Consider the following 115343-nt stretch of genomic DNA (forward strand, 5'->3'; position numbering starts at 1 on the left):
AGCCCGCGTATCCTGAAGCTGATGAAGCGTCCGGGTGCCGTTGAGCGCACACTGGAGCGTATCAAACGCTGGCGCGAAATCTGTCCGGAACTGACACTGCGCTCCACCTTTATTGTCGGCTTCCCGGGCGAAACCGAAGAAGACTTTCAGATGCTGCTGGATTTCCTGAGCGAAGCCCGTCTGGATCGCGTGGGCTGCTTTAAATACAGTCCGGTTGAAGGCGCGCATGCCAATGAATTGCCGGATCAGGTGCCGGAAGAGATCAAAGAAGAGCGCTATCACCGCTTTATGCAGTTACAGCAGCAGATCTCCGCTGAGCGTCTGGCAGAAAAAGTTGGCCGTATACTGCCGGTGATTATTGATGAAGTTGATGAAGAAGAGGGCGCAGTCGGCCGCAGTATGGCAGACGCACCGGAAATTGACGGTATGGTGTATCTCAACGGCGAATTTGATGTGCAGCCGGGGGATATTGTGATGGTGAACATTGAACATGCCGATGAGTATGATCTCTGGGGCAGTGTGGTGCGCGACGCATGACAAACAGTGACAACCGCCCGGCCGGACGCCTGCTGTTCGGTAATGACCCGGTTTTGCAGGCCGCATGGCTCTATTATCAGTCCGGTCTCAGTCAGACGGAAGTGGCTGATGCCATGGGAATTTCCCGTGTAACGGTCGTGAAATACCTGCAAACAGCCCGGGAAAACGGTGTGGTGCATATCAGCCTTGATATGGCGCGTTACAGCCTCATCGATATGGCGTTGTCACTGAAACAGAAATTTAATCTGACCAATGTGCTGGTGGTGCCGGACAGCCCGGTCGCGGAAGCGGCTGCGGATTCTGCCCGCCGCCGGGAAAATATGGCGCAGGCCGCCGGGGTGTATCTCAGTCAGGTGATTGAAGACGGGGATATGCTCGGCGTGGCCTGGGGACGGACAATTCATCATATGGCGAAGTGTCTGACACCCAAAGTGATCCGCAATATGACCGTATTGCAGATGCTCGGCTCAGTGCCGTCGCAGCCGGATTTCACCACGGTGGAATCCTCCTCGCTGATTGCCGGTAAGTTCGGCGGCGAGTGTGTGTATCTGCATGTGCCCGCGATTGTCAGCTCTGCGGAACTGGCGGATGCGTTGCGCCGTGAGCCTATTATTCAGGCAAATTTTGCCCAGCTTGAACGCTGCACCAAAGCGCTGTTTGTCGCCGGAAATGTCACAGAAGAAAACCCGCTGATCCGCGCCGGGGTGATCACGGCGGAAGAAATGACTGATTTCCGCCGTAAAGGCGCTGTCGGGGTTATCTGCGGGCGTTTTTACGATCAGGCCGGTGAACCGCTGGATACCCATACGGATGCCCGTATCCTCGGTATCCGGCTGCCGCAGCTGCGTAACATTGCGCGGCGGATTTTTATTGCCACCGGTGAACAAAATATCGCCGCTACCCGCGGAGCGCTGTGCGGTGGTTATGTTTCTGATTTGATTGTTGATCCGCTGATAGCGTCACATTTGTTGTCAGAGAAATAAGTGCAAAAACCGCCGTCCGGCGGTTTTTTTACATGAAAGTATTAATATCCGTGGTTACTGTTTTTCTGCCGCGGCTTTTTCTTCCGGCGTCCGGGTGTCGCCTTTACCGTTATTCAGCAGCTGAATAGCACAATCCATGTATTTATCCGCACCGGTTTTGATCATGTCATGATTAAAGGCAACGGAAGGTGCGCTGTCCTGTAATGCAGTTACATTGATATCACCGTTAAACTGCTTGTTTAAGTCTACTTCGCCCTCAATCCTGACATAGTAAGCGATGCCGTCCGGCAGATAGCGGCCGCACTCTTCAATACTTTTTTCGCTGAATGGCGGGGGATTTTTTGTGGCAGCACATCCGGACAGGAACAGGGCGGCAGAGACAAACGCAGCATAACAAATGACTTTTTTCATAAAAACCTTAAATAACAAATACATTAAGATTTTTATTATATTGCAAATGATTATCATTTAAAATAATTAATTACCCAGGGTGACAAAAAACGATGCATTGCACCGTTTTCTGCCGCCGGACATCACTATTTTCCGGTTTTCAGTCCGTAGGTTTTGAATTTCCCCAGCACCCGCTGCATCTCTTCTGAACTCAGCACCGGCACATCCGGTGTGATGGCGCGGACTTTCAGATACAGCGCGGACAATACTTCGGTTTCATGCGCCAGCCACAGCGCCTTTTCCAGGTTAATTTCCATCACCAGCATACCGTGATGCTGCATAATCAGGGCTTTACTGGTTTTAATTCCTTCCGCAACAATATCCGCCAGTTCATGCGTGCCGAAGGTGGCATACGGCACGCAGGGAACGTGATCAGTGCCGGTCACGGCAACCATATAATGGATCGCAGGAATGGATTCATTAAGAATGGATACCGCCGCCGTATTCAGCGCGTGATTATGTACCACTGCGTTCAGTTCAGGGCGTGCCTGATAGCAGCTCAGGTGAAAATGCCACTCACTCGACGGGATTTTATCCGCCTCCGCCTGTCCGCTGCTGTCCATGTACACAATGCTGTCCGGTGTCAGCTTTTCATAGGGAACACCGCTCGGGGTGATCAGCATACCCTCCTGCCAGCGGGCGCTGACATTCCCGGAAGTGCCCTGATTCAGCCCGCTTGCATTCATTTTCAGGCAGGTATCGATAATCTGTTGTGCCAGCTCAGTGCGGGTCATGATTACACCTCATACTCTGACGGCCACATCTCCGGGAACATCGCTTTCAGTCCGGCCGGAGAGGCGTCACAAATACCGCGTTCGGTAATAAGCCCGGTCACATACTCAGCCGGGGTGACATCAAACGCATAGTTGCCGCAGCGGGTGCCCGCCGGTGCCGTATTCACCCAACTGCGGGTGCCTTCCGGCGTGATACCGAAAACGTGTGATTGTTCTTCACCGTTGCGCTGTTCAATCGGGATCTCTTTTACTCCGTCCCATACCGTAAAATCGAGGGTCGGTGACGGCAGTGCCACATAAAACGGCACATTATTGGCTTTGGCTGCCAGCGCTTTCAGGTAAGTACCGATTTTATTGCAGACATCCCCGCGTGCAGTGGTACGGTCAGTGCCGACAATACACATATCCACTTCGCCGTGCTGCATAAGGTGTCCCCCGGCGTTATCGGCAATCAGGGTATGCGGCACACCGTGTGAACCCAGTTCAAAGGCGGTCAGTCCGCCCTGGTTACGCGGACGGGTTTCATCCACCCAGACGTGAATATTAATACCTTCATCATAAGCCTGATAAATCGGTGACAGCGCCGTGCCCCAGTCAACGGTGGCCAGCCAGCCTGCATTACAATGGGTCAGAATATTAACCGGTTCGCCCGGCTTCTTGCGGGCGGCTATGTCACGGATGATGGTCAGTCCGTGTTCGCCGATACGGTGGCAGATTTCCGCATCTTCATCCGCGATTTCGGCGGCAATACGGTAAGCGGCATCACGGCGCTCAGCCGCAGGAAGTAGTGTCAGTGCACCGCAGATTCTGTCCAGCGCCCATTTCAGGTTGATCGCGGTCGGACGGGTGGCAACCAGCACGTCATACGCTTTTTGCAGGGCGGCATCACTGCTGTCGCGGTGCATCGCCAGTGCCACACCGTAAGCGGCCACTGCGCCAATCAGCGGCGCACCGCGTACCCACATATCTTTAATGGCGGTTGCGGCTTCGTCCATCGTTGTCAGTGTGATGATACTGACTTCAAACGGCAGTTTTGTCTGATCAAAAATACAGACGTGAATGTCATTGTCTGCCAGCCAGACGGAACGGTAATGTTTCCCGTGAATTTTCATTATAACCTCGTGTGCAGGTGATGCTTAACAGTAAGCAAGAAAGGCTTCAACATCCTCAAAACTGTGGTAATGGCGGGCGTTAACAATCAGTTCCCGTGCCAGTTTCAGTGCTCTGCGCTCAAGTGCCGCGCGTTTATCCGCATCAGCAATGGTTTTGAAATCAGCGACACCGGCAAACCCGAGCAGGCGGCGGTTGATCTCCAGCCCGGCGTTGACCAGAGTGTCCTGAAACAGTTCTGCGAAGAAATTGTCCTGTGCGGCTTTCAGGAATTTGTCATCAAACATGCCGTCCTGATACAGCTCGCGCGGCCAGGCATCGCCCTGTGATTTTTCTGTCCACAGACGACGGAATTCCGCCTCAAAGATAGTCCGGGTCTGTCTTATTTGTGATAACAGCCATTGCTGATAGCGTGTGGTTTCCTCTTCGGTTTCCCGGTGTCCGGGCTGAGAGAACCAGGACATATATAAGTTGCCGGTATAGTTGCCGGTATCAAAGGCCATCGGCCCCATAAAGCTGAATTCAGGATCAATGACCTGAACAGAATCAGTACCGACCATGACAGAACCCGAATGTAAGTCCCCGTGCAGCAGTGCCTGCGCCTGAGTCATAAATTTATATTTATAGCGCATCGCGACCTGCACCATTTCCCTGTCCAGCATGACAGCTTTTGCATCGCGATCGAGCTGGGGGGAGGTGTGATGATTACGCGGTGCCGGAAAATAAGGCTCGGTAAAAATCAGATCTTCGGTAATTTTGCATAATTCATGGTTGGCGGAGAACTGTGCGGTCAGTGCTTTCTTTTCCTGTGCCGCCATACCGATATCTGAGGTATGAAACAGTGTCCGTGCCATAAACAGACCGATTTTTTCTGCCAGCTGAGGAACATATTCACCGGCAATCAGCGCCTTGCGCAGAATGATATGGTCAGCGAGATATTCCATCGCAAACAGTGCCATGCTTTCATCATAGAAATAGACATCCGGTACACAGTCCGGCGCGAAACGCTTTTCCTGTGACAGTGCATGATATTCGAAGTAATTGCGCTGCAAAGAGAGTTTCCAGGATTCACCGGCTGCACGGACGTACGGCAGGGATTGTTTTACCACCAGGGCTCTCTCACTGCCTCTGACAATAAACACCAGATTGAGATTGCCGTCACCGATTTCCTCAATCTGCCAGGATTCCGGCACACCACCGGGCAGCAGGTCAGCGGGTAAATGTGAGGACAGGTAAGCAGGAAGTGTGTCACAGGTTTGCGGGGTATATCCGGCAGGGGATTGTTGCATCATAAGATAACCTCAGAAACGGAGATAAGTGGCTACATATGTAAATTATAGCTATACATATGTATTTTTTCTGTGATGTAACTAACACATAACCCGGAGCGGCATTTCTTAAGCGAGTGATAAGGTATAAATGTAAATATATCTTAAGTGTTTTTACGAAACTATTTTTATTAAATATCGGGATATATGATTAATAAATATTAAGCGGTCTGTTTTTTCTGTGAAATTTTATAATCGTATTAAGACTGTTTGTTATATTAAGTGTGATCGGGTAGGTATTATTACATTAAATAGGATTATTGATATTGCAAACAATACGCCTATAAGGTTAAATCCTGATCTCGAAACAAAAGACGCCTTTTGTTTATAATCATTTTTAGTTTATATTTTGTTTTTCATGTGGTTGCATTTTTATTTGACCGCAGATTAGCATGTGGATAGCAAACTTTTAAAAATGGATTTTATTTTTATTACGTGGTCAATATAAGTGAAGGAGAATCTTATGGATACGGAATCTATATATTCCTGCGTAGGAAGTCGTATTAAAGAAAAGCGAAAATACTTAGGGTTAAGTGTTGTTCGTTTAGCGGAAGATATGGGAATAACGCAGCAGCAATTTAACCGTTATGAACGGGGAACCAGTCGTATTAGTATACATTATCTGATGTATCTGGCTGATATGTTCCATGTTCCGGTGGATTACTTTTTCGGTAAGGAATAGTTTCTGTCTGCTGAGTAGTGACAGTGTACCCCCTGTATGTGAGAATAGCCGGCAATTAACATCGCACTGGTTGCTAATTGCCGGTCGGTCATTTGTGCTAGCAGGGTTACAGGTATTATGTCACGCGAATTCTTCCGAAAAGTTGCGGATAAGCAACATATAAAACTCACTTACATCACTCATTTCTATTGTAATCAGCAAGATATCTCTGAAGTCGTCAATTTACTTCGTGAATATGAGACTATGCCGGCATCTGTGCTGGATTATGTTCAGTTCGTGATTGTTGATGATTGCTCCCCGCTTGAATATGAAATTCCTGAGTTTAATTTAAATCTGACGTGGTTGCGGATCACGACCGATATTCCGTGGAATCAGGGCGGTTCCCGTAATCTGGGAGTGACATATGCGGCGTCAGATAAAATTCTGATGACCGATCTGGATCATGTCCTGCCGGTATCCACTTTTACTTACCTGATTAATGCGGCGAATCCCGGGCGGACATTCTATAAACTCTACCGCCTGGACGAGCAGGACAATATCCGCAAAGGGCATTCCAATCTGTTCTTTATGTCCCGTGCCCGTTTTTTCCGTTTTTACGGCTACGATGAAGAGTTTTGCGGTCATTACGGCGCAGAAGATTACCGCTTTGTGAAACTGCAGAAATACCACGGATCCCGACAGCGTTATCTGCCGAAATCGGTATATGCCAGAGAGCGGAATGTGGATCGTCATAAGTCCTACCATACTCTGGACAGAAGCCTGGAATACAACACGCCGGTTGATAAGCGCAAACATGAGGAAGTCTGTACGTATGGTGCGGAATCCGGTCATTCCCGGTTATTTCTTGATTTTGAATGGAAAATTATGCGTTCTGTCTGCCGTCAATCGCCGGTGGTTCGTGAGAAAAACCCCGGCTGGAAAGCCCGCTGGTGGTTGCGCTGGTTATTTGCGCCGCTGGCAAAATAAAGCAGCATAAAAAAAGCGCCCATCGGGCGCTTCTTTGTATCTGTCTGATTTATCAGAATGCTTTGCTGTTTTTAGCAATAATAGCAGCAGCGCGGGTCAGATAAGAAAAGAAAGTTTTGATGCTTTTCATAATAAACTCCTGCTTTTGAGTCAGTGAATAAGCCTGTTTGGCTTTGATGGCGCTACTATATCATTTATGTGACGTATGTCAAATTTTATATAAAATTAATTTTAATTATTTAAAATAAAGTTTGGATGACGCGACGAAAGTCAGATTATCTGCAGGCATAAAAAAAGCGCCCGATGGGCGCTTTTTCTGTATCTGTCTGATTTATCAGAATGCTTTGCTGTATTTTGCAATGATAGCAGCAGCACGGGTCAGATTTGAGAAGAAAGTTTTGATACTTTTCATAATGAACTCCTGCTTTTGAATTAAGTTGGTAAGCTGTTTTGCTTCGATGGGTGTATCATAGCATTTGTGTGAAGTTCGTCAACTTTTTTATCAAAAATATTTTTAAATATTAAAATTATTTTTTGTCGCTATCCGTCGTATCCCTGTTTTTCCTGTGTTTTGGTTATAAGTCAGACTAAACCTGTCTTACAAAATCCCGCCATATAAGATTTTTCCGGTTTAATATTTCTTTTATTTATGAAAATAACAGTAAAATTAGTAACTTAATGATTAATTTTGACTGACTTAAACAAAATATTTGTTCGATATTGACAGGAAAATTCACGTAAAGTATTCCACTGTTACTGAAATGTTATCCGTATGGAACAGGAAAGGGTATTTATCAATGCAATGGAAAAATAGTGCACAACGGTACGGACATCTTTCCGTTCTGCTTCACTGGGGTGTGGCGCTCACCGTTTACGGAATGTTCGCTCTGGGGCTGTGGATGGTTTCGCTGGGTTATTATGATGTCTGGTATCACCGCGCACCGGAGATCCACAAAAGCATCGGGGTCCTGCTGTTTATTGTACTGGCTGTCCGCATGATCTGGCGCTGGATCTCGCCGCCGCCGCCGGCATTATCCACTTACAGCCGGTTTACCCGCATCAGCGCAACATTGGCGCACTGGCTGCTGTACGGTATTTTGTTTGCCATTCTGCTCACCGGCTATTTTATCTCAACGGCAAATGGTCAGGCGGTATCGGTTTTCGGCTGGTTTGATGTTCCGGCCTCGCTGACAGACGGGGCAGGGCAGGCGGACACCGCCGGAACGGTACATTTGTATCTTGCCTGGGCGGTTGTTGTGTTATCGGCGCTGCACGCGCTGGCTGCACTTAAACACCATTTTTTTGATAAAGACGCCACATTAAAACGCATGCTGGGCATGAAACCCTGAACAGGGCGCCCGTAATTTTATTATGACGGAGTAAATACAATGCTGAAGAAAGCACTGGTTGGTTTAAGCGCAGGTATGATGCTGCTGGGTTCAGGTGCGGCAATGGCCGACACCTATAAAATAGATAAAGAAGGACAACATGCATTTGTGCAGTTCCGTATTCAGCACCTGGGTTACAGCTGGCTGTACGGGACATTTAAAGATTTTGACGGTACGTTCACCTTTGATAAAGCTGACCCGGCAAAAGATAAAGTGGATGTCACTATCAAAACCGGCAGCCTGGATACCAACCACGCTGAGCGTGATAAACATCTGCGCGGCGGTGAATTCCTGAATACAGACAAAAATCCGGAAGCGAAATTCGTTTCCACGAAAGTGGAAAAGAAAGGTGATGACTTTATTATCACCGGTGATCTGACCCTGAACGGTGTGACTAATCCGGTAACACTGGATGCAAAACTGACCGGTGAAGGCAAAGATCCGTGGGGCGGTTACCGCGCCGGTTTTGAAGCCACCGGGAAAGTATCTCTGAAAAGCTTTAATATCAAAGCGGATCTGGGACCTAAATCACAGGATGCTGAACTGATTATTTCTGTTGAAGGCGTAAAAATCTGATTATTTTTACGGACTGAGCAATTATCTGAGGCCTGCAATAGCAGGCCTTATTAATTTATGTCACTATCTTTCTCAGTGATAACTCAGCGTATCAGAGGAAAGTGCGTGAATAAAAAACTCAGCTTATTGTTAGTTCTTATTGTTGCCGTGGTATTTGCCGGTGCCGGTTATTATATGGGCACACGGGATGATGTTGTTTCGGTTACTGCTGTCAGTGAAGACGGCATGAATACACAAGCATCACTTGAAGCCGAAATGATGTCGGAGTCCATGCGGTTTATTGAAGTGGTCGGTAAAATTTCCCCGGAAAAATATAAGGATATAAAACAGAAAATGGGGAATTACGGCACTATGACCAGCGGAGAGAAAGTGGAGTGGATGAATGATATTGCCGGGCTGACGGCCGTATTATTAGTTGACCGGATACCGTATGCTTCTGATGATGCGCTGAATGCCTTTGCCGCCGCGGTAAAAGAGCAGGCAGAAGGGTATCTGGTAAAAGATCCGTCCGGACAGCAGTGCTTTAATAACTTTTTCCCCGGACTGAAAAAGTTCCCGCAGAATAAATCTCAGTTTATCTATAATGAAGCCGATATCCGGATGCTGAAAACGGTGAATCTGATCCTGGCATCATCACTGGAAGACCGGAACACCAGTGACGTTCCTGCTGAGGAAGCGTATCAGGTATTAGGGAATATTTATCAGAAACTGACAGAAAAATACGGCGATAAAACAGAACTGTTAACCAATCTGAATGAAGGGGCAAAAGATCCGGTAACGACCTGTCACCTTGTCGGGGATTTTTATGATTACTTTATGCAGGAACCGAATAAAGCAGCGAGTGCAGAAGCATTGCGTCTGATTTTATCTCAGTAAACCTCAAAGCAAGCCGTTCAATAACCGCAGAATAATCTGTTTTGCGGTTTTTTTGTTTCTGCCGTCAGAGCAGCATAACCGTAAATGTGCAAATCGTGCTGTTTTCAGTATCCCGGTAAAAAATAAACAAATGTCAGTAAAACACGATACTTTGTTTAAGAATCCGGAAATATAAACAGAAAATACTCTGATACCCGAAAATGAACACGAAGGTCGAATAATCAGAGGTTTTTTCCTGTTATCTGCTTTTGCGTATTCCGGGAGTGTTGCAGAATGAGAAAAAATAAATATCAAAACCGGCAGGGGATATTACTTTAATACCCGTCAATTTCATTATATTAACTTGTTATTAGTCATAAACTGATGGCCTGGTTGCATTTTTTGTTGTGTTCAGCAGATGTTTTGCTTCTGTTTATATTGTTTTCGGTTTTACCCTGTAATATCCCACTTACCGTTACTTTTATAGTGATTCAGGCTATTCTGTGCGCAATATTTTTCGGATTAACTTTATTACCGGGGTATTTTGATGGACAACACATCAGAGCAGTCTTCTGCTGCCCAGCCTTCTGACAAAAAAACATCGTCATCCAATCCTGTCAAACGGAAAATCTGGCTTGCGGGAACCTCCTTACTCTTTATTGTGCTGCTGGCCGGTTATTTGATTTACTGGCTGATGGTACTGCGTTATCAGGAATATACCGATGATGCCTACGTCGTGGGGCTTCAGGTGCCGGTCGTGGCACAAACCACCGGTAATGTGACGCAGGTGAATTTTGAGAATACCGATCTGGTGCGTGCCGGTGATGTGCTGGTGGTGCTGGATAAAACCAATGCTGAACTGGCTTACGCACAGGCGCGCCATGACCTGGCGGCAACCGTGCGTCAGACTCAGGAGCTCTATTTTAACCGTGATCAGCTCAGTGCGGTCATCGCACAGAAAAAAGTGATGCTGAATCAGGCGCAGAGTGACTATGCCCGCCGCAGTGTGTTAGGACAGCGGGGGACTATCTCCAAAGAAGACTTACAGCACTCACGTGAAGCTGTTGAAGAGGCTCAGGCATCCCTGAATGCGTCTGTTCAGCAACTGAATGCCACCAAAGCATTACTGAAAACCACGGCACTGGCTGATCAGCCTGCCGTATTACAGGCTGCGGATAAAGTCCGCGATGCCTGGATTAACTTACAGCGTACAGAAATCCGCAGTCCGTTTACCGGTTATGTCTCCCGCCGTAATGTGCAGGTCGGGGCTCAGGTCAGCCCTAATGCTTCTCTGATGGCGATTGTGCCGGTCGAGCCGGTCTGGATAGATGCCAACTTTAAAGAAACACAGCTCAGCGGTGTGCGGATCGGACAACCGGTCACGATCACCAGTGATTTTTACGGCGACAAAGTTATCTTTAACGGTACGGTGGCCGGGCTGGATATGGGCACCGGCAGTGCTTTCTCCCTGCTGCCTGCGCAAAATGCCACCGGTAACTGGATCAAAGTGGTGCAGCGTCTGCCGGTCAGAGTTGAGCTGGACCCGCAGCAGGTTGCCAGATATCCGCTGCGTATCGGCTTGTCGATGAACGTGACCATCGAAACCAAAAACAGCGATGGTCCGGTACTGGCTAATATTCAGCGTGATACACCGGCCTTTAAGAGTGATGTGCTGATCCCGGATCTGGCTCCGGTCAATGCGGTGATTGCGCAAATCATTACCGATAACGCCAGTTAATCAGCGCGGGGCTTTATTGTGGCTAATCAACCGTTAACCGGCATGAAACTGGTCTGGGCGACTATCGCGCTGTCGATGGCCACCTTTATGCAGGTGCTGGACTCCACCATTGCCAACGTGGCGATCCCGACCATTTCCGGCAATCTCGGTGCCTCTGTCTCACAGGGCACCTGGGTTATTACCTCGTTCGGGGTATCCAACGCGATTTCCATTGCCATCACGGGCTTTCTGGCAAAACGTTTCGGGGAAGTGCGGGTCTTTATCTGGTCCACCGGGCTGTTTACCCTGACTTCACTGATGTGCGGATTGTCAGACAGCCTGGAAATGCTGATTTTCTTCCGCGTGTTACAGGGCGGGGTGGCAGGGCCGATAATTCCGCTTTCACAGAGCCTGCTGCTGAAAAGCTACCCGCCTGCCAAACAGAATACCGCTCTGGCACTCTGGTCGATGACTATCATTCTGGCACCGGTATTCGGGCCGATTATGGGCGGTTATATCAGTGATAACTTTCACTGGGGCTGGATTTTCTTTATCAACGTCCCTATCGGGATTGTGGTGGTCATTGCCAGTATGATGCTGCTGCGCGGTATGGAATCCAAAGTGACAAAGGTTCCGCTCAATGTGATTGGCTTGTCGCTGCTGGTGGTCGGGATCGGTTGTCTGCAAATCCTGCTGGATAAAGGGAAAGATCTCGGCTGGCTGGAGTCGGATGAAATTGTCGCACTGGCCGTTATTGCCACTATTGCGCTGGTCTTCCTGGTGATTTGGGAACTGACGGATAAAAACCCGATTGTGGAGCTGTCGCTGTTTAAGTCGCGTAACTTTACTATCGGCACATTGTCAGTCAGCCTGGCGTATATGGTCTATTTCGGCGCGATTGTGCTGTTGCCGCAGTTGCTTCAGGAGGTCTACGGCTATACCGCGGAATGGGCGGGGCTGGCGCTGGCGCCTATCGGACTGGTGCCGATACTGATCTCCGCGTTTGTCGGTAAGCTTTCCAATGTGGTGGACTTGCGCTGGATTGTAACCTTTAGTTTCATGGTGTATGCCGTCTGCTTTTACTGGCGCGCCTATACTTTTGAGCCGCAGATGGGATTCTACGCCTCTGTCTGGCCGCAGCTGGTTCAGGGGTTCGCAGTGGCCTGCTTCTTTATGCCGCTGACCACCATCACGCTTTCCGGCCTGCCGCCGGAGAAACTGGCCTCCGCTTCTGCGCTGGCAAACTTCTTCCGGACACTGGCGGGATCGGTCGGTACATCGATCACCACAACACTGTGGAGCCGTCGTGAATCGTTACATCATTCTCAGCTGACGGAGTCCGTCACCGCGTATAATCCGGAATCAGTACAGATGTATCAGGAGATGGCGCAGCACGGGTTATCACAGGCGCAGACCTCCGCTTATCTGGCGAAGGAGATCACCGCCCAGGGGCTGATTATCAGTGCCAATGAAATTTTCTGGCTCTCCGGCGGTATTTTTATCGGATTGATTGTTCTTGTCTGGTTTGCCCGGCCGCCGTTTGCCACAAAATCTTGATAAGCGCTACAGTTATAAGGAAGTGTAACCGGCAGGCTGCCGGTTACCGGACGCAATGAAAAGGGGTTTTTCATGACATTTAAACGAATTGTGCTTGCCGGGGCGGTCGCGTCGGCCACCTTACTGGCCGCACAGATTGCTTCAGCCTGCACCCGCCTGGTGTATCTCGGCGATGATTCACAGGTGATTACCGCCCGGTCAATGGACTGGAAAAGTGATGTCGGTACCAATTTATGGATCTTCCCGCAGGGGATGGAACGTGATGGCGCCGCCGGGCCAAATTCCGTGAAATGGGTGTCAAAATACGGCAGTGTGGTGGCATCCGGTTATGATGTTTCCACGACAGACGGGATAAATGAAAAGGGATTGTCCGCAAACCTGTTGTGGCTGGTGGAATCTGTTTATCCGACACCGGAAAGTAATAAACCAACGCTGAGTATTTCAGCCTGGGCACAGTATGTGCTGGATAATTACGCGACAGTTGAAGAGGCCGTTACTGCTCTGGAAAAAGAGCCGTTCGCGGTGATTACAGATAAAGTTCCGGGTGAAGAGCGTCTGGCAACGCTGCACCTTTCATTATCAGATGCTTCCGGTGACAGTGCTATCATTGAATATATTGATGGTAAGCAGGTTATTCATCACAGCCGTAAATATCAGGTAATGACCAACTCCCCGGTCTTCAGTGAACAACTGGCACTGGACAGCTACTGGCAGCAGATTAACGGTACTGTGATGCTGCCGGGCACTAACCGTTCAGCAGACCGTTTTGCACGTGGTTCTTTCTATATCAATGCCATTCCGAAAGCGACCTCGCCGAATAAAGCGGTGGCTTCTGTTTTCAGTGTGATCCGCAATGTGTCTGTGCCGTTCGGGCTGAATACCGAAGAAGAGCCGAATATCTCTTCCACCCGCTGGCGCACAGTGGCGGATCACAAACGGCAGATTTATTTCTTTGAATCAGCTCTGACACCGAATATCTTCTGGGTTGATCTGAAGAAAGTGGATTTCAGCAAAGAAAACGGCAAAGTGAAGAAACTCGATTTGGGGCCGGAACAGCAAAATATTTATTCCGGTGATGTGGCCAATGATTTCACTGATGCCAAACCTTTCGTGTTCCAGGGAATAAACGAAGCTATCGCCCGTCAGAAATAAAAATCGTTTACGCCTCACCGGAAAGGTTATAAGATGTATTTAAAATGCATCTTTAAGGTGAGGCGTAAAATGGAAAACACAGTCTGTTATAAAACCCTGCCGGTCTGGCAAAAAAATACTATCCCGATGGCCTTTATGGATCGCCATAATACGGCAGAAGGTACGTGGGCGCAGCTGACGGTACTGGCAGGGGAGATGGATTTTGTCGTTTTCGGTGAAAACGGCGAAGAGACCCGCTACCACTTTGATACCACACATCAGCCGCCGCGCCTTGACCCGCAGGTGTGGCACAAAATTGAATCTGTCAGTGATGATATTTCCTGTCAGCTCGCTTTTTGGTGCCGTCCCGAAGATGAATTCTATAAAATCCACGGACTGACCCGCCCGCATTCTGAAGTCCGTGAACTGGTGACAATGACCAAACCGGGTAAAACACTCGATTTAGGCTCCGGTCGCGGGCGCAACAGCTTTTTCCTGGCACAGCTCGGCTATGATGTAACAGCCATGGATATCAATCCGCAGCATATTCAGGCGATTGAGGATGTTAAATCCGCAGCGGAGATCAGCAATATCCGCACGCAGGTCTATGATATCAACCAGCATGCGTTGCAGGATGATTATGACATCATTATTTCCACCGTGGTGCTGATGTTCCTGAAAAGAGAGAATATTGCCGCGATCGTCGCCGATATGCAGGCCCATACCCGTCCGGACGGGTATAACCTGATTGTCTGTCCGGTGGAAACAGAAAATATGCCGTATGATGAGCTGCCGTTTGACTGCTTCCTGAAACCGGGGGAATTATCCGGTTATTATGCGGACTGGGAGATCCTGAAATACAACGAAAATCCGGGACATCTTCACCGCACTGATGCGGCAGGCAACCGGATACGGCTGAATTTTGCCACCCTGATTGCCCGCAAAAAAGCCTGATTATTATTACCCTCGCGGCGCGTCACCGGTTTTTTCCGGCGGCGTGCCGTTTTGCATCAGTATCCGCTCCAGCAGTACAGAATAGAGCGGACGCCCGCCCAGATACTGCGCCACCAGAGTTGCCCCCAGACACGTGATAATCATCGGCAGGATCAGCTGATAGTTATCCGTCATCTCCAGTACCAGTACAATGCCGGTCAGCGGTGCGCGGACTGTGGCAGCAAAGAGAGCACCCATCCCCGCAATGGCGAAAGTTGCCGGTTCAATCTGATACTGCGGAAACAGCAGCATGGCAGCATAACCGAAGAAACTGCCGAACAGGGTACCGAGCGCAAGTGTCGGCGCAAAAATCCCGCCGGGCGCACCGGAACTGAAGCAGATAACTGTGGTCAGTACACGGAACAGAAAGATCATCAGAATACCGGTCAGCGAATAGTGCAGCGCGGCAACATCCGGAATCACCGCGAACCCGCCACCGGTTACCTGCGGCCAGTACAGCCCGGCAATACCGCATAACCCGCCGATCAGCCCGCCGGTGGCGACAAAGCGGGATGTTTTATCCTGATAAAAACGGCGGAACAGTGTCTGCATGGTGAGCAGAAAACGGTTGAACATCACACCAATCACACCGAAAACCATTCCCAGCACCAGATAGAGCCAGAGTGTATTCAGCGGGGCTGCATGATATTTTCCGATATCGAGAATCGCTGAACCGCTGTTAAATGTCTGAAAAACAATGCTCGACATGATCACGCCGATAAAAACAGCTTTGATAGAAATCAGACTGTAACGGAACTGCGGGCGCATCTCCTCGATAATAAACAGTATCCCCGCGAGCGGAGCGTTGAATGCGGCGGTCAGACCGGCGGCGGCACCGGTCGCCAGTAAGGTATGCCGGGATTCTTTATTTTTCACGCCGGTCAGCGCACTGACCAGTCCGCTGATATTTGCACCTAACTGCACGGTCGGGCCTTCACGTCCCAGCACCATACCGGAACCGAGAGTTCCCAGGCCGCCGATAAATTTCACCGGCAGTACCCGCCACCAGCGTACCGGGCGCACATCCTGCAATGCCCCTTCAATTTCCGGGATACCCGATCCGCCGGATTCCGGCGAAAAACGCCGCACCAGCCAGTAGCCTGACATGGCGAGCAGAGCTGAGATAATAAACATCAGCGGGATCAGTACGATTTTATTCTCCGTCAGTGAAGACAGGGAGCTGACCCGGTACTCACTCACCCAATTGACCCCGCGTTCAAACAATACACCGGTAAAACCGGCGAGTCCGCCGACAACAGCTGCCAGCAGCAGAACAGTGACAGGGGCGAGATTGCGTTCTTTAAGGCGTTTGAGCACACGATAACGGCGTTTGAGCGTGGCTGCCGTATGCGGCAAAGCATCTGACATGGCTGAATATGACCTGTTACAAATAAAAATTACTTACTATTTTAATTCAATTTGTGACAAGTGACACCCTTCACAGATTCAAAAATCCGACACCAATCCGGACGTTTTTTGTTCGCATTCCGGGCGTTTTTCCGCTTTATTAATAAATGATAAATAAATGTTATTTATATGTGACGCGTAAAATAAAAAAGTAACAGGGCCGGTCAGGAGGCGTGAATGGATTTAATAACGGAGTGGCTGGGCGCGCTGAACGGCGTGGTGTGGGGAGTGCCGATGCTGGTGGGTATACTGGGTGTCGGGTTATATATGCAGATTCGGCTGGGTTTTTTACCGATACGTAAACTGGGGACCGGGTTTAAATTATTATTTCAGCGCAATGAATCCCGCGGGGAAGGACAGATCTCCCCGTTTAATGCTCTGATGACGGCCTTGTCCGCGACGATCGGCACCGGGAATATCGCCGGGGTGGCGACGGCGGTGGTGATGGGCGGGCCGGGAGCACTGTTCTGGATGTGGATGACCGCGCTGGTCGGTATGGCGACAAAATATTCTGAAGCCGTGCTGGCGGTACGTTATCGTGAAGTGGATAAATACGGGCAGTATGTCGGCGGCCCGATGTACTACATCAAAAATGGTCTCGGTCCGAAATGGGTCTGGCTGGGAACGTTGTTTGCGGTGTTTGGTGCCTGTGCCGGGTTTGGTATCGGAAATACGGTTCAGGCCAACTCGGTGGCGGATGTGCTGGAGAGTAATTTCGGCGTCAACAAATGGGTGACCAGTGTGGCGCTGGTGCTGCTGGTCGGTGCGGTACTGATCGGCGGGATACGCCGTATCTCGGATGTGGCCGGTAAACTGGTGCCGTTTATGACAGTCGGTTACTTTGGCGCCGGTCTTGTGGTGCTGGCACTGAATATCAGTGAAATTCCGGCAGCATTCTCCCTCATTGTGACCTCAGCTTTCACACCGGTGGCGGCACAGGGCGGATTTGCCGGGGCGACAGTCTGGGCGGCGATACGTTTCGGGGTGGCGCGCGGCGTGTTCTCCAACGAAGCGGGGCTGGGAAGTGCGCCGATAGCGCATGCTGCCGCGAAAACCCAGAACCCGATCCGTCAGGGGCTTATCGCGATGCTCGGCACCTTTATTGATACCATTATTGTCTGTTCTGTTACCGGACTGACCATTGTGATTATGGGCGGCTGGCTGACAGCGGAAACCGGTGCCACACTGACCGCATCCTCTTTCAAAGCCGCGATTCCGGGCGGGAACTATATTGTGGCGATAGCACTGACCATTTTTGCGTTTACCACGATCCTCGGCTGGAGTTTCTACGGTGAGAAGTGTGTTCAGTATCTGTTCGGCGTGAAGGCAATTAAGATTTTCCGTGTATTGTGGCTGATTGCGTTACCGGTTGGTGCCACACAGTCACTGGAATTTGTGTGGCTGCTGGCCGATACCCTGAATGCGATGATGGCTATTCCGAACCTGATCGCACTGATCTTATTAAGTCCGGTGGTATACCGTCTGACGCGTGATCATATCCGGGATGTTAATGCGGACAGTATTGATATGGCAAATGAGTTATATCAGAAGAAATAATCACAGAGATTTAAACAGAAATAATAACGGGCAGGAAACTGCCCGTTATTATTCACACTGTGCTCAGGGTTGCAGCCAGAACAGGCCGCTGCCGTCCAGAGCGGTAAAGGTTTTATGCAGCTTCAGGCTGTCGGCCTGCGGGTCGAGTTCAGGAAACAGATCCGGATGCAGCATTTTGGCGATAACTTCCACGGCAATAATATTGAATGGGGTGTCATAGTATTGCTGATACAGCGCCAGCACCTGCTTTTGCTGATAAGCGGTGAGATATTGCAGTTTTGACCGGGACATCAGTTTTTCCAGCGCCGGTACTGCCCGTTCCGCAGAGCCGGTATAACCGAGCGGTACTGAGACACTGCCTTTGCGGGTATTTTCCCAGTCAGCAACGGTCATCAGATAAAATTGCGGATCAGCCGCAATAATCTGTTCTTCATTCACTTCACCGCCCATACCATTTTTAAACCAGTCGGCACCGAGGTTATGTCCCCCGGCTGCGGCGACAAACTCCCCGAAATTACCGTTACCAAAGGTTTTACAGCAACTGTTTTCCCCGGCAAGACCTGCTGCCCGCTCGATAAAGACTGTCGGCTTTTTGTCTTCCGGGATGTTTGCAACACGGGAGCGGATAAGATCCAGTCGCTGACGGTAGAAATCATTAAACGCTGCGGCCTGTTTTTCCTGCCCGAATACTTGACCCAAAAGCGTCATGCTTGACATGGTGTTTTGCAGCGGGTACTGACGAAAATCGATAAAAATAACCGGAATGCCACTTTTTTCCAGCAAATCCAGTGTGCCGCTTTCTGTCAGTTTGCTTTGCAGTCCGGTATCGAAAATCACCAGGTCCGGCTGATACGTCAGCGCTTTTTCAACACTGAAATCCGATGTGTACGGGTTCGGAAACACTGGAATGTCTTTCAGTTGCGGAAACTGCTTTTCATAAGCGATACGCAGATCCGGCGCTTTTTTGCTCAGTGCATCATCCCATGCGGCGATGCCTTTCAGTGGCTCAGACGGATGCAGGATATTCAGGGCAACCAGTACCCGGCTGTCAGCCAGCATAATACGGGACACCGGGGCATTGACGGTGACTGTCCGCCCGGCGATATCCGTCACAGTAACCGGAGCCGCTGCGGCGCTGAACGGCACCAGTGCCGCGAGTGCGGCACAGACGGTGAAGATAAGTGCCGGAAGACGTCCGGCGCTGCGGAATACAGTTTTCATGATAGTCAGTGACCTTTAAAACTTCACGGAAGCTTGTGCGAAGAAGGTTCGCGGCTGTCCGGCATAAATGCCGTAGTTATTATCTGTCGAACGGGTAAAGCTGGCCTGATCGAACAGGTTTTTTACCCCGGCAGACAGTGTCAGATCTGACCATTGCGGGCCGAAATGATACTCTGCACGGGCATCCCACATCATATAACCCGGAATAATGCCGTAACGCCCGTCAGCACTGCCTTCGGTAATGTAATTTTTCCCGGTTCCCGGTGATTGCTGTTTTGACTGCGCATAGGTGTTGAGATTCCACACCCAGTTTCCGGTTTCATAACGGGCACCGGCAGTAAAGAGCTGGCGGGAGTAGAACGGCAGATCTTTATCCGCAAAATTACCGCGTTTGCTGACTGCTTTTGTGTAGGTATAAGTGCTGTAGATACTGGCGCCGTCGAGCCATTTCGCTGTTTCACTCAGGTCGTAATTCAGCGCCAGTTCCACCCCCTGATGGGTGGTCGCGCCGAGGTTTGTCCAGCCGGTTGAATTTTCAATGTATTGCAGCTGATCATTGAAATCGATATAGAACAGGGTCATTTCCGCCGAGAGCAGCCCGTCATCAAACCGTGTTCCGGCTTCATAGTTATGGGCTTTTTCCGCACTCAGGCCGTTTGCCGGATCATTACCTGCGCCGCCGGTATTGAGCTGGAAATATTGCAGGCTGCCGAATGAACTGCCCGCATTCGCAAACAGCTTCCACTGATCATCAATATGATAAATCACGGACAGCGCCGGTAACGGCTCGCTGTAACTCTTGCTGCGGAACTGATTACGGAAACCGTCATCCAGATGAATGTTTATATTTTCATAACGCAGGCCGGGAATTACCGTCCAGTTACCGAAATTAATGGTGTCATCAATATAGACAGCATGGGCTTCAGTCCCGCCGGAGGTGTGCTGATAGTAGCTGTCGGTCTGCGGGCGTGAGCCTTGTGAACCGGTCGGATACCAGCCGGAACGGTAGGCTTTTTCATCTGCCGTTTCATTCAGATAACGGTAACCGAAGGTAATTTCATGGGACTGGTTATCAAAACGAAACAGCTGTGAATAGCTTGGTTCAATGGCGTAAGCGGTGTAGTGACGCGGATAGGAAACAAGACGGCTCTTACCGGCACTCGCATTTGTTCCCTCGCTTTCAATATAACTGCCACGGTAGCTTTTGCTGAACCAGGTCAGTAATTCAAACTGTTTGTCATCTTCCTGATGGCGGTATTTAAAGGACATATCCTGACGGTTGCCTTCAAAACGGTCAAACGGACGAACTGACTGATAAGGATCGGCTTTGTACTGCGCTTCCGACAGGCCGCCCGGCATCCCGGATTGCGCATGATAATAGTGGAAGTTTGCCAGCAGTTCATCGGTATCACTGAAGGCGTAACAGGTTTTCAGGATAATGTCATCGATATCGGTATTGTCGTTATTTTTGCGGTAACCCTGGCCGTGCAGGCCGGAGTAAAGCAGCATCGCGCCCGCAGAGCCATCTGCGGATGAACCGCCGACAGAAGCATCGGTCAGGGTTTTCAGCCCGCCGGTGCGTGCGCCCTGAGTTTTGACAGAGGCGGAACCGCTGAAGGTTTCCGGAATCGGTTTGGTGACAAAGTTAATCACGCCGCCGACGTTTTGCGGCCCGTAACGGACAGAGGTGGCGCCGCGCATCACATCAATGCTGCTGATGGAGCCTAAAGAGAGTGGTGACATCGATAACTGAGGCTGTCCGTAAGGGGCGGCAGCCAGCGGAATACCGTCGAGCAGAATGGTGGAGCGCGGGGAAAGCCGTGCCGGAAGCCCGCGGATACCGACATTGAGTGAGACATCGCTGCCGCCGGTGCCGTTACTGTCCCGTACCTGGACGCCCGGGATACCGCGCAGGGCATCCGCGATGGTTTCCGCACCGGACTCATCGATTTGTTTTTTGGTTTTGATGGTGCGGGCGCCGCCGTGGTTCAGCAAAATATCACTGTTATCCGTGTTATCCAGCCAGTTACCGACAACGACGATCGGGGTTTCGGTATCTGCGGTGGCGGCGAGACTGCCGCTGCTGATAAAAGCGAGTGCCAGCGCCAGCGGAGTGAGGCGGGCAGGGCGGTAGTATGCGTTACAGGAATCAGTCATCACTCAGTTTTCCGTGAGAATTTAAGAAAGCAAATGATAATTATAACCATTACCGGTGCGCAATGGTTTTTTAACGGAAAGTTACTAAGATGCTGATTTTATGATTCAGAATTTAGTTACAAAATGATTGATGCTGTAGTTATTTTCGGTGTGAATGTGAGCTTGCTGTTTTAGCGGGGAACAGGCGGTTTTATGGATTAGTCCGCCCGTTATCCCGGGAGAGGGCAGATATGTCAGCAATCGGGTTCATCACCGCATAAATAAGAATCAACCCATTCATTCTTTTCGCGGAACAGGTAGATATATTTACCATCAGGAAAGCGGATATCACCGGCACCGCTTGATGATATTCGCCATTCACCTGTCTGACCATTTTCAAGTTCAAGATTGCCGTATGAAATACAGGATGAATAATAATCATGATCCCATGACATGTCTGATGATGTCTCTGCTGACCGGAAGTAATTGATCAGTTGTTCTTTATTTGGTGTGAATTTTTTACAGGCATTAACTTCGCCCGCAGGGGGATTTTTTGTGACAGTGATTCCTGAGTTTTCTATTTCTATATTTTTTACAGACATAGCATTCATTGTTTCAGGAATGAGAGCTATAGTAAGTAACAGGATAGAAAATTTATTTACCATGATGCAGTACTCGCTTCAGTTGTGTTTTTTCTTGCTACATCAGGATGTTTATATACTTCAGATATTGAAATATCCAATGTTTCTAAAAGTTCTGATATCAGCCATTTAAGAGATGCATTTTGTTTGCTGTTCACTGCGTCATATATGTCTTTATTATCACTGTCACGTTCATAGTAACCGACAATTTCAATGCCGATACTATCAGTATTACTTGGGTAGCGATCCGGAAATGACTTTGCCTTCTCTATATCTGATATAGCTTTAGTTCTGAATTTATTTTCCAGGTCTGCCATTTTTTTGAGTTCAGATGGTTCACATTTTTTTGTAATAACACATCTCGATTTCATTTTTCCTAAATGCCACGTTGTTTTAAACAACGAAGCCGTCTGATAAATCACGCCTTCTTTATCAATTAAGAAGTGAGCACCATTACTGCCGGCATGGCTGTAACTGTTAAAGACATGTGTTTCAGCAGGCGTACCAGTCTGGTGAACAATAATGCCGTTCACTTTATCCATCGGGTCGCGCTCGATTTTACTGAATCGCTTAATGGTAATGCGGTTTGATTTTACTAATCCGTTATCATCAATATATAACATTTTATCCATCCTCTGCTCAGTTTCCTTACCGGTTTATATCACGCCGCTGTATCTCAAACTATCGGACAATCCCTTAGTCAATATAACGTTTAACATACTGTAAATGTTAATCATTCGCGATAGTGATGTGTCGTGCCGGTTAATTTTTGCTTTAGATCAAGCAAAGCAATGATAGTCAGGAAAACCCCTTTTCACCGGTCTGAAATGGCGTATTCTTATGTTGCATATGAAATACAACTTATAAGGAAGCAAGAGCATGTACTGTGTGCAATGTGAACAAACGATGCGTACGCCTGTGGGTAATGGCTGTGCCTATGCTCAGGGCATGTGCGGTAAAACCGCAGAAACATCTGACTTACAGGATCTGCTGGTGGCAGTGCTGGAAAGTCTTTCAGCGTGGGCGGTTGCTGCGCGTGAATCAGGTATCATCGATCACGACACAGACAGCTTTGCGCCGCGTGCGTTTTTCTCTACATTAACCAACGTTAACTTCGATTCTGATCGCATCATCGGTTATGCGCAGGAAGCGATTGTGATGCGTGACAGCCTGATGAAACGCTGCCTGGCGAAAAATCCGGCACTGGTTGTGAATCACCCGTTAGCAAACCTGCAACTGAAGGGCACGGATATTGCGTCACTGGTGAAACAGGCGGATGAGTTTGCCCTGAATAAAGATAAGCAGGCTATCGGTGATGATATTCACGGTCTGCGTATGCTCTGCCTGTACGGCCTGAAAGGGGCGGCGGCCTATATGGAGCACGCTCATGTGCTGGGCAAATTCAGCGATGAGATTTACGGCCAGTACCATGAAATCATGGCGTGGCTGGGTACTGATCCGTCTGACATGGGTGAGCTGCTCAACCAGTCCATGGCGATCGGTATGATGAACTTTAAAATCATGGAAATGCTGGATGCCGGTGAGACTGAAGCTTATGGTCACCCGACCCCGTCTTCCGTGAACGTCCGTCCGGTGGCAGGTAAAGCGATACTGATCTCCGGTCATGACCTCAAAGATCTGCATATGCTGCTGCAACAGACAGAAGGCACCGGTGTGAATATTTACACCCATGGTGAAATGCTGCCTGCTCACGGCTATCCGGAACTGAAAAAATACAAACATCTGGTCGGTAACTACGGCAGCGGCTGGCAGAATCAGCAGACTGAGTTTGCCAAATTCCCTGGCCCGATTCTGATGACTTCCAACTGTATTCTGGATCCGAATCCGGGCAGTTACACTGACCGTATCTGGACCCGCAGTATCGTCGGCTGGCCGGGCGCGAAACACCTGAACGGTGATGATTTCAGCGATATTATCGCGCAGGCTCAGGCGATGGACGGCTTCCCGTACAGCGAAATCGAGCACCTGATCACCGTCGGTTTCGGCCGTGAAACGCTGCTCAATGCCGCAGATACCGTGATTGATCTCGTTGCCACCGGCAAACTGCGTCACGTGTTCCTCGTCGGCGGGTGCGACGGCAGCCGCGGTGAGCGCAGCTACTACACTGATTTTGCCCGTCAGGTTCCTCAGGACTGTCTGATTATGACCCTGGCCTGCGGTAAATACCGTTTCAACAAGCTGGATTTCGGTACTCTGGAAGGTTTACCGCGTCTGCTTGATGTCGGTCAGTGCAACGATGCTTACTCTGCCATTATGCTGGCCGTGAAACTGGCTGAGAAACTGGGCTGCGGCGTGAATGATCTCCCGCTGACACTGGTACTCTCCTGGTTTGAACAGAAAGCGATTGTGATTCTGCTGACCCTGCTGGCGCTGGGCGTGAAGGATATCTTCACCGGTCCTACCGCACCGGCATTCCTGACAGACAATCTGCTGAATGTACTGAATGAAAAATTCGGTATGCGTCCGATTACCACTGTAGAAAATGATTTACACGCTGTGTTAGGCGCGTAATTGCTGTAACTGTTAGCACCGGAGAGGGCGGTAACGCGCTCTCCGGCACGGAGTCAGGAGAGCCCGATGACAATGCCGACGTCTTTATGTCCGAACCGCATGCAGGTCCATTCTGTCAGGCAGGAAACCCCGGATGTGTGGACTATCAATCTGATTAACCACGATTTTTATCAGTATCACGCAGGGCAGTATGCGCTGGTGAGTATCCGCAACAGTGATGAGACACTGCGTGCTTATACCTTATCGTCCACACCGGGACTGAGCCCGTTCCTGAGCCTGACGGTACGCCGTCTTGATGACGGACAAGGGTCCGGCTGGCTGACCGGAGAAGTGAAACCGGGTGATTACCTGTGGCTGTCTGACGCACAGGGTGAATTTACCTGTGATGCACGCCCTGCAGAGCGCTATCTGATGCTGGCAGCCGGTTGCGGCGTGACACCGGTGATGTCGATGACCCGCTGGATCCTGCATCGTCAGCCTGAAAGTCAGGTGACCGTGATCTTTAACGTGCGTGATAAGCAGCAGGTGATTTTTGCTCAGGAATGGCAGCAGTTATTGTCGGCATTCCCGGCCCGCCTGCGCCTGATTCTGATGGTGGAAAACAGTGATGAGACGGATGAATTGTTATCAGGCCGGTTATCAGAAGAAAAACTGAAATCCCTGATCCCGGATATCGCACAGCATACCGTTATGACCTGTGGCCCGGCGCCGTATATGAAGAATGTGCAGACATTTTGTCAGGCGCTGAATGTGGACCCGGGCTGTTTCTTTATGGAGCGTTTCGGGCCGGAGCCGGAAGCAGAAGCCGGAGAGCAGATGGTCACTATGACTATTCAGTCTCCTTTGCGTCAGGTAAAAGTGCCTGTCGGTATGACGCTGCTGGCGGCGATGGAAGCCAACAGTGTGCCGGTGATGGCGGCCTGCCGCGCCGGTGTCTGCGGCAGCTGTAAAACCCGCGTACGCAGCGGTGAATACACCACCACCAGCACCATGACGCTGACCCCGGAAGAGATTGAGCAGGGTTATGTTCTTGCGTGCAGCTGTCAGATTCAGGGCAATGTTGAATTAGCCTGATTGAGAATCATTCTGTATAATTGCAAAAAAGCGCCGTTTTCCGCGGCGCTTTTTCTGTTTCCGGCGGATAAACGCCGGGTTTCCGCTATGCTGTAAATGTGATCATAATAAAAAAGGATTTTCAGCAATGAATAAGACAGAATTTGTAACCCGTGCCCTGACTGACGTTCTCGGTGAACATATCGGTGATGAATCCCTGGTGGAACAGTATTTTTCCCGTGATTATGTTCAGGTGGTGAATGGCCAGACAATTGAGTTCCCCGCGTTTCTTGCCCATCTTAATGCCCTGAAAATGGCAACCCGCAGTATTACCATTGAGATTAAATCCATCGCAGAAGGCGAGTCCTGTGTACACACGCAGCATATCGCGAAGGCGGAAAAAATCAGTGGCGAACACGCCGCCTTTGAGGTTTTCGCCTGCTTCCGTCTGGCAGACGGTAAAATTGTCCGCTGTGAGGAAGTGACACGGCAGCTGACCGGTGATGAGAGCGATAACGATCTGGGTTCCCGGACCTGATTTCTAACCTCAATGGTTTCTAAACGAAATAGTAATAGTCCTCGCCATATAATTTCTGAGCGTTATAATTCGCGCCGCATTTAAGGTGCAGTATCTCGTTAGGCGAGGCTCCTATACAAACAAAGGTTGCTGATCTGACGACGTCGAGAGACGCCCAAGATTAGGACAGGTTATATCGAACAGAAGGTATAACCCGAGGTAACTTCCCGCAGTCTGCGGGATACGTTGTATAGTGCTAAAACCGAGACGTGAGATAGCCTACGCATTCTCTCATCTGGTTTCGCCCCTATTGGAGTGCTGTTTGAAGTCCATAACAGACATAGGGTCACACATCATGAAATTAACCAACTACGAAAAAGCGGATGCGCTGGTCATTTCCGCGCCATCCGTTAATCCGCCACACCATACCGATCGTCCGCAGCGTAATGATGAAGACGCCGTCAGTGCTTACATGAGTCAGGCGTATATCCGCGTGACCGTGTCAGACACGATTGCAGCCGTCAAACATACACTGCGTGAGGAACTGGACGGTGAGCAGATCCCCACTTATTTATATGTACTGGATGAGGATAATTACCTGAATGGTATCCTGCCGGTCAAAGCCCTGCTGACCGCAGCGGAAGATACGTTTGTCGCGGATGTGATGCGCCAGACCTGTTTCTCTGTGTCACCGGAGCAGTCCCGGCACGACGTGTACGAGCTTATCAACAACAGCGGGATTGATACTGTACCGGTGGTACAGTTCGGCAAGCTGGCCGGTATTCTGCGTCCGCAGGATATCGCGGAACTGATTGAAGATGAGAATACCCAGGATGCGGCATTACAGGGCGGCTCTCAGCCGCTGGATGAGCCTTATCTGAGCACCAGCCCGTTCACACTGTGGCGCAAGCGCGCAGTATGGCTGCTGATGCTGTTTGTGGCGGAAGCCTATACCGGTACGGTGCTCAAGGCATTTGAGGAGCAGCTGGAAGCGGCTATCTCACTGGCTTTCTTTATCCCGCTGCTGATCGGCACCGGGGGTAACAGCGGAACACAGATCACCTCGACGCTTGTCCGTGCGATGGCACTCGGAGAAGTCAGCCTGCGCAATATCGGTGCGGTGCTGCGCAAAGAGTTATCCACCTCACTGCTGGTCGCCTTTACCATGGGATGTGCGGGGATGATCCGCGCCTGGTTCCTGGGGGTCGGGCCGGAAGTGATGATGGTGGTCAGCCTGACACTGGTTTGTATCACGGTCTGGAGTGCGGTGGTATCTTCCATTATCCCGATGGTGCTCAAGCGTCTGAAAGTGGACCCGGCTGTTGTTTCCGCGCCGTTTATTGCCACTCTGATTGACGGCACCGGGCTGATTATCTACTTCGAGATGGCCAAGCTGATTATGACTGATCTGGTATAAGGTCGCCGGGGGATGATATTGCAGCCGCATTGTTATCCCACACCAGCGTACTTTTACACTGACGGCACAGGTACTGACTCTCCCCGCGCAACACTTTGTTGTGACGGCGGACAGTCAGTTCATGTGCCGTTTTGCATTGGCAGCGGTAGGTAAATGTCCGGCTGCGGACCGAGGTTACATCAAAGCGGTGTGTGCGGACGGCCGGGACACCGAGCACATCTGTCATCATCCACTGCCATTCCCGCCCGTGGGGGGCAACGCGGCCGAAACGACGGTAAACCAGCAGATGCGCCAGCTCATGAGGAACCACATCCTGTATGAATTCATGGCCGTTTTCAGTCAGTAATACCGGGTTGAGGCGGATTTCCCATGTTTGCAGGCGGGCACTGCCGGCCGTGGTACCGCGCTGACGGTAATTCAGTTCAGGTTCCGGATAATCTGTTTTCAGCACCAGACGGGCGCGGGTCAGATAATCACGCAGGGTCTGCATGCATGCCTGTTGTAATGCGGTGGGGATTCGGATCGGTTTCATAACCGGAAGCTTAGCGATACCGCCGTCAAGCTGCAACCGTTATCAGCATGTTGTATATGTTGCAAAATAATATTATATTAAATCATATAATGTCGTAAGGAATCAATTCATGACACCAACACAGCTTACCGATATGCAGGAAGCCGCCGCAGGCGTTGCTGCTCTGCTGAAAACACTGGGAAATCCGGATCGTCTGCTGCTGCTCTGCCAGCTGAGTCAGGGAGAAAGCAATGTCAGTGAACTGGAAGAGCGCACCGGCATCAATCAGCCGACATTGTCACAGCAACTGACGGTATTGCGTAATGACGGGCTGGTGAGTACCCGGCGTGAGGGAAAACGTATCTATTATTCCGTGACAGATGAAAAAGTTCTGATATTGCTGACGACGTTGTATCAGCTTTATTGTCCTGAAAAAAAAGGAAAATAATATGGTGATTGATAGCGCGGCGTTTACACCGGTCAGTGCGGCATTGGGCGGACTGATGATTGGTATCGCGGTTGCTGTGCTGTTGCTGTTTAACGGCCGGATTGCCGGTATCAGCGGGATCTTCGCCAATATGCTCACAAAACAGAGCGGCTGGCGGGTAGCATTTATTGCCGGACTGGCAGGTGCACCGTGGATTTACATGCTGTTTGCCGGACAACCGGATGTGGTGATTACAGCGGACTATCCGCTGCTGATCGCCGCCGGTCTGCTGGTCGGTTTCGGCACCCGGCTGGGTAACGGCTGTACCAGCGGGCACGGTATCTGCGGTATGGCGCGGCTGTCAAAACGATCATTTGCTGCGGTGGCGGTATTTATGGTCAGTGCCTTTCTGACTGTCTGGCTGATGAAATAAGGACGCACTATGCCTGTTATCACTGCATTAATCAGCGGAATTCTGTTCGGCCTCGGGCTGCTGGTGGCCGGGATGGGAAATCCGCAGAAGATTCTGGCGTTTCTGGACATTACCGGCAACTGGGACCCTTCTCTGCTGATCACCATGGCGGTAGCGATGGCGATCAGTATGGTTGCTTTTGCCGTGGCAAAAAAACGTAAAAAGACGGTATGCGGTACACCGCTGGAGTTACCGGTAAACAGCAAAATTGATAAACGGCTGCTGACCGGCGCCGTGCTGTTTGGTATCGGCTGGGGACTGGCGGGGATCTGCCCGGGACCGGGTATTGTGCTGGCCGGGATGCTCAGTATTAAGGGCTTGATATTTACAGCATCAATGACTGCCGGGATGGTGATTTTTGCGCTGTATTCATCATGTCAGCGCGGAAAAATATAGTTTTTCACCGATTCTGCGCATAAAAAAACCGGCTTTTCAGCCGGTTTTGTATGTCTGTTAAAGCAGTAAATTATTTCAGACCGGCGGCTTCGCGCAGCTGTTCTGCTTTGTCAGTTTTTTCCCACGGGAACTGAGGACGGCCGAAGTGACCGTATGCTGCAGTTTCCTGATAAATCGGGTGCAGCAGATCCAGCATCTGAATCAGACCATACGGACGCAGGTCGAAGAACTCGCGCACCAGCAGTGTCAGTTGCTGGTTGGAGACTTTACCGGTACCGAAAGTTTCCACCATAATAGAGGTCGGCTCTGCCACGCCAATCGCGTAAGACACCTGGATTTCACAACGGTCAGCAAGACCGGCTGCGACAATATTTTTTGCCACATAACGGGCTGCATAGGCTGCGGAACGGTCAACTTTTGACGGGTCCTTACCGGAGAATGCACCGCCGCCGTGACGTGCCATACCGCCGTAAGTATCGACGATGATTTTACGGCCGGTCAGACCGCAGTCACCCATTGGCCCGCCGATAACGAAACGGCCGGTCGGGTTGATGAAATATTTGGTGGTCGGGTCCAGCCACTCCACCGGCAGAACCGGCTTGATGATCTCTTCCATCACGGCTTCATGCAGATCTTTCTGAGAGATATCCTCTGAATGCTGGGTTGACAGAACAACCGCATCAATCCCGGCGATTTTGTTGTCGTCGTAACGGAATGTGATCTGGCTCTTCGCATCCGGGCGCAGCCATGGCAGAGTTCCGCTTTTACGGACCTGAGCCTGGCGCTCAACCAGACGGTGAGCATAGGTGATCGGTGCCGGCATCAGCACGTCAGTTTCATTTGAGGCATAACCAAACATCAGACCCTGGTCACCGGCACCCTGCTCAAGCGGGTCTGCACGGTCAACACCCTGGTTGATATCGGCAGATTGTTTACCGATGGCGCTGATCACCGCACAGGAGTCAGCATCGAAGCCCATGGATGAGCTGGTATAGCCAATCTCACGGACAGTGCGGCGCGTAATGTCTTCAATATCAACCCAGGCCTTGGTGGTGATTTCACCGCCGACCAGAACCATACCGGTTTTGACATAGGTTTCGCAGGCAACACGCGCTTTGGGATCTTGTTCTAAAATCGCATCAAGGACTGCATCCGAAATTTGGTCGGCAATTTTATCCGGGTGTCCTTCAGATACGGACTCAGAAGTGAAAAGATGTGTAGTCATTATTTTTCTCTACCTTAAGTGAAGTGAACTTTCGGTACATTGATGGATGTATTAACTTCTAGACGGCTATTCTAGTTTAAAATCGGCAGTGGTTCCAGAAATTTTATAGTGCCTCCGCTTTTTTCACTGGTTTTTTTCGCTTTCCGGAATGTGTTACCGGACTGTTTTCATTTTTTACACTTATCTGTCATTTTGATTTTGCATTTTTGTGTCATAACCGGTATAAACTGCTCCCGGTAGCTGTGAATTTTTCTTCAGTTATAAACGGCAGAAACTCAGGTTTTCTGTATGATTCAGGCGGGGGTTACGGCGTGTAATCCTGTGTGGGGGTAAATGGGTTAATGAACCATTATCTGCTGCTTGTTGACGTTCAACAGCCACGTGCCTTACAGCATGTGTCCGCGTCCTTTTCTGTTCTCTCTTCCTCTCTGACTGACACGTGCTCTGCACGGTGTTTTCCGTATCCGTTACACTCAAACAGACCGGATAACGCAAGCAGGCGGGTCACTCTGCGGTAAACCCGTAAATCTGTGTCCGGTTTTTGCCGGATGATGTAATCCATTTTGAATTTTTACTTGTCAACAGGACAGATTTATCCCACGGTGAAGGGGGATAGGCGTATGTCAGCCATACAGGTAAGTTTCACTCCAGAATCAGGAGATGACTAATGAATGATAATATCGCGCTGAAGATGCAGCAGACCTATAACATCGCATACTGGGGCGGCAGCTATTACGGTGTGAATGACCTCGGTCATGTCACCGTCTGCCCGAATCCGGATATGCCGCAGGCCTCCGTTGACCTGGCTGAACTGGTTAACCGTGTTCAGAAAGAACGGGAACACATCCGTCTGCCTGCATTATTCTGCTTTCCGCAGATTTTGCAGCATCGTCTGCGCTCAATTAATGCCGCGTTCCGCCGTGCCCGCGAATCTTATGGTTACAAAGGTGATTATTTTCTGGTTTATCCGATTAAGGTTAACCAGCAGCGGCGCGTGATTGAAACCCTGGTCAATGCCGGGGAGCCGCTGGGGCTGGAAGCCGGTTCCAAAGCCGAGCTGATGGCAGTACTGGCGCACGCAGGTATGACCCGCAGTGTCATCGTCTGCAACGGCTATAAAGACCGTGAGTATATCCGTCTTGCTCTGATGGGCGAGAAACTCGGTCACAAAGTCTATCTTGTGATTGAAAAAATGTCTGAAATTGCCATGGTGCTTGAAGAAGCCAAAAATCTTGATGTGGTGCCGCGCCTGGGTGTGCGGGCGCGTCTGGCTTCTCAGGGCTCCGGCAAATGGCAGGCCAGCGGCGGTGAGAAATCCAAATTCGGCCTGGCCGCCACTCAGGTGCTTCAGCTGATTGATATGCTGCGTCAGGCAGACAGCCTGGAGAGCCTGCAACTGCTCCACTTCCACCTTGGCTCACAGATGGCAAATATCCGCGATATCGCCACCGGTGTCCGTGAATCCGCCCGTTTCTATGTCGAACTGCATCAGCTGGGTGTCAATATTCAGTGCTTTGATGTCGGCGGCGGCCTCGGTGTGGACTATGAAGGTACCCGTTCTCAGTCTGACTGCTCGGTAAACTACGGTTTGAATGAGTATGCCAATAATGTGATCTGGGCTATCGGTGATGCCTGTGAAGAGCACGGTCTGCCGCATCCGACGGTGATCACCGAATCCGGCCGCGCCCTGACGGCGCACCATACGGTGCTGGTTTCCAATGTGATCGGCGTGGAGCGTAACGAGTTCTCCCCGGTGGAAGCCCCGGCTGAAGATGCACCGCGTCCGGTTGCCAGTCTGTGGGAAACCTGGGAAGAGATGCAGACCAAGGGCAACGCCCGCTCTCTGCGCGAATGGCTGCACGACAGCCAGCTCGACCTGCACGATGTCCACACGCAGTATGCGCAGGGCATGCTTTCTCTGACTGAACGCGCCTGGGCGGAAGGGCTGTATCTGAATATCTGCCGCCGTATCCAGCAGGATCTCGATCCGGGTAACCGCGCACACCGCCCGATTATCGATGAGCTTCAGGAACGTATGGCGGATAAATTCTATGTGAATTTCTCGCTGTTCCAGTCACTGCCGGATGCGTGGGGGATCGACCAGCTGTTCCCGGTACTGCCGATTGAGGGGCTGGATAAGCCGCTGGATCGCCGCGCGGTACTGCTGGATATCACCTGTGATTCCGACGGAATTATCGACCATTATGTTGACGGCGACGGGGTGGCAACCACGATGCCGATGCCGTCTTATGACCCGGAAAATCCGCCGATGATGGGCTTTTTCATGATTGGTGCCTATCAGGAAATCCTCGGCAATATGCATAACCTGTTCGGCGACACTGCTGCACTGGATGTGTATGTCGGCGAGAACAGCCAGGTTCGCTATCTGGAAAGTGAAGAGGGCGATTCCGTGGCGGATATGCTTCAGTATGTGAAGCTCGATCCGAAAATTCTGCTCGAACGCTTCCGTGATCAGGTGAAAGTCTCTGATCTGGATGAAGAGGAGCAAAAAGCCTTTACCGAAGAGTTCGAGAGCGGTCTGTACGGTTATACGTATTTGGAAGACGAATAGATTAGAAAGTGAATAATGCCCGGCGGAATAATACGTCCGGTTTTGTGTCAGTAAGACATTGATAAAGGAATCATTATGATTAACAGCACATTAGGCAATCAGACCGATAATTCACTGGTCTCTAATGCGTTTGGTTTTCTCCGCCTGCCGCTGAATTTCCAGCCGTACACCAGTGACGCTGACTGGGTGATCACCGGTGTTCCGTTTGATATGGCGACTTCCGGCCGCGCAGGTTCCCGTCAGGGACCGGCAGCGATCCGCCAGATTTCAACCAATCTGGCCTGGGAAGGTAACCGCTGGCCGTGGACATTCGATATGCGTGAGCGTCTCAATGTGGTGGACTGCGGTGATCTGGTGTTCGCATTCGGTGATGCGCAGGACATGAGTGATAAGTTACAGGCACACACAGAGAAAGTGCTGGCGTCCGGTAAAAAATGTCTCTCTTTCGGGGGTGATCACTTTGTGACACTGCCGCTGCTGCGCGCACACGCCAAACATTTCGGTAAGATGGCGCTGGTGCATTTCGATGCTCATACCGACACTTACGGCAACGGCAGCAAGTTTGACCACGGCACCATGTTTTATCATGCCCCGAATGAGGGACTGATTGACCCGGCGCATTCCGTGCAGATTGGTATCCGTACCGAGCATGAAACCGATAACGGTTTCACCGTGATTGACGCCGCGCAGGTTAATGACCGCACGGTGGATGATGTGATTGCTCAGGTGAAAGCGATTGTCGGCGATATGCCGGTTTACCTGACCTTTGATATCGATTGTCTGGATCCGGCATTTGCCCCGGGGACCGGTACACCGGTTATTGGCGGGCTGACAACTGACCGCGCCCTGAAACTGCTGCGCGGCCTTCAGCCGCTCAATATCGTCGGGATGGATCTGGTGGAAGTGGCACCGGCATATGACCAGTCTGATATCACAGCACTGGCCGGTGCAACTATCGCACTGGAAATGCTCTATCTCCAGGCCGCGAAAAAAGGCTGAAACCGGTTTTACCACCGTTAAAACAAAAGACCCGCAACTGCGGGTCTTTTTACATCTGCCGGTGATAAACCGGACAGTTGCTCATTATGTGCTTACCGGCTTGCAACCCGGGTAAAAACGCGTATGTTTTTAAATGAGTATTAATATCATAACGAAATACCTCACTCATTAAGGAGCACATCATGGCACTAACGGGTAAAGTGATTCTGGTTACCGGCGCTGCGCAGGGGATTGGTCGTGGTATCGCATTACGGTTAGCCAAAGAAGGGGCGGATATCGCGCTGGTGGATCTGAAAGAAGAAGGGCTGGCGAAAGTCAAAAAAGAAGTGGAAGCCCTGGGTCGTAAAGCGGCAACATTCACCGCAGATATCAGTCAGCGCGATCAGGTTTTTTCGGTTGTTGATAAAGCAGAAAAAGCGCTGGGCGGTTTTGATGTTATGGTCAATAACGCGGGTATTGCACAGGTTAAAGCGATTGAAGATGTTCTGCCGGAGGATATGGATCGTATTTTCCGCATTAACGTCGACGGCACCATGTGGGGAATTCAGGCCGCAGCAGCCAAATTCAAAGCTCGCGGACAGAAAGGGAAAATCATTAACGCCTCATCCATTGCCGGGCATGATGGTTTTGCCTTACTCGGCGTCTATTCCGCCACTAAATTTGCGGTCCGCGCACTGACTCAGGCGGCGGCCAAAGAGTTCGCCAGCAGCGGGATCACCGTTAACGCTTACTGTCCGGGTATCGTCGGTACAGATATGTGGGTGGAAATTGATGAGCGTTTCTCTGAAATCACCGGCGCGCCGAAAGGGGAAACCTACAAAAAATATGTCGACGGTATTGCGCTGGGCCGCGCTCAGACACCGGATGATGTGGCAGCACTGGTTTCTTTCCTGGCCAGCGATGACTCGGATTACATCACCGGTCAGGCGATTCTGACCGACGGTGGTATCGTTTACCGCTAAATTATTGTGTTTATATTCACAGACATCCGCCGCATGCTGAATGCGGCGGATTTTTTTATGTATACTGAACCGTAGGATAACGCTGCGGGTAACAGGCATGAAATACGATCTGAATGACCTCTATTATTTTGTGAAAGTGGTGGAATACGGCGGATTTTCGCCGGCAGGAGAAGCACTGGGAATCCCGAAATCCCGGCTCAGCAGGCGTATTGCTGACCTGGAACAGAAACTGAATATCTCACTAATCTACCGCTCCACCCGTCAGTTTCATGTCACTGAGGTCGGGCAGGCCTTCTACCAGCAGTGCAAAAATGTGATTGATGAGGCGGAAATTGCCGAAGAAATTATCTGCTCAGTACAGGGACATCCGCGCGGCAGTGTGAAGTTTTCCTGTCCGGTCGCACTGTTACAGGCCTATCTTCAGGATCTGCTGACCGATTTTATGGTGAAATATCCGGATATTGATGTGCAGATCCTGGCGGTTAACCGTCCGGTGGATGTGATCAGCGAAGGGTTTGATCTTGCACTGCGGGTGCGCTCTCTTCCGCTGGATGATTCCGGACTGACCATGAAAGTCCTCGGATATTCACGCCGTGTGCTGGTCGCCTCGCCGCTGTTATTTGCCGGAAAAGCGGCACCGCAGCATCCGGATGATCTGACCGAATTCCCGATCCTCGCCAACAGCGAACAAAAACAAAACTACACGCTGACACTGACCAGCGAAGACGGCAGCAGCATCACCAAACACCTCACGGCACGCCTCGCCACAACGGATGTCATGACACTGCATCGTGCGGCATGCAAAGGGCTGGGCATTGCCCGGCTGCCGGAAGGTGTGGCGCTTAACGATTTGAATGCCGGGCGGCTTGTCCGTGTTCTGCCGGGCTGGCAGTTCCCGGAAGATGTGATACACGCGGTTTTCCCGTCCCGAAAAGGGTTATTACCTGCTGTGCAGGCGCTGCTGAATTATCTGGCGGAGCATGTTCCGCAGACGGCGGCGTTTTCGGGGGCGGGGGGATAGTGAGGCAAATAATCATTCTATTCGCCTCAATTAGTGAGTAGAATAGCGGTATTATTCTACTCATCGGAGGCAGTATGTGGATATGGGAACATCATAGCTGGCCCGGATTTACGTATGATTTGCAGCAGTTACTACCACTGTTGCGGGAAGCTGCATTTCTTCAGGGTGATTTATACGGCAGCAATAAAGCGCTTGATCTTGCTGAAGATAAGACACTGGATACGCTTCTGGCAAATATTATCTACTCAAGTGATATTGAGGGAGAAAAACCGGATGCCCGTTCTGTCAGATCATCACTGGCGAATCACCTTGGTATTTCTGAGGAGGTCTCTTATCCGGCGGATAAACGTACGGAAGGCCTGGTGGAGTCAGCTCTGGATGCAATCAATAATCCCGGTGAACCGCTTTCTGCGGCTCGTCTTCTGAAATGGCATACCTGGTTATTCCCTGAAAATGACAACCTTTTTAACCGGACAACCGGAGGGTGTTTCCGTTCCGGAGCCGTTCAGGTGGTATCCGGCAGGCTGGATAAACCGGTCATTCATTTTGAGGCCCCTCCGGCGGATCGGGTGGATGCAGAAATAAACGCATTTATCACCTGGTTTAATGAAAGCAGAGATAATCCCGGTATTGATCCCGTTTTACGGGCAGGTATTGCCCATTTGTGGTTTCTGACCATTCATCCTTTTGAAGACGGGAATGGCCGGATTGGACGTCTTATTATGGATCTGGCACTGGCTCAGGCAGAAAACAGTACTGTGCGGTTATATGCAATGTCGCAGACCATCAATGAGCACCGTAAAGAATATTATAATGTGCTGGAGCAGACACAACGGCAGGGAACGGACATTACGCCGTGGCTGAGTTGGTTTGTGAAAATGCTGGTGGTGTCTGTCGGCGCAACGCTGGCGCAAATCAGGCGGACACTGGAAAAAACCAGATACTGGCACCGGTTTGATCAGAACCGGCTGAAACCGGAGCAGGCCAAAGTACTGAACCGGATGCTGGACGGTGATTTTTCTGACGGTGTTAATAACCGGCAGTATATGTCAGCAGCAAAAGTCAGTCGCGCCAGTGCAACACGGCATCTGGCTGATTTGGTTGAGTCTGGTTATCTGACAGAAAGTGAAAGCGGGGGGCGCAGCAGCCGCTATTGTCTGAATAAAGGATAATAAGAGGATGAGGCAAATAACCACGCTATTCGCCTCATTTTGTGAGGCAAATAACGGACGTATTTGCCTCATCTGTCTTACTCAGCCGGGATCTGTCCGAAACGGCCGTTGTTGAAATCCTCGATAGCTTCGCGGATTTCCTGCTCGCTGTTCATTACAAACGGGCCGTAACCGACAACCGGCTCATCAATCGGCTCGCCGCTGAGGAACAGGACAACCGCATCTTCGGTTGCTTCCAGCAGAATGGTGCTGTCAGTGCCGTCCAGAATCATCAGTTCGCCGGTGTGCAGCGGTGCACGGCTGTCGACATAAATGCTGCCGTGCAGGACAATCAGCCCGGCGTTGCGGCTGGCTTTTGCCGTCAGGCCGGTGACTTTTCCGGCTTTCAGGCGCAGATCCCACACATCCATTTCGGTAAACGTCCGGGCCGGGCCGCGTGCCCCGGCATATTCCCCGGCAATCACCCGCAGTGTTCCCGCGTCATTCGGCAATGTGACCGCCGGAATGGCGCTGTTTTTCAGTAACTGATAACCCGGCGCGGCGGATTTTGCGGAAGCAGGCAGATTCACCCACAACTGCACCATATCCAGTGTGCCGCCCTCCCGCATAAAGCGGTCAGAATGGTATTCCTGATGCAGAATACCGGATGCCGCAGTCATCCACTGCACATCCCCTTTACCGATAACACCGCCCTGACCGGTGGAGTCGTGATGCGCCACCTCGCCGTCATAGACGATAGTTACTGTTTCAAAGCCGCGGTGCGGGTGTTCACCAACCCCACGGTTAGCGCCTGCTGATGCCGGGAAATCCGCAGGTCCGGCGCGGTCGAGCAGGATAAACGGGTTGAGATGTTTGCCGTGATTACTGTAGGAAAACATCTGGCTGACCGGGAATCCGTCGCCGACCCAATGGCCTTTTGGTGCACGGTAGGTGCCGATAATGTTTCTCATGATGTCTCTCCTGATAATTATGTATGAATTGATAATAAGGGCGGAAATCGTCAGGGAGTAGTCATGAAAACAGGTTTCACTGTTGCAGAAACAGAACAGTTTTATGATACCCGGATTATCCTGTTTTCAGAACAGTGTTTATCAATATCCGCTCTACCGGCAGGAAAAGGAACATCGTATTGTTAGCGGCATCGGGGCCGGCAGAAAGAGTGGCGGCGACTGTCAGAATATTAATCAGGAAAGAAAGAATGAAAAAGATCGGCTTAACGCTGTTTGCTTCACTGTTTTTATGGAATACCGCACAGGCGGCTGACTATAAATTAGATCCGGGCCATACCAAAGCGGTGTTCTATATTGATCATTTTAATACCTCTACCAACAGCGGCGGTTTTTATAATATTACCGGTGATATGGCCTATTCACCGGAGAAACAAACCGGGCATGTTCAGGTCACTATTCCGGTGAAAACCCTGAATACCGGGATTGACGGATTTAATCAGCATATGCTGAGTGCAGATATTCTTGATGCGGAAAAATATCCGGAGATTAAATTTGATTCATCAAAATGGCATTTTTCCGGAAATAAACTGATGTCGGTGGATGGTAATTTAACGATCAAAGGAAAAACACATCCGGTACAGTTACAGGTAACGAAATTCGGCTGTTATTTCAGTCCGGTATTTAAAGCAGATGTCTGCGGCGGTGATTTTGAAACCACGATTGATCGTACTCAGTGGGGCGTTGATTTTCTCGCTGATGCCGGTATTCCGGCGAATATGTCACTGAAAATTCAGGCTGAAGCAATTAAACAATAAATTTATACCGGGAACAGGAATCATATTATGCAAAGATCAAAAGCAGGTGTATTCGCCGTTGCGGCGCTGGGGCTGGCAATGACACTGAGTACCGCGTACGCGGCAGAGTATAAAGCCAGTACCAAAGAAGGGCCGGTGAAAATTGTTAACCTGAATGACCTGGAATCACAGGTAAAAGCCAATATGGATAAAGGGGCATTCGGTTATATCCGCGGTGGTGCGGAAGATGAAAAAAATATGCGTGATAATACCGCCGGTTTTGATCGCAAATATATTATGCCGCGCGTGATGCAGGGAATTGAATTAAAGGATATCGATCTCTCAACGTCATTCCTGGGCATACCTCTGGCAACGCCTGTCATTCAGGCACCGATGGCGGCACAGGGGCTGGCACACCGTGACGGGGAAATTGCCACGGCAAAAGGCATGGCAAAAGCGGGTTCTGTTTTCTCTCTCAGCACCTACGGAAATAAAACCATTGAGGAAGTGGCGGCGGTATCTGACGGACATCCGTTCTTCTTCCAGCTCTATATGAGCAAAAATAATGCGTTTAATGAATTCACCCTGAAACGGGCGAAAGAAAGTGGTGCCAAAGCGATTATTCTGACCGTGGATTCTCCGGTCGGCGGCTGGCGTGAGGATGATTTACGCAACAATTTCCAGTTCCCGTTAGGATTTGCCAACCTTGAATTGTTTGCCGCACAGAATAATGACGGCTCCAAAACCGGGAAAGGCGCGGGGATCAGCGAGATCTACGCTCAGGCCAAACAGGCATTTACTCCGGATGATATTCAGTATGTGAAAAAATTGTCCGGTCTGCCGGTCATTGTGAAAGGTATTCAGTCACCGGAAGATGCTGACCGCGTCATTGAGGCGGGTGCGGATGCCATCTGGGTATCAAACCACGGCGGTCGTCAGCTGGACAGCGGACCGGCCTCTTTTGATGTGCTGCCTTCCATTGCAAAAGTGGTGAACAAACGTGTGCCAATCGTGTTTGACAGTGGTGTGCGCCGTGGTTCACACGTCTTTAAAGCGCTGGCAAGCGGTGCGGATGTGGTTGCTGTCGGCCGTCCGGTTCTGTATGGCCTGAATCTGGGCGGGGCGGAAGGGGTAAATTCTGTTATTCAGCAACTGAATAAAGAATTACGCATCAATATGATGCTGGGCGGTACCAAAGATATTAATGCCGTCAAACAGACCAGACTGTACAGCGATCGTGATTTTCAGTAATTCCTGCTTTGTCAGTAATCTCACACTGCCGCTCAGCGGCAGTGTTTTTGCAGTGATTCCCGGCACCATTGTGCCAGCCGGGCGATTGCATCCTCCACTTCCTTATCACAACCGAACCCGGCATTGAGCCGGAAACAGCGGTCATAGCGGTTGTCGGTGGCAAAAATATGCCCCGGCGCAATCCCGATCCCTTCCGTGCGTGCATTGAGAAACAGCTCCCGCACATTCAGACTGCCTTCCGGCATGGTAACCCATAATACATAACCGCCCTCCGGTTCGGTCACGGTGGTGCCCGGCGGAAATTCCCGCAGTACGGCACGGCGGATATTGTGTACCTGCTCCGCCAGTTCACGGCGTAATCTGCGCAGGTGGGCGTCATAACCGCCGTTGCTCAGCAGTTCACTGATGGCGGCCTGCGGCAGTACCTGTGACCCCATGGATGAGGTGTATTTCAGTGAGGTGATTTTACGCATGTAATGCTGACTGTGAACCCAGCCGATACGCACGCCGGGCGCGATGGTTTTGGAAAATCCGCTGCACAGAATGACATTATGGCTGAATGCCCGCATCGGGAACGGGCGCTGCCCGCCGAATGCGGCATCGCCGAAGGTATCATCCTCAATAATGATGACGCCGTTTTCATCCGCCTGACGGGTGATTTCCGCCTTGACATCATCCGGGATCGTTTTACCCAGCGGATTATTGACGTTGGCGAGTGTCACAAAAGCTTTTACTGCTTTGCGGCGGAACAGGGCGGTGAGTTTATCGCAATCCACATAACCATCTTCACAGGCATCCACTTCGGTCAGCCGCAGATTGAGATTACGCAGCATTTGTAACAGCACAAAGTAACAGGGGGATTCCACGGCCACCGCATCCCCGGGGCTGAGCGTGGCGCGCAGTGCCAGTGATAATGCTTCAATACAGCCGTTGGTGATAAGCAGCGTTTCCGGAGAGATATTACAACCGTAACTGACCGCCCGGCGGGCGATTTCTTCTTTCAGCGGGGCATAGCCGGTACCTTTGACCGAATCCCCCAGCAGGAACGGTTTGCTGTAACTGAGCTGACGCATGATAAGACTCAGCTTTCTGACCGGATAAAGTTCCCGGCGGCCGTTCGCCAGATCCAGCCGGACACGGCACTCTTCGCCGACCATCGACATATGCAGTTCTGTCTGTTCATCCAGCGGGGCAAAATCAGCGGTGAGCGTCTCTGTGCTGCGGTTTTCCGCCGCAGCCGGCTGTACAGGTGCGACAAAAAAGCCGGATTTCGGCCGCGCCACCGCAACATGTTCATCTTCCAGCGTGCGCAGCACTTTCAGCGCGGTGGTCAGGCTGACATTGTACTGTGCCGCCAGAATGCGCACGGACGGCAGACGGCTGTCCGGCGGTAAAACCCCCTCGCGGACGGCCTGTTTTATCTGATCGGCCATCTGCCGGTAGCGCGGAAGCGGTGCCATCTGTTCTGCCTCATTCTTACGGGTTCTGTGTGTTTCTGTAAGAGTACGTTGAGAGTAAATTATGACGCAAGGATTTCTCCGGCTGACTGTGAGGTTTATATGACAACATTTGACAAAATCACCCGTTTACTCGATTCCCGCGGGGTGTCCTTTGAGGTGATCGAACATCCGGCGGAAGGCCGTTCTGACGCGATAAGTAAAATCCGGGGGAATAAACTGAGCCAGGCGGCGAAAGCCATGGTGTTGCAGGTCACCGGCAGCATACCGGAAATCCGCTATGTGCTGGCGATTGTGCCGGGCGACTGCAAAGTTAATTTTAAACATATTGCGAAGCTGGCGGGCGGGAAAAAAGCTTCTTTTGCCGCACCGGAAACTGCACAGGCACTGACCGGCTGCCCGATGGGGGCTGTTCCTCCCTTTAGCTTTAATAAGGAACTGACATTATATGTTGATAAGGGCCTGACCGGTGCCGGGCGGGTATATTTTAATGCCGGTGAACTGGTGAGATCCCTGTCTTTGGCAGCGGATGACTATTTCAGTGTGATCGGTCATGATCGCATTGCGGATATTGCGGTACCTCCCGCCGCAGAATAACAATGATAACGGAGAATAACGATGGAATATTGTGTTGCTGAACTGACGGATATGGATCAGGTAAAAGCCTTATTAAAACGTTATCATCTGACCACCATAAGTGATGAAGACAAGCCGGACGGTTTTGTCACCACACAGATGAGTGATGATCAGATGAGCGAACTGATTGAAAATGAGCAGGGATTATTTGTCGCGAAACAGGACGGAAAGGTCGTGGCATTTGCTATGGCGGCATCCTGGCAGTACTGGTCACCGTGGCCGCTGTTTACTCATATGATTGATAAACTGGGTGATTATGAGTTTGCCGGTCAGACACTGACGATGGAGAATTCCTATCAGTACGGCCCGGTTTGTATTGATGCATCACTGCGCGGGCAGGGTGTGCTGGAAGGACTGTTTGCGTTTGCGCTGGAAAAAATGTCGCGGCGGTTTGATATCCTGGTCACCTTTATCAATAAGGTTAATCCGCGCTCTTATGCTGCGCACACCCGTAAGCTCGGACTGACCGTGCTGGATGAGTTTGGATTCAATAATAACCATTATTATTGGCTGGTCTGCGAAACCCGCTGAACCGTCTGATAAAAGAAAACCCGCCGCAGCCGCTGAATAATCAGGGCTGCGGCGGGTTTTTCAGTGATGATTACACTAATTTTTTCACGTCGAAGTTAACTTCACCGCTTAAATCCGCATTATAATCCACACCGTCCAGACCAAAGCCGAATAAACGGAGGAACTCCGCTTTATAGCCCTGATAGTCGGTTAAATCATTGATGTTATCATCTGTCAGTTGCTGCCAGATTTCACGGCAGGTGTTCTGAACATCATCGCGTAATTCCCAGTCATCCAGGCGCAGACGCTGTTTTTCATCGGTTTCCGGTGATGTGCCATTAAACAGTTTGGTGGCAAATAAACGCTGAGTCTGTTCAATACAGCCTTCGTGAATGCCTTTCTCTTTCATGATCTTAAACACGATAGAGATATATAACGGCATTACCGGAATGGCGGAAGACGCCTGGGTGACGACTGATTTCAGTACGGCAACATAGGCTGCACCGCCTTTGGCCTGCAATTTCTGATTAATGGCCGCTGCTGCGCGATCCAAATCTTCTTTTGCTTTACCTAATGTACCGTGCCAGTAAATCGGCCAGGTTAAATCGGTACCGATATAGGAGTAGGCAACAGACTGAGCATTATCCGCCAGAACACCGGCTTCCTCTAATGCGGTCATCCACAGTTCCCAGTCCTGGCCGCCCATTACTTTGACGGTATCGGCAATTTCCTGCTCATTGGCCGGTTCAACAACGGCTTCGATCAGCACGTCTTTGTTGGTATCGAGCGCGACAGATTTGTACGGTTCGCCGATAGGTTTCAGGGCAGAACGGACAATTTCGCCGGTTTCCGGCATTTTACGGACCGGTGATGCCAGAGAGTAAACAACCAGGTCGATCTGGCCCAGATCCTGTTTAATCAGATCAATAACGGTCTGACGGCATTCATCAGAGAAGGCATCCCCGTTGATGCTTTTTGCATACAGGCCTTCTTCTTTGGCGGCTTTATCAAAAGCCGCTGCGTTGTACCAGCCGGCAGAACCGGTTTTGTTTTCGCTGCCCGGCTTTTCGAAAAATACACCGATAGTCGCCGCACCGCTGCCGAAAGCGGCATTAATACGGGAAGCCAGACCGTAACCGGTGGATGCACCAATCACCAGAACCTTTTTAGGGCCGTTTTTCAGTTCGCCGCAGGATTTCACACGGGCGATTTGCTCACGAACATGGGCTTCACAGCCCGCCGGGTGAGCGGTAGTGCAGATAAAACCACGAATTTTAGGTTTGATAATCATAGTTATTTTTTCTTGGTAGCCAACAATCAGGGGCTAATATACCCGATCTTCTTCATTTACTTAAGACAATGCAGCGATAAACCCGCAAAGCAGACCAGTTAATGACGGCGCAGTTACCCTGAATATGGTGTGTTTCAGTCTTTTTACGGATGACACTCTTTTTTGCCGGATAGCCTCCGCTATTTCCGTTATGATAGCCGTCATTAAAACGGATAACCCGTCAGCGGAGTCACTGTGGCATTTGAAATTTTCCGGAATATCCTGCATTACGGCTGCCATTTTCTGGTGCCGGTTCTGTTTGCCCGGCTGTTCTGGCGTCAGCACTGGAAAGCAGCGTCAATTATTATGATTGCCACCATGGTGATAGATGCGGATCACCTGCTGGCGGACCCGGTATTTGATCCGGACCGGTGCAGTGTCGGTTTTCATCCGCTGCATACCGCGTGGGCTGCGGCGGTTTATCTTGTTTTGCTGCTGCTCCCGTCATGGAAAGTGCGGGCAGTAGCGGTCGGTTGTCTGTTCCATCTGTTTACCGACGGTATGGATTGTTATATGGGCAGCCTGAAACAGAGTACGGAATATGCGGCGGAGCAGGTATTAAAAAACCCGCCGGGAGCGGGTTTTTGTACGTCAGAGACAATCAGAACGGCGTTTTCAGTGCCGGAACAGAAATTTCTGCTGCCGGCAGGCTGATTGACGGGGCTTTGACATCAACAGAAGGTGCTGATGTTCCCGGAACGGAGAACCCCACTTCCGGTGCGGATATTGACGGCGCCTCAATCTCTGCGGATGGCATGGCCGATTCTGCCGCGGAGATGATCTTGTCTTTCACAGATGGCGTACGGCTGCTTTCAGTTTTTGGCTGTGCGGACGGTACTTTTCCGTTGCGCTCTGAAGAAACCAGCGGACCCGGCTGTCTCTGAGGCGCTGTTTGTCCGCTCTGACCACCGGTGACCGGTTGTGCGTCAGGTCTGCGCATCTGGCCGTTATCCGGCCGGAATAATTCCGGACCTGTCTCCTGATTCACCATCGTGCCGTCAGACGGCGCACCGGAAACCATTCCCGGATCACTATTGTGCTGCTGCCGTTGTGCGACACTTTCACGGCTCAGCAGTTTACCCCGGTTTTCAGTGCTGTCGTTTTCTGTTACCAGCGTATCACCATCTTTGACGGCAAAAGATTTCCCCCGGTAAGGCAGCAGAAGATACGGTTTGCAGGCACTGGTATTGCAGCCGCGGTAGCGCACCATGCCATCAATACTCAGTGTGATAATCCCGCCGCCGTTAAGCAGGTAATCCCAGGTTTTACCGTTAATGACCACTGTACCGCTCATATTACACGGCGTCTGGCTGTATTCGCCGTACGGCAGTGCCGTGTAGGGTTTACTCATGGAAATTAATTTCCGGACTTGTTCATCCTTCAGTGTCCATTTATCACAGGCGCCCAGTAATACACCGTCAGAGGAGGGATAAATTATTTTTTCACCGGTATCGACATCATAGTTTTTCTGACTGCAACCTGAACTTATTAAGACAGTCGCAATAATAAATAATGGAATAGGTAATGATTTTAAATATTTCATCGTATTAATGATATCCGTGTATTCAGCCCGGTATATGACCGTTAATTCCCGGACGGGTGCCGATACTGATAAATGAGTAATAAAATATCGTGATGATTTTCAGATTGTTAAATAGTAGCGGCTTACGGTGTCTGAATCTATCAGTGTTATCCGAAGCGTGACGGGGATATAAATAAAAAGCCCGGCAACGGTAAGCCGGGCATGAATATGAAAATATAATGTTTATTCTGACAAACTGTCGTTCATCACTTTTTGGAACGTTTCCCATCCGCAATAACCGTTTTTATCAACCGGACAGTTTTTCAGTTCCAGTGTGACTTTTTGCGGTGGTGTTTTTAAGGACAGATAACTGTTATTCCGCAGCTGATCGGAGGACTGATAAATATAGTCAATCTTCACATAGGATTTATTATCCGCTTTATTGGTCCAGCGCTGGAACACTAATTTTCCGCCGATTGGCGTATGTTCATACTGTTCCGGTAACTGATACGGTTTAAATTCCAGTGCGGAAAGCAGCGAAGCAATATTGGAATCATGCCCGGCCAGGAAGGTAAACTTCGCTTCACTGCCCGGCGCAGCGGCGGCAAAGTGCTGATTAATGTAGTTCAGCAGCGGATGTGCGACATTTTTTGCAATGATACGCGGGGTAAACAGGGATTCCTGGTAGCCGTTTTTCAGCGTATTAAGGACAGTCCACTGCGCTGGCGTGGTGACTTCGCCCCAGGCAACCTGGTCTGCCGGGAAACCTTCATAATATTGCAGGTCGATGGCATCCACGGCGGAGTTAGCCATTTTCAGCGGCCCTTTCACGCCCGGCTCTTTACCGGCTTCAATAATAAAGCTGTTTTTACCGTCTGCCAGCGAACAGAGTTTATTGGTTTTGCACTGTTCCGAGTCTTTGATATTCAGCACGTTATTCAGTGCCTGATAGCCCGGCGTCAGATCCAGTCCTTTATAATGGCTCTCCATTGCCGCGAGAGCGGCTTGTTTGAACTCTGCGCTGTCATTGGTAATGATCGGGTTAAACACCGGGTCCATGGTGCCGATTTCCGGCTGGTGATTGACGGTGATTGTACAGCCCGGGAACGCACCGGCGGTAAAGAACTGCGCGGTGGCGATAGTGCGCTGAAGACTGTTGGCATACACATTCAGCTCTTTTTCACCGGTCGGGCACAGAGTATCCGGCAGCAGTTTGTTCTCATCCAGCCAATCGCGGAAATAGTGTCCCATATAGACTTCCAGCGCGCCGCCTTTGGTGGTCAGATAACCACTCTGCGCATCCCACGCCGGCCAGGTTTTATCGGTGATTTCGGTCAGAATACCGGTGTTGACAATCGGGGTACGCAGGTTGTGGCGGCTCATCACCAGAACCTGTTCCAGTGTCATATCAGCGGCGGATGTATCAGCAAAAGCGGGAAGGGCGGGAGTCAGTAATGCAGCTGCAAGTGAAAGCGTCAGTAAGTTTTTTTTCATCCGGAACACTCCTGTTGTCATTATTTTCGGACAGGTATTAATGACTGAAGCGATTCATATTTACCGGGAGCAAACTCCCAAAACAGTGATCAGCACCGGAAATAGCGTTTAAGTAAAGGCGCGGTGAAATTTTTCTTCAGATAAAAGCCGCGCGGTAGTGTTTGTATCGGCTGTCCGTGCGGACCGATAGCTTCTGTGAGTGCCCGGCTGTTGGCCGCTTTCGGGCGGATCTGCATGACCTGGCCATGGCGGGCGGTGATCTGCTCTACTTTTCCCAGCACAATCATATCCATCAGTTCTTCCCAGTCGGCACGCAGCAGGCGCTCTTCCTCATCAGACGGTGACCACAGCAGCGGTGAGCCGACACGGCGTTCTGCCAGCGGGATATGACGCGCACCTTCCACCGGCACCCATAACACGCGGGAGAGTTTATGACGCACATGACACTCGGCCCAGGTCACGCCGCTGTTGCCGGTCAGCGGTGCCACGCAGACAAAGGTGGTTTCCAGCGGCACACCGGATTCATCCACAGGGATGGTTTTCAGCTCGACGCCCAGGTGAGCGAAATCCTGTTCCGCCTTGCTGCCTGCTTCCGCGCCCAGCCAGTATTCCAGCAGCATTCCGACCCAGCCTTTATCGCGGCGCAGATCCGGCGGTACCGGTATACCGGCGCAGCCGGCCAGCTCACCGAAAGTAGCACCGGCAAGGGATTGCGCGCGGCTGAGCAGTTCTGACTCGCTGGCCGGGGGCTGCGGGGACGGAAAAAGAGGTGTCATGTTATATGCTTAAAAGTTGAACAGTAATATCCGGTAAAATAATACATAGGCATGAATGAAAAATAAATATTATCTAATTTATTGATATATAGCTATTAATTTTCGTCGCAGGAATAACCCGGCCGGGTTGTGCACCTGCATCCTCAGACAATGAACAGGATCTTACACTGAGTTATCCACAGCTTTATGGGATAAGTGGAAAATGACCTCACTACTGGTTTGATTTACAGGCTTGACTTCCGCTTGTTTTCGCGTGTCAGCAGGGGTTTTGCTCACGGATGAGCCACAATCTGTGGATAACCCCGGGTGTGGTCATTTTTTGTCCTGTGTAAGTCTGCGGAAAAAAATACCGTTTAATTTTTCAGACGATTCTCTTTTTTTATTTCTGCATCGAAATGATTTATCAGGGTTTATTTAACGGTTGTAATTTTATCAACCGTGGTCTGTTAAAAACTATACCCCCATTACCCTTGCGTTTTTCACAACTATATCCACAGAAAACGTGAATAAAAGCCGGTTTTTTATCGGAGGGTGTTTATAACTTTGCCTTTTTCTGTGAATTAACTTTCAGGAGGGGTAAACCAGGCGGATTTAAAGTCGAACCAGCCGAAGGTATTCATTTTGACTCCCCGCATACTGCGTTGACCCTGTAATTCAAGCCAGTGATGGAACAGCGGGAACAACATCTGCTGATCGATGATGTGTTCACACCATGCCGCCAGTGACAGTGAGCGCTGCCGCCATTGCTTCAGCGGAGTGTGCAGATCATCCCCCAGACAGCGGCGCAGCAGCGGCAGCTCATACAAGGTGGCAAAGACTGAAAACTCCAGCGGCTTATAAAAGTTGGCGGTGGCCAGCCAGAAATCACTGTCACAATCACCGTTAAACCAGGTATCGTAATCAGTGATGTTAATCGTCAGTTTCACACCCTGTTCCGCCAGCAACTGCTGTAATAATTTGCCGATGGCATGGTATTCGTGGTGATCCTGATAATACGTCAGAGTCAGTTCTGTCAGATCTGCCGGTTTTTCGCAGGGCGGGATAAGCTTACTGTGATGCCAGCGCAGCAGAAGCCCGTAAGCGGGCCACCAGTGGCGCTGATAGAGGGGCTCGCAGTGATACAGCAGATTGACCGGTGTCATCAGGCTGTTGAGCCAGCGGCGGATATCTTCGCGTTCCCCTTTTGCCGAACGTGCGTCGTGCAGCAGAAAATAGCAGCCTTCCTCCATCCGGCTGTCGAGTGAATCCCGCTCAGGGCCGTCAGCACCGATATGCAGCGTGGTGCAGACCATTTTTTCTTCCAGTTCCGGCACCACCAGCACAGAAACTTCATCCAGCAGGGCGCGGAAGCCGTAATAGTGATCAAAGGCGCGGATAGTCAGTTTGCGGTCATTATTACAGACGACCTGATACGGCCCAGTACCGACAGGATGGCGGGCGAAATCCGGCAGTTCCTGCCACTCATGGGGCAGAATCGCGGCGTGCGGGCTGCCGGTCAGTACCGGAAACCAGCTGTCAGCCTCACTCAGTGTGATATCAATAATATAAGGCATATCCGAGCGGACAGTGCGGATATGACTGAACAGCGGATGTGTGTCGCGCAGCCGTTCAAAAGAGGAAATGATATCCACCATCTGCAATTCACGGCCGTGATGGAAAAAAATGGCCGGACGCAGCCAGAAACGCCACTGTTTTTCACCGGTCTGCTGCCAGTGGTGTGCCAGCGCCGGAACCGCTTCCCCGTTTTCCTCATTTATCGCGGTCAGTCCGTTAAAAATCTGACTCAGCAGATGAACCTCTGAGCGGCGCAGCGGTGAGCCGGGCAGCAGATTATAAAAAGGACGGTAATAGACAATGCGCAGCAGGCTTTTTCCCTGCCGGAAGCTGCGCTCAAGCTGAGACAGCACCATCTGGCGCATCGCATCCTTATCATTGACCATCGCCACCAGTTTTTCGATGTTATCCTGCTCAATCAGCAGTTCGGCGCGGGCGTGCTGTAAATCCCGGCCGCTTTGCAGAAAACTGAGCCGTGAGCGCTTACCCCGTCCGGTTTCCGCCTGCCAGCTGAGCCAGCCTGCGGTCTGCATGCTGTTGAGCAGAGAACGGACATGGCGGCGGGAGCAGTGCAGGATATCGGCGATCTCCTGAAGCGTGGTATCGGTTTCCTGACCCTGATGATGCTGCCACAGGCGGATAAACTGGTGCTGGAGGCGTGGTGTGCTCATAAAAGAGGAACTCCGGTCAATTTTCTGTCCATTTTTATTTCCGTATATTACGTCCATACTCAGTGACATTAAAGCAGCTCATGATGTCAGTGTGATACCTGACTCACTCCCGATTCTTGAGTAATGGTGACTGTTACCGCCAGCCGCAAGGCTGGTTTTTTTCTGTCTGACGTTCAGGAAAAATGAGACGGGGAGGGAAACGGGGAAAAAGCTGCCATCACAAAAGGGGTGATGGCAGGGGTTCAATGGTGGAAATGAATCCGGTTATCAGTTCATAAATGCAGGTTGTTGTGCTTCAAAGCGGGAAATCATATCGTCGTGCTGTAACGTGAGGCCGATACTGTCGAGGCCGTTCATCATGCAGTGACGGCGGAAAGTATCAACGCTGAACGGATATTCCAGCTCACCGGCGATCACTTTCTGGTTCTCCAGATCAACAATAATCTGCGCACCTTCTGTTTTCTGCACCCAGCTAAAGAGCGCATCAATCGCGTCTTCGGGTAATTTCACCGGCAATAACTGATTGTTGAATGAATTACCGTAAAAGATATCGGCAAAGCTCGGCGCTATCACCACTCTGAATCCGTAATCCGTTAAGGCCCACGGTGCATGCTCACGGGAGGAGCCGCAGCCGAAATTTTCCCGTGCCAGCAGAATCGATGCGCCCTGATAGCGCGGGGCATTCAGGACAAAATCCGGGTTTGGTACTTGTCCGTCATCATCGAGAAAACGCCAGTCGTTGAATAAATGCTGCCCGAAGCCGGTACGGGTGACTTTCTGCAAAAACTGTTTCGGGATAATGGCATCAGTATCCACATTAGCGGCATCCAGTGGTGCGGCAATTCCCTGATGTACAATAAATTTTTCCATGATCATTTCCCTCAGCGTATCTCAATGGTTCGGATATCGGCGAAACTGCCGGTGACAGCAGCCGCAGCGGCCATGGCCGGGCTGACCAGGTGAGTACGCCCGCCGCGTCCCTGACGCCCTTCAAAGTTCCGGTTGCTGGTGGAGGCGCAGCGCTCCCCCGGTGCCAGACGGTCATTGTTCATCGCCAGACACATGGAGCAGCCCGGTAAACGCCATTCAAACCCTGCCTCGGTGAAAATCTTATCCAGACCTTCCGCTTCTGCCTGTGATTTTACCGGCCCGGAGCCGGGCACCACTATCGCCTGCACACCCGGCGCTACTTTGCGGCCTTTGGCAACTGCGGCTGCCGCACGTAAATCTTCGATCCGTGAGTTCGTACAGGAGCCGATAAATACCTTGTCGATTTTCACATCGGTTAATTTGGCGCCCGGTGTTAAATCCATATACGCCAGTGCTTTTTCTGCTGAGGCTCTCTCCACCGGGTCGGTAAAGCTGTCCGGTGCGGGGATGGCCCGGCTGATATCAATCACCTGGCCGGGGTTGGTGCCCCAGGTGACCTGCGGGGCGATATCCGCGGCATTGATAATAATTTCTGCGTCATATTTCGCATCCGGATCACTTTTCAGTGTCCGCCAGTAAGCGACAGCGGCATCCCAGTCCGCACCCTGCGGGGAGAACTGACGGCCTTTCAGATAATCAAACGTGGTCTGATCCGGGGCAATCATCCCGCCCTTGGCGCCCATCTCGATAGCCATATTACAAACGGTCATCCGGCCCTCCATGGAGAGCGCCTCAATGGCATCGCCGCAGAATTCCGCGATATACCCGGTGCCGCCCGCGCTGCCGGTGTGGCCGATAATCGCCAGCACAATATCTTTGGCGGTGATACCGGGAGCGACTTGACCGCGCACTTCAATTCTCAGGGTTTTGGCACGGGCCTGCTTCAGTGTCTGGGTCGCTAACACATGCTCTACCTCAGAGGTGCCGATACCAAAGGCCAGTGAGCCGAATGCGCCGTGGGTGGCGGTGTGGGAGTCGCCGCAGACAATCGTCATGCCCGGCAGAGTAATGCCCTGTTCCGGCCCCATCACATGCACGATGCCCTGATACGGATGGTTCAGATCATAGAGACGGACACCAAAGGCCTCACAGTTTTTGATCAGTTCCTGCATCTGATTACGGGCCATTTCGCCGCAGGCATTAATATCTTTGGTCTGTGTGGAGACGTTGTGATCCATGGTGGCAAAGGTTTTCTCCGGGCGGCGGACCGGGCGGTTTTTCGCCCGTAATCCGTCAAATGCCTGCGGTGAGGTCACTTCATGCACCAGGTGGCGGTCGATATACAGGATCGGCGTTTCGTTTGCTTCTTCACGAACCACATGGGCATCATATAATTTCTGATATAAAGTTTTTCCTGTGCTCATCTTAAGCCCCTTCTGTAATCAAACGCGCGATAATGTCGCCCATTTCGTCCGTGGTCACACTCTTGCCGCTGCCGGCCACATCGCGGGTGCGGTATCCGGCATTCAGCGCCTGGTTTACCGCGTTTTCAATGCTGTCTGCCGCTGCATCCTGCCCGCAGCTGAAGCGCAGCATCATGGCGGCGGATAAAATCTGTGCCACCGGGTTGGCAATATTTTGTCCGGCGATATCCGGCGCAGAACCGCCGGCCGGCTCATACAGGCCGAATTTTTTCTCATTCAGGCTGGCGGACGGCAACATACCCATGGAGCCGGTGATCATCGCGCATTCGTCGGAGATAATGTCGCCGAACAGGTTGGAGCAGAGGATGACATCAAACTGCGACGGATCTTTCACCATCTGCATGGCGGCGTTATCGATATACATGTGTGACAGCGTGACATCCGGATACTCTTTGGCGATTTCAGTGACCACTTCACGCCATAATACGGAGCTTTGCAGCACATTGGCCTTATCAATCGATGTTACCTGACCGCGGCGTTTTTGTGCGGAGGCAAAGGCGATACGGGCGATGCGCTCAATTTCATAGCGGTGATACACCTCGGTATCATAAGCACGCTCATATTTTCCTTCGCCTTCACGACCTTTTGGCTGTCCGAAGTAGATGCCGCCGGTCAGTTCGCGGACACACAGGATGTCGAATCCGCGGGCGGCGATATCACTGCGCAGCGGGCAGAATGCTTCCAGCGCCGGGTAGAGTCTGGCCGGGCGCAGGTTGCTGAATAATTTGAAATGTGCACGCAGCGGGAGCAGCGCACCGCGCTCCGGCTGTGAGTCCGGCGGCAGTTTTTCCCATTTCGGACCACCGACAGAGCCGAACAGCACCGCATCCGCCTGCTCACAGCCTTTCAGTGTGGCGGGCGGCAGCGGGTGACCGTGGTTGTCGATGGCAATACCGCCGACATCATATTCACTGGTGGTGATGGTCAGGTTAAAGCGGCTGCGCACGGCATCCAGCACTTTATAAGCCTGTGCCATAATTTCAGGGCCGATTCCGTCGCCCGGTAAAACTGCAATATGAAATTGTTCCGACATAATTACACCGCTTCCTTTGTCTCTGTATTGTTGTTATGAGTATTGTTATGAGTATCGTTGTGCATGTTGTTATCTGACTGTATCCGCCGTTTTTCTTCTTTTACCTGTCCGGCACGCCAGATACTGTTAACAGCGTGGATCATGGCCTGAGCGGAGGATTCGACAATATCAGTTGCCAGCCCCATGCCGTGGAATTTGCGGCCTTCGTACTCCACCACGATATTGACCTGGCCCAGTGCATCCGTTCCCTGACCTTTGGCGGTCAGCTGATAGGCGGCGAGGGTCAGCGGATACCCTGCGATACGGCGGATAGCCTCATAAGCCGCATCCACCGGGCCGTTCCCCTGCGCGGATTCTGAAATGATCTCATCACCGGCCTGCATTCTGACGGTTGCGGAGGCTTTGACGCCGGTGCCGGACTGGGTGTTGAGGAATGCCAGTGAGAAGTGCTCCGGCTCCTGATGCTGCTGTTTCATAAACACCAGCGCTTCCAGATCGTAATCAAAGACCTGACCTTTTTTATCGGCCAGTTGCAGGAAGTCGGCGTATAACTCATCCAGGTTATAATCGTCTTCCTGGTAGCCCATTTCCGCCATCCGGTGTTTCACTGCCGCACGGCCGGAGCGGGAGGTCAGGTTGATTAAGTTATCTTTCAGGCCGATGCTGTCCGGCGTCATGATTTCGTAGGTTTCGCGGTTTTTAATCACGCCGTCCTGGTGAATACCGGAGGAGTGGGAGAACGCATTGCTGCCGACCACGGCTTTGTTCGGCGGTACCGGCGTATTGCATAACTGGCTGACCAACTGGCTGGTGCGGTAAATCTCTTTGTGATTGATCCCGGTACGTACGCCCAGCATTTTTTCCCGCACTTTAATCGCCATAATGACTTCTTCCAGCGCACAGTTTCCGGCGCGCTCACCTAATCCGTTGATGGTACCTTCAATCTGACGGGCACCCGCCTGTACGGCAGTGATAGAGTTGGCAACGGACATGCCCAGATCATCATGGCAGTGGACGGAAATGATGGTTTTGTCGATATTCGGTACGCGGTTGAACAATTCACTGATAATGCCGCCGAACTGGTACGGCGTGGTGTAACCGACGGTATCAGGAATATTGACAGTCGTGGCACCGGCGTTAATCGCGGCTTCGACAATGCGGCATAAATCATCAATATCGGTACGTCCGGCATCTTCGCAGGAGAACTCGACGTCATCGGTAAAGCGGCGGGCATGTTTAATCGAGCCGACCGCCATATCGATGATGTCAGCAAAGGTCTTGCGCAGCTTGGTTTTGACGTGAATACCGGAGGTCGCGAGCACCATATGCAACCGGAACGCTTCCGCGACTTTCAGGGATTCGGCAGCCGCGTCAATATCACCGATCACACAACGGGACAAGGCTGCGATACGGCTGTTTTTGATTTCGCGGGCGATGGTCTGCACCGACTGAAAATCACCGGGAGAGGAGACAGGGAAACCGGCCTCGATAATATCAACCCCCATGCGTTCGAGCTGGAAAGCAATCTGTAATTTCTCTTTGACGCTGAGACTGGCCTGTAATGCCTGCTCGCCGTCACGCAGTGTGGTATCAAAAATGATGACGTTATCGCTCATGTTGTGATCCTCTCGGTTATTTCTTGTTCTGTTTTCCGGTTTGCAGGTATAAAAAAACCCGCGACATTGCGCGGGTTTTTCAGGTCTCAGGGAGAAAGTTATGAGGAACTTCCGGCCATAAGCCCGCCACGCGCAGTTAAGGCGATAATTAGCAGGTTGTTTAGGCGGAAAGTGAAAGACATAGTAATAACCTTCTCAGTAAATTCAGTGGCACGGAACACAAGGTTTATCCGTGGCGATGTATTATTGATACTGAATATAAAAAGCGCTGTCAACTCTCCTGTTTCGCCGGAGATACTGAGCAACGGAGAAAAAAAGCACTAAAAGCAGATAAAGTGACTAATTTATAAAAATTAATCAGCGTTTTCATCTATAAGTCAGCTAAATGATTGGGCTAATATTTTTACAGAATTTTTTTGCGGATAATCTGAATCGGTTGAGTCGGCAGGGAATACGGTGTCCGGCGGTCAGGTTACCGCCGGTGACAGGTGAGATATTCATTGAACAGTTTATTTTTTCGGTTACGTCAGTAAAAGAAATCAGATTTTTTCTGCTGATAAAAGATAATTTTGTTATGAATAAACACAATCTTTGTTTTATTATCTCATTGCATGGAAACTAAATGAATAAAGCAGTGTTGATGTATTAGTTACATGAATAAATAACTGACTTTAAATATTTAAATAGTATGCATTGTGATGATGATGCGCACCCGCGTATTCAGAACCATACAAGGAAGAGACTCAATTATTAATTGGATAATCAATTGAGATAATAGATTTCAATTTTGTATTTATCTGCTGTTTCAGTATGGCGGCGGATAGCTTATTGAAGTCATTATAATCATTTATTGGAGTTTAAGATGACTGAATACACCTCAGTGGCAGAAGTAAAAAAAGAATCCGGTGAAACACAGCTGCGCAATGTGGATCTTAATCTGCTGACGGTTTTTGATGCGGTTATGCAGATGCAGAACGTCACCCGGGCTGCTGAACTTTTAGGTATGTCGCAACCGGCTGTCAGTAATGCGGTGTCACGGCTTAAGGTTATGTTTAATGATGAATTATTTGTCCGTTTTGGCCGCGGGATTCAGCCGACTGCGCGCGCCAAACAGCTGTTCGGTCCGGTCAGACAGGCATTGCAGCTGGTACATAACGAACTGCCGGGTGCCGGTTTTGAACCGGGCAGCAGTGAGCGGGTATTTAATCTGGCCATTTCCAGTCCGCTGGATATCCGGCTGACAGATAAAATAATCGAACAGGTTAAACTTCACAGTGAAAATATCGATGTTAATATTCAGTCTTATATGAATTCACACATCGAGCATAACCTGAAATATCAGGAAACGGATTTTGCTATCAGTTATAATCGTTTCGATAAGCCGGATTACAGTCATCACTTATTATTTAATGATCAGTTATCATTGGTTGCTGCCCGTAACCATCCCCGCATACAATATACCGTTACCGAGAAACAGATATTCACCGAGCAGCATGCGGTGGTATCCCTCGACTTAATTGATTCATTCAGTTCACCGTATTATGAAAATAATGAATTACTCCGGGCTATTGTTTATCAGGGAACTAATTTAGTCAGTGTACTGAATATTGTGTCTAAAACGGAATTGGTGGCGATCGCGCCGAAGTGGCTGATCCAGCTCTATTCACATGTCCTGCCGATTCAGGAAGTGCAGCTGCCGTGGGATAAAGTCAGCCGTCCGGCATTTCTGATCTGGCATGAGGCCTGTACCCGCGATAAAGGTCATCAGTGGATGAAAGCACTGCTGACGCAATTTACACATCATATCTAATCAGTCATTTAATTCATTTCTCTCTCCGGCAGGCAAATACGCCTGCCGGGGCTTTTTTGTGATCCCGCCATTGCAAAGATAACTAAATTTGCTTTTGTTCCCGGGGACAACAGGCTACACTTGCGGAAAAATTTAAGCGTACAACTGTAAGCTGAAAATCATTACATAACGTGAAACCGTACAGTCTGACGGCTCAGTAAAGGAAACGCGTGTGACAACAACAAATTTGCATCACTATCATTTAGTGACGCGGCTGCAACAGCAAAAACAGCGCCGGGGTGACAAAACCGCACTGCGACAGTGGTGTGAACAGGGTCAGCATATTGATTTTACCTGGCAGCAGGCCGGGACGTTCAGTGAAAATCTGGCGGAAGCCCTGCTGGCGGAAGGGGTTGAGGTTCAGGAAAATGTTGCCATTTTCTCGCACAACAGCGCCCTGTGGACATTAACCGACCTGGCGATTCTTCAGTGCCGCGCCATTGTGGTACCGCTCTATGCGACCAGCAGTGATGATCAGGCGGCCTATATTCTCAATGATGCGCAGGTGCGTATCCTGTTTGTGGATGGTCAGAAACAGGCGGAAATTGCACTGTCGCTGCTCTCTCTCTGCCCGTCTCTGCAGAAAATCATCATCATGAACCCGGAAAACACGGCGATCCCGTCTCATCCGGCGGTCTGTACGCTGCGCCAGTTTATGAACGGGCACGACGGCAGTTATGCCGAAGAGTTGGCGCAGCGCATCGCGGATTGCTCTCTTGATGATCTTTTCACTCTGATTTACACCTCCGGAACCACCGGCGAGCCGAAAGGCGTGATGCTGGATTACCGCAATATGGCTGCCCAGCTGTATCTGCATGATGAGCGGCTGACGCTGACCGAAGATGATGTCTCTCTCTGTTTCCTGCCGCTGACACACGTTTTTGAGCGCGCGTGGAGTTTCTATGTGATGCATACCGGCGCACTGAATGTCTATCTCAGTGACACCAATCTGGTGCGCAAAGCGATGGTATCGGTAAAACCGACTGTGATGTGTGCGGTGCCGCGTTTCTATGAGAAAGTGTTCAGCGGTATTTACGAAAAAGTGGCACAGGCGCCGTGGTATAAGCGTGCGTTATTTCACTGGGCGGTACGTACCGGCAAAAAAACACTGGATGCACAGCAGCGCGGTGAAAAGCTGTCATGGCTGGCTGCGCACTGTGATCAGTTTGCTCAGAAAAAAGTGCTCGGCAAGCTGCGTGATGTCCTCGGCGGCAATGTCCGTTTCTTACCGGCAGCGGGTGCGCGGCTGGATGATGAAATTATCCGCTTTTTCCTCGCTATCGGTATTAATATCAAATACGGCTACGGCATGACAGAAACCTGTGCGACGGTATCCTGCTGGGAAAACAGCGGCTATCAGCTCGGCTCTATCGGTGTGCCGCTGCCGGATGTGGAAGTGCGTATCGGTGAGGAAAACGAGATTCAGGTACGCGGGCCGGTCGTGATGCGCGGCTATTACAATAAGCCGGAAGAGACCCGTCAGGCATTTACTGATGATGGCTGGCTGCGGACCGGTGATGCCGGTGCGCTGGATGAGCAGGGCAATCTGTTTATCACGGAACGTCTGAAAGATCTGATGAAAACCTCTAACGGCAAATATATTGCGCCGCAGATGCTGGAAGGGACACTGGGACAGGATCGCTTTATCGAGCATATTGCGGTGGTGGCGGATGCGCGTAAGTTTGTCTCCGCACTGATTGTGCCGTGCTTTGACACTCTGGAAGAGCATGCCCGGGCGCTGAACCTGAAATATCATGACCGGATGGAACTGCTGAAAAACAGCCAGATTGTGGCGCTGTTTGAAAGCCGTCTGAAAGAGTTGCAGAAAAATATCGCTGCATTCCATCAGGTTAAGCGTTTCACACTGTTACCGCAGAATTTCTCTATGGAACTCGGTGAACTGACGCCGACGCTGAAACTGCGCCGTAAAGTGATCGCCCAGCGCTATCAGCGTGAAATTGAATCGATGTATACGGAATAATTTTCTCTTCGGCACTGCCGGTTTTCTGTGCAGTGCCGTTTTTATATCCCGCCGGTTTTTCCCCCTCTCTCAGTGAACTCTGCTTTGTGATTTCCTGCCACAGGCATGATCGTCTGCGGATCATGACATTTCCTTTATTCCTGTGTTTTTCCGCTTTTTGCTCCCCGAAAAACGCATTTGCCAGCGCTGTCATTTTATCGTTATGTTAATCCTCAGATAACTAAAAACAGACAAACACATCACTTGCAGTTACAACCCGTAATCACGGGCAGGAGAGCATTTATGGAGAGGTTGACTGGAGCAGAAATGATTGTGCGCTCCCTGATTGATGAGGGCGTGTCACACGTATTCGGCTATCCGGGCGGAGCGGTTCTGGATATTTATGATGCACTGCATACCGTGGGCGGTATCGGACATATTCTGGTGCGTCACGAGCAGGCGGCCGTGCATATGGCGGACGGCTATGCCCGCGCGACCGGAAAAACCGGCGTGGTGCTGGTCACATCCGGGCCGGGGGCGACCAATGCCATTACCGGTATTGCCACCGCCTATATGGATTCCGTGCCGCTGGTGGTGCTCTCCGGCCAGGTGGCGAGCGCGCTGATCGGTAACGATGCTTTCCAGGAAGTGGATATGGTGGGGATCTCCCGCCCGGTCGTGAAACACAGTTACCTGGTGCATGATGTCGCGGATATTCCCGCCACCATCAAGAAAGCCTTTTATCTGGCGCAAACCGGCCGTCCCGGTCCGGTGGTGATTGATTTCCCCAAAGATATTGTCCAGCAGCAGCATGAATACAGCTACCCGGCCCGGGTCAGCCTGCGTTCGTATAATCCGACCGGTGCCGGTCACAAAGGGCAGATCAAACGCGCGCTTATCACGCTGATGCAGGCGAAACGTCCGGTCATGTATATCGGCGGCGGTGCCATCAGTGCCGGATGCAGCCCTGAGATTTTTACCCTTGCGGATAAACTGCGTCTGCCGGTGGCGCTCTCCCTGATGGGACTCGGCGCGTTTCCGGGCACTCATCCGCAGTGCGTCGGTATGCTGGGTATGCACGGTACGTATGAAGCAAACAATACCATGCATCACAGTGATGTCATTTTTGCCGTCGGTGTCCGCTTTGATGACCGGACCACCAATAACCTGGCGAAATACTGTCCGCAGGCAACGGTTATTCATATCGATGTCGATCCGGCTTCTATTTCAAAAACGGTGGCGGCGGATATTCCGATAGTCGGCGATGCAAAACTGTGTCTCGCGCAGATGCTGTTACAGCTTGAGTCCCTGACCGATGAGCAGGACCCGGATGCGCTGTGCGACTGGTGGCGCCGTATTGATCAGTGGAAAGCGAAACAATGTCTGACGATCGACGAGAGCGGGGAAAAAATCAAACCGCAGACCGTGATCCGCACCTTATGGGAGCTGACAGAAGGAAAGGCGTATGTGACGTCTGACGTCGGTCAGCACCAGATGTTTGCCGCACTCTATTACCCGTTTGATGAACCGCGCCGCTGGATCAACTCCGGCGGACTCGGCACGATGGGCTTCGGCCTGCCGGCGGCACTGGGCGTCCGGCTGGCAAAACCGGATGATATGGTGGTGTGTGTCACCGGGGACGGCAGTATTCAGATGAATATTCAGGAGCTGTCCACCGCATTACAGTTCGGGCTGCCGGTACTGGTGCTCAATCTGAACAACCGTTTCCTCGGTATGGTGAAGCAGTGGCAGGATATGGTCTATCACGGCCGTCATTCGCACTCCTATATGGAATCGCTGCCTGATTTTGTCCGCCTGGCGGAGGCTTACGGGCATGTCGGTATCAGTATCAGTGATAAAGCCACGTTGCGTGAACAGCTTGCGGAAGCTCTGCGTATTGTCCGTGAAGAGAAGCGGCTGGTGTTCGCCGATGTGATGGTGGATGAGAAAGAGCATGTTTATCCGATGCAGATCCGCAATGGCGGGATGGATGAAATGTGGTTAAGCAAAACGGAGAGGACCTGATCATGCGCCGGATTCTGTCAATCTTATTAGAAAACGAAACAGGGGCGTTATCCCGTGTGGCAGGGCTTTTTTCCCAGCGCGGGTATAATATCGAAAGTATCACCGCTGCCCCGACGGATGACCCGTCACTGTTCCGCCTGACCATCCAGACCAAAGGGGATGCGCGGGTGCTGGAGCAGATTGAAAAGCAGCTTAATAAGCTGGTGGATGTGTTCCGTGTCACAGAACTGACCGCTGCCTCCCACATTGAGCGCGAGGTGATGCTGGTCAAATTACAGGCCAGCGGCTACGGGCGGGATGAGGTCAAACGCAGTACGGATATCTTCCGCGGGCAGATTGTCGATGTGACGGCGACGCTCTACACCGTACAGCTGACCGGCACCACTGAAAAGCTGGATGCCTTTCTGGATGCGGTGCGCGGCTTTGCTGAAATCGTTGAGATTGCCCGCTCCGGCATCGTCGGGATGTCGCGCGGTGAAAAAATAATGCGGTGAAATATTTGCGGTGAAAGGGTAAACTGATCACTCTTCTTATTTGGCCCGTTGTTCGGGCCGTTTCCTGATTTGTAAGGGGTTAACGTGAAACTGGATGAAATCGCCCGCCTTGCCGGTGTGTCGCGCACGACGGCCAGTTATGTCATCAACGGAAAAGCAAAACAATATCGTGTGAGTGACAAAACTGTCGAAAAAGTGATGGCGGTGGTTCGTGAACATAATTACCATCCGAATGCGGTAGCCGCCGGTCTGCGTGCAGGCCGTACCCGCTCTATCGGACTGGTGATCCCGGATTTGGAGAACACCAGCTATACCCGCATCGCAAATTATCTGGAGCGCCAGGCGCGCAGCCGTGGTTATCAGCTGCTGATCGCCTGCTCCGAAGACCAGCCTGACAACGAAATCCGTTGTGTGGAACACCTGTTACAGCGTCAGGTGGATGCGATTATCGTTTCCACCGCTCTGCCGCCTGAGCATCCGTTCTATCAGCGCTGGGCAAACCGCTCGCTGCCGATTGTCGCGCTTGACCGCGCACTGGAAAATGAGCACTTTATCAGTGTGGTCGGGGATGACTTTGAGGACGCCAAAATGCTGGCATCCGAATTGCGTCAGTTCCCGGCAGAATCGGTGGTTTATCTCGGCGCGTTACCGGAACTTTCCGTCAGTTTCCTGCGTGAACAGGGATTCCGTGAAGCCTGGGAAGGTGATGCACGTAACGTGAATTTCCTGTATGCCGACAGCTATGAGCGTGACGCCGCCGCGAAAGCGTTTGACAGCTGGCTGGAAAACAACCCGATGCCGGACGCACTGTTCACCACATCATTCGCGCTGTTACAGGGTGTGATGGATGCCACACTGGCCCGCAGCGGCCGTCTGCCGGGGCAGCTGGTGATCGCGACCTTCGGTGATCATGAACTGCTGGATTTCCTGGAGTGTCCGGTTCTGTCCGTTGCGCAGCGTCATCGTGACATCGCGGAGCGTGTACTGGAGCTAGTGCTGGCAAGTCTGGATGAAAAACAGAAACCGGCAGCGGGTATTACCCGGATCCGCCGTGATCTGTGCCGCCGCGGAAGTCTGAGCCGCCGGTAATATTCAGACCGTAAAGTTATTATTTTTTCTGATACCTGTACGGAAACGTATAGGTATTTTTATTTATATCCGCCGAAAACAGATGAAAAACCCTTTTTGAGAGGAATCCTAAGATTTTTTTTCAATTCTGCTGATTGACAGAAATTGACAATTTTCACAGAGCCCCTTTTTTCCCCGGCAAATACACTTATTGTGGTTATGGGTATATAGCGAAAATTATCTTCCGTTCCGTTTTGCAATAGTTATCTTATTGATATGATGAATTTTATATTTTCAAATATCAGATAATCACGCACTGTAACAGAAAGTAACAGCACAGATAACTGAATTAAAAATTCCGGGGGGGTTACCCTGGTGGTCAATTTTTATCCTGAAAGTGAGGGGTACCTCGCAAAAATGCATCTTTCTTTCGTCAGATTCGGTATAATTTGCCCCGGTTAACCGAGTGCGTATTATGTGAATTTTTTTCTGATTTGAATCAGTGTGTTACCTCACTTCTGTTCCCTGAAGCAAAAAATCCCATATTTTCTCACCCCTTTATTCCCCGATAACGGAAACGGAACCTTGTCAGCTCTGGCTTGACAAGCTTTTCGTACCATTCGTAAACTCTGTTGGTGGGGAATTGTGGGTGAAAGTGGTAGTTCGGGGTAAAACTGAGCGGAGAAACGTATGTTTCGCGGGGCAACACTGGTTAATCTTGACAGCAAAGGGCGCATAACCGTACCGGCACGGTACCGGTCGCTGCTTGCTGAAAAGTCGGAAGGTCAGATGGTCTGTACTATCGATCTCCACCAGCCGTGTCTGCTGCTTTACACCTTACCGGAATGGGAACTGATCGAACTGAAGCTGGCACAATTGTCCACCATGGACCCGACAGAACGCCGTGTTCAGCGTCTGCTGCTGGGTCATGCCACTGAATGTCAGATGGACAGTGCGGGACGTCTTTTGTTAGCCGGTACACTGCGCACACATGCGCGGTTAACCAAAGAAGTCATGCTGGTCGGGCAGTTCAACAAGTTTGAGCTGTGGGACGAACAGACGTGGTATCAGCAGGTACAGGATGATATTGCTGCCGGGCAGACGGCATCCGGACCTTTATCCGCCCGGTTACAGGATTTATCACTTTAAATGGCAGAGAGTCAGTTTCAGCATACCAGTGTTTTACTGGATGAGGCCGTTAACGGATTACAGATCCGTGAAGACGGTATTTATATCGACGGCACATTCGGCCGCGGCGGGCATTCCCGTCTGATTTTATCAAAACTCGGGGCACAGGGGCGTCTGATCGCTATTGACCGGGACCCGCAGGCGATTGCCGCAGCAGCACAGATTGACGACCCGCGTTTTTCCATTATTCACGGTCCGTTTTCCGGTATTGCCGGTTATGTGAATGAGCTGGAACTGGGCGGACAGATTGACGGTGTTCTGCTCGATCTGGGCGTGTCTTCCCCGCAACTGGATGATGCGGAGCGCGGATTCTCCTTTATGCGTGACGGGCCGCTGGATATGCGTATGGATCCGACGCGGGGGATTTCTGCCGCACAGTGGCTGACCGAAGCCAAAGAAGAAGATATTGCGTGGGTACTGAAAAACTTCGGCGAAGAGCGTTTTTCAAAACGGATTGCCCGCGCCATTGTTGAACGGAACAAGACAGAAGAGCCGCTGACACGGACAAAACAGCTGGCAGAACTGATTGCCGCGGTGTCACCGGTGAAAGAAAAGCACAAGCATCCGGCGACCCGCAGCTTCCAGGCAATCCGCATCTATGTGAACAGTGAACTGGATGAAATCCGCCAGGCACTGACCGGCGCACTGAGCATTCTGGCACCGGGCGGACGTTTATCCGTGATCAGCTTCCACTCACTGGAAGACCGGATTGTAAAACAGTTTATGCGCAACGAAAGCCGCGGACCGCAGGTCCCGCACGGATTACCGCTGACGGAAGAGCAACTGAAAGCGCACGGCACACCGGCACTGAAACTGGCGGGAAAAATGAAACCGTCGGAACAGGAAATCAGTGTTAACCCGCGTGCCCGCAGCTCTGTACTGCGCTTTGCGGAGAAAGCATGACCACAGAACGGCACAATTTAGCCCGCGTTATTTGTCGTGACCTGCTGCGCCACGGATTTATCCCTGCGATTTTATTTATCGCCGTGATCGTCAGCGCAATTTTTGTGGTTATCACGGCACATAAAACACGTCTGCTGACCGCAGAGCGGGAACATCTTGTGCTGGAGCGTAACTCGCTGGATATCGAATGGCGTAACCTGATTCTGGAAGAGAACGCCCTGGGGGATCACAGCCGTGTCGAGCGCCTGTCCGTTGAGCGTCTCAGTATGCAGCATGTGGACCCGGCAAACGAAAAAATTGTCGTAACGAAATGACGAAGGCATGAAAAACAAAAAATCAGCAGGCAAAACGCAGGGCGGAGCCCGTATCAAACGTCCGGAAGAAAAAGCCAGTTTTATCAGCTGGCGTTTTGCGTTGTTATGCGGCGGTATCGGGATTGCCCTCGCCGCACTGCTGATCCGGGTGGCGTATTTACAGATTATCAACCCGGACATGCTGGTGAAAGAAGGTGACATGCGTTCGCTGCGTGTCCAGGAGATCCCGACCGCACGCGGCATGATCAGCGACCGTATGGGGCGGCCTCTGGCTGTCAGTGTACCGGTGAATGCGGTCTGGGCAGACCCGAAAGAGTTAGCTGACAAAGGCGGGGTAGGGGATGACACCCGCTGGCGCGCACTGTCCGAAGCGCTGAATATTCCGCTCGACCAGGTGAAAAGCAAAGTCACGGCAAACCCGAAAGGCCGCTTTGTTTACCTGGCGCGCCAGGTCAACCCGACCATCGGCGATTACGTGAAAAAACTGAATCTGCCGGGAATTTATTTACAGGCAGAATCAAAACGGTATTACCCGTCCGGTTCAGTCACCGCACACATTATCGGTGTTACCAACATTGATGATGAGGGGATTGAAGGGGTCGAAAAAAGCTTTGACCGCTGGCTGACCGGGGTTCCGGGACAGCGGACAGTCCGGAAAGATCGCGGCGGCCGTGTTATTGAAGACACCATCGCCCGTGAAAGTCAGGCCGGACACAATCTGACACTCAGTATTGATGAACGTTTACAGGCGCTGGTATACCGCGAGATCAGCAGTGCGGTGGCACTGAACAAAGCGGAGTCCGGCACAGCGATTCTGGTGGATGTGAACACCGGGGAAATTCTGGCGATGGCGAACAGCCCGTCCTATAACCCCAACAACCTCCAGGGAACGCCGAAAGATGCCATGCGTAACCGTGCTATCACCGATATTTTTGAACCGGGCTCGACGGTAAAACCTCTGGTGGTGATGAGTGCGCTGCACAATAACATCATCAAACCGAACAGCGTGGTGAATACGTATCCGTACCGGATCAGTGGTCATGAAATCAAAGACGTAGGCCGTTATGCCGAACTGACCATCACCGGTATTTTACAGAAATCGAGTAACGTAGGGGTTTCAAGACTTGCGTTAGCGATGCCCGCTCAGGAACTCGTGGACGTCTATTCGCGTTTCGGGCTGGGAAAACCGACCAATCTGGGGCTGGTCGGGGAAAGCAGTGGCATATATCCAAGTAAAAAAACACGGTGGTCTGAACTTGAAAGGGCCACCTTTTCTTTCGGCTACGGGCTGATGGTAACACCGTTACAGTTAGCGCGGGCCTATGCAACAATCGGCAGTTTCGGGATCTACCGCCCGCTGTCCATCACGAAAGTGGACCCGCCTGTACCGGGTACCCGCGTCTTCCCTGAGCCGGTGATGAAAACCGTGGTTCAGATGATGGAAAGTGTTGCGTTACCGGGCGGCGGCGGAACGCGCGCTGCGATCAAAGGGTATCGCGTGGCGATTAAAACCGGGACCGCGAAAAAAGTGGGCGATGACGGAAAGTACGTGAACCGCTATATCGCCTACACCGCCGGGGTTGCACCGGCAAGCCGTCCGCGTTTTGCTCTGGTTGTGATTATCAACGACCCGCAGGGCGGCAAGTATTACGGGGGTGCGATCTCCGCACCGGTATTCGGTGCCATCATGGGCGGTGTTCTGCGGACAATGAACGTGGAACCGGATGCGCTGACACCGGAAGAACAAACTAATGAAGTGGTTACTAATAAACCAAAAGAGGGTACAAGTGGCAGATCGTAATTTGCGCGATTTACTCGCGCCGCTCGGTGTTGATGCACCGGCTAAGGCGTTACGTGATATGACCCTGGACAGCCGCAAAGCGGCTGCCGGTGATCTGTTCCTGGCGGTAAAAGGCCACCAGTCTGACGGGCGTCACTACATTCCTCAGGCCATCGCTCAGGGCGTGGCTGCCGTGGTGGCGGAAGCGGATGGTGCGGCGGAAGACGGCAGTGTGCAGGTACTGCATGGCGTACCGGTGGTTTACCTCAGCCATCTGAATGAAAAATTATCCCGCCTGGCCGGTGAGTTCTATCACCATCCGGCGGAGCGTCTGAAACTGATCGGTGTTACCGGGACTAACGGCAAAACCACCACCACTCAGCTGCTGGCGCAGTGGACACAGGCGATGGGCGAAACCAGCGCTGTGATGGGAACGGTCGGTAACGGGCTGCTCGGTCATGTGATCCAGACAGAAAACACTACCGGCTCTGCGGTGGATATCCAGCTCGAACTGGATAAACTGGCGAAAAAAGGTGCCACCGTGGCGGCGATGGAAGTCTCCTCTCACGGACTGGTACAAAGCCGCGTGGCGGCACTGCCGTTCCGTGCTGCCGTCTTTACCAACTTAAGCCGTGACCACCTCGATTACCACGGTGATATGGCTAATTATGAAGCCGCCAAATGGCTGCTGTTCTCAACCCATCACAGCGAACAAAAAATTATTAATGCGGATGATGAGACCGGGCTGAAATGGCTGGCAAGACTGCCGGAAGCGGTAGCCGTCACAATGGAAGATAACCTGCCCGCCAACTGGCAGGGACGTTTCCTGAAAGCCGTTTCCGTGAATTATCACGACAGTGGTGCTCATATCGCCTTTACCTCAAGCTGGGGGGACGGTGAGCTGGACAGCCCGCTGATGGGCGCATTTAACGTCAGCAATCTTCTGGTGGCCGCGGCAACACTGCTGGCCCTGGGTTATGACCTGAACGCACTGCTGAACAGCGCCACCGCGTTAACACCGGTCTGCGGCCGGATGGAAGTGTTCACGGCGGATAACCGTCCGACCGTTGTGGTGGATTACGCCCACACCCCGGATGCACTGGAAAAAGCCCTGAGTGCCGCGCGTCTGCATACCAAAGGCAAACTGTGGTGTGTCTTCGGCTGCGGCGGTGACCGCGATAAAGGCAAACGTCCGCTGATGGGGGCAATCGCTGAGCAGGAGTCCGATGTGGTGGTGATCACGGACGACAATCCGCGCAGCGAAGAGCCGCAGGCTATCATCAATGACATTATGGCCGGACTGGTTGATACCTCCCGCGCACTGCCGATCCCGGGACGTGCGGAAGCTGTGACATTTGCGGTGATGCAGGCAAAACCCGATGATGTGGTGCTGGTGGCAGGAAAAGGACATGAGGATTATCAGCTGGTCGGCAGCCGCCGTCTGGATTACTCCGACCGTCTGACCGTCGCCCGCCTGCTGGGAGTGATGGCATGATCCCGTTCTCCCTTGCTGATATCGCACAACTGACCGCCGGGGAGCTTATCCTCAGCGGTCACGCGTCATCAGAAATGATTGAGAGCATTACCACGGACAGCCGCACTATCGGTGAACGTGCGCTGTTTATCGCCCTGGCCGGTGAACGTTTTGATGCTCATGATTTTATTGCGGATGTAGCCGCGAAAGGCGTTGCCGCCGTCCTGGTAAACCGCCGTATGGACGTGAGCTGCCCGCAGATTATCGTTAAAGATACCCGCCTTGCGCTGGGTGCGGTGGCAAAAGGCAACCGTGACCGCAGCGGGGCAAAAGTCGTCGCACTGACCGGATCTTCCGGCAAAACGTCTGTTAAAGAGATGACGGCTGCCATTTTACAGCAGGCAGGTGAAACGCTGTTTACCGCCGGTAACTTTAACAATGATATCGGTGTACCGCTGACACTGCTGCGTCTGACAGAAAAACATCAGTTTGCGGTGATTGAACTGGGTGCCAACCACACCGGTGAAATCGCCTATACCGCCGCGATGACACATCCGCAGACTGTACTGGTGAATAACCTGTTTGCCGCCCATATCGGTGAATTTGGTTCCGCAGAGGCCATCGCACAGGCGAAAGGGGAAATTTTCACCGGCCTGACGGACGAAGGCACCGCCATTATTAATCTCGAAAGCAATGATATCACTCACTGGCAGGCTCATCTGACCCCGCGCCAGACCCGCTGGAGTTTCTCCGTTGATCCGCATCCGCAGGCTGATTTTTACGCCACCGGTGTGGTGATGAATCCGCTGACCACCGATTTTACCCTGCACACACCGGCAGGCAGCACCGCTGTCACTCTGCCGCAGCCGGGGCGTCACAATATCGCCAACGCACTTGCGGCGGCGGCACTGGCACTTTCTGCCGGGGCAACACTGGCGGATATCCGCAGTGGTCTGGCGCAGACCCGTGCGGTTCCCGGCCGCTTATATCCGGTTGAGATAGCTCCCGGTAAGCTGGTGATTGACGATACTTACAATGCAAATGACGGCTCAATGATTGCAGCAATCCGTGTGCTGGCACAGTTACCGGGATACCGTGTGCTGGTTGCCGGGGATATCGGCGAACAGGGCGGTTATGCCGAAGAGAGTCACCGCAGAGTCGGGCAGGCTGCCCGTGATGCCGGGCTGGATGCGGTATTTACCGCCGGTCAGCTCAGTCATTTTATCAGTGATGAGTGCCAGGGATGCCATTTCGCTGATAAAACAACCCTCATTGCTGCGCTGGCACCTCTGGTGGCACAGCATTCATCAATTTCAATATTAGTTAAAGGTTCACGCAGCTCCGCAATGGAAGAAGTTGTGCACGCCTTGCAGGAGAATGTCGCATGCTGATTTGGCTGGCTGAGTATCTGGTGCAGTTTCACACTGCGTTTAACGTCTTCTCTTATCTGACGTTCCGCGCCATCGTCGGCCTGCTGACCTCGCTGATTATCGCATTATGGATGGGGCCGCATGTGATTGCGTATCTTCAGAAAATGCAGATCGGCCAGGTTGTCCGCAGCGAGGGGCCGGAATCGCACTTCAGCAAGCGCGGTACCCCGACCATGGGCGGCATGATGATCCTGTTTTCCATCGCCATTTCTGTTCTGCTGTGGGCGCGTCTGGATAACCCGTATGTCTGGTGTGTGCTGCTGGTGCTGATCGGCTACGGTATTGTCGGGTTTATTGATGACTACCGCAAAGTTGTGCGTAAAGACACCAAAGGGCTGATAGCCCGCTGGAAATATTTCTGGCAGTCCGTACTGGCGCTGACCGTGGCGTTCAGCATGTATGCCATCGGCAAAGACACCCCGGCGACACAGCTGGTGGTGCCGTTCTTTAAAGATGTGATGCCGCAGCTGGGTGTGCTCTATATCCTGCTGGCGTATTTCGTCATTGTCGGTACCAGTAACGCGGTAAACCTGACAGACGGCCTCGACGGCCTCGCGATTATGCCGACCGTCTTTGTGGCCGCTGGTTTTGCACTGGTAGCCTGGGCGACCGGTAACGTGAATTTCGCTCATTATCTGAATATCCCGTATCTGCCGTATGCCGGGGAACTGGTGATTGTCTGTACCGCGATTGTCGGTGCAGGGCTGGGGTTCCTGTGGTTTAACACCTATCCGGCACAGGTCTTTATGGGCGATGTCGGCTCGCTGGCACTCGGCGGCGCGCTGGGTACGATTGCTGTTCTGCTGCGCCAGGAATTCCTGCTGCTGATTATGGGCGGTGTGTTCGTGGTGGAAACTCTGTCGGTGATTTTACAGGTCGGCTCCTTCAAATTACGCGGTCAGCGTATTTTCAGGATGGCACCTATTCATCACCATTATGAATTAAAAGGCTGGCCTGAGCCGCGGGTGATTGTCCGCTTCTGGATTATCTCTCTGATGTTAGTGCTGATCGGTCTGGCGACACTCAAGGTACGTTAATCATGACGAATTATCAGGGGAAAGACATTGTGATTGTCGGGCTCGGTTTAACCGGGCTTTCCTGTGTGGACTTTTTTCTGTCACGCGGTGTTACGCCGAAGGTGATGGATACCCGCACCTCCCCGCCCGGCATCGATAAGCTGCCGGACAGCGTTCAGCGTCACTGCGGCGGGTTTGAAACGCAGTGGCTGCTGGATGCAGACCTGATTATCGCAAGTCCCGGTGTGGCCGTCAGTACCCCGCAATTACAGGCAGCGGCAGAAGCCGGCGCGGAAATTATCGGCGATATCGAATTATTTGCCCGCGAAGTGACTGTCCCGGTTGTGGCGATCACCGGTTCGAACGGCAAAAGCACCGTGACCTCTCTGGTGGGGGAAATGGGGCGTTGTGCCGGTCTGCGTACCGGTGTCGGCGGTAATATCGGTCTGCCTGCCCTGGAACTGCTGAAAGGCGATTACGAGCTCTGTGTGCTCGAGTTATCCAGTTTTCAGCTGGAAACGACGTTCAGCCTGAAACCGGCGGCGGCAACTGTCCTGAATGTTACTGAAGATCATATGGATCGCTATCCGCAGGGGCTGGAACAGTACCGTGCGGCAAAACTGCGCGTTTATCACGACGCGGCGGTCTGCGTGTATAACGCGGAAGATGCGCTGACTCAGCCGGGTTGTGATTGTGACCGGTCTGAATATGTCAGCTTCGGCACCGAAACCGGAGATTACTGGCTCGATACCGATGAACAGTCACTCTGCTTCTGCGGCGAGAAAATTATCGGCTGCAATGAGATGATCCTGCACGGTCAGCATAACTATTGTAATGCGCTGGCGGCACTGGCACTGGCGGATGCGGTCAATATACCGCGTGAGGGTGCGCTGAAAGCACTGCGCACATACAGCGGTCTGCCGCACCGTTTTCAGCTGGTGCATGAATCGGCAGGTGTCCGCTGGATTGATGATTCCAAAGCCACCAACGTCGGAAGTACCGAGGCGGCGCTGAACGGTTTACAGGTTGACGGCTGTCTGCATCTGCTGCTCGGCGGCGACGGTAAATCAGCGGATTTCTCACCGCTGCTGCCGTATCTGAGCGGTGAAAAAATCCGTCTTTACTGTTTCGGCCGTGACGGCGCACAGCTTGCACAACTGCGTCCGGATGTCTCTCTGCTGACAGACACCATGGAGCAGGCCATGCGGGCACTGGCGCCATCACTGGCAGACGGGGATATGGTGCTGTTATCACCGGCCTGTGCAAGTCTGGACCAGTTCCGTAATTTTGAAGAGCGCGGGCGTGAATTTGCCCGGCTGGCACGGGAGTTAGCGGCATGAAATTCCCCGGATCACAGCGTTTTAAAAACTGGATGATCGGCGAGCGTAACGGCGAGTTCAGTACGGTTGTTATGTATGACCGGACACTGCTGTGGTTTGCACTGGGACTGGCCGCGATTGGCTTTGTGATGGTGACCTCCGCCTCGATGCCCGTCGGGCAGCGTCTGGCGGAAGATCCGTTTTATTTTGCCAAACGTGACGGCGGCTTCTTAATTTTTTCTTTTATTATCGCTGCCGTGATTATGCGTTTCCCGCTGGAAATGTGGCAGCGTTACAGCACATTACTGCTGATTGGTACGATCGGCGGGCTGATTGTGGTTCTCGGCGTGGGCAGTTCCGTTAACGGGGCATCACGCTGGATAGCTATCGGGCCGATGCGTATTCAGCCGGCGGAAGTTTCAAAACTGGCACTGTTTGTCTATCTGGCAAGCTATCTGGTACGCAAAGTGGATGAAGTCAGAAATAACTTCTGGGGATTCTGCAAGCCGATGGGCGTGATGTTTGTGCTGGCGGTGCTGCTGCTGTTACAGCCGGATCTCGGTACGGTGGTCGTACTGTTTGTCACCACACTGGCACTGCTGTTCCTTGCAGGTGCCAAGATGTGGCAGTTTATCGCGATTATCGGCGGCGGTGTCGCTGCTGTGGTACTGCTGATTATCGCCGAACCTTACCGTATGCGGCGTGTGACCTCGTTCCTTGATCCGTGGGAAGATCCGTTCGGCAGCGGTTATCAGTTAACACAGTCACTGATGGCCTTCGGCCGCGGTGATTATTTCGGCCAGGGGCTGGGAAATTCTATTCAGAAAATGGAATATCTGCCGGAAGCCCATACCGACTTTATTTTTGCCATCCTCGGTGAGGAACTGGGGTATTTCGGTGTGATTCTGGTGCTGCTGATGGTCTTTTTTGTCGCGTTCCGCGCGATGGTTATCGGCCGCCGTGCACTGATGATAGATCAGCGCTTTGCCGGTTTCCTTGCCTGTGCCATCGGTATCTGGTTCAGTTTCCAGGCGCTGGTTAACGTCGGCGCGGCCTCCGGTATGCTGCCGACCAAAGGGCTGACACTGCCGCTGATCAGTTACGGCGGCTCCAGTTTAGTGATTATGACCGCAGCCATTGCCTTGCTGCTGCGGATTGATTTTGAAACACGCCTGGCCAAAGCCCAGGCATTCTCAAGGAGAGCGCGATGAGTAATAAAGCCCCCCGTCTGATGGTGATGGCCGGTGGTAGTGGCGGACATGTATTTCCGGGGCTTGCGGTTGCGCACTATTTACAGAGTCAGGGCTGGGAAATCCGCTGGCTGGGTACCCGTGACCGGATGGAAGCTCAGCTTGTGCCGAAACACGGTATTGATATCGATTTTATTGAGATTACCGGTCTGCGCGGCAAAGGCGTGAAAGCCTTGATTACCGCGCCGTTCCGTATCGCGAAAGCGATAAAACAGGCGAAAAAAATTATGCGTGACTACCAGCCGGATGCCGTGCTCGGCATGGGCGGGTTTGTCTCCGGTCCCGGCGGTGTGGCGGCCTGGCGCTGCGGTATTCCGGTGATCCTGCATGAGCAGAACGGTGTGGCCGGTCTGACGAACGGCTGGCTGTCGAAAATCGCCACCACTGTATTACAGGGATTCCCGGGCGCGTTCCCGCAGGCACCGGTGGTCGGTAACCCCGTGCGTGAGGATATCCTGAACCTGCCGTCGCCGGCAGAACGTTTTGCCGGGCGCGAAGGGCCGGTCCGCATTCTGGTTATCGGCGGCAGCCAGGGCGCACGCGTCCTGAACCAGACCCTGCCGGAAGTGGCCGGTATTATGGGGGATGCCGTCTGTATCCGCCATCAGGCCGGTAAAGGCAGTGCGGAAAGCACACAGGAATTGTATAACGCACAGGGTGCGTCAGACAGCGTGACTGTCACAGAATTTATTGATGACATGGTTGAAGCTTATACCTGGGCGGATGTGGTCATCTGCCGCTCCGGGGCGCTGACCGTCAGTGAGATTGCGGTTGTCGGGCTGGGCGCGATTTTTGTGCCGTTTCAGCATAAAGATCGCCAGCAATACTGGAATGCACTGCCGCTGGAACAGGCGGGAGCCGCTGTGATTACAGAGCAGCCATCCTTTAATGCACAGGCGGTGGCAGAGCAGTTGCGCGAGTGGGACAGACCACGCCTGCTGACCATGGCGGAAAAAGCAAGAAGTGTCGCAATTACCGATGCTACCAAACGGGTGGCAGATGCAATTATTGCGGCAGCGAAAAAAAACTAACGAATTGATATAGCGAAGAAATAACGTGAATACACAGCAATTGGCGAAATTACGATCCTTCATTCCGGAAATGAAACGCGTCCGGCACATTCACTTTGTCGGTATCGGCGGTGCCGGTATGGGCGGGATAGCGGAAGTGCTGGCGAACGAAGGTTATGAGATCAGCGGGTCTGATCTGGCGCCGAATGCGGTAACAAAACAGCTGACTAACCTGGGCGCGACGATTTATTTCAATCACCGCCCGGAAAATGTGGCAGACGCCAGTGTGGTGGTGGTATCCACCGCGATTTCAGCGGATAACCCGGAAATTGTTGCGGCACGTGAAGCCCGTATTCCGGTGATCCGCCGTGCGGAAATGCTCGCGGAGCTGATGCGGTTCCGTCACGGTGTGGCGATTGCCGGTACGCACGGCAAAACCACCACCACGGCGATGATTTCCGGCATTTACGGCCGCGGTGGTCTGGACCCGACGTTCGTCAACGGCGGTCTGGTCAAAGCGGCCGGTGTGCATGCACGTCTCGGTTCAAGCCGTTATCTGATTGCGGAAGCGGATGAAAGCGATGCCTCTTTCCTGCATTTACAGCCGATGGTGGCCGTGGTCACTAATATCGAGCCGGATCACATGGATACCTATCACGGTGATTTTGAAACGCTGAAAGATACCTTTGTGAACTTCCTGCATAACCTGCCGTTCTACGGCCTTGCCGTGGTATGTATGGATGATGCGGTGATCCGCGAAATTGTGCCGCGTATCGGCCGCTATGTGATTACCTATGGTTTTCATGAGGATGCGGATGTCCGTATCACTGATTTTGAACAGCGCGGTTCACAGTGCTTCTTCACTGTTCACCGTGAAAGTATGCCTGATATGAAGGTGGAACTGAATGCACCGGGCCGTCACAACGTGCTGAATGCCACGGCGGCAATTGCGGTCGCGACAGAAGAAGGCATTCCGGATGAGGATATTCTGGCGTCTCTGCGTGAATTCCAGGGCACCGGACGCCGTTTTGACTTCCTCGGCAACTTCCCGCTGGAGCATGTGAACGAGAAAGAAGGCAGCGTGATGCTGGTGGACGATTACGGCCATCACCCGACCGAAGTGGATGCGACGATTAAAGCGGCGAGAGCAGGCTGGCCGGACAAGCGGATTGTGATGGTCTTTCAGCCGCACCGCTATACCCGTACCCGTGATCTGTATGAGGATTTTGCCAACACGCTGGATCAGGTCGATATCCTGCTGATGCTGGATGTGTATGCCGCCGGTGAACCGGCAATTCCGGGGGCGGACAGCCGTTCCCTGTGCCGTACAATCCGTCAGCGCGGTAAGCTGGACCCGATCCTGGTCACCGAACCGGGCAAAATTTCTGCGGTACTGGCACAGGTTCTTGAAGATAATGATTTAATACTGGTTCAAGGCGCCGGAAATATCGGTAAAATAGCGCGTACATTGGCTGACACAAAATTACGGCCGGTTTTGAGTGAGGATAATTAAGAATGACTGAAAAAGTCGCGGTACTGATGGGCGGTACATCCGCAGAACGTGAAGTCTCTCTGGCTTCAGGTGCGGCGGTTCTTGCCGGTTTAAAAGAAGCCGGTATTAATGCATTTGCGGTGGATACCAAAGAGTATCCGGTTATCCGCCTGAAGGAAGATGGTTTTACCAAAGTCTTTATCGCGCTGCACGGCCGCGGCGGGGAAGACGGCACACTTCAGGGGTGCCTGGAGCAGATGGGACTGCCGTACACCGGAAGTGGTGTGATGGCCTGCGCCCTCTCTATGGATAAGCTGCGTACCAAACAGCTGTGGGCAGGCGCAGGACTGCCGATTGCCCCGTATTTTGCCATCAGTGCGGCCCGTTTCGCGCACATCAGTGATGAAGAATTACAGCAGGGGGTGGCACCGCTGGGTTATCCGGTGATTGTCAAACCAAGCCTGGAAGGTTCCAGTGTCGGCATGTCCAAAGTGGATAATGCTCAGGCGCTGCGTCCGGCGCTGGAAGAAGCGTTTAAACACGACAAAGGCGTGCTGGTGGAAAAATGGCTCAGCGGCCCTGAGTTCACCGTGGGTTTCCTGGGTGAGCAGATGCTGCCGTCTATCCGCATTCAGCCTGCGGCGGTATTCTACGACTACGAAGCCAAATATATTTCTGACGATACACAATATTTCTGTCCGGGCCTGGAAGGGGAACGTGAGACAGAAATCCGTGAGCTGGCAAAAGCCGCTTACAAAGCCGTGGGCTGTGAAGGCTGGGGCCGTGTGGATGTGATGCTCGACAGTGACGGGCAGTTCTACCTGCTGGAAGTGAACACGTCTCCGGGTATGACCAATCACAGTCTGGTGCCGCAGGCAGCACGTCAGGCCGGTATGAGCTTCTCCGCCTTTGTTGCGGACGTTCTGGCACTGGCGGACTGATATGTCACAGGCTGCACTGAATATGCGTGAACCGGAACCGGAACAGGATTATGACGGTTCACGTCCCAGTAACGGCACATACCTTGCCGGGCTGCTGTTTTTCCTGATAGTGCTGGGAACGCTGGTCTGGGGTGGTCTGATGGTGCTGAACTGGATGAAAGATGCAGACCGTCTGCCGATGTCAAAACTGGTATTAACCGGTGAGCGCCATTACACGACAAACGATGATGTGCGCAAAGCGGTGTTATCCCTCGGGACGCCGGGCACGTTTATGACACTGGATGTCAACGACGTACAGCAGCAGCTGGAACGGATCCCGTGGTTACGTCAGGTCACTGTGCGCAAGCAGTGGCCGGACGAATTAAAAATTCATCTGGTCGAATATGTGCCGTATGCACGCTGGAATGACGCACAGATGGTTGATGACGCAGGGCGGGTTTTCAGCCTGCCGGCAGAACTGACAGAAAAAGAATCTTTCCCGATGCTCTACGGGGCACAGGGCAGTGAACAGGATGTACTGAGCGGATATCGTGAGATGGCGCAGCAGCTCAGCGGGACAGGACTGAAAATCAAATCAGCCTCAATGTCACCGCGTCATGCCTGGCAGCTGGTGCTGGATAACGATGTCCGGGTTGAACTCGGGCGGCTGGATACCAAAGGCCGGTTACAGCGTTTTATCGGGCTGTATCCGACTCTGGCGCAGGAACAGGACAAACGGGTTGATTATGTCGATCTCCGCTATGACAGCGGTGCTGCGGTCGGCTGGGCGCCATTGCAGATCGATCCTTTCGCAAACGGAAATTAAGACATAACAGGTAAAGAAGGCGGGCAGAATAACAATGATCAAAGCAACGGATAGAAAATTAGTCGTCGGCCTGGAAATAGGCACCGCCAAAGTATCTGCGCTTGTTGGTGAAATTCTGCCGGACGGTGTGGTGAACATTATCGGTGCGGGTAACTGCCCGTCACGCGGAATGGACAAAGGCGGCGTCAATGATCTGGAGTCGGTGGTAAAATGCGTACAGCGTGCCATCGACCAGGCGGAACTGATGGCGGACTGCCAGATTTCATCAGTTTATCTGGCGTTATCCGGCAAACACATCAGCTGCCAGAATGAAATTGGTATGGTGCCGATTTCAGAAGAAGAAGTGACCCAGGAAGATGTGGAGAATGTGGTGCACACGGCAAAATCTGTCCGTGTCCGCGACGAGCACCGTGTTCTGCATGTCATCCCGCAGGAATATGCCATCGATTATCAGGAAGGCATTAAAAACCCGGTGGGATTATCCGGTGTGCGGATGCAGGCAAAAGTGCATCTGATCACCTGTCATAACGACATGGCAAAAAATATTGTCAAAGCCGTTGAGCGCTGCGGGCTGAAAGTGGATCAGCTGATTTTCGCCGGTCTTGCCTCAAGCTTTGCGGTACTGACGGAAGATGAGCGTGAACTGGGTGTCTGTGTGGTGGACATCGGCGGCGGTACTATGGATATGGCGATTTACACCGGCGGCGCGCTGCGTCACACCCGTGTTATCCCGTATGCCGGTAACGTGGTGACCGGTGATATCGCTTACGCATTCGGCACACCACCGAACGATGCGGAGGCAATTAAAGTCCGCCACGGCTGTGCTCTGGGAGCGCTGGTCAGCAAAGACGAAACGCTGGAAGTGCCGAGTGTCGGCGGGCGTCCGCCGCGCAGTTTACAGCGTCAGACATTAGCCGAAGTGATTGAACCGCGTTATACCGAATTACTCAATCTGGTTAATGACGAAATTTTGAAAGTACAGGAACAATTACGTCAGCAGGGTGTCAAACACCATTTGGCCGCTGGTATCGTGCTGACGGGTGGTGCGGCTCAGATTAACGGACTGGTTGAGTGCGCACAGCGTGTTTTCCATACTCAGGTTCGTATCGGACAACCGCTTAACATAACCGGGTTAACGGATTATGCGCAGGAACCGTATTACTCTACAGCAGTAGGGTTACTGCATTACGGCAAAGAATCTCACCTGGTCGGCGATACCGAGACAGAAAAACGTGCCTCGGTGGGCAGTTGGTTTAAAAAATTAACTGGCTGGCTCAGAAAAGAATTTTAATTTGTATTAAGGCTGGCGATAATAGCGGCCATATAAGAAAGGCACAAAACGGAGAGAGATTATGTTTGAACCGATGGAATTGACCAACGACGCGGTGATTAAAGTCATCGGCGTCGGCGGGGGCGGCGGTAACGCTGTTGAGCATATGGTCCGTGAACGCATCGAAGGCGTTGAGTTCTTCGCTGTGAATACGGACGCTCAGGCGCTTCGTAAAACCGCCGTCGGCCAGACTATTCAGATTGGTAACGGGATCACCAAAGGCCTGGGTGCGGGTGCAAACCCGGAAGTGGGCCGTAACGCGGCGGAAGAAGATCGCGAAGCTCTGCGCAATGCACTCGACGGTGCGGACATGGTCTTTATCGCAGCCGGTATGGGCGGCGGTACAGGGACCGGTGCGGCACCTGTTGTTGCTGAAGTTGCCAAAGAGCTGGGCATTCTGACCGTTGCTGTGGTGACCAAGCCGTTCAACTTTGAAGGCAAAAAACGCATGGCATTCGCCGAGCAGGGGATTACTGAGTTATCCAAGCATGTTGACTCGCTGATCACTATTCCGAATGACAAACTGCTGAAAGTATTAGGCCGCGGGATTTCTCTGCTGGATGCCTTCGGTGCTGCTAACGATGTGTTACGCGGCGCAGTTCAGGGTATCGCAGAACTGATCACCCGTCCGGGTCTGATGAACGTTGACTTCGCGGACGTCCGTACCGTGATGTCAGAAATGGGTTACGCAATGATGGGCTCCGGCGCGGCGCGCGGCGAAGACCGTGCGGAAGAAGCAGCCGAAATGGCGATCTCCAGCCCGCTGCTGGAAGATATCGACCTGTCCGGTGCGCGTGGTGTGCTGGTTAACATCACGGCGGGCTTTGACCTGCGTCTGGATGAGTTCGAAACCGTGGGTAACACTATCCGTGCGTTTGCATCGGATAATGCGACCGTGGTTATCGGTACTTCTTTAGACCCTGAAATGAACGATGAACTGCGTGTGACTGTGGTCGCGACCGGTATCGGCATGGACAAACGTCCGGAAATTACGCTGGTAACCAATAAAGCGGTACAGACTAACAACATGGAACATCGTTATGCACAAATGCAAAACAGCATGACCAGCATGGATGAGAGCAAATCAGTGGCACAGGTTGTCAACGATTCGTCAGCTCAGAGCAATAAAGAACCGGATTACTTAGATATCCCGGCTTTTTTACGCAAACAGGCTGACTAAACCGAAAAGATTTGCATCTCCGCTTTTTGTGCTAAACTATCTCCCTTGTCATTAGTTTATAATGGCAGGGAGACGGTTAATCAAACGAGACAGAAACGATGATCAAACAAAGAACATTAAAGCGTATTGTTCAGGCTACGGGTGTGGGTTTACACACCGGTAAAAAAGTTACGCTGACAATGCGTCCGGCACCGGCAAATACCGGGATCATCTATCGCCGTACTGATCTTAATCCGCCTGTCGATTTTCCGGCAGATGCGAAATCCGTGCGTGATACGATGTTATGTACTTGTCTGGTAAATGAAGACAACGTACGTATTTCCACGGTTGAGCATTTAAACGCAGCACTGGCCGGGCTCGGCATTGATAACCTGGTTATCGAAGTCGATGCCGCTGAAATCCCGATTATGGATGGCAGCGCAAGTCCGTTCGTATTCCTGTTACTGGATGCCGGTATTGAAGAACTGAACAGCGCGAAGAAATTCCTGCGTCTGAAAGAGACCGTCCGTGTTGAAGATGGTGATAAGTGGGCTGAACTCTCTCCGTTTAACGGCTTCAGCTTAGATTTCACGATTGATTTCAACCATCCGGCGATCGATTCCAGCACTCAGCGCTACGCGATGAACTTCTCTGCGGAAAACTTTGTCCGGGATATCAGCCGTGCACGTACCTTCGGGTTCATGCGTGACATTGAATATCTCCAGTCCAAAGGCTTATGTTTAGGCGGAAGTTTTGACTGTGCTATCGTGGTGGATGATTACCGCGTGCTGAACGAAGACGGCCTGCGTTTTGAAGACGAATTCGTACGTCACAAAATGCTGGACGCTATCGGTGACCTGTTTATGTGCGGCCACAATATCATTGGTGCCTTCACGGCATTCAAATCCGGCCACGCACTGAATAACAAGTTACTTCAGGCTGTTCTGGCAAAAGAGAGCGCCTGGGAACTCGTGACATTCGAGAACGAAGCACAGATGCCGGTTGCATTCCGTGCACCGTCAACCGTACTGGCATAATCAGGTCATGGCACCACAGCTTGTTGCTCTGACCCTGACTCTCCTGTCACTGACGCTGTTTACCAAATAGCGTCTGCTTAATCTGCTGCACTGGTACTCTCTCCGGCCAGTGCAGCCAATTTCTCCAGTTTCTTCCTCAGTTTTTCCGGACTTCTCTGCGCCAGCGCTTTCAGCGCATTGGCACTTTCCGCACTCAGTTTCCGTCCCGGCTCTGCTGTTTTTTGTCCTCTGACATCTGAATTGCTGTTTTTATCATCACCCGGTCGCCCGGTTGACGATGATTTCATCAATGACGGGTTGATTTTGATGTCGATGGCCGATAATGATGGTAAAATCTCCCGGCGCAATGCGGAACGCAGCGCAGGAAGTTCATAACGCAGGCGGGTCATCTGTGCCGCATTAGAGACTTCCAGAATTAACAGTTGTTTGCGATAATTAGCCACACGACAGTGCGGTTTGAGCATCGCGGGCAGCAGCGCCAGAACGGCGCGGTTGAGTTTAAGTAACACGACAGCACGCTGCTGAATACTTTTAAGGGTATTATTATCCTTAGTTCCGCTTTCCAGCAGACTTTCAAGGGAAACTGGCTGACTGTCGCGCATCACATATACTCCGGATCTCGTGAGGGAAACACTATTTTAAATCTTTGGCGGCAATTTGGCAGGCGTTATTTCTGGTGCCATCTCTTTATCGGGATTGTGGCGACCGGCTTTGGCCTGCCTGCAGTCCTGAACAGTGGTGATGTTACCACAGCCGGTGCCGGGACAACACAAAACCGCCAGAGTCAGGCATTATCCGCCTTTGACAGCCTGTTTCTGCAAAGCAGCCAGCCGGCGAGAACCTCACAGAACATCAATTACTGGCAGCAGCATGCTGTCCGTAATGTTATCCGCCAGATTTCCTTTGCATTTTCCTGCCCGGAAGATGCGTCAAAAGATAATACCCCGGCAGAAGACCGGCATGATGCCTCCGCGCAAAATATGCTGGCGGCACTGTATGCCATTCTGACCGATTCCCCGGCACTGCCTGTTTATCATCCGGCTGTTATGCCGCAGCGCATTGCCGCAGATAACCCGTCTCCGTCTTTTTCTGTTCAGTGGATTGCCCGCACCGGCGGCATCCGTGCAGGCCCCGTACAATCTGCGTAATATTCGCGCAATATCCACGTGATATCCGCGTAATCCCCCAAAAGAAATTATTAACATATTGATTATTAACAAGGCCTGATTGTGCCTGAACAGAGACGTTTACTATGCTGGTAAAATTACTGACCAAAATCTTCGGCAGCCGGAATGACCGTACTTTACGCCGCCTGCGCAAATCCGTGGAAATTATCAACCGGATGGAACCTGAGTTCGAAAAACTCAGTGATGATGAATTAAAAGCCAAAACACAGGAATTCCGTGATCGCCTGGCAAAAGGTGAATCCGAGCAGGATATCTTACCGGAAGCATTTGCCACGGTGCGTGAAGCCAGTAAGCGTGTATTCGGTATGCGCCACTTTGATGTCCAGCTGATTGGCGGCATGGTGCTGAATGAACGCTGCATCGCCGAGATGCGTACGGGTGAGGGTAAAACGCTGACCGCGACACTGCCTGCTTACCTCAATGCCCTGTCCGGCAAAGGGGTTCACGTGGTGACAGTGAACGACTACCTCGCCCAGCGTGATGCTGAAAACAACCGCCCGCTGTTTGAATTCCTCGGTCTGACCGTCGGCATCAACCTGCCGGGCATGCCTGCACCGGCAAAACGTGAAGCGTATGCAGCTGATATCACCTACGGTACTAACAACGAATACGGTTTTGACTATCTGCGTGACAACATGGCGTTCAGTCCGGAAGAGCGTGTACAGCGTAAGCTGAACTATGCGCTGGTGGATGAGGTCGACTCCATCTTAATCGATGAAGCCCGTACCCCGCTGATTATCTCCGGTCCGGCAGAAGACAGCTCTGAGCTGTACATGAAAGTGGATAAACTGATCCCGCGCCTGATTCGTCAGGAAAAAGATGATTCCGATACCTTCAAAGGTGAAGGTCACTTCTCTGTGGATGAGAAATCCCGTCAGGTCACACTGACCGAGCGCGGTCTGGTGCTGGTGGAAGAGCTGCTGTCTGAGGCTGGTCTGATGAATGAAGGTGAATCACTGTACTCACCATCAAATATCATGCTGATGCATCACGTCATGGCGGGTCTGCGTGCGCACTCCCTGTTTGTCCGCGATGTGGATTATATCGTCAGCGAAGGTGAGGTTATCATCGTCGATGAACACACCGGCCGTACTATGCAGGGCCGCCGCTGGTCTGATGGTCTGCATCAGGCAGTGGAAGCCAAAGAAGGTGTGGAAATCCAGAATGAAAACCAGACACTGGCCTCTATCACATTCCAGAACTACTTCCGCTTATACACCAAACTGGCCGGGATGACCGGTACAGCGGATACGGAAGCCTTTGAATTCAGTTCTATTTATAAACTCGATACCATTGTTATCCCGACTAACCGTCCGATGATCCGTAAAGATTTACCGGATCTGGTTTATATGACAGAAGCTGATAAATTCAATGCCATCATTGAAGATATCCGTGAGCGTACCGCAGCCGGACAACCGGTGCTGGTGGGTACTATTTCTATCGAGAAATCAGAACTTATCTCCAACGCACTGAAAAAAGCCAAAATTGAACACAGCGTACTGAACGCCAAATTCCACGCCATGGAAGCGGATATCGTTGAACAGGCCGGTCGTTCAGGTCATGTGACTATCGCTACCAACATGGCGGGTCGTGGTACGGATATCGTGCTGGGCGGCAGCTTACAGGCAGATCTGACCGCGCTGGATGAACCGACAGAAGAGAACATTGCTGCGGCGAAAGCAGCATGGCAGGAGCGCCATGATGCCGTTCTGGCGGCTGGCGGTCTGCATATCATCGGTACTGAGCGTCATGAATCCCGCCGTATCGATAACCAGTTACGCGGTCGTTCGGGCCGTCAGGGTGATGCGGGTTCTTCCCGTTTCTACCTGTCTATGGAAGATGCACTGATGCGTATCTTCGCATCTGACCGTGTTACCGGCATGATGCGCAAGCTGGGTATGAAAGAGGGTGAGGCGATTGAGCATCCGTGGGTGACCAAAGCGATTGCCAACGCACAGCGTAAAGTGGAAAGCCGCAACTTCGATATCCGTAAGCAACTGCTGGAATATGATGATGTGGCAAACGACCAGCGCCGCGCTATCTACACTCAGCGTAATGATCTGCTGGATAACGGCGATATCAGTGAAACTATCGACAGCATCCGCGGTGATGTCTTCACAACGGTTATCGATGCGCATATTCCGCCGCAGTCTCTGGAAGAAATGTGGGATATCCCGGGTCTGGAAAAACGTCTGGAACAGGATTTCGATTTACATCTGCCAATCAAAGAGTGGCTGGATAAAGAACCTGAGCTGCACGAAGAAACTCTGCGTGAGCGTATCCTCGATAAAGCGGTTGAGGTTTATAAAGCCAAAGAAGAGATTGTCGGCGCTGAAATGATGCGTCACTTCGAGAAAGGCGTGATGCTGCAAACGCTGGATACACTGTGGAAAGAGCATCTGGCAGCGATGGATTATCTGCGTCAGGGTATCCATCTGCGTGGTTACGCACAAAAAGATCCGAAACAGGAATACAAGCGTGAGTCTTTCTCCATGTTTGCCAACATGCTGGAAGGCCTGAAATATGAAGTGGTCAGCACCATTTCCAAAGTTCAGGTCCGCATGCCGGAAGAAGTTGAGGCACTGGAGCAGCGCCGCCGCGAGGAAGCTGAACGTCTGGCACAGCGCCAGCAGCTCAGCCATGAAAATGACAATGCTGCGCTGATGACCAAAACCGAAGCGGAAATCGCATCCGGTGTCCGCAAAGTCGGTCGTAATGATCCGTGCCCTTGTGGTTCCGGCAAGAAATACAAACAGTGCCACGGTGCACTGAAATAATCAGTCCTGACAGACGATTAGCATAAAAAGCAAAAAGGCGGGGGAACCCCGCCTTTCTTCTGTAAATAAAACGGACAGAACATGATGGAAAAAAAACACTTACGTATTGCCGCCGGCGTTATCCGTAATGCAGAAGGTGATATCTTTATTGCTCAGCGCCCGGCTGAATCCCATATGGGCGGTTACTGGGAGTTTCCCGGCGGTAAACTGGAGGCCGGAGAGTCACCGGAACAGGCGCTGGTACGGGAACTGGAAGAAGAACTGGGCATTGTGGCTGTGCCCGGTGAGCTGTTACAGACGGCGGAGCATGAGTTTCCGGATCGCCTGATCACCATTTATTTCTTCCTGGTGGAAGAATGGCAGAACGCGCCTTATGGCCGCGAAGGCCAGCCGTCACGCTGGGTAAAACAAACAGCACTGATCGCAGAGGAGTTTCCGCCGGTCAACCGCGGGATTGTGGCACTGCTGACGGAATAAGATTCAGATATACGGATGCGGCTGTTTTTGTTCAGCCGCTGTCCGGTAAGTTAATCAGTACGGTGAACTGTCTTCCGGTTCACTCCAGGCTTCACTGTCAGAAAGGTCACTCCGGCTGGCAATCCGTTTTTCTTCCGCAGCCCACTCCCCGAGATCAATTAACTGACAACGTTTACTGCAAAACGGGCGGTACGGGCTTTCCGTTCCCCAGACAACTTCTTTTTTGCAATTCGGGCAGTTAACGATAATAGCTTCTGACATAGAATCCTCCCTGCTAACAACAGGCAATTTCAAACGGTAAAGTAGCGGGTATTATACCGTGTTCGCTGTCAGTATGCAGGAAGCGTATGGCAAAACGTGTTTTGTGGCCGGAAACCTGCGGGTAAATCTGGCAATCAACCGGCAGACGCAGACGCAGTAAATCCGCGCCTTCCGCATTATCCTGATAAAAGCCGTTATGGCTTTCGGCTGCGGTAAAAGGCGCAGACTGGCGCAGCAGCGTCAGCAGGCTGCTGAGCGCATTATTCAGCGGCTGTAAACCCGCAATCCAGGCGGCCTGCGTGTTATCACGCACACTCTGCGGCAGATTCAGCCACAGGTGGAGATAGGGCAGATCAAAACCGCAGCAACCGCCGGGGATACTCAGCCGCTGGCGGACAATACCGATAATTTTATCGTCTTTCAGGTGCTGGGCGATGCGGGGGGCTTTACTCAGTTCTGCCGCTTTCTGTTTCAGTTCGTCTGAAAATCCGCGGATCAGGGCCTGGTCGGCGTTAGGTGCTTCAGCCCACATTGCCAGTTTCTTTTGCTGCTTTTCCAGCTCTTTTAAAATTTCTGAGCGGACTTCACCGCGATCAATCACTTCGATAAATTCGGCGACAGCCCGGAAAAATGCCAGGCTTGACGGCAGAGAGTCGAGAGGGGACAGAGTGCTCATTTGCTGAAGTGATGTTTCAATACGCAGCCATGAACGGGTTCGTTCGTTTAATGGATGTTCAAAAGTAACAGACTGACGGATTTCGCTCATGGGTGTTCCTGTTTTGGCTGACGGGCCAACGCTGTATAATGTTCGTGCAGTGCAAGGACGCGGGGCATCAGCGGCTCATCGTTATCATGATTGGTCAGAATATCATCGGCAACGGAAAGACGTTGTTCACGGGATGCCTGCGCCCGGAGAATATTTTCGGCATGCTCTCCGGAAACGCCGTCACGGCGCATGGTCCGGGCTATTTGTTCGTGCGGATAAACATCCACAACCAGTACGCGATCTGCCAGGGGAGCAAGGTTATTTTCAACCAGCAGAGGAACCACCCAAAGGGCATAAGGGGCTGTTACATTGTTAAGCTGCCGCCGGGTTTCCTGATGGATAAGCGGATGCAGTAACTGATTGAGCCATGCTTTTTTCTCCGGGTCTGCGAAGATTTCCCGGCGCAGCGCTGCTCTGTCCAGAGTGCCGTCTGCGGTCAGAGTCCGCGGGCCGAAGTGCTCAGCAATAGCCTGCAATGCCGGTGTTCCCGGTTCAACCACCTGACGGGCGATAATATCCGCATCTGTCACAGGGACCCCGAGACGGGCAAACATATCCGCAACGGTACTTTTTCCGCTGCCGATACCCCCGGTTAACGCAACAATATAAGCCATTGTATTCCTGTATTGATCGAAACAACGGGTAAATTGTACCTGATGAAATTAATTTCTCCTATGGCAAATAAGCAGTGAATACAGAGATATTTCACAGGTTTGAATTTTTTATTCAGATACTTTAAGGAATGAATAGTTTGTCAGACCAAAATTTCACCGAGCCGGAATAAAGGTAAATACATTGCAATTAATAAAATGGCGACGAGAATTGACAGGAAGGTAAACAGTAATGGCTGGAGTATTTTAAAAAAATCCTGAATTTGATTTAAGGCGAGAGATTTAAACCATTCTGCGGTATAGGAAAAAAAGTGTCCGAATTGCCCTGTAGCCTCACCGGTGGCAATCAGCTCATAACATAATGAAGGGAATAATTTCGATTCCTTAATTGATTGGCTGAATGATTTTCCGTGAAGTAATTCGTCCCTGATTGTGCTTAAAGCCTCTCTGTATAACGGATGCGAAGTCGTCATAATAAGTGTATTAATACCCGAAATAAGTGTGACACCCGATTGTTGTGTCATTGCCAGCATCCGGAAAATACGGGACACATAACTGAAAATAATAATATTGCCGATAAACGGAATATGCAAAATACAGATTGATTCTGCTTTTTTAATACCCGGATGTTTCCGGCGAAATATATGATAAATAAATGTAATTACTGTTATTGAGCTCATTGCCGGAATTGTATACACGGAGATAATACCGGAAACCCTGATCAATTGTTGTGTCAGTGCCGGAAGTTCCGCATCGAATGATGCATATATTTTGGCGAATTCGGGAATTACAAACAGAAACATTAATGTGATCATCAGAGTGCTGGCAATTAACAATGCAACAGGATAGTGGACTGATTTGATTAATGCGGCCCGGTGTTCACGGCTGCTCTGAATATGTTGTGAAATAGTATGAAGACATTCCGGTAATTTACCGGTTTCCTCCCCGACCGTAATCATCTGGCAGTAAAAGGAATCAAATAAAGCAGGGTACTGCATGATCCCCTGAGTCAATGTTTTTCCCTGTTGCAGTTGTCCGGTAAGCGCGCGGATCACTTCTGTCCACAGCGGGTGGCTGCATTCACCGGCCAGCAGCGAAAGTGCTTTCAGCAGCGGTAATCCTGATATCAGTAAGGTTGTCAGCTGCTGTGTGAAATGCAGAAGGTAGTGTTTCTCTTTCTGTGAACAGACCAGCCGTTTGCGGCAGTGCAGTGAAACAGGTGTGATGCTCTGCGAAATCAGCTGATTAACAGCACTATTCTCTGAAGACGAAATAAGGGTTCCGGTCACTACCCGGTTAACCGGTGTCAGACCGGACCAGTCATACAGCCGGTAAATTTGCATAGCATCACTCCTGTTGAGCCGCAGATGTCAGATATCCTGCATATGGTAAATCTCACTGAGTGTGGTTACCCCGGATTCTGCCAGTGCGACGCCTGCGTCAAACAGTGATCCGGGTAATGCACCGGCGGCAGATGACTGCGCCTGTTGCGGTGTCAGAAAGGCAAAACAGGCGGTTCGTCCGTAATAGCCTGAAAAGCAGTGCTCACAGCCGTTTGCCTGCCACGGGGTGAACTGATGTGTTTTTCCGCTGCCCAGTATCACGCTCTCCGTTTCCTGTTTTTGCGTTTTACAGCGCGGACACAGCATGCGGACCAGACGCTGGGCAATGATCAGTTTGATGCAGGTTTTAATGAAATACTCGTCAATGCCCAGTTGCCGCAGCCGCGAAAAAGTATCTTCCGCGGGATTGGTATGCAGGGTGGACAATACCAGATGACCGGTATGAGCCGCTTTGACAGCCATTTCGGCGGTTGCTTTATCCCTGATTTCTCCCACCATAATGACATCCGGGTCCTGGCGCAGCAGGGCGCGGAGAATAGCGGCAAAGCCCAGTTCAATTTTCGGGTTTATCTGGGTCTGGGTGATCCCCCGCAGCGGAATTTCCACCGGGTCTTCAACGCTGCAGATATTCCGGTTGTTCTGATTCAGGTATTGCAGACAGCCGTACAGTGTGGCGGTTTTACCGCTGCCGGTGGGGCCGGTCAGCAAAATAATGCCGGTGGCACTGTTGAGGCCGGTATGCAATGTTTTCAGCTGCAGAGGTGTCAGTCCTGATTTTTCCAGCGCCAGATTTTGCGTGGTACTCAGCAGCCGGAGCACTACTTTTTCACCATAAATTGTGGGCAGTGTGGCGACACGGATCGCATAACGGGTGTTATTTTCCAGCCATTCAAACTGGCCATCCTGGGGTAACCGTTTTTCGGCAATATCGAGTCCGGCAATAATTTTGATGCGGATAATGATCTCTCCGCTGATTTCCGGCGGCGGAGAATTCAGTGTGTGCAGTTGCCCGTCGATTCTGACCCGTATCCGGTAACCCTGCTGTGCCGGCTCGATATGGATATCGGATGCCCGCTTTGCAACAGCCCCGGCAATCATCCGGTTAACAAAGCTGACCGCAGCGGATTGTTGTTCCGCCGGCCATGTGTCGGTATCCGGCGGCTGCCGGTGATTATCGGCCGGCGGAAGGGCGGGAGGCGGCGGTGAACCGGTATCCGCAGAAACCGGTACGTTTATTTCCGGTGTTACGCCGGGGAAAAGTACCGGCTCCGGCAGTGAGGTATTCCGGCGGCAGTAAGCCAGTTTCTCACTGTGCCATAATTCAATATCCACCCGCTTACCGGCCAGAAAGCGGATAGCGGACACGACATCCCGGCGCGGTTGCTGTGCGGCGGCAACCCGGACCGCATCAGGATTACAGTCAATCAGCATCAGCTCGTTGCGTTCACACAATGCATGAACTTCAGCCAGTAAGAGTTGTTCCTCCCCGCCGGTGCGGGTAACAGGGGAAAGTGTACCTGTTTGCATAATGAATTCCTTTTCATGTCGGTATGTTACTTAATGACGTCAATACAGATCTTTTTCAGTGCGTCTTCTTTCGTGTCGCAGGTGGTTGTCCAGACAGTAATGCCGTTCAGCGGATTTCTTACCGGGATTGTGCTGACTGTCAGCGCAGCCAGTGAACTGTTTCCCTGAACTGTCACAACACCGTTTTCCGCGTTGACGGATTTGATATAACGTCCCGGGGAACCGGCCGGAACAGAACCCTGTCCGCTGTTGCATCCGGCAAAAGAAGGGCTGTCAAAACTGCACAACTCCACACCGGTTTTAAACGCGGTGACAGTCCGCAGCACATCAATCAGCGCTGCTTTGCGGATATAGTTCTGATAGCCCGGAACCGCAATGGCACTGAGAACCGCCACAATGGCGATCACCACCATTACTTCAATTAATGTGAATCCGTGCTGGTTCATACTGATGCTCCTTTTTGTGTCTGTGAACGGGGTACTTATTTAGCGTGATGCACTCTATTCAATGACGGATCGTCAAAAAAGAGAGGTATCCGGATTTCTCGGCGCAGGTGGAAAACTGCGGTGCAACAACTGAAAAATGCAGATTTTTTTTCGGTATGACACGCAAAAATCAGCCATGAAAAATCAGTACTCCCCGGACAGGGCGGAAGACACGTATACTGTGCGGCACCAAATGATATTGGTTATGTGATTCAATAATGGCTTTTGCTCAGGAGAACGAATGGATATTCAGGATGGCTGGCTGACCACAGCGCGCAGGGTTATCTCACCGCATCACGATACCCGGCCGGAAAACGTGACTCCCCGTTTACTGGTGATCCACAATATCAGCCTGCCGCCGGGGCAGTTCGGCGGTCCGTATATTGACCAGCTTTTTCAGGGAACGCTGGACCCGGATGCACATCCTTTCTTTGCGGAAATACAGGCGCTGCGGGTTTCTGCTCACTGTCTGATCCGCCGGACCGGGGAAATTGTGCAGTATGTGCCATTTGATGCACGGGCCTGGCATGCGGGTGTTTCCAGCTATCAGGGGACGGAAAAGTGTAATGATTTTTCCGTCGGTATTGAGCTGGAAGGGACCGATACACAGCCATTCACCGATGAACAGTACCGGGCACTGGCTTCTGTGACACAGACGCTTTTGATGTATTACCCGCAAATGAAAGGACATATCACCGGACACAGTGATATCGCACCGGGACGCAAAACAGATCCCGGCCCTTGTTTCGACTGGAACCGATACAGGAATTTACTGAATCCGGCAGACATTCCGGCTGAATAAGCCGTAAAATTTCGCAGATCTGACTGAGGCGAAATTTTCCTGTTTACCGGTTCCCTGCTAAAATTAGCATTCCGGTAACCTGTTACTGACTAAAAGCATTTTATGGATACGGATGCAGCGGAGATAACCTGACGAGGCTGGGGCAAATCAGGGTGATAGTTATATGGTGCGGTAAAAATGCACAAATATTGATTATATATTCATCAAAATGGTCACTGTAACGGTTCAGTTTGCGTATTTATCTGAATTTAAACGTTAAAATCTGTAACATTCACGATGCAGCATTTAAACGTATCAGTTATCAATTTATGCTAAAATTTAAAAAAAATTGTTAAAACTTGCTGGTTTTTATGATTTAGCTCAAGGTCTTTATAGACAGTTGGTGAATACTTTGTTACTTTAAGACCCTGTAAAAGAAATTGGTATTACCAATTGACTACAAAACCCATGAAGCAATATTTATCCATGTTGATGGTTCTGATACAAATATGGCTTACAGCAAAATCCGCCAACCAAAATTAGCCGACGTGATCGAACAGCGGCTTGAGCACTTAATCCTCGACGGCACATTAAGCCCGGGGGAAAAGTTGCCGCCTGAACGCGAGCTGGCCAAACAGTTCGATGTCTCACGTCCCTCACTGCGCGAAGCAATTCAAAAACTTGAAGCGAAAGGCTTTCTGCTGCGCAGACAAGGTGGCGGCACATTTGTACAGAGCAATCTCTGGCAAAGCTTCAGTGACCCGCTTGCCCAGCTGCTGGAAGGGCACCCCGAATCTCAGTTTGATCTGCTGGAAACCCGTCATGCCCTTGAGGGTATTGCTGCTTATTATGCGGCGCTGCGGGGAACCGAAGCAGATTTTGTCCGTATCACCAACAGTCATCAGGCGATAGCCGATGCCCGCGACGCCGGGGATGTGGAAGCAGAATCTCAGGCCGTACTGCAATATCAGCTTATTGTCACAGAGGCCGCACATAATGTGGTGCTGTTACATTTGCTGCGCTGTATGGTGCCGATGCTGGAAAAAAATATCCGGCAGAATTTTGAATTTTTATACACCCGGAAAGAGATGCTGGCGATGGTCAGCGAACACCGGGAACAGGTATTCCGGGCTATTATGAGCCGGTCGCCGGAGGCAGCGCGGGAGGCATCCCACCGTCATCTGGCATTCCTGGAAGACGTCCTGCTGGATATGAGCCGGGAGCACACCCGCCGGGAACGTTCACTGCGCCGTCTTCAGCAGTATACAGAATAAATCAGTAATGGTTTTGGGGCTTACAGATCCCTGAATGCTGCGTCTGTAAGCTGACCTATGCATCAGCGGCAATATATAGCCGGGCCTATCTTCACGTCGCCCGTCACCGTTAAGGCGGGATACGTGAAGATAGGCTCCGAATATCATTAGAAACAGATAAACTATAAGGAATACACCATGTCAGACATTTTGAACAATGACGTGGATCCGATCGAAACCCGCGACTGGCTACAGGCGATCGAATCGGTCATCCGTGAAGAAGGTGTTGAGCGTGCACAGTTCCTGATTGATCAGGTTCTGAATACTGCCCGTCAGGGTGGTGTGAGTGTTGCAGCAGGTGCTGCAGCCCGTAATTACATCAACACCATTCCTGTTGAGGATGAACCTGCCTACCCGGGCAACCTGGAGCTGGAGCGTCGTATCCGTTCTGCTATCCGCTGGAACGCTGTCATGATGGTTCTGCGCGCATCCAAGAAAGATCTGGATCTGGGCGGTCACATGGCGTCTTACCAGTCTGCGGCTACCATGTATGAAGTGTGCTTCAACCACTTCTTCCGTGCGCAGAACGAAAAAGACGGCGGTGATGTTATTTATTTCCAGGGCCACTTAAGCCCGGGCTACTACGCACGCGCATTCATGGAAGGTCGTCTGACCGAAGAGCAGCTGAACAATTTCCGTCAGGAAATCGGCGGCAAAGGTCTGCCTTCTTATCCGCACCCTAAACTGATGCCTAACTTCTGGCAGTTCCCGACCGTTTCTATGGGTCTGGGGCCGCTGGCTGCTATCTATCAGGCTAAGTTCCTGAAATATCTGGAACACCGTGGTCTGAAAGATACCTCTGAGCAAACCGTTTATGCCTTCCTGGGTGATGGCGAGATGGATGAGCCGGAATCTAAAGGTGCAATCAATATCGCTGTCCGTGAAAACCTGGACAACCTGATCTTCGTTATCAACTGTAACCTGCAGCGCCTCGACGGCCCTGTAAACGGTAACGGTAAAATCGTTAACGAAATGGAAGGTATGTTCTCCGGTGCGGGCTGGCAGGTAATCAAAGTCATGTGGGGCGGCCGCTGGGATGAACTGCTGAAGAAAGATACCAGCGGTAAACTGATTCAGCTGATGAACGAAACCGTTGACGGCGACTATCAGACATTCAAATCCAAAGATGGTGCTTACGTTCGTGAACACTTCTTTAACCGTTATCCGGAAACCGCTGCATTAGTCAAAGACTGGACTGATGAGCAGATCTTCGCACTGAACCGCGGTGGTCACGATCCGAAGAAAATGTTCGCTGCACTGAAAAAAGCGCATGACACCAAAGGCAAACCAACCCTGATCCTGGCCCAGACCGTTAAAGGTTATGGTATGGGTGATACTGCTGAAGGTAAAAACATCGCTCACCAGGTTAAGAAAATGAACATGGAAGGCGTGCGCCATCTCCGTGATCGTTTCAACATCGATGTGGCTGATGATCAGCTGGAAAAACTGCCGTTCATCAAGTTTGACGAAAACTCTGAAGAGCAGAAATACATGATGGAACGCCGTGCGGCACTGCATGGTCCGGTTCCTTCACGCCGTTCTCACTTCGATGAGAAACTGGATATTCCTGCACTGAGCGATTTCAGCCAGTTACTGGAAGAGCAGAACAAAGAAATCTCCACCACTATCGCGTTTGTGCGTGCACTGAACGTGATGCTGAAAAACAAATCCATCAAAGAGCGTATTGTGCCAATCATCGCGGATGAAGCACGTACATTCGGTATGGAAGGTCTGTTCCGTCAGATCGGTATCTACAACTCCAAAGGTCAGCTGTATACCCCGCAGGACCGTGAGCAGGTTGCTTACTACCGTGAAGATGTGAAAGGTCAGATCCTGCAGGAAGGTATCAACGAACTGGGTGCGGGCGCATCCTGGCTGGCAGCTGCAACCTCTTACAGCACCAACAACCTGCCGATGATTCCGTTCTACATCTACTACTCAATGTTCGGTTTCCAGCGTATCGGTGACCTGATGTGGATGGCAGGCGACCAGCAGGCACGCGGCTTCCTGATCGGCGGTACTTCCGGCCGTACCACCCTGAACGGTGAAGGTCTGCAGCACGAAGACGGCCACAGCCATATTCAGTCTCTGACTATCCCTAACTGCCTGTCTTATGACCCGTCATTCGCGTACGAAGTTGCGGTCATCATGCAGGATGGTCTGGAGCGTATGTATGGTGAAGCGCAGGAAAACATTTACTACTACATCACCACACTGAACGAAAACTACCATATGCCTGCAATGCCGGAAGGTGTTGAGGAAGGTATCCGTAAAGGTATCTACAAACTGGAAACCCTGACCGGTGATAAAGGCAAGGTACAGTTACTGGGTTCAGGTGCGATTCTGCGTCACGTACGTGAAGCAGGTCAGATTCTGTCTTCTGAATACGGCATCAGCTCTGATATCTACAGCGTGACCTCGTTCACCGAGCTGGCACGTGAAGGTCAGGATTGTGATCGCTGGAACATGCTGCATCCGTCAGAAACCCCGCGCGTGCCTTACATCACTCAGGTGATGAACGATGCACCGGCTGTGGCATCCACTGACTGGATGAAACTGTTCGCAGAACAGGTTCGCGGTTATGTTCCTGCTGACCAGTACCGCGTACTGGGTACTGACGGTTACGGCCGTTCAGACAGCCGTGATAACCTGCGTCATCATTTCGAAATTGATGCCGGTTATGTTGTTGTTGCTGCTCTGGGTGAGCTGGCTAAACGTGGTGAAATTGACGTGAAAGTGGTTGAAGAAGCCATTAAGAAATTCAGCATCAACCCTGAAAAAGTTAACCCGCGTGTGGCATAAGAGGTAAAAATTAATGTCTATTGAAATCCATGTGCCTGATATCGGTTCAGATGAAGTTGATGTAACTGAAATTCTGGTCAGTGTCGGCGATAAAGTAGAAGCAGAACAATCACTCATCACCGTTGAAGGTGACAAGGCGTCGATGGAAGTTCCGTCTCCGCAGGCAGGGGTTGTTAAAGAGATTAAAGTTGTCGTGGGCGATAAAGTCAGCACCGGTTCTTTCATCATGGTATTTGAAGCAGAGGCCGCAGCAGCGGCTCCTGCTCCGGCAGCTCAGGCTGCTGCTCCGGCAGCGGCTGCAGCATCTGCACTGCAGGAAATTCACGTACCGGATATCGGTGGTGACGAAGTTGATGTGACTGAAATCATGGTCAGCGTCGGCGATACTGTGACTGAAGAACAGTCTCTGATCACCGTTGAAGGCGACAAAGCCTCAATGGAAGTTCCGTCTCCGATGGCGGGTGTGGTTAAAGAGATCAAAGTTGCTGTCGGCGATAAAGTCAGCACCGGTTCCCTGATCATGGTCTTTGAAGTTGCGGGCGCAGCACCGGCGGCACAGCCTGCCGCAGCCGCTCCGGCACCTGCAGCAGCGGCACCGGCCGTGGCAGCAGACAAAGAAATCCATGTACCGGATATCGGCGGTGACGAAGTTGACGTGACTGAAATTATGGTCAGCGTCGGCGATACCGTGACTGAAGAACAGTCTCTGATCACCGTTGAAGGCGACAAAGCCTCAATGGAAGTCCCGTCTCCGATGGCAGGTAAAGTCAAAGAAATCAAAGTAGCAGTCGGCGATAAAGTCAAAACCGGCTCTCTGATTATGGTCTTTGAAGTTGCGGGCGCAGCACCTGCTCCGGCAGCACAGCCTGCAGCAGCCGCACCAGCGGCAGCAGCTCCGGCTTCTGCACCGGCAGCGAAAGCGGCTCCGGCAGCAGCACCGGCTGCGGGTAATGACTTCGTTGAGAACGATGCTTACGTTCACGCAAGTCCGGTTATCCGTCGTCTGGCCCGTGAATTCGGTGTGAATCTGGCGAAAGTCAAAGGCACAGGCCGTAAAGGCCGTATCCTGCGTGAAGACGTTCAGGCTTATGTGAAAGATGCGGTGAAACGCGCTGAAGCAGCTCCGGCTGCAGCAGGCGGCGGCTTACCTGGCATGCTGCCATGGCCGAAAGTGGACTTCAGCAAGTTCGGTGAAGTGGAAGAAGTTGAACTGAGCCGTATTCAGAAGCTGTCCGGTGCTAACCTGAGCCGTAACTGGGTAATGATCCCGCACGTTACGCTGATGGATGAAGCGGATATCACTGATGTTGAAGAATTCCGTAAACAGCAGAACAAAGAAGCTGAGAAGAAACAGCTGGGCGTGAAAATCACTCCGCTGGTCTTCGTGATGAAAGCTGCCGCAAAAGCGCTGGTCGAAATGCCGCGTTTCAACAGCTCTATCACTGAAGATGCACAGCGTCTGATTCTGAAGAAATATGTCAATATCGGTATCGCGGTAGACACCCCGAACGGCCTGGTTGTTCCTGTCATCAAAGATGTGAACAAAAAAGGTATTCTGGAACTGTCTTACGAACTGGCTGAAATCTCCAAGAAAGCCCGTAACGGTAAGCTGACTTCTTCTGATATGCAGGGCGGATGCTTCACTATCTCCAGCCTGGGCGGTATCGGGACAACCGGTTTCGCACCGATTGTTAACGCACCGGAAGTGGCTATCATGGGTCTGTCACGTTCATCCATGAAACCGGTATGGGACGGCAAACAGTTTGTTCCGCGTCTCATTCTGCCAATGTCACTCTCCTTCGACCACCGTGTGATCGATGGTGCTGACGGCGCCCGCTTCATCACGCTGATTAATCAGTACATGAGCGATTTACGCCGCCTGGCAATGTAAGCAATTACACTAAGACCGGTGCAGAGCCGGTCTTAGCGGCGCAGGCTGAAACGTGCTCATCCCGGATAACGGGAGTCAGGTCACAGAACTGCGCCTTTCCAGGTTGTTAACAATTTTGTAAACTGCTCTCAGTGTGTACGTCCCGGTGGAATATATGTCGTCTGACCCGCCGGACAAACAATTAAGAGGTCACGATGAGTACTGAAATTAAAGCCCAGGTCGTTGTACTTGGTGCGGGCCCTGCAGGGTATTCAGCGGCTTTCCGCTGTGCTGACTTAGGTCTGGAAACTGTCCTGATTGAACGTTATTCAACCTTAGGCGGTGTCTGCCTGAACGTAGGTTGTATCCCGTCCAAAGCATTACTGCATGTTGCTAAAGTGATCGAAGAAGCGAAAGCGCTGGCTTCTCACGGCATCGTGTTCGGCGAACCGCAGACTGATATCGATAAAGTCCGTCTGTGGAAAGAGAAAGTTATTTCTCAGTTAACCGGCGGTCTGGCCGGTATGGCGAAAGGCCGTAAAGTGACTGTCGTGAATGGTCTCGGCCAGTTCACCGGCGCGAATACTATCGAAGTCAATGGTGAGAAGGGTAAAACCACTATCACGTTTGACAATGCTATTATTGCAGCGGGCTCACGCCCGATTCAGCTGCCGTTTATCCCGCACGAAGATCCGCGTGTATGGGATTCAACTGATGCGCTGCAGCTGAAAACCGTCCCGGGCCGTCTGCTGGTCATGGGTGGTGGTATTATCGGCCTGGAAATGGGTACCGTATACCACGCGCTGGGTTCAGAGATTGATGTTGTTGAAATGTTTGACCAGGTCATTCCTGCGGCAGATAAAGACATCGTTAAACTGTTCACCAAACGTATCAGCACCAAGTTTAACCTGATGCTGGAAACCAAAGTGACCGCCGTTGAAGCAAAAGAAGACGGTATCTATGTCACGATGGAAGGCAAGAAAGGCCCTGCAGAACCACAGCGTTATGATGCAGTTCTGGTGGCTATCGGCCGTACTCCTAACGGTAAACTGCTGGCGGCTGATAAAGCCGGTGTTGAAGTTGACGATCGCGGTTTCATCCACGTTGACAAACAAATGCGCACCAACGTGCCGCACATCTTTGCTATCGGCGATATCGTCGGTCAGCCGATGCTGGCGCACAAAGGTGTTCACGAAGGTCACGTGGCAGCCGAAGTTATCTCCGGTCTGAAACACTACTTCGATCCGAAAGTGATCCCGTCTATTGCTTACACCGAACCGGAAGTGGCATGGGTTGGTCTGACGGAGAAAGAAGCGAAAGAGAAGGGTATCAGCTACGAAACAGCAACCTTCCCGTGGGCGGCTTCCGGTCGTGCAATCGCATCTGACTGCGCTGAAGGTATGACCAAACTGATTTTCGACAAAGAATCTCACCGTGTTATCGGTGGTGCGATTGTCGGTACTAACGGCGGCGAGCTGTTAGGTGAAATCGGTCTGGCTATCGAAATGGGTTGTGATGCGGAAGACCTGGCTCTGACCATCCACGCTCACCCGACGCTGTACGAATCAATCGGTATGGCGGCTGAGATTTACGAAGGCAGCATCACTGACCTTCCGAATCCGAAAGCGAAAAAGAAAAAGTAATCAGCTGACCCGGTGACAGTATTGTTACCCGGCTGAACATAAAAATCCGGCGGCCTCTGGCGCCGGATTTTTTTATTCCCTGAAGCCATCGCCCCGCCTGTGTACTCATAGACAAACCGGTATTATTCAGATATTAATAAATTCAGTATGCTGACCGTCGTTCCCGGTGCAGCTGAACGATGTAAACGACCGTTTTTTGCATTTCCGGCGTAATCAATAATTGTGCAGATTCCTGTTTAAAACGGCATAACACTGGTGAAACGGGTAAGCAGCAAGTTTAATTCACTAATGTTATTCAGCTCACAAATTGTTTATGTTGCTTTAATGTGAATGAATTAACAATGTGTTTAAATTTTGATATGCTGAAACCCCGTTGCCGGGCACTCATAAAAAACACAAAGCAAGGAGTACGTCGTGCTGGAAAATTACCGCAGGCACGTTGCCGAACGTGCAGCACAAGGGATCGCCCCTAAGCCATTGGAAGCCGCTCAGGTTGCTGAGTTAGTCGAATTACTGAAATCTCCGCCGGCAGGCGAAGAAGCGTTTCTTGTTGATCTGATTACCAACCGTGTACCGCCGGGTGTTGATGAAGCCGCATATGTGAAAGCCGGTTTCCTGGCCGCTCTGGCAAAAGGTGAAGCACATTCACCTCTGATCTCCGCTGAAAAAGCTATTGAATTACTCGGAACCATGCAGGGTGGTTATAACATTCACGCCCTGATTGAATCCCTCGATGATGAAAAACTGGCCCCTGTCGCCGCCAAAGCGCTCTCTCATACCTTACTGATGTTTGATAATTTCTATGATGTGGAAGAAAAGGCAAAAGCCGGTAATTCCTATGCACAGAAAATTATTCAGTCCTGGGCTGATGCGGACTGGTTCCTTGAACGTCCGAAGCTGGCAGAAAAACTGACCGTTACCGTTTTTAAAGTTTCCGGTGAAACCAATACCGATGATCTGTCACCGGCACCGGATGCCTGGTCGCGTCCGGATATCCCGCTGCATGCACTCGCGATGCTGAAAAACCCGCGTGACGGTATTGATCCGGATGAACCCGGCAATATCGGCCCGGTTAATCAGATCGATCTGCTCAGCAAAAAAGGGTTCCCGCTGGCCTATGTCGGTGATGTCGTCGGTACCGGGTCTTCCCGTAAATCCGCGACCAACTCCGTGCTGTGGTTTATGGGGGATGATATCCCGTATGTGCCGAACAAACGCGGCGGTGGTATTGTGCTGGGCGGAAAAATTGCCCCGATTTTCTTCAATACCATGGAGGATGCGGGTGCGCTGCCGGTGGAAGTGGATGTCAGCAACCTGAATATGGGGGATGTGATTGACGTTTACCCGTATAAAGGTGAGATCCGCAATCATGACACCAATGAACTGCTGGCAACATTTGAACTGAAAACCGATGTGCTGCTGGATGAAGTCCGCGCCGGTGGCCGTATCCCGCTGATTATCGGTCGCGGCCTGACTGCAAAAGCACGCGAGTCTCTCGGCCTGCCGCATACGGATATTTTCCGTCAGGCAAAACCGGTTGAGAAAAGCACCCGCGGTTTCTCACTGGCTCAGAAGATGGTCGGCCGTGCCTGCGGCGTGGCGGGAATTCGTCCGGGCGAGTACTGCGAGCCTAAGATGACCTCTGTCGGCTCCCAGGACACCACCGGGCCGATGACCCGTGACGAACTGAAAGACCTGGCCTGTCTCGGCTTCTCAGCTGATCTGGTGATGCAGTCGTTCTGTCACACTGCTGCTTATCCGAAGCCGGTGGATGTAAACACGCATCACACGCTGCCTGATTTTATTATGAACCGCGGTGGTGTATCGCTGCGTCCGGGAGACGGTATCATCCACTCCTGGCTGAACCGCATGCTGCTGCCGGATACTGTCGGCACCGGCGGTGACTCACACACCCGTTTCCCGATTGGTATTTCCTTCCCGGCCGGTTCCGGTCTGGTCGCTTTTGCGGCTGCAACCGGTGTGATGCCGCTGGATATGCCGGAATCTGTGCTGGTGCGTTTTAAAGGAAAAATGCAGCCGGGGATCACGCTGCGTGATCTGGTGCATGCGATTCCGTATTACGCTATTCAGCAGGGGCTGCTGACCGTTGAGAAAAAAGGGAAGAAAAACATTTTCTCCGGCCGTATCCTGGAAATTGAAGGGTTGCCGACACTGAAAGTGGAACAGGCGTTTGAGCTGGCGGATGCATCTGCCGAGCGTTCTGCTGCAGGTTGTACCATCAAACTGGATAAAGAGCCGATTACGGAATACCTCAATTCCAATATCGTCCTGCTGAAATGGATGATTGCGGAAGGTTACGGCGATCGCCGTACCATTGAGCGCCGTATTCAGAGCATGGAAAAATGGCTGGCCGATCCGCAACTGCTGGAAGGCGATGCGGATGCAGATTATGCCGCCGTGATCGAAATCGATCTCCATGAGATCAAAGAGCCGATTCTCTGCGCACCGAATGACCCTGATGATGCACGTCTGCTGTCTGATGTGGCCGGAAGCAAGATTGATGAAGTGTTTATCGGCTCCTGCATGACGAATATCGGTCACTTCCGTGCGGCGGGTAAGCTGCTCGACAGTTATAAAGGCCAGTTACCGACCCGCCTGTGGGTCGCGCCACCGACCAAAATGGATGCCGCGCAGCTGACAGAAGAAGGCTATTACAGCATCTTCGGCAAAAGCGGTGCCCGTATTGAGATTCCGGGCTGTTCATTGTGTATGGGTAACCAGGCACGTGTGGCGGATAACTCAACGGTCGTATCCACCTCGACCCGTAACTTCCCGAACCGTCTGGGCACCGGTGCCAATGTGTATCTGGCCTCAGCGGAACTGGCGGCGGTTGCCTCCCTGCTGGGACGCCTGCCGACACCGGCGGAGTATCAGACCTTTATGGATAAAGTGGATGAGACAGCGGAAGATACTTATCGTTACCTCAATTTCGACCAGCTGAATCAGTACACCAAAGTCGCGGATGGCGTGATTTTCCAGACTCAGGTGTGATAGTCAGCATCTGAATCAATCCGCAGTTATTTTACCGGCGGGAGACAGCAGACACTGTCTCCCGTTTTTTTATACCTGTCAGCCGGTTAATTACGGTGTGAATGTACCTGAAAACCGGATAACCCGCTAAAATAAGGGCAGGTGTTGCATACGTGACAGCGGTAAAGTATTTACAAGAGGTATACAGCGATGGATTATGAATTTTCCCTCGGGATCGACGGGGACGTGATAGTTAAGCTGTCAATGGATCACGAAGCGATCGGTCACTGGCTGAATGAAGAAGTAAAAGGGGATCTCTCGGTCATCGATGAGATAACGCTGGCGTTTGACAGTATTAAAGGGCGTGAGCAGCAGTGGCAGCGGGTGGGTCATGAATACACTCTGTTGATGGATGATGAGGAAATCATGATTAACGCCAATCAGATCACCTTTGAAACCGATGAACCGGATGAAGGTATGAGTTATTACGATAATGAAAGTATTGCGTTCTGCGGAACGGCTGACTTTATGATTTTACTGGAAAATTATCGTAAATTTATTGTGACCGGCGGGCAGGGCTGAGAATTTTTATTCTGAAATTTTCATTTGTTACGGTAATATAAACCAGTAGTTCTTTACCTGATGCGATAATCGGTCGGTTATTGCAACAATGTTGTTTTTATTTATTTCCGATAACTTATGAGGTGGATGAATGAATGAACAAATCCTGACGGATGGCCTGAATCAGGCGACCGGCTGGCTGGCAAATAATCAGACATTGCTGCTGGATTATGCGGTGAATATTGTGGCTGCTGTGCTGACGCTGATTATCGGTCTGTTTGTGGCGAAAATGGCCGGCAAAGCGGTTTCCCGCCTGCTGTCGATGCGCGGTGTGGATGTTACCGTCTCTGATTTTCTGTCCGCAATGGTTCGTTATGCAGTTATTGCTTTCACACTGATTGCCGTTCTGGGGCGTCTTGGTGTACAAACCGCATCTGTGATCGCGGTGCTGGGTGCGGCAGGTCTGGCCGTGGGTCTGGCATTGCAGGGGTCACTCTCAAATCTTGCGGCAGGGGTATTGCTGGTGATTTTCCGTCCTATCCGTGCCGGTGAATATGTGGTTATCGGGGCGTCAGAAGGGACTGTTCAGAATGTGCAGATTTTTTCCACCACACTGCGCAGTGCGGACGACAAAATCATTGTGATCCCTAACGGTAAAGTAATTTCCGGCGATATTATTAACGTTAGCCGTGAACCGGATCGCCGCCGTGACATCATTGTCGGTGTGGCTTACAACGCCGATATTGATCAGGTTAAAGAGATTCTGACTGAGATTGTTGCCGCTGATCCGCGTGTGCAGAAAGAGAAAGGTATTGTGGTGCGTCTGAATGAAATGGCGCCGTCTTCCCTGAATTTTGTTGTCCGTTACTGGACAAAAAACGGCGATTTCCTGGATGTACACTGGGATCTGCTGGAAAACTTCAAACGTGCGCTGGATAAGCATAATATCGGCATTCCGTTCCCGCAGCTTGATGTCCATATGCATCAGAATAATCAGCAACAGCAGGCGTAACAGGTGTATATTATCAGCGGTACCCTTTTTCCGGGTGCCGCTTTTTTTTGCCGTAAAGTGAGAGATTGTGATGAGCGAGCATTTACTTCATTTTATTCCTGAGACACTGAGTTATGTCCCGGATGCTGAGCAGCAGCAGGCTGCGGAACAGTATCTGAGTGAGTGGATGGCGGCTGACGATATTATGCATCAGGCGGACCCGGATATTATTTTCTGGTCCGGCAGTGAAAACTTCCGTTATCCGCTCTGTCCTGTCTGCCGCAAGCCGGTTTCCGGTACCTGGTGGGGCGCGCAGATGAATGCGATTTTTGCGGTTACCGGAGAGGAACGCATTTCTGCCGCTCTGGCACCGCGCAATACCCCCTGCTGCGGGGCGCCCGCCGTCATTCCCGATATGGATTATGATGAAACCGGCGGCCTTGCGTGTTACGGGCTGACTGTCCGTTATAACAACAGCTTTATTGTCTGCATGGATAACGGGCGGGATGAAATTATCAGCCGTGTGAGTGAATGCCTCGGCACCACGGTACGTCTGGTCTGGGAGTGGATCTGACCGCATTGTTCACGGGGTATTAGTCTCGTTAATGACCCATTAATTGTATTAATTTCACTAATACTGAAATCCCGGTAATATTCATTCCATCCGGCGTGGATTGAATAATTATCGGGATTTTTTGCATGTTATCGACATATTTTCAGGGGTTATTACTTGGTGCGGCAATGATACTGCCGCTCGGGCCGCAAAATGTATTTGTATTACAACAGGGAAGCAGAAAGCAGTATCATCTGATGAGTGCATTTTTATGCACGCTGAGTGATGTGTTACTGATCACGGCCGGGGTCTTTGGCGGCAGCGCACTGCTGAGCCAGTCTGTGTTACTGATGGCACTGGTCACCTGGGGCGGGGTGGCGTTTTTGCTGTGGTATGGCTGGGGAGCGCTGCGGGCGGTCTTTACGGCAGATGCCGGACTGACGATGCAGGAGCAGGTTGTCCGCAGCCGCTGGCGGGTGATTATGACGCTGGTGGCTGTTACCTGGCTGAATCCGCATGTTTATCTGGATACCTTTGTGGTGCTGGGCAGTATCGGCGGACAACTGGGCTCCGATATGCGTATCTGGTTTACCGCAGGGGCCGTATGTGCATCGGTATTGTGGTTCTTCGGCCTGGCGCTGCTGGCGGCCTGGTTTTCGCCGGTGCTGCAAAAACCGGTATCACAGCGGATTATCAACCTGTTTGTCGGCTCGGTGATGTGGTATATCGCGATACAATTAGCTTTAAAAGGATTGAATATTTCTTATTAATCCGAAATATTGTTTCGTCAGAGTGTGCTAGTGTTATTGATTCCGGCATAACGTCCTGTTATGTGACCGGTTTAAAACAGAAGGAGGATATGTGAAACTGAAATCTCTTGCTCTTGCCGCTATGGTTGCCCTGGGGAGTTACACGGCTGCGGCTCAGGCAGCGGAAACCCCCGCAGGCCCGCATATTTCAACCTCCGGCAGCGCTGTGATTCAGGCTGAGCCTGATATGGCGACACTGACTATCAATGTGACCGTAAAGGAAAAAGAGGCGTCAGCCGCCAAAGCACAGGCGGACAAACGTGTGGCGCAATATTTTGATTTTCTGAAAGCTCAGGGGATTGAAAAGAAAGACATTAATGCGGCCAATATCAGCACCAGTCCGGATTATGTCTATGATAAAGAGAAAGAAGAATCCGTTATCCGCGGTTATAACGCCTCCCGTTCAGTGACGGTGAAAGTCTATGATCTGAACAAGCTGAACACACTGCTCGACGGCGCACTGAAAAGCGGCCTGAATGATATCAGTGCAGTGGAGTTCGGGGTGAATAATCCGGAGAAATATCGTGCGGAAGTGCGCCAGAAAGCCATTGATGATGCCGTTTCACAGGCGAAAGCCGTGGCAAAAGGCTTTGGTTCTGAGCTGGGTGCCGTGTACAGCATCGGTTATAACGCACCACAGCCGGTTCCGGTGATGGCGCGCGGTAAAATGATGCTGGCTGCCAATGCACCGGCAGCGGTATCTGCGGATGAAACCTATGAACAACAGACTATCGACTTCCGCGATCAGGTGGATGTCGTGTTTGAACTGAAACGTTAATCCGTTTCAGGCGGCGCCTGCCGTAATGTCTGACGCCCGTGTTTCAGCAGGGCGTCAGTCACCTGCCGCATAGTGGCACTTTCCGGTGCAAACCGGTGCCAGTACAGCATCCGGCGCTGAAACAGACCCGGTGTCAGATCCAGCAACTCTCCCCGTTCCAGTTCATCCGCAATCTGCAAATGCGGGATCATACAGCAGGCTGAACTCTGTTTTGCCAGCTGCACAAAGGCTTCTGAGGAATTAAGAACATGGCTCGGCACACTGCCGGGGGCGAGGTCAAAATTGGTCTGTAAGAAGGCCATGTGCATATCATCAAGATAATCAAACGCCACAGCAGGGGCTTTCAGCAGGGCACTGCGGCTGACGCCGTCAGGAAAATAACGGGCGGCAAATTCCGGTGAGGCGACAAAGAGGTAATCCAGCGCACCAAGCTGATCCGCCAGACATCCCGGCAGCGGACGCGGCTGAATACTGACCGCACCAACCACTTCCCCGCGCCGCAGACGTTCATGCGTGCGTGATTCATCTTCCACCTGAATATTCAGGCGGATAGCCAGATCAGCCAGAACATGGCGAAGCGCCGGAAGCAGCCAGGTCGCGAGGCTGTCGGCATTGACCGCCAGAGAAATCAGAGGAGGTTCAATATTACCGGCATCATCCCCCAGCCATTCGGCTTCGAGTAATTCCACCTGATGCAGCAGACCGAGCAGCTTCTGACCCTCTTCGGTCGGTCGCGGCGGCACGGTACGCACCAGCAGCGGCTGTCCGAACAGGTTTTCCAGCTGTTTGATGCGTTGTGAAACGGCAGACTGGGTAATACAGAGTTTCTGTGCAGCCCGCTCAAAACCACGTTCACGGATAACAGCGTCCAGCGCCTGCAGGGCACGATAATCCGGTCGTCTCATGGCGGTTTTCTCCTCTTTATTATCAGTCATTCACAATATGCCACAATTCGCATTCCGGGGGAGAAATAATTGCTATAATTATCACGGGCTATGCCGGTGGCATAGGATGACGATGAAAAGGCAATAACATGACTCAGGATGAATTAAAGAAAGCGGTTGGCTGGTCGGCATTAGAATTCGTGAAGCCGGGCACTATTGTTGGTGTGGGCACCGGGTCCACCGCGTCTCACTTTATTGATGCGCTGGCGACGATGAAAGGCCAGATTGACGGCGCGGTATCCAGCTCAGAGGTATCAACCGCAAAACTGAAAAGCTACGGCATTCCGGTGCTGGACTGCAATGATGTGGACAGCCTGGACGTGTATGTCGACGGCGCGGATGAAATCGACCACCATATGAACATGATCAAAGGTGGTGGTGCGGCACTGACCCGTGAGAAAATCGTGGCGGCTATTGCGAAAAAATTCATTTGTATCGTGGATGAAAGCAAGCGTGTTGATGTGCTGGGTAAATTCCCGCTGCCGGTGGAAGTGATCCCGATGGCGCGTTCTTATGTCGCGCGTGAGCTGGTCAAACTCGGTGGTCAGCCGGAATACCGTCAGAACGTGGTAACGGATAACGGCAACGTGATTCTGGATGTCTATAATCTGGAAATTCTGAACCCGGTTGAGATGGAAAATAAAATTAACGGTATCGCCGGTGTGGTGACCGTAGGTTTATTTGCCAACCGCGGTGCGGATGTGGTGCTGATGGGTACTCAGGATGGCGTAAAAACCATTAAATAAATCAGTAAGCTATCTGTAATATACCGATACAGAATAAGGAACCGGAGACGGTTCCTTTTTTATTTTTTTTTAAATCATAAATTTCGGTGATATATATCACAATTTTGTCTTTGATATGCCCAAAATATCAGCACTCAGTGGCATTTTTTCATTTTCTTCTGCAAACCTGCCTTTTCCCTGTAACTTGTTCTGTGACTTATACAGGGGCGTGTATTGCGGAGACGTTATTTTTTGTTATTTTGATGTGAGGACAGGACATTTCGGGAACTTAACAAAAGGCAGGGTCATGGTAAAAGTATCACTGGAAAAAGATAAAATTAAATTTCTGCTATTGGAAGGCGTACACCAGAGTGCGGTAGACAGTCTGAAAGCAGCGGGTTATTCAAACATTGAATATCATAAAGGCGCATTATCCACGGAAGAATTAAAAGAAGCGATCCGTGATGCGCGTTTTATCGGTATCCGATCCCGTACCCAACTGACAGAAGAGATTTTTGCCTGTGCGGAAAAACTGGTCGCTGTCGGTTGTTTCTGTATCGGGACTAACCAGGTCGATCTCGACGCGGCGGCAAAACGCGGTATTCCTGTCTTTAACGCACCTTTCTCAAACACCCGTTCCGTGGCTGAGATGGTGCTGGGGCAACTGTTACTGCTGCTGCGCCGTATTCCGGAGGCAAATGCCAAAGCACATCGTGGTATCTGGGATAAACAGGCGAAAGGCTGCTATGAGGCGCGCGGTAAAAAACTGGGGATTATCGGCTACGGCCATATCGGGACACAACTGGGTATCCTGGCGGAATCCATCGGTATGGATGTCTATTTTTACGATATCGAAAACAAACTGCCGCTCGGTAATGCCACTCAGGTTCGTCATTTATCTGAGCTGCTGAATATGAGTGATGTGGTCACACTGCATGTGCCGGAAACGGAATCCACCAAAAATATGGTGAGTAAACATGAGTTTGAACTGATGAAACCGGGCGCGATTTTCATTAACGCCTCACGCGGTACGGTCGTGGATATTCCGGCGCTCAGTCAGGCACTGGCATCAAAACACCTGTCCGGCGCGGCGGTGGATGTGTTCCCGTCTGAACCGGCGGCAAACAATGACCCGGAAGATCCGTTTATTTCTGAGCTGATTGGGTTTGATAATGTCATTCTTACCCCGCATATCGGCGGTTCAACCCAGGAAGCTCAGGAAAATATCGGTTTTGAGGTCGGCGGCAAGCTGGCGAAATACTCCGATAATGGTTCGACGCTTTCTGCGGTCAACTTCCCTGAAGTATCACTGCCGGTACACGGACAGAATGCAAACCGTCTGCTGCATATTCACGAAAACCGCCCGGGTCTGCTGACCAGCATCAACCAGGTCTTTACTGATCGCGGTATCAATATCGCAGCACAGTATCTGCGGACGGCGGGTGATCTGGGTTATGTTGTTATCGATATTGTGGCAAATAATCAGGATGAGGCGGATGATGTTCTGCTGCAACTGAAAGCCCTGCCGGGAACAATAAGAGCACGTCTGTTGTTCTGAGAGCGGTGATTGCTCTGCGGATAAACGGGCAAAAACGAAAAGTCGCGGTAAACACATCCGTGTGCGCTCAGGCGCGTCATCCATGACGCGCATGCTTTTCGTTTTCTTTGCCCGTTAACCGCGTTCGCTGTTATCAGCAGATGACTATTGATTTATCTGATTGTTTATACTGATTTATTTATGTTCAGGCCACAGCCAGCGGCGTGATGGCGTGATCACTTCCGGCAGCGGTACATCCCACTCTGCAACGGGTAACTCACTGACCTGCTGACAATCATGAGCCAGTCCCAGCGGGTAAAATCCTTTCTTCTGCCAGTCTGCCAGTGTACGGTCATAAAAACCGCCGCCCATCCCGAGACGCCCGCCTTTTTCATCAAATGCAACCAGCGGAATAAACATGATATCCAGTTCCTGCGGCGGCAATACCTGTGTGACATCCAAAGCCGGTTCTGAAATTGAAAATTTATTTTTAATCAGTGGAGTATCAGGACGATAGGCAAGAAATAACAGATGATGGCGGCTGAACGGGTGAAGAACCGGCAGATATACGTGTTTCCCCTGTGACCACAGCCACTCTGTCAGCGGGCGGGTATCTATCTCGCCATCAAAAGAGAGAAACAGGGCAATATTATCAGCGCGGTCAATGCCGGGGTGGTGAATGATTTGCTGAACAAGATCTTGTGCGGCTGCAGTCTGCTGCTGCGGGGTCAGGGCACGGCGTTTATTGCGGATTAACTGACGCAGATGATGCCGTGATTGTAACAGCGGGTCATGAGTCATAGTGAAATCAGCGAAATATCAGGAGATAAATAAGAGAGAGGTCTCCAAGATGCCGTCGCAGGCTGTAACCCTTGAACCCTTGGTTCAAGGTGAACGCGGCGTTGCTTCCATTAGGCTGCCTGAACGAATCAGGTATGCTCACCGGTGACAAATCACCACATTCTGTCTGTATCAATATCGGCTCAGGGGACTGACCCGCAGACAAACATCTCAGAGAATTTTGTGAACTTCGTGTAACGTTGTTCTTAAACTCATTGTATGAAATCGGGCTGAGATTGCAACCTAATTTCGAAATTTTTTTTGTCTAGTGACTGATTTCTAAACAATTTTATTCAATAGGTGTTACCTGGCGCTCTGTGATTCGGGTTTGGTCATGCAGCGCCTGCTCGATAGTCTGCTGTAACAGTTTTATCTTTTGTTCCATGTTATAGGCATAATCGCGCGTTTTCAATTTTTCTTGTGTCAGTTCGTGACAGATGTTTAACGCAACGATAAAAACGAGCTGTTCCGCGTTAGTGACCCGGCTGCGCTCTTTCAGGTCCTGTAACCGTTGTTCAAGCTCCGCAGCGGAAGCGAGCAGAGCTTCTTTTTGTTCCGGTGGACAATTAACGCGCATGGAACGCCCGAATATTTGGATATCAACGGGTTGTGCAGACATGAAATCTTCCTTTGGTTCTGCAACAGGATATTATCCTGTGTGACGTGAATTGTGTACGTTATAGCAGCAGGCCGCAGCCCTTATCTGGTACAGCGGCGCCTCTTGATGGTAGCATATCACGAACTGAAACCCGACTGGTGAGCAAAATAATGACCCCGGATAAAACACTGCCCGATTTTAAAACACTTGATGAACTTTTACGTCAGCAAGCCGTTGCCATGACTGCGTCAGAGATGCACGGCCTGATCACGGGTCTGCTCTGCGGCGGTAACACTGATGAGAGCTGGATGGCGCTGATCCACGACCTGACCAACGAAGGTATGGCGTTTTCACAGATTCTGGCACAACCGCTGCGTGCTCTCTTTAATACCACATTTGAGCTGCTTGATGATACCGAATGCCAGTTTAATTTACTGCTGCCGGATGATGAGGCTGGCGTGTTTGCCCGGGCTGATGAGCTGGCCGGCTGGGTTAATCACTTCTTATTAGGTCTGGGTGTGGCTGATCCGAAATTTGGTGATCGTAATGAAGTGAAAGAAATTGTCACTGATCTGCGTGAAATCGGCATGCTGGGCTATGATGAAGCGGAAGATACCGAAGCACTGGATGACGCGCTGGAAGAAGTGATCGAGTATGTCCGCGTGGCTGTACAGCTGTGCTATATCTCGCTGGCAAAACCGCGCAGCGCACAAACGGCTGATGCGCCGGCACAGAAACCGACATTACACTGATATATCTGAAGCTGTCCGCGGCAGACAATCTGCTGCACACTGAACCATCAGATTTCTGAATCATCACACGTATAAGGAAAGAGGGTATGAATAAACAAGAATTTATCTCACGCCGTCAGGCATTGCTGGAAAAAATGGCACCTGCCAGCGCGGCGGTTTTCTTTGCGGCACCTCCGGCGCAGCGTAATGCGGACAGCGACTATCCCTACCGTCAGCACAGTGATTTTCTCTATCTGACCGGCTTCAGTGAGCCGGAGGCGGTATTGGTACTGATTAAAAGTGATGAAACTCATAACCACAGTGTATTGTTTAACCGTGTGCGTGATCTGACCGCAGAAATCTGGTTCGGACGCCGTCTCGGCCAGGACGCGGCACCGGAAAAACTGGGAGTGGATCGCGCTCTGCCGTTTGATGAGATTAATGAACAGCTCTGTCAGCTGCTTAACGGCCTCGACACCCTCTATTTTGCACAGGGCGAAATGGCGTATGCTGATACCATCGTCTTTAATGCTCTTGATACACTGCGCCGCGGCAGCCGCCGTAATCTTTCCGCACCGGACACGATCATTGACTGGCGGCCGGTTGTTCACGAAATGCGTCTGTTTAAATCTCCGGCGGAGCTGGACATCATGCGCCGTGCCGGGAAAGTCAGTGCGCTGGCACACACCCGTGCGATGGAAAAATGCCGTCCGGGTATGTACGAATATCAGTTACAGGGCGAGATTGAACACGAGTTTGTCAGTAACGGCGCGCGTTTCCCGTCCTATAACACCATTGTCGGCAGCGGTGAAAACGGCTGTATCCTGCACTACACCGAAAACGAATGCCGGATGAAAGACGGGGATTTGGTGCTGATCGATGCCGGATGTGAAATTGAAGGCTATGCCGGGGATATTACCCGTACTTTCCCGGTCAATGGCAAATTCAGCAAAGAGCAGCGCGAAATTTATGATCTGGTGCTGGAAACCCTGAATGTTTCTCTGGAACTCTATCGTCCCGGTACATCGATCGCAGAAGTGACGGATCGTGTGGTGGAAATCATGACGGAAGGGCTGGTGAAACTCGGTTTACTGACCGGGGATGTCCCGCATTTGATCGAAACCAAAGCATACCGCGCCTTTTTCATGCATAGTCTCAGCCACTGGTTAGGACTGGATGTGCATGACGTCGGCCATTACGGCACAGAACGCGACCGCATCCTGGAACCGGGCATGGTGCTGACTATCGAACCGGGGCTGTATATCGCGCCGGATGCGGATGTGCCGGAAGCATATCGCGGCATCGGTATCCGTATTGAGGACGATATTGTCATCACAGCTGACGGCAACGAAAACCTGACAGCTTCTGTGGTTAAAACCGCAGATGAAATTGAAGCGCTGATGGCGCAGGCAAAACAGGCTGAATAATTAATGAGTGTGATAATCACCGGAGGCGGAATGACCGGCGCGACACTGGCGCTGGCGCTTTCCCGCCTCAGTCACGGCAGGCTTCCCGTCGCACTGGCGGAAGCCAGATTACCGGATGCCCATCATCCGGGGTTTGATGCGCGGGCGATTGCCCTGGCGTACGGGACCTGTCAGCGGCTTGAGAAAATCGGGCTGTGGTCTGCCCTGAAAGTCCATGCAGCGCCGATTACCCGGGTGCATGTGTCTGATCAGGGGCATACAGGCTGTGTGAATATTACCGCCGGTGATTATGATATTGATGCACTCGGACAGGTTATTGAACTGTATGATGCCGGACAAACGCTGTTTGCCGAACTGGCAAAAGCCGAAAATGTCACACTGTACTGTCCGGACAGCGTAAAAAATATTACCCGCACGATGGACTCGGTCAGTGTTCAGCTGGACAGCGGTACGGTACTGAACGGACAGGTTCTGATCGCGGCGGACGGCAGTCATTCTGCGGTCGCACAGCAGTGCGGTATGCAGTGGAATGACACACCGTATGAGCAGGTGGCGGTGATCGCCAATGTTATGACGGAGCTGGACCCGCAGGGGCGGGCGTTTGAACGTTTTACCCCGCAGGGTCCGCTGGCGATGCTGCCGATGACAGAAGGGCGCAGTTCGCTGGTTTGGTGTCACCGTGCAGAACATGCGGACACTGTGCGTGAATGGGATGATGAGACTTTCTGCCGTGAATTGCAGAAAGCCTTTGGCTGGCAGCTGGGTAAAATTGTCACTGCCGGTGCCCGTCACTGTTATCCGCTTACCCTGAGTGCCGCGCACTCTCAGATTGCCCACCGCCTGGCGCTGGTGGGCAATGCCTCTCAGACACTCCATCCTATCGCCGGTCAGGGTTTTAACCTGGGAATGCGTGATGTGATGGCACTGGCGGAGGTTATCAGTCAGGCGTTTTTATCACAGGAAGATATTGGTCAGTACCGTGTGCTGATGCAGTATCAGGCAGCCCGTGAAGCTGACCGGCAGGCGACAATGACCCTGACCGACAGCCTGGTGCGCCTTTTCTCCAATCGTTGCTTCCCGCTGGCCGCCGGACGGAATGCCGGTCTGATGGCAATGGAAATGCTGCCGTTTCTGCGCAACCGGCTGGCAAAACAGACGCTCGGCTGGGTCGCGCAGCCGCTTAATACCGCCACGGAAAGAGGATAAACAATGCAGTCATATGATGTGGTAATTGCCGGTGGCGGCATGGTCGGGCTGGCTCTGGCCTGTGGTCTGCACGGCTGCGGGCTGCGTATTGCGGTGATTGAAAAGCAGGCGCCGGATACCCGTTTTGATCCGCAGGCGCCGTTTGCTGTCCGGGTCTCCGCCATTAACAGCGCCAGTGAGCGCTTACTGGCGCGACTGGGCGTCTGGCAGGACATTCAGGCAAAACGTGCGGCGCCGTACCAGGGTATGGAAGTGTGGGATAACAACAGCTTCGGCCGTATCGCGTTCAGTGCGGCGGAAGCGCATTGTGAACACCTCGGCCATATCATTGAAAATGATGTGATCCGCAATGCGCTCTGGGAGCGGGTTCAGACGCTGTCTGATGTGACGCTGCTCACCGGGACGCAAATCCGTCAGGTGGTGTGGGGCGAAAATGATGCCTTTATCACCCTGGAAAATGACGACATGCTCACGACCCGCTTAGTGGCGGGCGCAGACGGGGCAAATTCCTGGCTGCGGCAGCATGCGGATATCCCGGTCTCTTTCTGGGATTATGAGCATCACGCGCTGGTCGCTACCATCCGCACGGAGTTGCCGCATGAGAATGTGGCACGTCAGGTTTTCCACGGTGACGGTATTCTGGCATTTCTGCCGCTGCCGGATGCACATCACTGCTCAATTGTCTGGTCTCTGCCCGGACTGACCGCACAGCACTGCCTGGATCTGGATGAAACCGCGTTTAACCATAAACTGGCGGCGGCGTTTGATCTTCGTCTCGGTCTGTGTGAGGTTGTCAGTGAACGGCGGGCGATCCCGCTGACCGGGCGCTATGCCCGTCAGTTTGCCGCACCGCGTCTGGCGTTGCTGGGGGATGCGGCTCATACCATTCATCCGCTGGCCGGACAGGGAGTGAACCTCGGCTTTATGGATGTGGCGGAGCTGATTGGTGAAATCCGCCGTCTGACTGCCGAAGGCAAAGATATTGGCAACTATTTCTGGCTGCGCCGTTTTGAACGCCGCCGCAAGCAGAGTGCCGCAATGATGCTGGCCGGGATGCAGGGTTTCCGTGAGCTGTTCGACGGCAACAATCCGGTGAAAAAACTGGTCCGTGATGTCGGCCTGGTGCTGGCGGATACACTGCCGGGCGTAAAACCGGCTCTTCTGCGTCATGCCCGCGGGCTGAGTGATATGCCGGACTGGCTGCGTGAACCGACGCCGGCATCAGCTGAAAAAATCTAATTTAAGGCCTTTTTTCACATTAGTTTTATTCATAATGCACTAAAATTTAATTGGTCGATCCGGCCGGTGTTTTAGTGCATTCCCGCCGCTTAATTCAAAACTATCACCTGTTAATCCTTTTTTGCGCCTCAGGGCTCAGAATGGCAGATGAAAAATCTGCATACTGACGGCTCGTATTTTTCCGCCCGCGTACACGGTCACAATTTTTTCTTATGGTTCCGTTTGTGATTCGGTGATAACGTCAGGAAAAGGGTATCGTTTGCGCGGTACACGCTGCGCACTATGTCTGACTGAAAGGGGATAGAATGGCACAACACACACCACTGTCCGGTGAGCACGTTGCCTGCGGGGCAAAAATGGTGGATTTTCACGGCTGGATGATGCCGCTGCACTACGGCTCCCAGATCGAAGAGCACCACAATGTCCGCAATGACGCCGGTATGTTCGATGTTTCCCATATGACAATCGTCGACTTTCATGGTCCGCAATGTCAGCAGTTCCTCCGTTATCTTCTCGCCAATGATGTGGCAAAA

The 115343-nt window shown here is 51.5% G+C and carries 103 protein-coding genes, 1 other RNA gene and 1 riboswitch (2 of these 105 cut by a window edge); of the genes, 71 read left to right on the forward strand and 33 right to left on the reverse strand.

What is annotated here, in order from left to right; all coding sequences use genetic code 11:
• Both rimO and R5268_RS08525 read left to right on the forward strand, forming a co-directional pair.
• Positions 1 to 537: the 3' end of a 30S ribosomal protein S12 methylthiotransferase RimO gene (gene rimO / locus R5268_RS08520; protein WP_317419186.1), read on the forward strand. 783 nt of this gene lie to the left of the window's left edge; 537 of the gene's 1320 nt are visible here — the last part of the coding sequence; its start codon lies off the left edge, out of view; its stop codon occupies positions 535 to 537.
• A complete protein-coding gene (locus R5268_RS08525) occupies positions 534 to 1520 on the forward strand; it encodes a sugar-binding transcriptional regulator (RefSeq protein ID WP_317419187.1) in 987 nt (328 codons plus the stop codon). The genes rimO and R5268_RS08525 overlap by 4 nt, the downstream gene beginning before the upstream one ends.
• Before the next feature lie 54 nt (positions 1521 to 1574).
• On the opposite strand, the gene R5268_RS08530 is transcribed toward R5268_RS08525, so the two are convergent.
• The 4 genes from R5268_RS08530 to mtnK form a co-directional block, all read right to left on the reverse strand.
• Positions 1575 to 1931, reverse strand: coding sequence for a hypothetical protein (locus tag R5268_RS08530; RefSeq protein ID WP_046894555.1), 357 nt, complete (start codon positions 1929 to 1931; stop codon positions 1575 to 1577).
• Between the two features lie 125 nt (positions 1932 to 2056).
• The gene (locus R5268_RS08535; protein WP_317419188.1) at positions 2057 to 2704 is read right to left on the reverse strand and encodes an L-fuculose-phosphate aldolase; all 648 of its coding nucleotides are present in this window, start codon (positions 2702 to 2704) and stop codon (positions 2057 to 2059) included.
• Positions 2705 to 2706: 2 nt separating this feature from the next.
• Complete coding sequence (gene mtnA, locus R5268_RS08540; protein ID WP_317419189.1) at positions 2707 to 3816, reverse strand: S-methyl-5-thioribose-1-phosphate isomerase; 1110 nt, start codon at positions 3814 to 3816, stop codon at positions 2707 to 2709.
• Between the two features lie 24 nt (positions 3817 to 3840).
• Positions 3841 to 5106, reverse strand: a complete 1266-nt coding sequence (mtnK, locus tag R5268_RS08545) for an S-methyl-5-thioribose kinase (protein ID WP_317419190.1) — start codon at positions 5104 to 5106, stop codon at positions 3841 to 3843.
• Positions 5107 to 5605: 499 nt separating this feature from the next.
• Between mtnK and R5268_RS08550 the strand changes: the two genes are divergently transcribed.
• The 9 genes from R5268_RS08550 (at position 5606) to tehB (ending at position 14968) form a co-directional block, all read left to right on the forward strand.
• Positions 5606 to 5824, forward strand: a complete 219-nt coding sequence (locus R5268_RS08550) for a helix-turn-helix domain-containing protein (RefSeq protein WP_046894551.1) — start codon at positions 5606 to 5608, stop codon at positions 5822 to 5824.
• A 117-nt stretch (positions 5825 to 5941) separates the two neighbouring features.
• On the forward strand, positions 5942 to 6790 hold the full coding sequence (locus R5268_RS08555; RefSeq protein ID WP_218454463.1) for a glycosyltransferase family A protein: 849 nt from the start codon (positions 5942 to 5944) through the stop codon (positions 6788 to 6790).
• A 797-nt stretch (positions 6791 to 7587) separates the two neighbouring features.
• Positions 7588 to 8139 (forward strand): cytochrome b, encoded by a 552-nt coding sequence (locus tag R5268_RS08560; protein WP_052926902.1) that lies wholly within the window; start codon positions 7588 to 7590, stop codon positions 8137 to 8139.
• A gap of 39 nt (positions 8140 to 8178) precedes the next feature.
• On the forward strand, positions 8179 to 8754 hold the full coding sequence (locus R5268_RS08565) for a YceI family protein (protein ID WP_046894548.1): 576 nt from the start codon (positions 8179 to 8181) through the stop codon (positions 8752 to 8754).
• A 105-nt stretch (positions 8755 to 8859) separates the two neighbouring features.
• A complete protein-coding gene (locus R5268_RS08570; RefSeq protein WP_317419191.1) occupies positions 8860 to 9630 on the forward strand; it encodes a hypothetical protein in 771 nt (256 codons plus the stop codon).
• A 526-nt stretch (positions 9631 to 10156) separates the two neighbouring features.
• Positions 10157 to 11347 (forward strand): EmrA/EmrK family multidrug efflux transporter periplasmic adaptor subunit, encoded by a 1191-nt coding sequence (locus R5268_RS08575; protein ID WP_317419192.1) that lies wholly within the window; start codon positions 10157 to 10159, stop codon positions 11345 to 11347.
• A gap of 42 nt (positions 11348 to 11389) precedes the next feature.
• Positions 11390 to 12883 (forward strand): DHA2 family efflux MFS transporter permease subunit, encoded by a 1494-nt coding sequence (locus R5268_RS08580; RefSeq protein ID WP_208323401.1) that lies wholly within the window; start codon positions 11390 to 11392, stop codon positions 12881 to 12883.
• Positions 12884 to 12955: 72 nt separating this feature from the next.
• A complete protein-coding gene (locus R5268_RS08585) occupies positions 12956 to 14035 on the forward strand; it encodes a linear amide C-N hydrolase (RefSeq protein WP_218454460.1) in 1080 nt (359 codons plus the stop codon).
• Positions 14036 to 14104: 69 nt separating this feature from the next.
• A complete protein-coding gene (tehB, locus tag R5268_RS08590) occupies positions 14105 to 14968 on the forward strand; it encodes an SAM-dependent methyltransferase TehB (RefSeq protein ID WP_317419193.1) in 864 nt (287 codons plus the stop codon).
• A gap of 6 nt (positions 14969 to 14974) precedes the next feature.
• On the opposite strand, the gene clcA is transcribed toward tehB, so the two are convergent.
• A complete protein-coding gene (gene clcA, locus R5268_RS08595; protein ID WP_107679021.1) occupies positions 14975 to 16375 on the reverse strand; it encodes a H(+)/Cl(-) exchange transporter ClcA in 1401 nt (466 codons plus the stop codon).
• A gap of 216 nt (positions 16376 to 16591) precedes the next feature.
• On the opposite strand from clcA, the gene R5268_RS08600 reads away from it, so the two are divergent.
• Positions 16592 to 17971, forward strand: a complete 1380-nt coding sequence (locus R5268_RS08600; RefSeq protein ID WP_107679020.1) for an alanine/glycine:cation symporter family protein — start codon at positions 16592 to 16594, stop codon at positions 17969 to 17971.
• Positions 17972 to 18034: 63 nt separating this feature from the next.
• Here the strand turns inward: R5268_RS08600 and R5268_RS08605 are convergent, their stop codons facing one another.
• The 4 genes from R5268_RS08605 to R5268_RS08620 form a co-directional block, all read right to left on the reverse strand.
• Positions 18035 to 19192: an ABC transporter substrate-binding protein gene (locus R5268_RS08605; protein ID WP_317419195.1), complete on the reverse strand. Its 1158-nt coding sequence runs from the start codon at positions 19190 to 19192 to the stop codon at positions 18035 to 18037.
• A gap of 15 nt (positions 19193 to 19207) precedes the next feature.
• Positions 19208 to 21349, reverse strand: coding sequence for a TonB-dependent siderophore receptor (locus R5268_RS08610; RefSeq protein ID WP_317419196.1), 2142 nt, complete (start codon positions 21347 to 21349; stop codon positions 19208 to 19210).
• A gap of 233 nt (positions 21350 to 21582) precedes the next feature.
• Positions 21583 to 21993 (reverse strand): hypothetical protein, encoded by a 411-nt coding sequence (locus tag R5268_RS08615; RefSeq protein ID WP_146257287.1) that lies wholly within the window; start codon positions 21991 to 21993, stop codon positions 21583 to 21585.
• Positions 21987 to 22601, reverse strand: a complete 615-nt coding sequence (locus R5268_RS08620; RefSeq protein WP_225914288.1) for an N-acetylmuramoyl-L-alanine amidase — start codon at positions 22599 to 22601, stop codon at positions 21987 to 21989. The genes R5268_RS08615 and R5268_RS08620 overlap by 7 nt, the downstream gene beginning before the upstream one ends.
• Positions 22602 to 22848: 247 nt before the next feature.
• On the opposite strand from R5268_RS08620, the gene hcp reads away from it, so the two are divergent.
• From hcp to R5268_RS08640, 4 genes are all read left to right on the forward strand, one after another.
• Positions 22849 to 24501, forward strand: a complete 1653-nt coding sequence (hcp, locus tag R5268_RS08625; protein ID WP_317419197.1) for a hydroxylamine reductase — start codon at positions 22849 to 22851, stop codon at positions 24499 to 24501.
• A gap of 66 nt (positions 24502 to 24567) precedes the next feature.
• The gene (gene hcr, locus R5268_RS08630) at positions 24568 to 25575 is read left to right on the forward strand and encodes an NADH oxidoreductase (protein WP_107679017.1); all 1008 of its coding nucleotides are present in this window, start codon (positions 24568 to 24570) and stop codon (positions 25573 to 25575) included.
• A gap of 127 nt (positions 25576 to 25702) precedes the next feature.
• Positions 25703 to 26092, forward strand: coding sequence for a nuclear transport factor 2 family protein (locus R5268_RS08635; protein WP_107679016.1), 390 nt, complete (start codon positions 25703 to 25705; stop codon positions 26090 to 26092).
• 87 nt (positions 26093 to 26179) lie between these two features.
• Positions 26180 to 26352, forward strand: a riboswitch (M-box (ykoK) riboswitch).
• 74 nt (positions 26353 to 26426) lie between these two features.
• Positions 26427 to 27488: a magnesium transporter gene (locus R5268_RS08640; protein ID WP_182105193.1), complete on the forward strand. Its 1062-nt coding sequence runs from the start codon at positions 26427 to 26429 to the stop codon at positions 27486 to 27488.
• On the opposite strand, the gene R5268_RS08645 is transcribed toward R5268_RS08640, so the two are convergent.
• Positions 27469 to 28020, reverse strand: a complete 552-nt coding sequence (locus R5268_RS08645) for a SprT family zinc-dependent metalloprotease (RefSeq protein WP_166708365.1) — start codon at positions 28018 to 28020, stop codon at positions 27469 to 27471. The two genes, R5268_RS08640 and R5268_RS08645, sit on opposite strands and share 20 nt — an antisense overlap.
• Before the next feature lie 109 nt (positions 28021 to 28129).
• On the opposite strand from R5268_RS08645, the gene R5268_RS08650 reads away from it, so the two are divergent.
• From R5268_RS08650 to R5268_RS08660, 3 genes are read left to right on the forward strand one after another with little or no spacing between them, the layout of a single operon-like run.
• Positions 28130 to 28447, forward strand: coding sequence for an ArsR/SmtB family transcription factor (locus R5268_RS08650; RefSeq protein WP_182105191.1), 318 nt, complete (start codon positions 28130 to 28132; stop codon positions 28445 to 28447).
• Position 28448: 1 nt separating this feature from the next.
• Entirely contained in the window at positions 28449 to 28859 is a 411-nt protein-coding gene (locus R5268_RS08655) for a YeeE/YedE family protein (protein ID WP_317419198.1), read from the forward strand.
• 9 nt (positions 28860 to 28868) lie between these two features.
• Positions 28869 to 29294 (forward strand): DUF6691 family protein, encoded by a 426-nt coding sequence (locus tag R5268_RS08660; RefSeq protein WP_317419199.1) that lies wholly within the window; start codon positions 28869 to 28871, stop codon positions 29292 to 29294.
• Positions 29295 to 29364: 70 nt separating this feature from the next.
• Here R5268_RS08660 and metK read toward each other — a convergent pair whose 3' ends face one another.
• Positions 29365 to 30519, reverse strand: a complete 1155-nt coding sequence (gene metK, locus R5268_RS08665) for a methionine adenosyltransferase (RefSeq protein ID WP_107679011.1) — start codon at positions 30517 to 30519, stop codon at positions 29365 to 29367.
• Between the two features lie 667 nt (positions 30520 to 31186).
• Between metK and speA the strand changes: the two genes are divergently transcribed.
• From speA to R5268_RS08690, 5 genes are all read left to right on the forward strand, one after another.
• Positions 31187 to 33091, forward strand: coding sequence for a biosynthetic arginine decarboxylase (gene speA / locus R5268_RS08670; RefSeq protein WP_107679009.1), 1905 nt, complete (start codon positions 31187 to 31189; stop codon positions 33089 to 33091).
• A 75-nt stretch (positions 33092 to 33166) separates the two neighbouring features.
• Positions 33167 to 34090: an agmatinase gene (gene speB, locus R5268_RS08675; RefSeq protein ID WP_052926896.1), complete on the forward strand. Its 924-nt coding sequence runs from the start codon at positions 33167 to 33169 to the stop codon at positions 34088 to 34090.
• A 182-nt stretch (positions 34091 to 34272) separates the two neighbouring features.
• On the forward strand, positions 34273 to 35052 hold the full coding sequence (locus tag R5268_RS08680; RefSeq protein WP_317419200.1) for an acetoin reductase: 780 nt from the start codon (positions 34273 to 34275) through the stop codon (positions 35050 to 35052).
• A 97-nt stretch (positions 35053 to 35149) separates the two neighbouring features.
• Entirely contained in the window at positions 35150 to 36073 is a 924-nt protein-coding gene (locus tag R5268_RS08685; RefSeq protein WP_317419201.1) for a LysR substrate-binding domain-containing protein, read from the forward strand.
• Positions 36074 to 36147: 74 nt separating this feature from the next.
• Positions 36148 to 37245, forward strand: a complete 1098-nt coding sequence (locus R5268_RS08690) for a Fic family protein (protein ID WP_317419202.1) — start codon at positions 36148 to 36150, stop codon at positions 37243 to 37245.
• A gap of 77 nt (positions 37246 to 37322) precedes the next feature.
• On the opposite strand, the gene R5268_RS08695 is transcribed toward R5268_RS08690, so the two are convergent.
• The gene (locus tag R5268_RS08695) at positions 37323 to 38195 is read right to left on the reverse strand and encodes a pirin family protein (protein WP_166708359.1); all 873 of its coding nucleotides are present in this window, start codon (positions 38193 to 38195) and stop codon (positions 37323 to 37325) included.
• A gap of 248 nt (positions 38196 to 38443) precedes the next feature.
• On the opposite strand from R5268_RS08695, the gene R5268_RS08700 reads away from it, so the two are divergent.
• On the forward strand, positions 38444 to 39010 hold the full coding sequence (locus R5268_RS08700) for a YceI family protein (protein WP_317419203.1): 567 nt from the start codon (positions 38444 to 38446) through the stop codon (positions 39008 to 39010).
• Positions 39011 to 39088: 78 nt separating this feature from the next.
• Positions 39089 to 40240 (forward strand): lactate oxidase, encoded by a 1152-nt coding sequence (locus tag R5268_RS08705; RefSeq protein WP_410795826.1) that lies wholly within the window; start codon positions 39089 to 39091, stop codon positions 40238 to 40240.
• Between the two features lie 32 nt (positions 40241 to 40272).
• Here R5268_RS08705 and R5268_RS08710 read toward each other — a convergent pair whose 3' ends face one another.
• Positions 40273 to 41700 (reverse strand): PLP-dependent aminotransferase family protein, encoded by a 1428-nt coding sequence (locus tag R5268_RS08710; RefSeq protein ID WP_317419207.1) that lies wholly within the window; start codon positions 41698 to 41700, stop codon positions 40273 to 40275.
• A gap of 99 nt (positions 41701 to 41799) precedes the next feature.
• Here R5268_RS08710 and R5268_RS08715 point away from each other — a divergent pair, with 99 nt between their 5' ends.
• Both R5268_RS08715 and R5268_RS08720 read left to right on the forward strand, forming a co-directional pair.
• Positions 41800 to 42294: a YbaK/EbsC family protein gene (locus R5268_RS08715; RefSeq protein ID WP_317419208.1), complete on the forward strand. Its 495-nt coding sequence runs from the start codon at positions 41800 to 41802 to the stop codon at positions 42292 to 42294.
• A 21-nt stretch (positions 42295 to 42315) separates the two neighbouring features.
• Positions 42316 to 42864 (forward strand): GNAT family N-acetyltransferase, encoded by a 549-nt coding sequence (locus tag R5268_RS08720; protein ID WP_317419209.1) that lies wholly within the window; start codon positions 42316 to 42318, stop codon positions 42862 to 42864.
• A 70-nt stretch (positions 42865 to 42934) separates the two neighbouring features.
• On the opposite strand, the gene fabV is transcribed toward R5268_RS08720, so the two are convergent.
• Complete coding sequence (fabV, locus tag R5268_RS08725; protein WP_317419210.1) at positions 42935 to 44134, reverse strand: enoyl-ACP reductase FabV; 1200 nt, start codon at positions 44132 to 44134, stop codon at positions 42935 to 42937.
• A gap of 234 nt (positions 44135 to 44368) precedes the next feature.
• On the opposite strand from fabV, the gene R5268_RS08730 reads away from it, so the two are divergent.
• The gene (locus R5268_RS08730; protein WP_317419212.1) at positions 44369 to 44827 is read left to right on the forward strand and encodes a DUF6122 family protein; all 459 of its coding nucleotides are present in this window, start codon (positions 44369 to 44371) and stop codon (positions 44825 to 44827) included.
• On the opposite strand, the gene R5268_RS08735 is transcribed toward R5268_RS08730, so the two are convergent.
• From R5268_RS08735 to leuA, 8 genes are all read right to left on the reverse strand, one after another.
• Entirely contained in the window at positions 44775 to 45524 is a 750-nt protein-coding gene (locus R5268_RS08735; RefSeq protein WP_146257286.1) for a hypothetical protein, read from the reverse strand. The two genes, R5268_RS08730 and R5268_RS08735, sit on opposite strands and share 53 nt — an antisense overlap.
• Positions 45525 to 45938: 414 nt before the next feature.
• Positions 45939 to 47189 carry a bifunctional glucose-1-phosphatase/inositol phosphatase gene (agp, locus tag R5268_RS08740; protein WP_317419213.1) on the reverse strand — a complete coding sequence of 417 codons (1251 nt, stop codon included), beginning with the start codon at positions 47187 to 47189 and terminating at the stop codon, positions 45939 to 45941.
• An 89-nt stretch (positions 47190 to 47278) separates the two neighbouring features.
• The gene (mutH, locus tag R5268_RS08745; RefSeq protein ID WP_046894518.1) at positions 47279 to 47965 is read right to left on the reverse strand and encodes a DNA mismatch repair endonuclease MutH; all 687 of its coding nucleotides are present in this window, start codon (positions 47963 to 47965) and stop codon (positions 47279 to 47281) included.
• A gap of 560 nt (positions 47966 to 48525) precedes the next feature.
• Complete coding sequence (sgrR, locus tag R5268_RS08750) at positions 48526 to 50190, reverse strand: HTH-type transcriptional regulator SgrR (RefSeq protein ID WP_107679062.1); 1665 nt, start codon at positions 50188 to 50190, stop codon at positions 48526 to 48528.
• A 267-nt stretch (positions 50191 to 50457) separates the two neighbouring features.
• Positions 50458 to 51063, reverse strand: coding sequence for a 3-isopropylmalate dehydratase small subunit (leuD, locus tag R5268_RS08755; RefSeq protein ID WP_112550007.1), 606 nt, complete (start codon positions 51061 to 51063; stop codon positions 50458 to 50460).
• 8 nt (positions 51064 to 51071) lie between these two features.
• Positions 51072 to 52484 carry a 3-isopropylmalate dehydratase large subunit gene (gene leuC / locus R5268_RS08760; protein ID WP_317419214.1) on the reverse strand — a complete coding sequence of 471 codons (1413 nt, stop codon included), beginning with the start codon at positions 52482 to 52484 and terminating at the stop codon, positions 51072 to 51074.
• A gap of 1 nt (position 52485) precedes the next feature.
• Positions 52486 to 53577, reverse strand: coding sequence for a 3-isopropylmalate dehydrogenase (gene leuB / locus R5268_RS08765; protein ID WP_052926884.1), 1092 nt, complete (start codon positions 53575 to 53577; stop codon positions 52486 to 52488).
• Between the two features lie 2 nt (positions 53578 to 53579).
• The gene (gene leuA, locus R5268_RS08770; protein WP_317419215.1) at positions 53580 to 55193 is read right to left on the reverse strand and encodes a 2-isopropylmalate synthase; all 1614 of its coding nucleotides are present in this window, start codon (positions 55191 to 55193) and stop codon (positions 53580 to 53582) included.
• 862 nt (positions 55194 to 56055) lie between these two features.
• Here leuA and leuO point away from each other — a divergent pair.
• From leuO to lpxC, 21 genes are all read left to right on the forward strand, one after another.
• Positions 56056 to 57003, forward strand: coding sequence for a transcriptional regulator LeuO (gene leuO / locus R5268_RS08775; protein WP_218454442.1), 948 nt, complete (start codon positions 56056 to 56058; stop codon positions 57001 to 57003).
• Positions 57004 to 57214: 211 nt separating this feature from the next.
• Positions 57215 to 59023 (forward strand): AMP-dependent synthetase/ligase, encoded by a 1809-nt coding sequence (locus tag R5268_RS08780; protein ID WP_218454441.1) that lies wholly within the window; start codon positions 57215 to 57217, stop codon positions 59021 to 59023.
• 282 nt (positions 59024 to 59305) lie between these two features.
• Entirely contained in the window at positions 59306 to 61027 is a 1722-nt protein-coding gene (ilvI, locus tag R5268_RS08785) for an acetolactate synthase 3 large subunit (protein ID WP_317419216.1), read from the forward strand.
• Between the two features lie 2 nt (positions 61028 to 61029).
• Positions 61030 to 61521, forward strand: a complete 492-nt coding sequence (ilvN, locus tag R5268_RS08790; RefSeq protein ID WP_046894511.1) for an acetolactate synthase small subunit — start codon at positions 61030 to 61032, stop codon at positions 61519 to 61521.
• Between the two features lie 84 nt (positions 61522 to 61605).
• Positions 61606 to 62610, forward strand: coding sequence for a catabolite repressor/activator (gene cra / locus R5268_RS08795; protein WP_046894510.1), 1005 nt, complete (start codon positions 61606 to 61608; stop codon positions 62608 to 62610).
• Positions 62611 to 63279: 669 nt separating this feature from the next.
• On the forward strand, positions 63280 to 63738 hold the full coding sequence (gene mraZ, locus R5268_RS08800; RefSeq protein WP_004238452.1) for a division/cell wall cluster transcriptional repressor MraZ: 459 nt from the start codon (positions 63280 to 63282) through the stop codon (positions 63736 to 63738).
• Positions 63739 to 64680 carry a 16S rRNA (cytosine(1402)-N(4))-methyltransferase RsmH gene (rsmH, locus tag R5268_RS08805; RefSeq protein WP_054424041.1) on the forward strand — a complete coding sequence of 314 codons (942 nt, stop codon included), beginning with the start codon at positions 63739 to 63741 and terminating at the stop codon, positions 64678 to 64680. It begins immediately after the preceding gene.
• Complete coding sequence (gene ftsL / locus R5268_RS08810) at positions 64677 to 64994, forward strand: cell division protein FtsL (protein WP_004238454.1); 318 nt, start codon at positions 64677 to 64679, stop codon at positions 64992 to 64994. Before rsmH ends, ftsL begins: the two co-directional genes overlap by 4 nt.
• 7 nt (positions 64995 to 65001) lie before the next feature.
• Positions 65002 to 66795 (forward strand): peptidoglycan glycosyltransferase FtsI, encoded by a 1794-nt coding sequence (gene ftsI, locus R5268_RS08815; protein WP_107678994.1) that lies wholly within the window; start codon positions 65002 to 65004, stop codon positions 66793 to 66795.
• Positions 66782 to 68269 carry a UDP-N-acetylmuramoyl-L-alanyl-D-glutamate--2,6-diaminopimelate ligase gene (gene murE / locus R5268_RS08820; RefSeq protein ID WP_218454440.1) on the forward strand — a complete coding sequence of 496 codons (1488 nt, stop codon included), beginning with the start codon at positions 66782 to 66784 and terminating at the stop codon, positions 68267 to 68269. Before ftsI ends, murE begins: the two co-directional genes overlap by 14 nt.
• Complete coding sequence (gene murF / locus R5268_RS08825) at positions 68266 to 69639, forward strand: UDP-N-acetylmuramoyl-tripeptide--D-alanyl-D-alanine ligase (protein WP_317419217.1); 1374 nt, start codon at positions 68266 to 68268, stop codon at positions 69637 to 69639. Before murE ends, murF begins: the two co-directional genes overlap by 4 nt.
• A complete protein-coding gene (mraY, locus tag R5268_RS08830; RefSeq protein ID WP_107678991.1) occupies positions 69633 to 70715 on the forward strand; it encodes a phospho-N-acetylmuramoyl-pentapeptide-transferase in 1083 nt (360 codons plus the stop codon). The genes murF and mraY overlap by 7 nt, the downstream gene beginning before the upstream one ends.
• Positions 70716 to 70717: 2 nt before the next feature.
• On the forward strand, positions 70718 to 72034 hold the full coding sequence (gene murD, locus R5268_RS08835; RefSeq protein ID WP_107678990.1) for a UDP-N-acetylmuramoyl-L-alanine--D-glutamate ligase: 1317 nt from the start codon (positions 70718 to 70720) through the stop codon (positions 72032 to 72034).
• Complete coding sequence (gene ftsW, locus R5268_RS08840; protein ID WP_107678989.1) at positions 72031 to 73224, forward strand: cell division protein FtsW; 1194 nt, start codon at positions 72031 to 72033, stop codon at positions 73222 to 73224. The genes murD and ftsW overlap by 4 nt, the downstream gene beginning before the upstream one ends.
• Positions 73221 to 74294 carry an undecaprenyldiphospho-muramoylpentapeptide beta-N-acetylglucosaminyltransferase gene (gene murG, locus R5268_RS08845; protein ID WP_107678988.1) on the forward strand — a complete coding sequence of 358 codons (1074 nt, stop codon included), beginning with the start codon at positions 73221 to 73223 and terminating at the stop codon, positions 74292 to 74294. Before ftsW ends, murG begins: the two co-directional genes overlap by 4 nt.
• Before the next feature lie 25 nt (positions 74295 to 74319).
• On the forward strand, positions 74320 to 75786 hold the full coding sequence (gene murC / locus R5268_RS08850) for a UDP-N-acetylmuramate--L-alanine ligase (protein WP_317419218.1): 1467 nt from the start codon (positions 74320 to 74322) through the stop codon (positions 75784 to 75786).
• Positions 75787 to 75788: 2 nt separating this feature from the next.
• On the forward strand, positions 75789 to 76706 hold the full coding sequence (locus R5268_RS08855) for a D-alanine--D-alanine ligase (protein ID WP_317419219.1): 918 nt from the start codon (positions 75789 to 75791) through the stop codon (positions 76704 to 76706).
• Between the two features lies 1 nt (position 76707).
• A complete protein-coding gene (gene ftsQ, locus R5268_RS08860) occupies positions 76708 to 77511 on the forward strand; it encodes a cell division protein FtsQ (protein WP_107678985.1) in 804 nt (267 codons plus the stop codon).
• 34 nt (positions 77512 to 77545) lie between these two features.
• Positions 77546 to 78802 carry a cell division protein FtsA gene (gene ftsA, locus R5268_RS08865; RefSeq protein WP_046894498.1) on the forward strand — a complete coding sequence of 419 codons (1257 nt, stop codon included), beginning with the start codon at positions 77546 to 77548 and terminating at the stop codon, positions 78800 to 78802.
• 61 nt (positions 78803 to 78863) lie between these two features.
• Positions 78864 to 80021 carry a cell division protein FtsZ gene (gene ftsZ / locus R5268_RS08870; RefSeq protein ID WP_046894497.1) on the forward strand — a complete coding sequence of 386 codons (1158 nt, stop codon included), beginning with the start codon at positions 78864 to 78866 and terminating at the stop codon, positions 80019 to 80021.
• Between the two features lie 98 nt (positions 80022 to 80119).
• Positions 80120 to 81037, forward strand: a complete 918-nt coding sequence (gene lpxC / locus R5268_RS08875) for a UDP-3-O-acyl-N-acetylglucosamine deacetylase (protein WP_025152783.1) — start codon at positions 80120 to 80122, stop codon at positions 81035 to 81037.
• Positions 81038 to 81114: 77 nt separating this feature from the next.
• On the opposite strand, the gene R5268_RS08880 is transcribed toward lpxC, so the two are convergent.
• On the reverse strand, positions 81115 to 81639 hold the full coding sequence (locus tag R5268_RS08880; protein ID WP_107678984.1) for a DUF721 domain-containing protein: 525 nt from the start codon (positions 81637 to 81639) through the stop codon (positions 81115 to 81117).
• A 33-nt stretch (positions 81640 to 81672) separates the two neighbouring features.
• Here R5268_RS08880 and secM point away from each other — a divergent pair, with 33 nt between their 5' ends.
• The 3 genes from secM (at position 81673) to mutT (ending at position 85478) form a co-directional block, all read left to right on the forward strand.
• Complete coding sequence (secM, locus tag R5268_RS08885) at positions 81673 to 82185, forward strand: secA translation cis-regulator SecM (protein WP_080948034.1); 513 nt, start codon at positions 81673 to 81675, stop codon at positions 82183 to 82185.
• Positions 82186 to 82289: 104 nt separating this feature from the next.
• Complete coding sequence (gene secA, locus R5268_RS08890) at positions 82290 to 85001, forward strand: preprotein translocase subunit SecA (RefSeq protein ID WP_317419221.1); 2712 nt, start codon at positions 82290 to 82292, stop codon at positions 84999 to 85001.
• An 84-nt stretch (positions 85002 to 85085) separates the two neighbouring features.
• On the forward strand, positions 85086 to 85478 hold the full coding sequence (gene mutT, locus R5268_RS08895; RefSeq protein WP_046894615.1) for an 8-oxo-dGTP diphosphatase MutT: 393 nt from the start codon (positions 85086 to 85088) through the stop codon (positions 85476 to 85478).
• Between the two features lie 54 nt (positions 85479 to 85532).
• Here mutT and yacG read toward each other — a convergent pair whose 3' ends face one another.
• From yacG to ppdD, 6 genes are all read right to left on the reverse strand, one after another.
• Positions 85533 to 85739, reverse strand: coding sequence for a DNA gyrase inhibitor YacG (gene yacG / locus R5268_RS08900; protein WP_046894492.1), 207 nt, complete (start codon positions 85737 to 85739; stop codon positions 85533 to 85535).
• A gap of 13 nt (positions 85740 to 85752) precedes the next feature.
• Positions 85753 to 86505: a cell division protein ZapD gene (gene zapD / locus R5268_RS08905; protein WP_182105166.1), complete on the reverse strand. Its 753-nt coding sequence runs from the start codon at positions 86503 to 86505 to the stop codon at positions 85753 to 85755.
• Positions 86502 to 87119 carry a dephospho-CoA kinase gene (gene coaE, locus R5268_RS08910; RefSeq protein ID WP_107678982.1) on the reverse strand — a complete coding sequence of 206 codons (618 nt, stop codon included), beginning with the start codon at positions 87117 to 87119 and terminating at the stop codon, positions 86502 to 86504. The genes zapD and coaE overlap by 4 nt, the downstream gene beginning before the upstream one ends.
• A gap of 140 nt (positions 87120 to 87259) precedes the next feature.
• Complete coding sequence (locus R5268_RS08915) at positions 87260 to 88459, reverse strand: type II secretion system F family protein (protein ID WP_317419222.1); 1200 nt, start codon at positions 88457 to 88459, stop codon at positions 87260 to 87262.
• Positions 88460 to 88486: 27 nt separating this feature from the next.
• Entirely contained in the window at positions 88487 to 89986 is a 1500-nt protein-coding gene (locus R5268_RS08920) for an ATPase, T2SS/T4P/T4SS family (protein ID WP_317419223.1), read from the reverse strand.
• Between the two features lie 26 nt (positions 89987 to 90012).
• A complete protein-coding gene (ppdD, locus tag R5268_RS08925) occupies positions 90013 to 90432 on the reverse strand; it encodes a prepilin peptidase-dependent pilin (protein ID WP_218454431.1) in 420 nt (139 codons plus the stop codon).
• Positions 90433 to 90712: 280 nt separating this feature from the next.
• Here ppdD and ampD point away from each other — a divergent pair, with 280 nt between their 5' ends.
• From ampD to R5268_RS08980, 11 genes are all read left to right on the forward strand, one after another.
• Entirely contained in the window at positions 90713 to 91273 is a 561-nt protein-coding gene (gene ampD / locus R5268_RS08930; protein WP_317419224.1) for a 1,6-anhydro-N-acetylmuramyl-L-alanine amidase AmpD, read from the forward strand.
• A gap of 488 nt (positions 91274 to 91761) precedes the next feature.
• Positions 91762 to 92526, forward strand: coding sequence for a pyruvate dehydrogenase complex transcriptional repressor PdhR (gene pdhR / locus R5268_RS08935; RefSeq protein ID WP_025152795.1), 765 nt, complete (start codon positions 91762 to 91764; stop codon positions 92524 to 92526).
• A 177-nt stretch (positions 92527 to 92703) separates the two neighbouring features.
• Entirely contained in the window at positions 92704 to 95367 is a 2664-nt protein-coding gene (gene aceE, locus R5268_RS08940; protein WP_046894485.1) for a pyruvate dehydrogenase (acetyl-transferring), homodimeric type, read from the forward strand.
• Between the two features lie 13 nt (positions 95368 to 95380).
• Positions 95381 to 97258 (forward strand): pyruvate dehydrogenase complex dihydrolipoyllysine-residue acetyltransferase, encoded by a 1878-nt coding sequence (gene aceF, locus R5268_RS08945; protein WP_317419225.1) that lies wholly within the window; start codon positions 95381 to 95383, stop codon positions 97256 to 97258.
• A 194-nt stretch (positions 97259 to 97452) separates the two neighbouring features.
• Entirely contained in the window at positions 97453 to 98880 is a 1428-nt protein-coding gene (gene lpdA, locus R5268_RS08950; RefSeq protein WP_025152798.1) for a dihydrolipoyl dehydrogenase, read from the forward strand.
• A 414-nt stretch (positions 98881 to 99294) separates the two neighbouring features.
• Positions 99295 to 101892: a bifunctional aconitate hydratase 2/2-methylisocitrate dehydratase gene (gene acnB, locus R5268_RS08955; protein ID WP_317419226.1), complete on the forward strand. Its 2598-nt coding sequence runs from the start codon at positions 99295 to 99297 to the stop codon at positions 101890 to 101892.
• A 189-nt stretch (positions 101893 to 102081) separates the two neighbouring features.
• Entirely contained in the window at positions 102082 to 102453 is a 372-nt protein-coding gene (locus R5268_RS08960) for a YacL family protein (RefSeq protein WP_127375975.1), read from the forward strand.
• Between the two features lie 130 nt (positions 102454 to 102583).
• Complete coding sequence (mscS, locus tag R5268_RS08965; RefSeq protein WP_107678975.1) at positions 102584 to 103444, forward strand: small-conductance mechanosensitive channel MscS; 861 nt, start codon at positions 102584 to 102586, stop codon at positions 103442 to 103444.
• 70 nt (positions 103445 to 103514) lie between these two features.
• Entirely contained in the window at positions 103515 to 103997 is a 483-nt protein-coding gene (locus R5268_RS08970; protein ID WP_317419227.1) for a hypothetical protein, read from the forward strand.
• Positions 103998 to 104122: 125 nt separating this feature from the next.
• Positions 104123 to 104746, forward strand: a complete 624-nt coding sequence (gene argO / locus R5268_RS08975; RefSeq protein ID WP_046894477.1) for an arginine exporter ArgO — start codon at positions 104123 to 104125, stop codon at positions 104744 to 104746.
• Between the two features lie 91 nt (positions 104747 to 104837).
• Positions 104838 to 105563 carry an oxidative stress defense protein gene (locus tag R5268_RS08980; RefSeq protein WP_052926868.1) on the forward strand — a complete coding sequence of 242 codons (726 nt, stop codon included), beginning with the start codon at positions 104838 to 104840 and terminating at the stop codon, positions 105561 to 105563.
• On the opposite strand, the gene R5268_RS08985 is transcribed toward R5268_RS08980, so the two are convergent.
• Positions 105560 to 106468, reverse strand: coding sequence for a LysR family transcriptional regulator ArgP (locus R5268_RS08985; protein WP_052926940.1), 909 nt, complete (start codon positions 106466 to 106468; stop codon positions 105560 to 105562). The two genes, R5268_RS08980 and R5268_RS08985, sit on opposite strands and share 4 nt — an antisense overlap.
• 128 nt (positions 106469 to 106596) lie before the next feature.
• On the opposite strand from R5268_RS08985, the gene rpiA reads away from it, so the two are divergent.
• Positions 106597 to 107253: a ribose-5-phosphate isomerase RpiA gene (gene rpiA / locus R5268_RS08990; RefSeq protein ID WP_046894475.1), complete on the forward strand. Its 657-nt coding sequence runs from the start codon at positions 106597 to 106599 to the stop codon at positions 107251 to 107253.
• 286 nt (positions 107254 to 107539) lie between these two features.
• Positions 107540 to 108790 (forward strand): phosphoglycerate dehydrogenase, encoded by a 1251-nt coding sequence (gene serA / locus R5268_RS08995; protein ID WP_046894474.1) that lies wholly within the window; start codon positions 107540 to 107542, stop codon positions 108788 to 108790.
• Positions 108791 to 108964: 174 nt separating this feature from the next.
• On the opposite strand, the gene R5268_RS09000 is transcribed toward serA, so the two are convergent.
• From R5268_RS09000 to zapA, 3 genes are all read right to left on the reverse strand, one after another.
• Entirely contained in the window at positions 108965 to 109570 is a 606-nt protein-coding gene (locus R5268_RS09000) for a 5-formyltetrahydrofolate cyclo-ligase (RefSeq protein WP_218426490.1), read from the reverse strand.
• Between the two features lie 37 nt (positions 109571 to 109607).
• Positions 109608 to 109790, reverse strand: a non-coding RNA gene (gene ssrS / locus R5268_RS09005) — 6S RNA.
• Between the two features lie 108 nt (positions 109791 to 109898).
• A complete protein-coding gene (zapA, locus tag R5268_RS09010) occupies positions 109899 to 110228 on the reverse strand; it encodes a cell division protein ZapA (RefSeq protein ID WP_046894472.1) in 330 nt (109 codons plus the stop codon).
• Positions 110229 to 110377: 149 nt separating this feature from the next.
• On the opposite strand from zapA, the gene R5268_RS09015 reads away from it, so the two are divergent.
• The 5 genes from R5268_RS09015 to gcvT all read left to right on the forward strand — a co-directional run.
• Positions 110378 to 110959, forward strand: coding sequence for a YecA family protein (locus R5268_RS09015; protein ID WP_052926866.1), 582 nt, complete (start codon positions 110378 to 110380; stop codon positions 110957 to 110959).
• Positions 110960 to 111045: 86 nt separating this feature from the next.
• Positions 111046 to 112365 (forward strand): Xaa-Pro aminopeptidase, encoded by a 1320-nt coding sequence (gene pepP / locus R5268_RS09020; RefSeq protein WP_046894470.1) that lies wholly within the window; start codon positions 111046 to 111048, stop codon positions 112363 to 112365.
• A 3-nt stretch (positions 112366 to 112368) separates the two neighbouring features.
• Positions 112369 to 113571 carry a 2-octaprenyl-6-methoxyphenyl hydroxylase gene (gene ubiH, locus R5268_RS09025; protein ID WP_317419228.1) on the forward strand — a complete coding sequence of 401 codons (1203 nt, stop codon included), beginning with the start codon at positions 112369 to 112371 and terminating at the stop codon, positions 113569 to 113571.
• Between the two features lie 3 nt (positions 113572 to 113574).
• The gene (gene ubiI, locus R5268_RS09030) at positions 113575 to 114810 is read left to right on the forward strand and encodes an FAD-dependent 2-octaprenylphenol hydroxylase (RefSeq protein ID WP_052926864.1); all 1236 of its coding nucleotides are present in this window, start codon (positions 113575 to 113577) and stop codon (positions 114808 to 114810) included.
• Between the two features lie 305 nt (positions 114811 to 115115).
• On the forward strand, positions 115116 to 115343 hold the start of the coding sequence (gene gcvT, locus R5268_RS09035) for a glycine cleavage system aminomethyltransferase GcvT (RefSeq protein WP_317419229.1). It continues 867 nt past the right edge of the window; only the first 228 of its 1095 coding nucleotides appear in the window; its start codon is at positions 115116 to 115118; the stop codon falls past the right edge of the window.

It is taken from the genome of Morganella sp. BCCO 40_0007 (genome assembly GCF_032989665.1).
In the GTDB taxonomy this organism is placed as follows: Bacteria; Pseudomonadota; Gammaproteobacteria; order Enterobacterales; family Enterobacteriaceae; genus Morganella; species Morganella sibonii.

What these genes read in the sequence shown, in the direction of transcription:
- R5268_RS08525 (WP_317419187.1), top strand. Translation starts at nt 534, where the DNA reads ATGACAAACAGTGACAACCGCCCGGCCGGACGCCTGCTGTTCGGTAAT.
- R5268_RS08530 (WP_046894555.1), bottom strand. Translation starts at nt 1,931, where the DNA reads ATGAAAAAAGTCATTTGTTATGCTGCGTTTGTCTCTGCCGCCCTGTTC.
- R5268_RS08535 (WP_317419188.1), bottom strand. Translation starts at nt 2,704, where the DNA reads ATGACCCGCACTGAGCTGGCACAACAGATTATCGATACCTGCCTGAAA.
- mtnA (WP_317419189.1), bottom strand. Translation starts at nt 3,816, where the DNA reads ATGAAAATTCACGGGAAACATTACCGTTCCGTCTGGCTGGCAGACAAT.
- mtnK (WP_317419190.1), bottom strand. Translation starts at nt 5,106, where the DNA reads ATGATGCAACAATCCCCTGCCGGATATACCCCGCAAACCTGTGACACA.
- R5268_RS08550 (WP_046894551.1), top strand. Translation starts at nt 5,606, where the DNA reads ATGGATACGGAATCTATATATTCCTGCGTAGGAAGTCGTATTAAAGAA.
- R5268_RS08555 (WP_218454463.1), top strand. Translation starts at nt 5,942, where the DNA reads ATGTCACGCGAATTCTTCCGAAAAGTTGCGGATAAGCAACATATAAAA.
- R5268_RS08560 (WP_052926902.1), top strand. Translation starts at nt 7,588, where the DNA reads ATGCAATGGAAAAATAGTGCACAACGGTACGGACATCTTTCCGTTCTG.
- R5268_RS08565 (WP_046894548.1), top strand. Translation starts at nt 8,179, where the DNA reads ATGCTGAAGAAAGCACTGGTTGGTTTAAGCGCAGGTATGATGCTGCTG.
- R5268_RS08575 (WP_317419192.1), top strand. Translation starts at nt 10,157, where the DNA reads ATGGACAACACATCAGAGCAGTCTTCTGCTGCCCAGCCTTCTGACAAA.
- R5268_RS08580 (WP_208323401.1), top strand. Translation starts at nt 11,390, where the DNA reads ATGAAACTGGTCTGGGCGACTATCGCGCTGTCGATGGCCACCTTTATG.
- R5268_RS08585 (WP_218454460.1), top strand. Translation starts at nt 12,956, where the DNA reads ATGACATTTAAACGAATTGTGCTTGCCGGGGCGGTCGCGTCGGCCACC.
- tehB (WP_317419193.1), top strand. Translation starts at nt 14,105, where the DNA reads ATGGAAAACACAGTCTGTTATAAAACCCTGCCGGTCTGGCAAAAAAAT.
- clcA (WP_107679021.1), bottom strand. Translation starts at nt 16,375, where the DNA reads ATGTCAGATGCTTTGCCGCATACGGCAGCCACGCTCAAACGCCGTTAT.
- R5268_RS08600 (WP_107679020.1), top strand. Translation starts at nt 16,592, where the DNA reads ATGGATTTAATAACGGAGTGGCTGGGCGCGCTGAACGGCGTGGTGTGG.
- R5268_RS08605 (WP_317419195.1), bottom strand. Translation starts at nt 19,192, where the DNA reads ATGAAAACTGTATTCCGCAGCGCCGGACGTCTTCCGGCACTTATCTTC.
- R5268_RS08610 (WP_317419196.1), bottom strand. Translation starts at nt 21,349, where the DNA reads ATGACTGATTCCTGTAACGCATACTACCGCCCTGCCCGCCTCACTCCG.
- R5268_RS08615 (WP_146257287.1), bottom strand. Translation starts at nt 21,993, where the DNA reads ATGGTAAATAAATTTTCTATCCTGTTACTTACTATAGCTCTCATTCCT.
- R5268_RS08620 (WP_225914288.1), bottom strand. Translation starts at nt 22,601, where the DNA reads ATGGATAAAATGTTATATATTGATGATAACGGATTAGTAAAATCAAAC.
- hcp (WP_317419197.1), top strand. Translation starts at nt 22,849, where the DNA reads ATGTACTGTGTGCAATGTGAACAAACGATGCGTACGCCTGTGGGTAAT.
- hcr (WP_107679017.1), top strand. Translation starts at nt 24,568, where the DNA reads ATGACAATGCCGACGTCTTTATGTCCGAACCGCATGCAGGTCCATTCT.
- R5268_RS08635 (WP_107679016.1), top strand. Translation starts at nt 25,703, where the DNA reads ATGAATAAGACAGAATTTGTAACCCGTGCCCTGACTGACGTTCTCGGT.
- R5268_RS08640 (WP_182105193.1), top strand. Translation starts at nt 26,427, where the DNA reads ATGAAATTAACCAACTACGAAAAAGCGGATGCGCTGGTCATTTCCGCG.
- R5268_RS08645 (WP_166708365.1), bottom strand. Translation starts at nt 28,020, where the DNA reads ATGAAACCGATCCGAATCCCCACCGCATTACAACAGGCATGCATGCAG.
- R5268_RS08650 (WP_182105191.1), top strand. Translation starts at nt 28,130, where the DNA reads ATGACACCAACACAGCTTACCGATATGCAGGAAGCCGCCGCAGGCGTT.
- R5268_RS08655 (WP_317419198.1), top strand. Translation starts at nt 28,449, where the DNA reads ATGGTGATTGATAGCGCGGCGTTTACACCGGTCAGTGCGGCATTGGGC.
- R5268_RS08660 (WP_317419199.1), top strand. Translation starts at nt 28,869, where the DNA reads ATGCCTGTTATCACTGCATTAATCAGCGGAATTCTGTTCGGCCTCGGG.
- metK (WP_107679011.1), bottom strand. Translation starts at nt 30,519, where the DNA reads ATGACTACACATCTTTTCACTTCTGAGTCCGTATCTGAAGGACACCCG.
- speA (WP_107679009.1), top strand. Translation starts at nt 31,187, where the DNA reads ATGAATGATAATATCGCGCTGAAGATGCAGCAGACCTATAACATCGCA.
- speB (WP_052926896.1), top strand. Translation starts at nt 33,167, where the DNA reads ATGATTAACAGCACATTAGGCAATCAGACCGATAATTCACTGGTCTCT.
- R5268_RS08680 (WP_317419200.1), top strand. Translation starts at nt 34,273, where the DNA reads ATGGCACTAACGGGTAAAGTGATTCTGGTTACCGGCGCTGCGCAGGGG.
- R5268_RS08685 (WP_317419201.1), top strand. Translation starts at nt 35,150, where the DNA reads ATGAAATACGATCTGAATGACCTCTATTATTTTGTGAAAGTGGTGGAA.
- R5268_RS08690 (WP_317419202.1), top strand. Translation starts at nt 36,148, where the DNA reads ATGTGGATATGGGAACATCATAGCTGGCCCGGATTTACGTATGATTTG.
- R5268_RS08695 (WP_166708359.1), bottom strand. Translation starts at nt 38,195, where the DNA reads ATGAGAAACATTATCGGCACCTACCGTGCACCAAAAGGCCATTGGGTC.
- R5268_RS08700 (WP_317419203.1), top strand. Translation starts at nt 38,444, where the DNA reads ATGAAAAAGATCGGCTTAACGCTGTTTGCTTCACTGTTTTTATGGAAT.
- R5268_RS08705 (WP_410795826.1), top strand. Translation starts at nt 39,089, where the DNA reads ATGACACTGAGTACCGCGTACGCGGCAGAGTATAAAGCCAGTACCAAA.
- R5268_RS08710 (WP_317419207.1), bottom strand. Translation starts at nt 41,700, where the DNA reads ATGGCACCGCTTCCGCGCTACCGGCAGATGGCCGATCAGATAAAACAG.
- R5268_RS08715 (WP_317419208.1), top strand. Translation starts at nt 41,800, where the DNA reads ATGACAACATTTGACAAAATCACCCGTTTACTCGATTCCCGCGGGGTG.
- R5268_RS08720 (WP_317419209.1), top strand. Translation starts at nt 42,316, where the DNA reads ATGGAATATTGTGTTGCTGAACTGACGGATATGGATCAGGTAAAAGCC.
- fabV (WP_317419210.1), bottom strand. Translation starts at nt 44,134, where the DNA reads ATGATTATCAAACCTAAAATTCGTGGTTTTATCTGCACTACCGCTCAC.
- R5268_RS08735 (WP_146257286.1), bottom strand. Translation starts at nt 45,524, where the DNA reads ATGAGTAAACCCTACACGGCACTGCCGTACGGCGAATACAGCCAGACG.
- agp (WP_317419213.1), bottom strand. Translation starts at nt 47,189, where the DNA reads ATGAAAAAAAACTTACTGACGCTTTCACTTGCAGCTGCATTACTGACT.
- mutH (WP_046894518.1), bottom strand. Translation starts at nt 47,965, where the DNA reads ATGACACCTCTTTTTCCGTCCCCGCAGCCCCCGGCCAGCGAGTCAGAA.
- sgrR (WP_107679062.1), bottom strand. Translation starts at nt 50,190, where the DNA reads ATGAGCACACCACGCCTCCAGCACCAGTTTATCCGCCTGTGGCAGCAT.
- leuC (WP_317419214.1), bottom strand. Translation starts at nt 52,484, where the DNA reads ATGAGCACAGGAAAAACTTTATATCAGAAATTATATGATGCCCATGTG.
- leuB (WP_052926884.1), bottom strand. Translation starts at nt 53,577, where the DNA reads ATGTCGGAACAATTTCATATTGCAGTTTTACCGGGCGACGGAATCGGC.
- leuA (WP_317419215.1), bottom strand. Translation starts at nt 55,193, where the DNA reads ATGAGCGATAACGTCATCATTTTTGATACCACACTGCGTGACGGCGAG.
- leuO (WP_218454442.1), top strand. Translation starts at nt 56,056, where the DNA reads ATGACTGAATACACCTCAGTGGCAGAAGTAAAAAAAGAATCCGGTGAA.
- ilvI (WP_317419216.1), top strand. Translation starts at nt 59,306, where the DNA reads ATGGAGAGGTTGACTGGAGCAGAAATGATTGTGCGCTCCCTGATTGAT.
- ilvN (WP_046894511.1), top strand. Translation starts at nt 61,030, where the DNA reads ATGCGCCGGATTCTGTCAATCTTATTAGAAAACGAAACAGGGGCGTTA.
- mraZ (WP_004238452.1), top strand. Translation starts at nt 63,280, where the DNA reads ATGTTTCGCGGGGCAACACTGGTTAATCTTGACAGCAAAGGGCGCATA.
- rsmH (WP_054424041.1), top strand. Translation starts at nt 63,739, where the DNA reads ATGGCAGAGAGTCAGTTTCAGCATACCAGTGTTTTACTGGATGAGGCC.
- ftsL (WP_004238454.1), top strand. Translation starts at nt 64,677, where the DNA reads ATGACCACAGAACGGCACAATTTAGCCCGCGTTATTTGTCGTGACCTG.
- ftsI (WP_107678994.1), top strand. Translation starts at nt 65,002, where the DNA reads ATGAAAAACAAAAAATCAGCAGGCAAAACGCAGGGCGGAGCCCGTATC.
- murF (WP_317419217.1), top strand. Translation starts at nt 68,266, where the DNA reads ATGATCCCGTTCTCCCTTGCTGATATCGCACAACTGACCGCCGGGGAG.
- mraY (WP_107678991.1), top strand. Translation starts at nt 69,633, where the DNA reads ATGCTGATTTGGCTGGCTGAGTATCTGGTGCAGTTTCACACTGCGTTT.
- murD (WP_107678990.1), top strand. Translation starts at nt 70,718, where the DNA reads ATGACGAATTATCAGGGGAAAGACATTGTGATTGTCGGGCTCGGTTTA.
- ftsW (WP_107678989.1), top strand. Translation starts at nt 72,031, where the DNA reads ATGAAATTCCCCGGATCACAGCGTTTTAAAAACTGGATGATCGGCGAG.
- murG (WP_107678988.1), top strand. Translation starts at nt 73,221, where the DNA reads ATGAGTAATAAAGCCCCCCGTCTGATGGTGATGGCCGGTGGTAGTGGC.
- R5268_RS08855 (WP_317419219.1), top strand. Translation starts at nt 75,789, where the DNA reads ATGACTGAAAAAGTCGCGGTACTGATGGGCGGTACATCCGCAGAACGT.
- ftsQ (WP_107678985.1), top strand. Translation starts at nt 76,708, where the DNA reads ATGTCACAGGCTGCACTGAATATGCGTGAACCGGAACCGGAACAGGAT.
- ftsA (WP_046894498.1), top strand. Translation starts at nt 77,546, where the DNA reads ATGATCAAAGCAACGGATAGAAAATTAGTCGTCGGCCTGGAAATAGGC.
- ftsZ (WP_046894497.1), top strand. Translation starts at nt 78,864, where the DNA reads ATGTTTGAACCGATGGAATTGACCAACGACGCGGTGATTAAAGTCATC.
- lpxC (WP_025152783.1), top strand. Translation starts at nt 80,120, where the DNA reads ATGATCAAACAAAGAACATTAAAGCGTATTGTTCAGGCTACGGGTGTG.
- R5268_RS08880 (WP_107678984.1), bottom strand. Translation starts at nt 81,639, where the DNA reads ATGCGCGACAGTCAGCCAGTTTCCCTTGAAAGTCTGCTGGAAAGCGGA.
- secA (WP_317419221.1), top strand. Translation starts at nt 82,290, where the DNA reads ATGCTGGTAAAATTACTGACCAAAATCTTCGGCAGCCGGAATGACCGT.
- mutT (WP_046894615.1), top strand. Translation starts at nt 85,086, where the DNA reads ATGGAAAAAAAACACTTACGTATTGCCGCCGGCGTTATCCGTAATGCA.
- yacG (WP_046894492.1), bottom strand. Translation starts at nt 85,739, where the DNA reads ATGTCAGAAGCTATTATCGTTAACTGCCCGAATTGCAAAAAAGAAGTT.
- zapD (WP_182105166.1), bottom strand. Translation starts at nt 86,505, where the DNA reads ATGAGCGAAATCCGTCAGTCTGTTACTTTTGAACATCCATTAAACGAA.
- coaE (WP_107678982.1), bottom strand. Translation starts at nt 87,119, where the DNA reads ATGGCTTATATTGTTGCGTTAACCGGGGGTATCGGCAGCGGAAAAAGT.
- R5268_RS08915 (WP_317419222.1), bottom strand. Translation starts at nt 88,459, where the DNA reads ATGCAAATTTACCGGCTGTATGACTGGTCCGGTCTGACACCGGTTAAC.
- R5268_RS08920 (WP_317419223.1), bottom strand. Translation starts at nt 89,986, where the DNA reads ATGCAAACAGGTACACTTTCCCCTGTTACCCGCACCGGCGGGGAGGAA.
- ppdD (WP_218454431.1), bottom strand. Translation starts at nt 90,432, where the DNA reads ATGAACCAGCACGGATTCACATTAATTGAAGTAATGGTGGTGATCGCC.
- ampD (WP_317419224.1), top strand. Translation starts at nt 90,713, where the DNA reads ATGGATATTCAGGATGGCTGGCTGACCACAGCGCGCAGGGTTATCTCA.
- pdhR (WP_025152795.1), top strand. Translation starts at nt 91,762, where the DNA reads ATGGCTTACAGCAAAATCCGCCAACCAAAATTAGCCGACGTGATCGAA.
- aceE (WP_046894485.1), top strand. Translation starts at nt 92,704, where the DNA reads ATGTCAGACATTTTGAACAATGACGTGGATCCGATCGAAACCCGCGAC.
- aceF (WP_317419225.1), top strand. Translation starts at nt 95,381, where the DNA reads ATGTCTATTGAAATCCATGTGCCTGATATCGGTTCAGATGAAGTTGAT.
- lpdA (WP_025152798.1), top strand. Translation starts at nt 97,453, where the DNA reads ATGAGTACTGAAATTAAAGCCCAGGTCGTTGTACTTGGTGCGGGCCCT.
- R5268_RS08960 (WP_127375975.1), top strand. Translation starts at nt 102,082, where the DNA reads ATGGATTATGAATTTTCCCTCGGGATCGACGGGGACGTGATAGTTAAG.
- mscS (WP_107678975.1), top strand. Translation starts at nt 102,584, where the DNA reads ATGAATGAACAAATCCTGACGGATGGCCTGAATCAGGCGACCGGCTGG.
- R5268_RS08970 (WP_317419227.1), top strand. Translation starts at nt 103,515, where the DNA reads ATGAGCGAGCATTTACTTCATTTTATTCCTGAGACACTGAGTTATGTC.
- argO (WP_046894477.1), top strand. Translation starts at nt 104,123, where the DNA reads ATGTTATCGACATATTTTCAGGGGTTATTACTTGGTGCGGCAATGATA.
- R5268_RS08985 (WP_052926940.1), bottom strand. Translation starts at nt 106,468, where the DNA reads ATGAGACGACCGGATTATCGTGCCCTGCAGGCGCTGGACGCTGTTATC.
- rpiA (WP_046894475.1), top strand. Translation starts at nt 106,597, where the DNA reads ATGACTCAGGATGAATTAAAGAAAGCGGTTGGCTGGTCGGCATTAGAA.
- serA (WP_046894474.1), top strand. Translation starts at nt 107,540, where the DNA reads ATGGTAAAAGTATCACTGGAAAAAGATAAAATTAAATTTCTGCTATTG.
- R5268_RS09000 (WP_218426490.1), bottom strand. Translation starts at nt 109,570, where the DNA reads ATGACTCATGACCCGCTGTTACAATCACGGCATCATCTGCGTCAGTTA.
- zapA (WP_046894472.1), bottom strand. Translation starts at nt 110,228, where the DNA reads ATGTCTGCACAACCCGTTGATATCCAAATATTCGGGCGTTCCATGCGC.
- R5268_RS09015 (WP_052926866.1), top strand. Translation starts at nt 110,378, where the DNA reads ATGACCCCGGATAAAACACTGCCCGATTTTAAAACACTTGATGAACTT.
- pepP (WP_046894470.1), top strand. Translation starts at nt 111,046, where the DNA reads ATGAATAAACAAGAATTTATCTCACGCCGTCAGGCATTGCTGGAAAAA.
- ubiH (WP_317419228.1), top strand. Translation starts at nt 112,369, where the DNA reads ATGAGTGTGATAATCACCGGAGGCGGAATGACCGGCGCGACACTGGCG.
- ubiI (WP_052926864.1), top strand. Translation starts at nt 113,575, where the DNA reads ATGCAGTCATATGATGTGGTAATTGCCGGTGGCGGCATGGTCGGGCTG.